The following is an 81,504-nucleotide window of genomic DNA, read 5'->3' on the forward strand; positions in this document are numbered from 1 at the left end:
CACTCGTATCCACAAAGTTCACACTCCGCCGAAAGAAGTACCCATCACCGAAGGCGGCTTCGCGCCCCTCGGTGAGGCCACTTTCATTCTCCCACGCAGGTTCGGAATTTATACGCCTCTTTCCATAAACAGACCGCGCGCCGGAGCCGCCCTCAAAACGGCGGGCCAGGCAGGCGGAAAGGGAGAGGAAAATTCCGGCGTCCTCGCCCCACGTCATCCTATGCGCCGGAGGGGCGGGGTGTGCGGAGCACCGGCATACCCTGTCAGCCGGTGTTCTCCGGTATTGTATCATAAAATCGGAAGCTCGTAAAGTCCGCCGTTAAAATGATTTCCCCATCCACGGCAATCTCCCCCCGGAGCGGTGTCCCGTCCTCCAGCTTCAGCCAGAGTGTGGAGAGAATTTTCCCGTCCTGAGCGCCGCTCTGGTCCACGGTGAGACGCAGGCAGGGAACCTCGTTCCATGCCTCCTCGTTCTCCTCCAGCAGCCAGCCGTCCCGCAGGGCGTTCATCAGCCGGGGCAGGCACAGGGCGGGGCTGACCGCCTCCTCCCCCAGGGCCCCGGCGTTCAGCACGTCTCCCTCATACTCCAGCCGCCAGCCGGATTCCTCCAGCACCGCCTTCACCCCGGCGACGGTCTCCGGCTCCAGCACCTCCACAGTGCTCTCCCCTCCGGGGACATAGTCGCAGAGAAGCCGGGCTTCCCACTCCAGGCCCTCCTGGTCGCAGGTGACCACGGCCTCCATGGCGCAGCCCGCGCAGTCATGGTAGAGGTCCCTGAAATCCACCGCTTCCGTCTCCTCTCCCGCCGCTCCGCCGCCGCAGGCCGGCAGCGCCAAAAACAGCAGGGTCATCATTGGTACGCACATCCATCTGCGCACCGTTGTCCTTCCTCCCTGTCCTTTAAAAATTACCGGATTTTCTCCGCCTCCGCGCGGAGCCGCTCCGCGATGTCCGAACCGCCGCGCCCTTCGCACAAAAGGGCTTCTTCTTCCAGCAGACGCCGTATTTCCTCACGGCCGACGGCTTCCACGCCAGCCTTTCCGGACTGCGCGCCTTCCAGAACCCGGACCTCACGGAAGAAAGCGCCGTCCAGCCCGTACCAGACCCACGACTCCGCCGGGCCAAAGCACAGACGCCGTATCAGTACCCGTTTTCCGTTCCCGCACTCCGGTTCCGGTCCCTCGTGAAGCCATGGACCAACCCAAAAGCCTCCGGTTCCCATATCACTGAAGGGCCGTGAAGGCCTCCGGGAAACGGGCAATCACGTCCTCCGGCGTCACGCAGTACTCCGTCAGCGCCTCCGCCGCCAGGTCCCCGGCCCGGCCATGGAGCCACACGCCGCCTGCCGCCGCCTGAACCGGATTGGCCCCCTGGGCCAGCAGGGAGGCGATCAGTCCCGTCAGCACGTCGCCGCTGCCCCCCTTGGCAAGGCCCGCGTTCCCGGTGGTGTTCACCAGCACGTTCCCCTCCAGTCCGGCTGTGACGGTGCGGTGCCCCTTGAGGACAAGCATACAGCCGTGGTCCTTTGCGAAGACCCGGGCCGCCTCCGCCCTGCCGGGGGTCAAATCGCCGCCAATGCGGGCAAACTCCCCGTCGTGAGGCGTCAGAATGGTTTTCCAGCCCCTGTCCCGCCGGACGTCCAAACTATCTATATGTCCCTCCAGGGCGTTTATGCCGTCGGCATCCAGAACCACAGGCTTTTCTGTCTGCTCCAGCACCTCCCGCACCAGCTTCGCCGTGCCCTCGTCCCGGCCCAGGCCGGGCCCTATGGCCAGCACATCGCAGCCCGCCAGCCTCTCCAGCGCCTCGGAAAGGGCCTTCCGGCCCAGCTTCCCGCTCCAGTCGCTGCTCAGGGGAAAGGGCATGGCGGAGACGCATTTGGCCGCCGCAATCTGCCAGATACTGTCGGGGACCCCCAGATACACCAGCCCGCAGCCGGACCGCACCGCCGCCGAGGCCGCCAGATATGGCGCGCCGGTATAGCCCACCGCGCCGCCCACAATCAGCAGCTTTCCGAAGTCCCCCTTGTGTCCGTCGGGCTTCCGGGGCGGCAGGGCGGCGCGGACAAACTCCGCCTCCACAGTCTGGATGAGTCCGGTCATCTCCCGGACCAGGGTCCTGGGGATGCCGATGTCCCGGACCCGCACCTCGCCGGAATATACCGCGCCGTCTCCCACGAACTGCCCTATCTTCGGCAGGGTGAAGGTCACGGTGACGTCGGCCCGGACCGCCCGGCCCAGCATCTTTCCCGTGTCCGCCGCCACGCCGCTGGCAATATCCGCCGCCACCACCCTGCCCCGGCATAGGTTGATGAGGTCCACCGCCGCCGCAAAGGCGGAATCCGGAGCGATGTCCCGGCTGAGGCCCACGCCGAATACGGCGTCGACGACCACATGGCTCCGCCGGGCCCAGGCGGCCTGCTCCCCGCCGTCCGGGGCAAAGGGCTCCAGCTCCACGCCGCACTCGCTGAGGCGGCGGGTTTCCTCCAGAGCGTCGGGGGTCAGCCGCTCATAGCTGCCCACCAGGAACACCCGGACCCCCACACCCGCCAGGAACAGCAGCCGTGCGGCGGCGATGCCGTCCCCGCCGTTGTTTCCCGCGCCGCAGAACACTGCCGCCCGGCATCTGGCGGGCTTGTCCGGCAGCAAATCCAGGGCCGCCTGAGCCACGCCCTCCGCCGCCCGCTCCATCAGGTCGATGGAGGGAATTTTCCAGGTCTCAATGGCCTTTTTGTCCAGCGCCTTCATCTGCGCCGCCGTAGCCAGCTTCATGGTTCCCGCCTCCTGTGCGTTGAATTTGTTTCTTTGATTATAGCCTCTTTTCTCCAAAAACGCAATCCATCCTCCGGGCAAAAAGCAAAAACGGCGCTCCCCGCCCTTTTCTCCCCCAGGTCTCCGGCGTCCGCGCTTTTTGAAACAAGCTCCGCCCGATTTCCCTCTTGCTTTTCTCTATTTTCTGTGGTATAAGTAATATTCGATACCGGCAATGAACGGGAAAATAGCGAGGTCCGCGCCGCTTAGAGAGAAGGGTCCATCGGCTGCAAGACCCTTTGCGCCGCGTCGCTTGGTTCGCCCGGGAGCCGCCATGGAGACATGGCCGGTCCGCCCTCCGTTACAGGGGCTTTCGAGTGCGCGCAGGCCATGGGTCCGCGTGAATCCGGGTGGTACCGCGGAGGGCCCTGCCTTTCGTCCCAGGTGATTGGGACGGAGGGCTTTTTTCTTTGCGCCCCCCGCCAAAAAAAGAATCAAAAGGAGATGCTGCCATTGCGCCTGTCCCGACGGAACATCGTTTTCTTCTTTTTGGCCTTTTTGGCCCTCCTGGCCGCCCTCGCCCTTCTGGCGGCGGCGCTTCTGGTCCGCCTGGGCACCAGCCGGCCGGAGCGGCCCCTGCCGGTGCTGATGTACCATCATGTGGTCCCCGACGGAGAGGACTGCAACGACATGACCGTCACCGCCTCCCGATTGCGGGCGGACCTCCGGTGGCTGGAGGACAACGGCTACACCACCGTCCTCCCCCGGGAGCTGGCGGAGGGAAAGGACCTGCCGGAAAAGCCCGTCCTGGTCACCTTTGACGACGGCTACCGCAGCAATTACGAGCTGGCCTTTCCCATCCTTCAGGAGCTCCGGGCCAAGGCGGCCATCTCCGTCATGGTCTTCATGCAGGACCGCTGCGCCGACGACTTCATCACCTGGGCCATGTGCCGGGAGATGACAGACTCCGGCCTGGTGGAAATCGGGTCCCACACCTACCTCTGCCACAACCTGGGAGAGCGGCAGGGCCACTTTGAGCCCGGGGGCGTCAACGGCGTCCAGCGGGACCCGGCGGAGAGCGACGCTGCCTTTCAGACCCGTGTGCTGGACGATATTCAGCTGAGCTATGACCTGATCGCGGAGCACACAGGCCGGGCCCCCGCCCTCTTCGCCTACCCCTTCGGCCTGCGGGACCCGGAGGCCGACCAGCTGATCCGGGAGCTGTTCCCCGTCTCCGCCGTCACCTATCCCTGGACCGCGGACCTGGCCCAGGGGCTCCACGCCCTGCCCCGGTACACCGTCACCATGGACAGGACCCCGGAGGAGCTTTTGAATCCCCCTCTGTTTTTCCGGCTGAAAACCGGAGCCAAGATTCTGCTGGGCAGGGAAACCGTCCCGGCCCAGAGCTGAACGAAACCCTCCTTCCCTCCGCCGGCGGAACCGGGCGGCGGAGGGCGGGAACGAAAAAAGGAGTTTTACCGTATGAAAGAACAACTGGAAGCCATCCGCAAAGGGGCGCTGGACGCCATCGGCGGCGCGCAGGAGCCTGCCGGCCTGGAGGCCCTCCGGGTGAAATACCTGGGCAAGAAGGGAGAGCTCACCGCCGTTCTGAAGCAGATGGGCGGCCTCTCCGCCGAGCTGCGGCCCGTCATGGGCCAGCTGGCCAACGACGTCCGGGCCAGCCTGGAAAAGGCCATTGAGGCCCAGTCCGCCATCCTCTCTCAAAAGGCCCTGGAGGCCCGTCTGGAGGCGGAGACCGTAGACGTCACCATCCCCGGTGCAAAGCCCCCTCACGGGCACAAGCACCCCATGTACTCCGTGCTGGACGAGCTCAAGGAGCTGTTTTTGAACATGGGCTTCGAGATTATGGACGGCCCGGAGATTGAGCAGGCGGACTACAACTTCACCAAGCTCAACGCCCCGGAGAATCACCCCTCCCGGGACTGGACCGACACCTTCTACCTGACGGAGGACTCCTCCGTCCTCCTCCGGTCCCAGACCTCCCCCATGCAGATTCGGGCCATGGAGACCCACGGCGTGCCCATCCGCATGATCTCCGCCGGGCGGGTCTACCGCAAGGACGAGGTGGACGCCACCCACTCCCCCATGTTCCACCAGATTGAGGGCCTGGTGGTGGACAAGGGCGTCACCATGGCGGACCTGAAGGGCACGCTGAACGCCGTCATCCGGGAAATCTACGGCCCCGAGACCCAGACCCGTTTCCGGCCCCATCACTTCCCCTTCACCGAGCCCAGCTGCGAGGTGGACATTCAGTGCCACAAGTGCGGCGGCAGGGGCTGTCCCACCTGCAAGGGCGAGGGCTGGATTGAAATTCTGGGCGCCGGCATGGTCCATCCCAAGGTCCTGAAAAACTGCGGCATCGACCCGGAGGAGTACTCCGGCTTCGCCTTCGGCATGGGCCTGGAGCGGCTGGCCCTGGGACAGTACAAGATTTCCGACATGCGGCTGATTTTTGAAAACGACCTGCGGTTCCTGGAGCAGTTCTGAGGAGGTGCGGAGATGTCTGATTATGTAAAGCTGTTCACTCTGGAGGAAATCTCCAGCCCCTGCGTGGAGGTCATCCTGGAGGCCGGAGCCCCCAGGGTCATGGCCACCGGCGAAAAGATGAATGCCGTCTGCCCGGACGCCTATATGAACGGGTATAACTGGGAGGCCCTGTTCCGCCGCTATCTGGAGGAGAAGGACCCGGACATTCTGGAGGGCATGAAGACAGACCCGGAGGCGGACATGTACGTGGCCTACTGGCCCCTGACGCCGGAGAACGAGGCCAGGGCCAGGCGCTTTGAAACCATCGTCCGTTCTCTGATCGAGGATGAAGAGGCAATCTGCCGGTTCGTGGAGGAGCGCGGCGAAGAAATCGAATGGGACTGACCGCAAACTGGATGGGGCGGACAGAGCTGACCCATGCCATCATCCACAAGGACACATCCCTGGCCCTGGCGCTGCTGGAGCAGGGAGCGGACCCCGGCCACGCGGATTACACCGGCTGTTCGGATCTGTACTTTGCCGCCGTCTACAGCGAGCCGGAGGTCCTGCGGGAGCTGCTGCGCCGGGGCGCGGACCCCGACGGGAAGCCAGGCAGGATGCTTCCTCTGCTGGGAGCCATGGACTCCGCCCAGAGATACCAGCACCAGACGGAATTTGACGCCTATGGGCAGGCCTTTGAGATGGTCCGGGCGCTTCTGGAGGCCGGGGCGGACCCGGACCTGAGCCAGAGCGGACGGGCCACCGTCCGGCAGAACGCCAAGTATCTCGCCCCCGGACCCATTGCAGACTATATAAAAACCTATCCCAGGCGAAACGCTCAGGAAGAAGGAGTTTGACACTATGAAATTATCCCGTAAATGGTTAACCGAATTCGTGGACATCGGCCTCGTGGGCGACCGGGAGTTTGCCGAGGCCATGACCATCTCCGGCTCCAAGGTGGAGGTCACCGAGGACCTGGGGGCCGAGATTTCCAACGTCGTGGCGGGCCGCATCAAGAAGATGGAGCGGCACCCGGACAGCGACCATATGTGGGTCTGCCAGCTGGATGTAGGACAGGACGAGCCGGTGCAGATTGTCACAGGGGCCTGGAACATCCACGAGGGGGATCTGGTGCCTGTGGCCCTCCACAAGTCCACCCTCCCCGGCGGCAAAAAGATTGAAAAAGGCAAGCTGCGGGGCGTGCTCTCCAACGGCATGATGTGCGGTCTCCATGAGCTGGGCCTGGACGAGCGGGATTTCCCCTACGCCGTCATTGAGGCCGCCGCCCTGCTGAACGACTACAGGCCCATGGACCCTGAGAAGCCGTCCATTCCGGCGGACATCCAGCCGGGACATAAAATCTTCGGGCCGGTGGTCTGCGCCCGAGTGGACCTGGTGATATACGACGGCGGCGGATACTGGACCATTGCACTGGATTGGGGAGGGGAACACGGCAATGTTCCCCAGATTCGCCTCCAGAATATCCACCAAGGGGATCTGGTGGCCTACAACACCAAAACCCAGACCATCTGCACCCTGGCGGACCTCCACGCGGAGCAGAAGGAGTTCCCCCACTGCATCCCCGACGGCATCTTCGTCCTCCACGAGGACGGCGTAAAGCCCGGCGACGACATCCGCCCCGTCATCGGCGCCGACGACCGCGTGGTGGAGTTCGAGATTACCCCCAACCGGCCCGATTGCCTCAGCGTCATCGGCCTGGCCCGGGAGGTCTCCGCCACCTTCGACAAGCCCCTGAAGCTCCACGAGCCCGTGGTGAAGGGCTGCCCCGAGGATGGGGACAACCCCCTGGCCCGGTCCATCGCGGAGCGTCTGGACGTGGAGACCCCGGACCCGGAGCTCTGCCCCCGGTACACCGCCCGGATGGTGCGGAACGTGAAAATCGGCCCCTCCCCCAAGTGGATGCGGGAGCGGCTACGGGCCAACGGCGTCCGGCCCATCAACAACATTGTGGACATCACCAACTATGTGATGCTGGAATACGGCCAGCCCATGCACGCCTTTGACTACCGCTATGTCAAGGGCGGGAAAATCGTGGTCCGCCGGGCCCGGACCGGCGAGGAGCTGACCACCCTGGACGGCAATCTTCGGAAGCTGACCCCCGACATGCTGGTCATTGCCGACGACACCCGGGCCGTGGGCCTGGCGGGAGTCATGGGCGGACTGAACAGCGAGATTGTGGAGGACACCGCAGACGTGGTCTTCGAGTCCGCCAACTTCGACGGGGCCTGCATCCGGAAAACCGCCCTGGCCCTGGGCATGCGCACCGAGGCCTCCGCCAAGTTCGAGAAGGGCCTGGACATCCTGAACACTCTCCCCGCCGTGAACCGGGCCTGTGAGCTGGTGGAGCTGCTGGGGGCCGGCGAGGTGGTGGACGGCGTCATTGACATCCTGAACTACGTGCCCCAGCCCCGGACCATCCTCATGGACCCGGAGCGGGTCAACGCCCTGCTGGGCACCCGGATTGACCCGGTGGACATGTACCGGTATCTGGAGCGCGTGGACATCCGGACGGAGGCGGGAACCTTCTCCGGCGCTCCCGCCGAGGTGGTGATTCCCTCCTGGCGCATGGATGTGGAGGGCATCGCGGACCTGGCGGAGGAGGTGGCCCGGCTCCACGGCTACAACAACATCCCCGACACCCTCTCCGGCGGACTGAACCAGCGCCGGGGCTGGAACCCCGTCCAGCAGGCGGAGAACGCCGCCGGGGCCCTCTGCCGGGCCGCGGGCTACAGCGAGATCATCACCTATTCCTTCATCTCCCCCGCCTATTACGACAAAATCAATCTCCCGGCGGACTCTCCCCTCCGGGACTCCATGAAAATTCTCAACCCCCTGGGAGAGGACACCTCCATCATGCGGACCACCACCCTGCCTTCCATGCTGGAAATTCTGGCCCGGAACTGCCACTACCGCAACAAGTCCGTCCGTCTCTATGAGCTGGGCCGGACCTACTTCTCCAAAAACGACGGTTCCGGCATGGCCGACGAGCCGAAAATTCTCTCTCTGGGCGCTTACGGTCCGGAGATGGATTTCTACGGCATCAAGGGCGCGGCGGAATCCGTTCTGGAGGGCCTGCGGATTGCAGGCGTCCGCTTCGAGGCCGAAGGCGGGAACCCCTCCTATCACCCCGGCCGCTGCGCCAGGGTATACAGCGGGGACTGCCTCCTGGGCGTGCTGGGCCAGATTCACCCTGCCGTGGCGGAGAACTACGGCGTGGACTGCCCCCTCTATGCCGCCGAGCTGCGTTTTGACGCGCTCTTTGCCTGCATGGGCGGCAAACCGGTCTACCAGCCCCTGCCCCGCTTCCCCGCCGTCACCCGGGACATCGCCCTGATCTGTGACAAGGCCCTCCCTGTGGGGACGCTGGAGGACTGCATCCGCCGGGGGGCCAAGGGCCTGCTGAAGGCCGTCAGCCTCTTCGACGTCTACACCGGCAAGGGCATCCCCGAGGGCAAGAAGAGCGCGGCCTTCAGCCTGGAGCTCCGGGCGGACGACCGCAGCCTCACCGCCCAGGAGGCCGACGAGGACGTGAAGGGCATTCTGGAGCTGCTTTCGGCAGAGCTGGGAGCCGTCCTGCGCTGAGAGCCTATAGCAATCTCCAACATTACGGGCAACGGGCCGCCCGCAGGGGTCGGCCCGCCTGCCGGAAATGATGATGTTTGCTATAAACACCCGGACGGGCTCAGACAGCCTGATTCCGGCAAAAACGCAAAAAGCCGGGAGGAACCCTCCATGGGTTCCTCCCGGCTTTTTTCTTTCCCGGTCTCCGGAGCGCTCACGTGTTGTCCCGGCTGATGGGCTCCCGAATCAGCAGCCGCCGCAGGGCCTTGGCGTTGAAGGGAAGCAGGGGATAGAGGTAGCCCCTGCCTACCAGGGGCTTGGTGGTGGCCAGAAGCACCACGATGCCCAGGATGCCCAGACAGAAGCCCCAGAGGTCAAACACCGCCGTCGCCAGCAGCAGCGCCACCCGAAGCAGCTTGAAGGCATAGCCCATCTCATAGCTGGGCTGGGCAAAGCTGGCCACCGAGACGAACGCCATATACACCAGCACCTCCGGACCCAGCCACCCCGCCTGCACGGCGAAGTCGCCCAGAATCAGGGCCCCCAGCATGGAAAAGGAGTTGGACAGGGAATCCGGCGTGTTCAGGGACGCCAGCTTTAAAACGTCCACCAGAAACTCCACCACCAGCAGCTGCCACAGCAGCCCCAGAGACGCCGGTTCCGGCGAGGACAGGAATTCCAGGGCCCCCGGCAGGCGGCCCGGCTCCTTCACCATCAGATACCACACAGGGGTAATCAGCAGGGAAATCAGAAACACCACGATGCGCAGAAGCCGGAGGTAGGTTCCCACCAGCGGCGGGAAATAGAACTCGTTGGCCTCCTGGGTGAAGTCGAAAAAGGTGGTGGGCAGAATCATCACCGAGGGAGAATTGTCCACCATCAGAATGATATTCCCCTCCATGATGCTGGCGGCGGCGCTGTCGGGCCGCTCGGTATACCGCACCTTGGGAAAGGGATTATACCACTGCTTGGGCCGGATTACCTCCGCCACGCTCTCCTGGGCCATGGAGAGGGAATTGACGTCGATGGCGTTCAGCTTCTCCCGGACGGCCTCCAGCAGCTCCGGGTCCGCCTTGTCATCCAGGTAGCAGAGCACCGCGTCGGTGCGGGAGCGCTTTCCCACCTTCAGACCCTCCATGGTGAGATGAGGGTCCCGGATGCGGCGGCGGAGCAGGGCCATGTTGGGCACCACCGCCTCAATAAAGCCGTCGTGAGAGCCCCGGAGCACCTTGCCGTCCGGCGGCTCGTTCACGCCCCGGCCGGGGTAGTCCTTGGCGTCAATCAGGGCGGCGCCGCTGAGGCCCTCCACCAGCAGCAGACTCTTTCCCATCAGAACGGAGGTGGCAATGTCCTCCGGGTCCCGGCTGACGTCCACCTCCGAGAAGGAGATGAAGCGGTCTATGAAGGCCTGCATATCCGTCAGATTCGCCAGGGCGTTTTCCGGCTGGCTGAGCCAGAATGCCCCCATGCGCTCCAGGGTTTCGTCCTTGCCGTATCCGTCCACCACCCAGATGCGGGCCCGGCGGCCGCCGATGATATAGTCCCGGCTGACCATGTCCACGCTTCGGCCCACCCCCAGAACCTCGTCAAAGAGGCGGACGTTCTCCATGTAATTTTCCGATAATTTCTCCATGTGACACCTCCCAGGAATGGGCTTAGTATGCGCCCGTTCCTGGGAGGTTATCCATGATTTGTGGGTTTACTTACCAGTCCCGGTCCCGATAGGGCGTATCCTCCACGCCCTGGCTCCGGAGCCTGTCCACCAGACGGTCCAGGGGACCCCGCCAGAGCCTTTGGAACCACCCGGTTTCTCCGAACCGGCGGACCAGGGTGGGACTGACGGCGTAATAGGCCCGGATGAAGGCCCGGCCATACCAGGTTCCCGCCAGCGTATCATCCCGGAAGCGGCGGAGGGTCCAGACCTGGGGGCAGTCGTAGGAGCCGTAGACGGCAGTGGCCACATAGCAGCCGGCGGGTTTTGGAATTTCCCCATACCGGATGTCGCTCCCTTTGAGAGTCTCCTTGCTGCCGTCCATGTACTCGATTTCGATTTCTTTGAGTTCAACAGTGCGGATGGTGTTGTTATACCAGAGATTTTCCCAACGAGGAGTCCTGTGGATGTTCGGTTCGATCGGCCCGGTGATCTTGACGGTTTGCTCGGACACACGCTTGACTGTGCAAGAAACCTTGTCTTTAACCGCATTATATGGGACAACCGTAAAATAGGCGTATTTGATCGTTTTCTCGGTGTCATTTTTGTAGGTGAACCTGAGAGCGACTCCTCCCGCACTGTTAGGACCGTTCAACCAAGTTTCCGTTGTGCTGCCGGACCTATATCCCATATGACCGATTTGCAGATTACCAAGAATAATCATGCCATTTTCCTCCATTCATTTGTTTTCACCGCAGCGGCCCTGGGGGCGAATGGGCCCCCGGCCGCCGGGCGAAAAACAAAAACGCCGTGCAGGTCCGGAATCCTACACAGCGCGTGGAAACGGCATTTTTGCGGAGCAGAGCATAGGGGCAAAGCGGCAAACCAGCCCTTGCGCGCAGGGCCAATTTGTCGTATAATACCCTTGCGGTGCGGGTAGAGCCGTTGTGTAGGTGCCTATACCACCTGTACAGGCCCGTGGGTGTTGGCGCACCCGCGGGCTGCCGCATTTTCGTTTTTCAGGTCGATTATAGCAGGAACCGCGGCGCTTTGCAAGCCTCTTTCAAGAAAACTCTTCCGCAGGATTTTCCCGCGCCCGGCAGGAACCGGGCTTTTTTGCGAATCGCTGAAAAAATATGGGTGACAAGCGGAGAACTTTCTGCTACACTATAAATTAGGTTATTTTGTGTATATTACAGGATTTAAAGGAGAGCGAATTTATGAATATCGTATGTCTGGATATGGAGGGCGTCCTGGTCCCGGAAATCTGGATTGCCTTTGCCGAGGCCAGCGGCATCCCTGAGCTGAAGCGCACCACCCGGGACGAGCCCGACTATGACAAGCTGATGAAATTCCGGCTGAACATCCTGAAGGAGCACAGCCTGGGTCTTCGGGAAATTCAGGACACCATCGCCGCCATCGACCCCCTGCCGGGGGCCAAGGACTTTCTGGACGAGCTCCGGACCCTGACTCAGGTGGTCATCCTCAGCGATACCTTTGAGCAGTTCGCCAAGCCCCTGATGAAAAAGCTGGCCTGGCCCTCCATCTACTGCAACACTCTGGAGGTGGCGGAGAGCGGCGAAATCACCGGCTACAAAATGCGCTGTGAGAAGTCCAAGCTCACCACTGTCCGGGCCCTTCAGTCCTGCGGCTTTGAGACCATCGCCGCCGGAGACAGCTACAACGACCTGGCCATGATTCAGGCCAGCAAGGCCGGCTTCCTCTTCAAGAGCACCCAGCAGATTAAGAAGGACTACCCGGAGCTCCCGGCCTTTGAGGAGTTCGGGGACCTGCTGGCGGCCATCAAGGCGGCGCTGTAAGGGGCTTTTCCATGGGACTGCTTTCATTTCTGAAAAAGCCCGAAAGGAAGCCGGGTTCCGTCTGTCCCCAGCCCAGGGAACAGGAGGCTTTCCTCTTTCAGATCGAGGACGTCTTCGCTATGCGGGACGGCAGCGCCGTGGCAGCGGGGCAGATGGTCCAGGGCCGCCTTCACCGGGGAAGTTCCGTGCTCTGCGTCCCCGTCCAGGGCCAGCCCTTTTCCTGCACGGTGGACGCCATAGAACAGCCGGACCCTAAATCCTGGGGAGAGTTTATTCACCCGGACGCCGCCTGGGCGGACGGCCCCTGGAACGGGCATTATTCCCTCCATATCCCGGGCCGGGGCAAGGCGGACTTTCACCCCGGCGACCGCCTGGAGGCCCCCGGAGCGGAAGCGTAAGGTCCCCAGGCCGTCAGAAATCCATACCGACAAAACAGGAAGGGAGACGCGACATGAATCAGAAGTTCGAAAAGTTTCAAAAATTAGGCTTTTATCCCGCGAATATCCTGCTTCCCAAAGACGTGGATATGACCAAATGGGCGGTGGTGGCCTGCGACCAGTTCACCTCTCAGCCGGAGTACTGGCAGGCGGTGGAGGACACCGTAGGCGGCGCCCCCTCCACCCTGCGGATGATTCTGCCCGAGGCCGGCCTGAACGCCCCCAATGTGGAGGAGCGCATTTCCGCCATCAACGACGCCATGGGCCGGTACCTGGCGGAAGGGGTTTTCAAAACCCTGGAGGACAGCCTGATCTACATGGAGCGGGTCCAGTCCGACGGCAAGGTCCGCCACGGCCTCATCGGCATGGTGGATTTGGAGTGCTATGACTTCACTCCCGGTTCCGGAGCCCTCATCCGGGCCACCGAGGGCACCGTCCTCTCCCGCATCCCGCCCCGGGTGAAGGTCCGGAAGGACGCCCCCATCGAGCTGCCTCACGTCATGCTGCTGATTGACGACCCCGGCAGAACCGTCATCGAGCCCCTGACCGGAACAGATATGGAAAAGCTCTACGACTTCGACCTTCAGCAGGGTGGCGGACACCTCACCGGCTGGAAGCTGTCGGAGGAGCAGACCGGCGGCGTGGCGACGGCCCTGACGGCCCTCTGCGCCCCGGAGGAGCAGGAACGGAAGTACCGCATCCGGAACGCCGCGCCTCTGCTGTTCGCCGTGGGCGACGGCAACCACTCCCTTGCCACCGCCAAGCAGTGCTATGAGGACCTGAAAAAGGTCACGCCGGAGTCCGAGTGGGCCGGCCTCCCCGCCCGCTATGCCCTGGTGGAGGTTGTGAACAACCACGACGACGCCCTCCAGTTCGAGCCCATCCACCGGGTCGTCTTCGGTGTGGACCCGGCGAAGATGCTGGAGGCCTTCAAGGCCTATTATCCCGGCGCCCACGAGGGCCAGGGAGAGGGCCACACCATCGCCTATACCCACGCCGGCGGCAGGGGCTTCCTCACCGTACCCGAGCCCCGGGTCCAGTTGGCTGTGGGCACCCTCCAGGCCTTTATCGACAGCTATCTGAAGGAGCACGGCGGAGAGGTGGACTACATCCACGGCGACGAGGTCACGGACCAGCTGGGAAGCAAGCCGGACAGCATCGGCTTCAAGCTCCCCGCCATGGGCAAGGAGCAGCTGTTCAAAACCGTCATGGCCGACGGCGTGCTACCCCGGAAAACCTTCTCCATGGGCCACGCCCAGGACAAGCGCTATTACGTGGAGGCCCGGGCAATCAAGTGATTCCCAACGGGAGGCCCCTGGGGCCTCCCGTTTCAGGCTGTCGAAAAAGTCTTTTCGACAGCCTGAGCAAGTTTACAAAACTTCAAAAAAGTTTTGTAAACTTATTGATTGAACATGAAAGACACCCCTGATGGGTTTCTTTCATACTATCTTCCTTTCCGAAAGCTGAAGGCAATCCGTTTTTCGACAGTCTCGAACGGGAGACCCCCAGGGGCCTCCCGTTTTTTCTCCTTTTTTGACGGAACCCTCTTTACATCCCCCTGGGACTGTGCTACAATTTATACAAGAAAGAGAGCCGGAAACAAAGCGGACTTGGCGGAAACGCCAAGAGCGGAGAAGGGAGCCGGATATGTTTGCCTTTCTGCAAAACGCCCTGTATCTGGGCGGCGGTGTGGCAACGCTGTTTCTGCTGTTCCTGCCCACCGTTTTTCTGCTGGCGGTCAGCGCCGCCTACGTCGTGTTTGAGCTTGTGCAGCTTCTGAGAAGGGAGCGTGATGCTCTCTGAAAGAACCGGGCCGGGAACCACCCGGCCCCCGTTTTTTTGCGCTCTTCTGCTTTTTTGCGCCCCGCTGTTTTTTGCGCTCCGCTGTTTTTTGCGCCCCGCTGTTTTTTGCGCCCCGCTGTTTTTTGCGCCCCGCTGTTTTTTGCGCCCCGCTGTTTTTTGCGCTCCGATGTTTTGCGGGAGCGTCCCATGCAGGAGCCTGTCCCGGACTGTATTCCGGGAGCCTGGCGCCTCTGAAAGACGGGGCAGGACAGAGCCCGCCCCCTACACCGCCACCCCCTCCTGATAAAATGCGTAAGAGGACAGTCTTTTCTGTGCTCTGCCGCTTTTTTTCCGGCCTCGTTTGTGTTATACTGATGCTGTACCGTTTCCAAGGCCGATGAAAGGAGCTCCTCATGCCGGACTGCCGCACCCGCTACCCGATTCTGCTGATTCACGGACTGAACCGCCGGGATGACTGCGGCCCCAGCTATTGGGGCCAGGTGCCGGACATCCTCCGTGCCCAGGGGGCCCGGGTGTATCTCAGCGGACAGGACGCCGTGGGCAGCATTGAGGACAACGCCCTGGCCCTGCGCCGCAGGGCGCGGGAAATCCTGACGGCGGAGGGCTGCGAAAAGCTGAACCTCATCGCCCACTCCAAGGGCGGACTGGAAGCCCGCTTTCTCATCTCCTCCCTGGGCATGGCTCCCCGCGTCGCCTCGCTCACCACCATCTGCACCCCTCACCACGGGTCCCAGGCGGCTGCCGTCTGGCTGCGGCGGAAGGTCCTCTGCAAGCTGGCGGGCCGGGCCCTGGAAACCGGCTGGAGGCTGGCGGGAGACCAGTCCCCGGACTTTGAGCGGGCCCTGGCCGCCCTGACGCCGGACGCAATGGAGCGCTTTAACCGGGAAAACCCGGACAGCCCTCTGGTGTACTATCAAAGCTGGGGAGCCCGTCTGGATCAGGCGGGCTGGGACCTGATGGACCGGGCCCAGCTCTGGCTGACCAGGGCCGACGGCCCTACCGACGGTCTGGTCGCCCCGGAATCCGCCGTCTGGGGCCGCTACCGGGGCACTCTCGCGGGCATCTCCCATCAGGACAGCGTGGACAGCCGGAGACGCCGCCCCGCCGTGTTTTCGGCAGAGGTCTTTTATACCGCCCTGGTTCAGGAGCTGGCGGAAATGGGCTTTTAGAACCTGTATTCACAACCGCCGCACGCTGTCCGAAGGGCTTTTTCCTGCCGTCCAGCATCCTGCGGCTATAGATGTAGGTTCTTAGGGCCCGCTCACATCCGGGCGCGCCCCTTGAGAGAAACGCGAGGCATTCGCAGAAAGAGCTGAGTCAAATGGAACTGCGCTATCAAAAAGCGGAAATCGGGGACACGGAGCTGCTGACAAGGACCCGCATCATGGTGTTGCGGGCGGTTCACAGCCTGCCCGAGGACGCCGCTCTGGACGATCTGACGGCCCAATCCCGCCGGTATTATCAGCGGGCGCTGAGGGAAGGGACCCACACCGCCTACCTGGTGTACGACGGGGACCGCCTTGTGGGGGCGGGAGGCGTCAGCTACTTTGAGGTCCTGCCCACCTACCACAATCCCACCGGGCAGAAGGCCTACATCATGAATATGTATACCGACCCGGACTACCGGCGGCGGGGCATAGCCCGCCGCACCCTGGACCTGCTGGTCCGGGACGCCAGAGGCCGGGGCGTCACCGCCATCTCCCTGGACGCCACGGCCATGGGCCGCCCTCTGTACGAGGCTTACGGCTTCGTGGGGATGGAGGCGGAAATGGAGCTGCCGGAATGACCCATCCCTGTTCCGCCGGGAATCCCCCGGCAGCATACCGAGGAAAGGAGCCTGCCCATATGGCAATCTGGACCCAGTCCGCCCCGGCAAAAATCAACCTGGCCCTGGATATCCTGGGCCGCCGTCCGGACGGCTATCATGAGATGCGCATGGTCATGCAGACCGTCAGTATCTGCGACAAAATCACCCTGGAGAACACAGGGGAGGGCTTCGCCATCTCCGCCCGGGGCATGGACCTTCCAGCGGGGACCGTCACCCTGGAACAGCGGGCGGCGGAGGCCTTTTTTTTCCATACGAAACAGACCATGCCGGGGCTTCGGGTCCGGCTGGAGAAGCGAATCCCGGCCTATGCTGGTCTGGGGGGCGGCAGCGCCGATGTGGCGGCTCTGCTGCGGCTGCTGCGGGAGAACTGCGCCCCCCGGCTCTCCCCCGACCGGCTGGAGCAGATCGGTCTGTCTGTGGGCAGCGACGTACCCTTCTGCATCCGGGGCGGCACCGCCCTGGCAGAGGGCCGGGGGGAGCTTCTGACGGACCTGCCGCCTCTCCCTCCCTGCCATTTTGTAATCTGCAAGCCGGACTTTGACCTGCCCACGCCCTGGATGTTCGCCCGGCTCCGGCTGGAGCGCCTGGAGTCCCGGCCTGACGCCGGCGGCATGGCCGCCGCCCTGGCGGCGGGGGACCTGGAGGCCATCGCCCGCCGGATCAGCAACGTCTTCGAGACGGTTCTGGAGGCAGAGGAGCGGCGGGAAATTGACTGCATCAAGGACGTCCTGCTTCGCTGCGGCGGCCTCGGCGCCGCCATGTCCGGCTCCGGCCCCTCGGTGTTCGGTCTCTTCCGGGAGGAGGCCGGGGCCCGCTGGGCCCTGGAGGTCCTAAGCGGCCGCTTCAGCCAGTGCTTCCTGGCGCGGCCGGTTCCCAGGCTTCTGTAGCTGGCGGCAGACACAGTCTTTCGCCCTTCCGCATACATAGGAAAAGCACCCGCTTGATGAACGCCATCAACGCGGGTGCTTTTTCTGCCCGGGGCTCTCTGCCTGGGTTCACAGCTGCCGGAGGCCGTCCGGGCAGGGCTCTCCCGTCAAACCGGTTCTTTTTAAAACCCGTCAGGGCTTTCGGAAAAATTTTCCCTGCCTGTCCGGCGTCTTCCGGCCCCGGGGTTTAGAACCTGTATTCATAGCCGGGGGATGCTGGATGGGCGGGAATTTTTCCTGCCAGACAAGGAGATTTTCTGCCGCAATCCTGACGGATTGCAAGGGAAATCGACGCAGTATGGCAGGAAAAAGGCCGTTCAGACAGCGTTCGACGGTTGTGAATACAGGTTCTTAATCCGCGCCGCTCTCCGCCGCTTTCAGCATATTTTCAATTAAAATTCCATACCCTTTTTGGGGATCGTTTAAAAGAACATGGGTCACCGCGCCCACCAGCTTTCCGCTTTGAAGAATCGGGCTGCCGCTCATCCCCTGCACGATGCCGCCGGTGGCGGCCAGAAGCTCCGGGTCCGTAACCGAGAGAACCAGATCCCGCCCGTCGGCGGAGCCGGAGACCACTTTCAGAATCTCCACACGGTACTCCCGGACCTCATCTCCCCGGACGTTGGCCCGGATTACCGCCGGGCCGGGCAGCGCTGTTCCCACCGGTACCGCTTCCTCCTCCGGCGGCGTCTCCAGAATTCCAAAAATGCCGCTGGTGGTGTTGGCGTACAGGGTTCCCACGTCCCGGCTCAGGTCAAAATCTCCCCGGAGCTCTCCGGCGGCTCCCGCCTCGCCCCGCTTCACCGCCTTGACGGTGGAGGGCAGGATGGCGCCGTTGGAGAAGGGCATCAGCATGGCCGTGTCCGTGTCGGTGATGCCGTGGCCCAGAGCGCCGAAGGCGCCGGTGGCCGGGTCATAATAGGTCATAGTGCCGATGCCCGCCATGCTGTCCCGAATCCAGGCGCCAATACAGTAAACGCCCTGGTCGTTTTGCTCCGGTTCCACGGACAGCGTCACGCTGCCGCCGTCCCGGCGGACCTGGAGGTCCGCGGCTCCCTTCGCTCCGCCTTCCTGCAAAAGCGTCTGAAACTGCTCTGTGGAAGTGACGGCGGTGCCGCCGCATTTTACAATCACGTCGCCGGTCTGAAGGCCGCAGGCCCGGGCAGGCGTTCCGCCCTCGGAGAGCCTGACCACCAGCACGCCCCTGGAAAACAGCTTGATGCCCACCGTGTGCCCTACCGGCACCAGCATCCGGGCCGACTCAGCCCTTACCGGCATGGAGGCGCAGAGCAGACATGCCAGCAGCAGGGCCGCCCCGCCTCGCAGAACCTGTTTTGCGATTTTTGAGGGTCCATACAATCAAATCACCCCTTTCTTAGAAATCACCGGACGGATTCCGCCATAAACACAGGATTTTTTAGACTCCGGTCCGGATTTTAAAAACCTGTATTCATAGTCGGGAGACGCCGGGTGTGCGAGAATCTTTCCTGCCGGACAGGGATATTTTCCGCGGCCCGCGGCAATCCTGACGGATTGCAGGGAAACCCGACGGGGCATGGCAGGAAAAAACCGCTCAGCCAGTGTTCAACGGTTATGCATACAGAAACGCGCCGGAGCCTCCTGAAATATATCCGGTGCAGAACCGGCACACTTGAAAACCGGTTTCAGACAGCGGCCAGTCCGCCGTCCGGATTTTTTCGCGTGGGGGCTGCGAAGTCTGCCGCGGGGTCCAAAAGAAGCGTCTGCCCCCTTCAACCGCGGCGGCTTCTAAACGGCTTCATGCGCGTCGGATTCTATCATCTGCGGAAAGAGAAAATTCAGCACAAGCAAAAAGCGGCAGCGCCTCCATGGAGGCGTCTGCCTTCCGGTCGCCCCGGGCCGCCAACGAGCCGCCGCCCATGGGCTTCAGACGGCGGCCCCGGAAACGGAAAAAGACCCCGAAGGCAAAAGCCTCCAGGGTCCTCCGAAGTTTTCCATGGAATCTCTTGGGATGCTCAGTCCCGCTTGTTGAAAATTTTGAAAATCACATCATAGGGGTCCTCTTCCTTGGGGATGTCCTCCTCCGTCAAGGGCTTGAGCTCCGGCGCGCCGGCGGTCTTCTCCTGCTCCTCCGCCGGCGTCTCCGCCGTACCGGGAAGCTGGCCGGGCTCCTTGTCAAAGCCGGTGGCAATCACCGTCACCCGGATCTCGTCGTCCAGGGTCTCGTCAAAGGTAGCGCCGAAGATGACGTTGGCGTCGGGGTGGACGGCGGACTGAACCAGATGCGCCGCCTGGTCGATCTCCTCCAGGCCGATGTCCGGAGAGCCCGCCACATTGATCAGAATGCCCCGGGCCCCGTTGATGCTGGTCTCCAGCAGGGGGCTGGAAATGGCCATTTTAGCGGCCTCCTCCGCCTTGCCCTTGCCGGCGGCCCGGCCCACGCCCATATGGGCGAGGCCGGCGTTCTTCATAACGGCGGTGACGTCTGCGAAATCCAGGTTGATAAAGCCGGTGTCCCGAATCAGGTCCGAGATGGACTGCACCGCCTGGCGCAGCACGTCGTCGGCAATTTCAAAGGCGTTGGCAAAAGTGATTTTCTGGTCTGTGGCGTGCTTGAGCCGCTCGTTGGGAATGATGACCAGGGAATCCACCTTGGTCCTGAGCTCCTCAATACCGCCCTCGGCCTGCTGCATCCGGCGGCGTCCCTCAAAGCCGAAGGGCTTCGTCACCACGCCCACCGTCAGAATCTCCTTCTCCCTGGCCAGCTCCGCCACGATGGGAGCCGCGCCGGTGCCGGTGCCGCCGCCCATGCCGGCGGTGATAAATACCATATCCGTGTTTTCAAGGGCCTTGTCAATCTGGTTCCGGCTCTCCTCGGCAGACTTGCGGCCCACCTCCGGGTCCGACCCCGCCCCCTGGCCATGGGTCAGCTTTTCGCCAATCTGAATTTTATAAGTAGCGCTGGACACATTCAGCGCCTGCTTATCCGTATTCACCGCCACAAAGTCCACGCCCTTGGTGCCGGAACGGACCATGCGGTTTACTACATTGTTCCCAGCCCCGCCTACTCCGATGACCTTAATATTGACCACGGTATCGGGGCCGGTTTCCAAACCAAATGCCATAGTGCTGCCTCCTGCTGTCATTTGTATGAACGGGGAGCATTCGTCTTCAATTTCCTGTTTTTTCCTGCTTCTCGCCCGATGCACGCAACATAATATCTCTTCTCATTGTAAGCCACTTTTTCGTTCCGGTCAAGTGTTGTATTGACTTTTCGACGGAAATTCTCAAAAAAACAAGTGCACGTCCTGGGATTTTCCGCTCTCAGCGGACATTCTGATAAAACAGCACCCGTTCGCTGTCCAGCTGCATGTCGATGGTTCCGGTCATGTTGCTCTGGATTTTCTCGCTGGCCAGAACGGCGGTCAGCTTCTGGAGCTCCAGGCCGTAGTCCGCGCCGTAAGCCATCCGCACGGTGAAGCGCTCCGCGTAATCCATGTTCAGGCAGGACAGGTCATCCAGACGGATGCCGTCCACCTCCTCCGTAAGGCCCGCTTCCTCCAGAGCCCCCAGCAGGTTCACCAGGCTGGACTGCTGGGCGGCGTACTCCGTGGCCAGGGCAATGGACTCCCCCACCGCCGGGGCCAGCAGCTGACAGCCGGTAATGGAGGCGTAGCCGCCGGCGGCGCTCTCCTCCGCCTGCTCCAGAATTTTGCCCTGGGGGCTGATGAGCCAGGCGAAGCCGTCCTGAACCAGGGCCATAGGGGGGCCGCACTCCCGCACCTCAATGCGCAGCGTATCCGGCAGCTTCCGGTTGATGCGGATGCTCTCCACATAGGGCAGCGCCTGCGTGATGCGGGCGGCGACCTCGTGCTTGTTCAGAAGATACAGATTGTCTCCGCTCTCCACGCCGCTGGCCTCCCGAATCTGGTCCTCGGTGTAGCGCCGCTGGCCGCTGACGGTGATGGTCTCCACCCGGAAAAACAGGGTCAGCGCCAGGACTATGGCGGTGCAGATCACCGCGACGGACAGCAGCTTATAAAGGAAGCCCAGGCTTCCCCGTCTCCGCCTCCGTTTGGAATGTTTCCGTCTCGCCATGCCCGCAGCTCCAGTCTTCCCGTTTCTTTCCCCGCCCTTTGTTGGGGGCGTCCTTCCGGCGGCGATGTCCGCCGTTTTTTAGAACCTGTATTCACAACCGCTGAACGCTGTCTGAACGGTCTTTTTCCCGCCATACCGCGTCGATTTCCCTTGCAATCCATCAGGATTGCGGCGGGCGCAAAAGAACTCCTTGTCTGACAGGAAAAATCTCCGCCCATCCAGCATTCCCCGGCTATAAATGCAGGTTCTCAGTTCCTCAGACCCGAACCGCGTCCCCGCCAAGGGCCCGCAAATCCCGGGCAATATCCTCATAGCCCCGGTCAATGTGGCAGATTTCGGAGATCCGGGTCTCTCCCTCCGCCGCCAGGGCCGCCACGCACAGCGCCGCCCCGCCCCGGAGATCCGTACAGCGCACCGGCGCGCCGTGGAGGGCGTCCACCCCCGTCACCACCGCCGCCCGGCCGGAAACCCGGATATGGGCCCCCATGCGGGTGAGCTCATCCACATGGCGGTAGCGGTTTTCAAAGATGTTTTCCTCAAACAGCGTGGCCCCCCGGCTCCGCAGCAGCGCCGCCATTAAAATCGCCTGGGCGTCGGTGGGGAAGCCGGGATAGGGGGCCGTCCGCACAGGCCGCACCGCCTGGAGCCGTTCCCCTGCGGAACAGGAGATGCCGGCGGCATCGGCGGAGACGGCGCAGCCCGCCTCCCGCAGGATCGCGGTAACGGTGGACAGGTGCTCCTCCCTGGCGTTCCGCAGGAAGATTTCCCCGCCGGCGGCAGCGGCAGCGCAGAGATAGGTGGCCGCCGCAATGCGGTCCGGCATCACCGTATAAGTACATCCGTGGAGCTTTTGCCCGCCCTCAACGGCCACCGTCGAGGTCCCGGCCCCCGAGACCCTCGCGCCGCAGGAGACCAGGAAATTCTGAAGGTCCACAATCTCCGGCTCCCGGGCGGCGTTGGCGATGGTGGTGACGCCGGATGCGCCGCAGGCCGCCAGCATCAGGTTCTCCGTGGCTCCCACGGACGGCAGGCTCAGCACGATTTCCCGTCCCCTCAGCCGGGAAGCCCGGCAATAGAGGGTGCCGCCGGCATCGTCAATCTCCGCTCCCAGGTCCCGCAGGCCCGAGAGGTGCAGGTCAATGGGCCGGGGTCCCAGCTCACAGCCGCCGGGGTAACTCAGCTCCGCCTGTCCCTGCCGGGCCAGAATGGCCCCCAGGAAGATGGCGGACGAGCGCATCTCCCGCATCAGCCTGTCGGAAATCTCACATCCCTTCAGCCCTGCGGTGTCCACCGACAGGCAGCCGCCCTCCCAATGGGCCTCGCAGCCCAGGGACTCCAGAATCCGGACGGAAGCGTCCACGTCCCGGAGGCGGGGACAGCCCCGCAGCTCCACCGTGTCCCCCGTCAGCAGCGTCGCCGCCAGAATGGGCAGGACGCTGTTCTTTGCCCCCTGGACGGTCACCTCGCCCCGCAGCCTGCCGCCGCCTCTGATGAATAGCTGGCTCATACCGTTTCCCTCCGCTCAACAGAATGGTTCACAATCCATCCTATGGGCAGGGAAACGCCGTGGTTACTTCTCAATCTCCAGAACAGTCTGATAAATCCGTTCCGCCGCGTCCCGGATACCCAGGGCGGACATGGCCCGCTCCATGGCCTCCCGGCGCCTTTCGTCGTGGAGGATGCCGCAGGCGGCCTGGAACAGCGCCGCCCCGGAGCATGCAGGCTCCGTCAGCACCACCGCGCCCCCGGCCTCCTCCAGGGCCCGGGCGTTCTTTTCCTGGTGATTGTTGGTGACGTAGGGGGAGGGAACCATCAGCGCCGGGACCCCCAGGGCCGTCAGCTCGCTGATGGTGGAGGCGCCCGCCCGGCAGATGACCAGATCCGCCGCCCGCATCACCGGGGCCATATCATAGATATATTCCCGCAGCTGGAGGGCCGGGCAGGCCTCCAGGTCCACGCCCTTCTCCTCCAGCCGGGCCCGCATCCGGGCACAGCCCTGCTTCCCCGCGCCGTGGATGTGGCGGAAGGGCTGCTTCGCCGCCTCCAGGGCCATGAACTCCGCCATCTGGCCGTTCATGCCCGCGGCCCCCAGGGAGCCCCAGAAGGAGACAATCAGAGGCCGGCCGTCGTCCAGGCCCAGACTCCTCTTGGCCTCCTCTTTTGTCTGGGCGAAGAAATCCGCCCGCACCGGCGTGCCGGTGACCACGACCTTTTCCGGATGCCGGTAGTGCTTCCGGCAGGACTCAAAGCCCACCATAATCCGGTCCGCGTAGGGCTCCAGCATCTCCGTAGTCAGCCCCGGCACGGCGTTGGACTCGTGAACCGCCGTGGGGATGCCCGCCCTGGCGGCGGCCTTCACAATGGGATAGCTGGCATAGCCGCCGGTGCCGATGACCGCGTCGGGCCGGAACTCCCGCAGGATGCGCCGGGCCTCGCCAGGGGCCCGGGTGAGGTTATAGACAGAGATGAAATTATGCCGGAGCTCCCGGGGCCTGAGGGAACGGTGAAAGCTGGAGATGTGCACCGTCCGGAACTCATAGCCCGCCTTGGGCACCAGGTCCTTTTCCAGCCCCCGTTCCGCCCCTACGAAGAGGAATTCCGTCCCGGGGTCCCGCTCCGCCATGAGCTGGGCCAGGGCAATGGCCGGGTTGATGTGGCCCGCCGTGCCGCCGCAGGTGAAAATCACCCGCCGCAATGGCTTTGGCATACAAGCGCCTCCCATTCAATCATGTTTGCGGCAGCGCGCCGCCGCCTCTCCCCGGGATACAGCCGCGGCGTCTCCCCTGCGGGGAAGGGTCTTCTCTCTATCCCGCCCGGGTGGGCTTCATCTGCCGGGAGACCGACAGCACAATGCCCATTTCCGCCAGCTGTATCATCAGGGCCGTTCCGCCGTAGCTGAAGAAGGGGAGGGAGATGCCGGTGGTGGGCAGCAGGCCCGTCACCACGCCGATGTTCAAAAAGGTCTGCATCGCCACCAGGGTGGTGACGCCCACCGCCAGAAGACTGCCGAAGCGGTTCCGGGCGTGGAGGGCAATCCAGTAGCCCCGGAGAATCAGCGCCGCAAAGAGCAGCATAATCACCGTGGCCCCCACCAGGCCCAGCTCCTCGCAGATGATGGCAAAGATAAAGTCGTTGTGCTCCTCGGGCAGGTACAGGAATTTCTGGCGGCTCTTCCCCAGACCCACGCCCAGCAGGCCCCCGGAGCCGATGGTAATCAGGCTCTGAGAGAGCTGATACCCCTTGTTCTGCATATCCGCCCAGGGATTGAGCCAATATTGGATGCGGGAAGCGTTGTAGCCAATTACAAACAGTGCGAAGTACAGCAGGCCGGCGGCAGCGCCGATGGCGGCCACCACCCAGCCCCAGTTTATGCCGCCCACCAGCATCAGCGCCGCGCCGGCGCCCAGAATCAGAACCGCTCCGGACAGGTGGGGCTCCAGGGCCACCAGACCCGCCGTGACGCCCAGAATCATCACATAGGGGGCGATGCCGTAGCGGAAGGACTGCATCTTATCCATCTTCTTGGAAATACTGTCGGAAAAGTAGAGCACCACCGCCAGCTTCGCCACCTCGGAGGGCTGGAACTGGGCGGGCGTTCCCTTGATGCCCAGCCAGCGGGTGGCGTTGTTCACCGTGATGGCGAAGGGGTTGTGGGGAATCAGCACGAATACCAGAAGGACGATGGAAAAATACATCAGAAATTTCGCAACTCCCTCAAAGCGCTGGTAGTTGATTTTTCCGATGAAGAACATCGCCGCCGTTCCGCCGGTGGCAAAGATGCCCTGACGGATGAAGTAGTAAAGGGGGTCCTGGGTTCGGGCCTCGTAATAGGCGGAGGGAAAACTGGCGGACAGCAGCATCACCAGGCCGATGGCCGTCAGCAGCATCACCAGCAGACAGAAGGGCAGGTCGATGGGGCCCTTGGCCAGCTCCCGGCTCTCCGCCTCCCGTTCCTTCCGGCGGCGGATCAGCTCCTCCTTCCGGCGGCGGGCCTCCTCCCGGCGCTGGATTTCCTCACGGCTGAGGATCCGGCGCTTCCGCGCATAGCCCGGAGGCGCGTATTGCTGGGGGCGGCGGCGTTCATAGTCCGGCCTCCGCTGTCCGCCGTACTGGGGACTCCGCCGGGCAGGCTCCGGCGTCCTCTGAGGCGCGGGCCGCCGGCGCGCCGCGCCGCTCTGTGCGCCCATGGGCATCTCCCTCCTTTCCGTTTAAACCGGGGACCGTCAATAGCGGCCCTGAATTCCAAGCCAGGCCAGCACGCAGAAGACCAGCGTCACAGCGGAAAACACCGTCACCAGCTTCGCTTCGCTCCACCCAGAAAGCTCCAAATGGTGGTGCAGGGGGGCCATTTTGAAAAAGCGCTTGCCGTGGGTCAGCTTGAAATAGCCCACCTGAATGATGTCCGACAGGGTTTCCGCAATGTAGACGACGCCTACAGGAATCAGAATCAGGGGCATATCCATGGCAAAGGCCAGGGCCGCCACCGCGCCCCCCAGGAAGAGGCTGCCGGTGTCCCCCATGAAAACCTGGGCGGGGTGGTGATTGTACAGGAAAAAGGCGGCCAGTCCCCCCGCCAGGGCCGCCGGAAACAGCGCCAGAGGCGTCAGCTTCCACAGGGCGGCGGCGCAGGTGAAGAACGCCATAACCACAAAGGTGACCCCCGTGGCCTGGCCGTCGATGCCGTCCGTGAGGTTTACGGCGTTGACGCACCCCACAATCACAAAGGCCGCGAACATCAGGTACACAATCCAGTTAATTGCAAAGCTCACATTGAGAAACGGCACATAGAGCCGGTTGGTCAGCAGGGTTTCATAGCGCATCAGCGACAAAAAAACCACAGCCGCCGCCAATTGCAGCAGAAATTTCTGCCGGGCGGTAAGCCCCTCGTTCTGGTGCTGGCGGACCTTGCGGTAGTCGTCCACAAAGCCGATCAGCCCGAAGATCAGGGCGAACAGATAGACGTACAGATGGGCAAACTGCCCCTCCAGCATCTGTTCCCACCCCAGAAGGAAAATGGTGACGCCTGTTCCGATGATGAACATCACCCCTCCCATGGTGGGGGTGCCGGCCTTGCCGGCGTGCCAGGAGGGTCCGTCCTTCCGAATCTCCTGGCCGGCTTTGAGCTTCCTCAGCTCAGCGATGACAAACCGCCCAATCACCAGCGTCAGGGCAAAGCTGATGCCCGCCGCCAGCAGCAATGATGTATATTCCATGCCTCTCCCTCTCTCCGCCCTTTTCTCAGGTCGTCTTTTTCAGGTGCTCCGCCACAATCTCCCGCTCGTCCATATGGCGTTTTTCATGGCCCACCTCCTGGTAGGTCTCGTGGCCCTTGCCGCAGAGGACGACCACGTCCCCCGGTCCGGCGTGGTCCATGGCCCACCGGATGGCCTCCACCCGGTCCTCCACCACCGTATAGGGCGTTTGGGTCCCCTCCAGCCCCGGCAGAATCTCCGCGATGATGTCCGACGGGCGTTCCGTCCGGGGGTTGTCGGTGGTGACGATGACGAAATCCGCGTTTTCAGCGGCGGCCCGGCCCATTCTGGGCCGCTTCGTTTTGTCCCGGTCCCCGCCGCAGCCGAACAGGGCCACCGTGCGTCCCGCGGCAAAGTCCCGCACCGACCGCAGCACATTTTCCAGACTGTCGGGACTGTGGGCATAATCAATCAAAACCGTGAAGTCCTTTCCGGGTGTGGGGACCACCTCCACCCGTCCCTTTACATGGGGAACCGCCCGCAGCACAGCGGCGCTCTCCTCCAGGGAAATCCCCAGGGCCAGGGCCGCCCCCAGCACATCCAGGGTATTGTACACCATGAAGCGGCCGGGGATGTTCACACGAACCGGCGTCCGCGTTCCCTGATACACCGCCGTAAAGGCCACGTGGTCCGCCCCCAGCTCCACATCCTCCGCCCGGAGCTCCGCCGTCCCGCTCTCTCCATAGGTCAGCAGGCGGCAGGCGGCGTTCTTTGTCAGGCGGGGAGTCCAGGGATCGTCCGCGTTCACCGCGCCGGTGCGGCAGCGCTGAAACAGCAGGGCCTTGGCGTCGCAATAGGCCTCCATGGTCTGATGGAAGTCCAGATGGTCCTGGGTCAGGTTGGTGAAAACCCCCACGTCGTAGTCCACGCCATAGACCCGGTCCAGGGCCAGGGCATGGGAAGAGACCTCCATCACCACATGGGTGCAGCCCCCGTCCCGCATCCGGGCGAAGAGTCCCTGAAGCTCAAAGGACTCCGGCGTGGTCCGCTCCGTGGGCAGCGCCTCTGAGCCAATCATATTCTGATTGGTGCCGATCAATCCCACCTTTTTGCCCCGGGCCTCCAGAATGGCCTTCAGCAGATACGTGGTGGTGGTCTTTCCGTTGGTGCCGGTGACGCCAATCATGGTCATGGACTCTGCCGGGTGGCCGAAGAAATTCGCTCCAATGACTGCCAGGCAGCGGCGGCTGTCCGGCACCCGCACATGGGGAATAGCCGTGTCCTCCAGGCGCTCCTGACAGAGCACCGCCGCCGCCCCCGCCTCCATAGCCTGTGGGATGAATCGGTGGCCGTCCGCAGCGAAGCCGGTCATGGCCACAAAAAGGTCTCCAGGCCGCACCGTTCGGGAGTCCCAGCTGACGCCAGTAATCTCCAGCTCCAGAACATACGCCTCACAGGCAGAAAATTCCCAGCCCTTCAGCAATTCTTTGAGCTTCATATCGAAAACCTCCCATCTGTTTGTCACGGCTATTATAAACGGAGTGATTCGCAAAGTATACGGCCAATCCTGTCAAATAAACTGCAAAAGGTGCTTTAGCGGTGAAATGTGCTTTAGCGGCAAAATGTGCTTTGGCGCTTAATCCCGAACCGAGCTGTCGCCAAACCGGACGGTGACCACGCTGCCGGGAGCCAGCTCCGTTCCCTCCGCCTTGTCCTGGGTAATGGCGTGGACGTTGCCGGAACCGGTGCTGGTGGTGCCCGTCACCCGCATAATCAGGCCCGCGTTGGTCAGGGCTGTGTTGGCCTCGGAGGCGGTCTTGCCCACCACATTGGGCACCGTGCTCATGCCGTCCGCCTTCTCCGCGCCCAGGTAGAGGACGATGGAGGCGTTATTGGGCACGATGGCTCCGCCGGCGGGGGTCTGGTCGGTGACGGTATCCCCGCTGCCCACCGTGCGGCAGGAGAAGCCCGCGCCCTCCAGGCGGGCCCTGGCGCTCTCCAGGGTCTCGCCCACCACATAGGGCACGGCGGCGTCGGCCCCCGCCAGCTCCTCGGCGGTATAGTTGGGGCTGATGCCCAGGTCCGGCAGAATCTCGCTCATAATCTGGCTGGCGGTGGGGGCCACCATGTTGCCGCCGGAGGGGAAGGTCCCCGTGGTACGGCTGGGGGTATCCATGGTCAGCAGCATGATGTACTGGGGATCGTCCGCCGGGGCAAAGCACATGAAGGACACCACGATGTCGCCCTTGGGATTCGAGGCCGTTTTGGTTCCGGTCTTGTCGGCGGTACCGGTTTTGCCGCCGATGCGGTAGCCCGCCACCTGGCCGTTTTTCCCGGTGCCGGAGGCCACCACATACTCCAGGCACTCCCGCACCTTGGCGGAGGTCTCCTCGCTGATGACCTGGCGGATGGGGGTGGACTCGTGCTGCTCCACAATATTCCCCTCTTTGTCCAGCACCTGTTCCACCACGTAGGGCTCGTAGAGATAGCCGCCGTTGATACAGGCCGCCTGGGCCCGAATCAGCTCCAGAGGCGTGACGTTGAAGGTCTGGCCGAAGGAGTAGGAGGCCAGGGAAACCACGTTGGAGTTGAATTCCTTCTCCTTGGCGAAAATGCCCTGGACCTCACCGATCATGTCCACATTGGTCTTCTCCATCAGGCCGAAGGACTTCAGGTATTTGTAATAGGTCTGGGTGCCGATCTTCAGGCCGATGTTGATGAAGGCCGGGTTGCAGGAGTTGCCCACGGCCTCCTTCAGAATCTGGTGTCCGTGGCCGGGCGCGCCCCGGGAGCAGTTGAAGGGCTTATCCCAGCCCTGGACCATGACGGAACCGTTGCAGTTGAAGGTGGAGCTCATGTCGATGACCCCCTCCTCCAGCGCCGCCGCCAGGGTGATGGGCTTGAAGGTGGAGCCGGGCTCATAGGTGGAGTCGATGCATTTGTTCCGCCACTGGGTTTTGACCGCGTTGGACCTGGTATCTTCCACCGCCTTGTCATAGTCCTCCTCGCTGGCAAAGTCCGTCCGCTTTTCCTCCAGCTCCAGAAGGGTCTTCTCCAGCTTGGCCTTCAGCTTCTCATCATACAGGGTGCCGCCCCTGTTGGAATCGTAATTCGGGTAGGAGGCCATCCCCAGAATGGCCCCGGAATTCACGTCCATGACGATGCCGGTGCCTCCGTTGGCCGCGTCATATTTGCTGAGCATGCTTTCAATGCCCTTCTCCAGGGCAATCTGTACGTTGATGTCCAGGGTCAGCAGCAGGTCGTTCCCATTCTCCGCGTCGAAGTACTGGGAGTACTGAAAGGGCAGGGGCTGATTGATCCGGTTGACCTTGGCGGAGACCGTCATGCCCGCCGCGCCGGAGAGGTCCCCGTTGTATTTGGCTTCCAGGCCCACGCTGCCGTTGTTTTCCGAGTTGACAAAGCCGATGACATTGGCCGCCATGGTGTCGTAGGGGTAATAGCGCTTGGAGTCCGGGGTGAGGGACACGCCGGTAATGGCCCGCTGGTCCTCCTTGGGGACCTCGTTTCCGTTCTCGTCGATTTCCCCGTTGAGAAAGCGCCGGACCTCGTCGGCCATGTCCTTTTCCAGCTTGCTCCGGAGAATCTCGTACTGAGAATAGGTCCTCGTCATGCGCTCCTCTATTTTTTCCTGGTCAATGTTTAGAATGCGGCTGAGTCCCTGGGCCACATACGCCTCGTCCAGCAGCCTGGGCGGGGTGTAGCTCCGGCCCCTCTCGGCGGCCCGCCGGGCGTTTTCCTCCTGGGCCGTCTTCTGGCTGCTCACAAACTGGTTCAGCAGCAGGGGATTCAAAATCACCGTCTCCGCCGTGGCGGAGATGGCCAGGACGTTATGATTCTGGTCGTAGATGGTGCCCCGGGCGGCTGTCACCGTGGTTTTCAGCGTTTGCTGGCTCACTGCGCGGTCCTGCATTTCCTCGTGGCGGTTGATCTGCAGATCCCAGAGCCGCCAGAACAGCAGTGAGAAGGTGACGATGCCCAGCACGCCCATCAGCAGCAGGGTCCGTCCCCGGATGACCTGATTGGCCCGCCGGGCGGCGTCGCTCTTTCTGCGGGACTGGCTGGATTCAGTTTGCCGTAAGGGCTGCTTCGCCATGAATCATTCCTCCTAAACTGGTCACGCCTGACGGCGCCGGAGCGGTTCGCGCCGGGGCAAACCGCAAGGGACCGGCGCGCCGCTTTGAGACGGAAACGGGGGAGCAAGAAGTCCCTTCTCACTCCCCACCGCAGCGTTCCCCCCTCGCCCTGGCGGAGAGAGACCGCGTCAGTCCATTGTAGTGCGGCAGTCAGTCAAAATATTCCACTACCGCGTAAACGCCGCCATGGAGAGACGAGAGCAGTCGGCTGAAAAAGCCGGGCTCTTCCTTCTGGTAAACCACCGCACTGTCTCCCCCGGAGAGGTCCAGAGGACAGATCTGGCTGGCGCTGGGCTTCCTCATGCCGGCGGCGGCCGCCGCCTCCTTCACGGAAGCCATATCAAACATCTGCTCATACTGAGCTGTCAGAACCACATTCTCCGTCTCCAGCGCGGCCAGCTCCTTCCGGAGCGCCGCCGTATCGGCGGCCAGCAGAGTCAGCTGCACATAGTGCAGCAACACCAGCACCGCCAGAGCGGCAACCACCGCCACCCCCAGCACCGCCATGGCAGACACATACTGCCGTTCCCGCACCTGAACATGAGGCGCGGCGTGGACCTTGGGCGCCGCCTTGGCCTGGTTTTTCTTTCTGGGGAGCTCGCCGGCATGGCGCAGCTCCCGTTCCCGAACCGCCCAGTCCAAGTCATAGGCTAGACTTCCCCCGACGGCCTGTTCCCCGCGATACCGCGGGTCTCGCCCAGCTGAGGTCATAGAGGCCACTCCCTTCCTGTTTCATCCATACCTTCCAAACAACTCAACAATCCATAAATAAAGACGGCTCCGCCGGTGTGCCTGTCCGTCCGCCTGAAAATGCCTGTTCTCAGAGATCGAAGGGATCCAGCTTCTCCGCCGCCCGAAGCCGCGCGCTGCGGGCCCTGGGGTTCTCCGCCACCTCTGCGGGGCCGGGCGTTCTGGGCTTCAGCAGCCGCAGAACCGGTTTTTTGCCGCACACGCACACGGGAAAGCCCGGCGGGCAGGTGCAGCCCTGAGACAGCTCCCGCAGGGTCCGCTTCACGATGCGGTCCTCCAGGGAGTGAAAGGTGATGACGGCCAGCCGTCCGCCGGGAGCCAGTCCCGCCGCCGCCGCCCGCAGCATGGGGGGCAGAGCGTCCAGCTCGCCGTTGACCGCGATGCGGATGGCCTGAAAGCTCCGCTTCGCCGGGTGCTGCTTCTCCCGCAGAGCCGCGGGAGGCATGGCGGACCTGATGATATCCACCAGCTCCAGGGTGGTCTCAATGGGGCGGGTCTCCCTTCTCCGGAGAATGGCCCTGGCAATGGCCGGGGCATAGCGCTCCTCGCCGTATTCATAGAGGATGCGCCGCAGCTCCTCCCCGCTCCACTCATTGACCACCGTCCGGGCCGTCAGCGCCTCGGCGGTGTCCATCCGCATATCCAGCGGCGCGTCCTGCATGTAGGAAAATCCCCGGGATGCGTCGTCCAACTGCGGCGAGGACACCCCCAGGTCAAAGAGCATTCCGTCGACTTCGCCGGCCTCCGTCTGCCGCAGGACCTCCCCCAGCTCCGAAAAGTTGCTGTGGACCAGGGTCACCCGGTCCATCCAGGGCGCCAGCCGCTCTCTGGCGGCGGCGATGGCGGTCGGGTCCCGGTCTATGCAGATCAGCCGGCCGCCGTCAAGGCGGCGGACGATCTCCCGGGAATGCCCCGCCCGGCCCAGGGTGCCGTCGACATAGGTTCCTCCGGCGCGGATGTTCAGCGCCTCTATGCACTCGTCCAGCAGGACGGACTTGTGTGTGTATTCCATCTTACCCCTTGTTCCTTCTGGCGCGGGCCAGGGCGTCCATGGCCGCGGCCATATCCCCCTCTTCCAGCATCTTCCGTTCCCGCTCGGTCCAGACGGACTCGTCCCAAATCTCCGCAAACGTATTCAGGCCCACTATGGTGCAGGTTTTTTTCAGCCCCGCGTAGGTCCGAAGATTGGAGGGAATCAGCACCCGCCCCTGTCCGTCCGGCTCGCACTGGACGGCGTTGGCATACAGCAGCGTCAGAGCCCTGGCCTCGGTATAGGGCAGCTCGTCCATCTCGTCGGACATCTGCTCCCACTTGGCCTGAGGGTAGATTGTCAGGCAGTGCTCCGCGCCGATGGTGATATAAAAAGTATCGCCCAGGGCCTCCCGCATGGCGGAGGGAATCACAAGCCGGCCCTTGGCGTCAATGCTGTTATTGGATTTCCCCAGCAGTCTAGCCATGGAGCCGCCCCCTTTCCCCTCTTTTTGGGACAGGATGGGGTTTGGTCCCACTTATGTGTCTCAATCACCCACTTTTCCCCACCTATGCTTTTGAGTATACGAAAATATCGCGGGAAAAGCAAGGATTTTTTTTCGACAGAAAACAGGGGAAAAGCTGGGTTTTTCGCCAATTATCGCTCGATATCTGCAAAATAAAACATCTGTTCTACCGTTTTTCTTTACCCCCTCTGCGCACAAAAAACCCCTGTTGACACAATATTTTGTGCCAACAAGGGGTTTTTTAGGGCTTTATGGCCTATATCTATAGAGCCTTCCATATATTTCAATTCCGGCTTCGGCGTTTTTTACAAAATTTCAAATCAGCGTTTCCCGTCCTCCGTGGGATTTTTCTGCTCCAGCTTCTCCCGCTGCTCCTGCATTTTCGTGCTGGAGGCCGTACGGAAACGCATCCGGGACTGCTTCACCTCGTCCAGAGCGGCCTGCACAGCCTCCTCCGTCCGGGCCAGGGCGTCCTCGGCGTACTCATTGGCCACCTGGTAGAGCTGGCGGGACCGCTCCTCCGCCCGGCTGACAATCTGACGGGCCCGCTCCCTGGCGGCATACATGACTTCACTCTCGGAGACCTTGGTCCTGGCCTCCAGCTCCGCCTGACGCATCATGCGCTCCACATCCCGTTTGGCGTCCTCCACAAATTTCTCACGGGCGGCCAGCAGGTCCTGGGCCCGCTTGATCTCCATGGGCAGCTGGGCCCGGAGCTCGTCCAGCAGGTCCAGCATCTCTTCGGCATCCACAATCCGCATGCCGGGCTTCAGCGTTGGGGCCCGGGCCTCTTCAATTCGGGCATACAGCAGATCAATCAGGCGGTTGACGTCATTGGCCATGGTGTTCCTCCTCCCTTTTCCTCAGCTCCTCCACCAGAGGGATGATGGCCGGGGGCAGATATTTCTCCAGAGGCTGACGGTAGCGGATCATCTCCCGGGCCATGGAAGAGCTGAAATGCTGGTACTCCGGGCTGGCGGGCAGCAGGAGGCTTTCCAGTCCCGGGCGCAGCCCCCGGTTAATCTGGGCCATCTGATACTCCCCGTCGAAATCCGAGACCCCCCGGACCCCCCGGACAATGGCCTGCGCCCCGTGGGCGGCGGCAAAATCCGCCAGCAGGCCGGGCCATAGCTCGGCTTTCACATTGGGAAGGGGCTCCACGGCCAGGCGCACCATCTGGAGCTTCCGTTCCGGGGAAAACATCTGATTCCGCTTTTCCGCGTTGGGGCTGACGCAGACCCATATCTCGTCAAAGCAGGCGGCGGCCCGCCGGATGATGTCCAGATGGCCCAAGGTAATGGGGTCAAAGCTGCCGGAGCAGATGGCTGTCTTCATGGGTCATTCCTCGTTTTGTTCATTTCGTCCCGCCGGAACAGGGTCACGGCGATTTTGCCGTACCGGTAGGTCCGCAGAAGGCGGTACGGCGGCGGCAGAACCGGCAGCGTCTTTTCCGCCGGATGTTCCGCTACGATTATACCATAAGGCCGAAGAATGTCAAACCCCGGCGCGGCGATCCGCTCCAGGAGCTCCTCCAGCCAGTCCGACTCATAGGGCGGGTCCAGAAAAATCAGGTCGAAGCGCTCCCCGGTCCGGGTGATGAAATCCCGGGCGTCTCCGCAGACAACCCGCGCCCGGTCCTGGAGCTCCGTCAGCGCCAGGTTCTCCCGCACCAGCCCCGCGGCGTCCTTCCGCCGGTCCACGAAGACGGCGGAGGCCGCGCCCCGGCTGAGGCATTCGATGCCCAGCTGTCCGGTTCCGGCAAAGAGGTCCAGGACGTCTCTTCCCTCGATATCGAATTGCAGGGCGCTGAACAGCCCCTCCTTCACCCGGTCGGTGGTGGGACGGGTCTCCTGACCCTCCAGCTCCTTCAGACGGCGGCCCCTGGCGGAGCCCGTAATGACACGCATGGCGTCCCTCCCTCTCCGTCCGGCGGCGGCAAAGCCCGCAGACCGGCGGCATACTTGTTTATTCTACGGCATATCCTCCCGCATTTCAATAGTTTTTTCCTGCAAAAACGGAAGAAATTACAAAAGTCCCTTTGGAGGCCGTCACAGTCCGCCGGCGGGCTCCGGCAGAGGCGGCGGCAGACGCCTCTGCGCCGCCGCCGCCGAACTCAGAACGTATGGGTCCGCAGGTAATCCAGCCAGATGCGGCAGCCTGCGGGATTCAGGTGCACCCCGTCAAAATTCAGGTTGGCAGGGAGGCAGCCGTCCTCGCCGGTAACGGCCTCCGCCACGTTGACAAAGGCGCAGCCCTTTTCCTCCGCCAGGGCGGCGATAACCTGGTTATACGCCTCGATGCGCCGGTTGTTCACATAGGTCCCTTTCGCCTCCTGCCGGGAGCTGACAGGCAGAATGGACTGGAGGGCGATCTCCGCCTCCGGGTGGTCCTCCCGAATGCGGTCAATCACCAGGGCATACTGGTCATGGAAATTCTCGATTTTCGACCAGCCCAGTTCATTGACCCCCAGCATCAGGTAAACCCGGCGGCAGTCCAGCTCCGCCAGGGCGTCCAGCAGAGAAACCTTCTCTGTCCCCCGGTCCCAGACGGGCTTTGAGAACACGGATTCCACCGTGGCCCCCACGGCATAGAGATACTGCCCGGTTTTCAAACCGCTGTACAGGTAAAAGCCCTCGGTCCTGGAGTCCCCCAGGAACACCGCGCCGTCGAAATATGTATCCGCCGCCGGCTCCGACTCCGGCACCGGTCCCGCGGGAACCGTCCTCTCCGGCTCCTCCGTTTCCCCTTCTTCCTCCGGCAGGGGCCCCTCCGACAGGGGGGCCGCCGGCCCGGTTACCTCCGCCGGTTTCTCCGTCCTTAAAAGCGCCGCCGGTTCCTCCAAAGGAGAAACAGGCGAACTCACCGCCGACCCTCTGGAACCCTCGGTGCTCACAAGGACCAGCATGGCCGCCATGACCACCGCCAGGGCCCCCGGTCTCCTTCCCGCTTTCTTCTCCCGCTTTCCCGCCATCTATGCTCCGCCTCTCCGCCGTCTCCGGCCTCACGCAAACCTCTCCGCAGCAGATTCCGCTTGCTCCCCGCGCTGCCGCCGGGGCAAACAGACTCCCGTCTTTATTATAGACGAAGACTGTCAAAAAAAGTCGAAACAATTTGTTAAAAATTTGGCGTCAAATTGTATCAATTTCCCGGCAGTTTCCCCAAAGCCCGAAAACGGGCCTCGGAGACCGGCGGCTCTGGCCGCGCCGGACAGGTCTGCCGAAAAAAACCGGACAGGACGGAAAGCGGGCAGCCCGTTCGGACTGCCCGCCTTCCTATAGATAAGAGAAAGGAGAGGGAAAATGGTGTGGGTCAAACAAGCGGTTTCGCTTGATGAGGCTATCATAGCGGCAGGCCACAGAAATGTCAACCGCTTTCTCGGAACATTCACAATTAGTTTACAAGCGGCCGGAAACAGGCCTGTTCATTCATAAAATATTCAAACTATGTTCAAACTTTCAGGGCCGTCCCGCCCTTGACAGGACCTGTAGAATGTGTTAATATTTAGCGCGCTAACCTTTAGCGGGCTAACCAAGCCGGGTCCCCCGGACGCCGGGCAGACGCGCAGAAGGACACAGGCCCGCGAAAAGCACAAAAAGCGCAGAAAAGCGCGAAAAAACGGAAAAGAGGCTTTTCCATGGATTCGAAAAACAACGGCCTTGGCCCCCTGCTGGGCCATGTCGCCCAGCTCTCCAAGGCCTGCATGGACAACCGGGTGTCCCGCTGGGGCGTGACCCCCGTTCAGGCCCACGTGCTGCTCTATCTGCACTGCCGGGGCGGGCAGGCCTCTCAGCGGGAGCTGACGGGTCTGCGGCGGGTGAAGCCCTCCACCATGAACGGCGTGCTGGACCGGCTGGAGGAAAAGGGCTTTGTGCGCCGGTCCGTCAGCGGCAGCGACGCCCGCAGCCGCCTGATTACGCTGACGGAAAAGGGCGCGGAGCAGCAGGCGCTGTTCCGGAAGAGCTTTCTGGAGGTGGAACAGGTGATGCTCCGGGGATTTACCGATGAGGAGCGGGCCCTTCTGCCCGGTCTGCTGGAGCGCGTCATTCAAAATCTTGAGGAGGATCAGACACTATGCTGAAAAAGTTGTGGCCCCATGCCCGGCCCTTCACGCCCTGGATTCTGGCCGGTGTGGCGTGCAGCGCCATGGAGGCGGTTTTCGAGCTGCTGATTCCGCTGGTGATGAGCGACATTGTGGACGTTGGCATCGCCGGCGGCGACCAGGCCTATATTCTGCGCAAGGGGGCCCTGATGGTGGCGATGGCCCTGGTGTCCCTGGCCTTCGGCCTGGGCAGCGCTGTGTTTTCCTCGGTGGCGGGCCAGGGCTTCGGCGCCAATGTCCGCCGGGCGGAGTACGAGCATATTCAGACCTTCGCCTTTTCCAATATTGAGAAATTTTCCACCGCCTCCCTGGTGACCCGGCTCACCAACGACGTGAACAATCTCCAGATGTCCCTGATGATGTCCATGCGCCTGCTGGTCCGGGCTCCGGTGATGCTGGTGTCCGCCCTGTTCTTCTCCATCCGCATCAGCTACCGGCTGAGCAATGTCTTTCTGGTGGCTCTGCCGCTGCTGCTGGTTGTGGTCATTGTGATCCTGACCCGGGTGGGGCCCATGTTCCGTTCCCTTCAGGAGAAAACCGACGGGCTGAACCTGGTGGTTCAGGAAAATCTGGCGGGCATCCGGGTGGTGAAGTCCTTCGTCCAGGGGGACTATGAGCGGGAGAAATTTGCTGAGCGGAACGACGATTTGAAAAACACCTCCCAGCGGGCCTTCGGCGCGGTGGTCATCAACATGCCGGTGATGATGCTGATTGTCTACGGCACCATCATCGCCGTCATGTGGTTCGGCGGCCGTATGGTCTACTCCGGCGACCTGGAGGCTGGAAAGCTCATCACCTATTTCACCTATATCAGCCAAATCATGATGTCCCTGATGATGGTTTCTATGATCTTCATGATGCTGACCCGGACCATCGCCTGCGGCCGCCGGGTGGCGGAGGTACTGGAGGAGCGGCCCGCCATGGACGACGGCGGGGCCCTCCGGGACGAAAGCGGCCCTGTGGCTGTGGAGACCGGCAGCATCGACTTTGACCACGTTTCCTTCAAATACAATTCGGACAGTACGGAATGGATATTACAGGATGTAACCGTTCATATCCCCGCCGGAGCCACCGTGGGCATTCTGGGGGGCACCGGCAGCGGCAAAACTTCCCTGGTCTCCCTGATTCCCCGGCTCTATGAGGCCCAGGAGGGCACGGTCTCCGTGGGGGGCCGGCCGGTTCAGGCGTACACCATGGAGCGACTCCGGGACGCTGTGAGCATGGTGCTGCAAAAGAACACCCTCTTCTCCGGCTCCATCCGGGAAAACCTCCTCTGGGGCAATCCCGACGCCTCGGAAGAACAGCTTCAGGCCGCATGCCGGGCCGCCTGCGCCGACGAATTTCTGGAGCGGATGCCCGACGGTCTGGACACCGACCTGGGTCAGGGGGGCGTCAACGTCTCCGGCGGGCAGAAGCAGCGGCTCTGCATCGCCCGGGCCATTCTGAAGCAGCCCAAGGTGCTGATTCTGGACGACTCCACCAGCGCCGTGGACACCGCCACAGACGCCAGAATCCGCGCCGCCTTCGCCCGGGAGCTGGGGAACGCCACCAAGCTCATCATCGCACAGCGGGTGGCCTCCGTCCGGGACGCGGACATGATTCTGGTGATGGACGGCGGAAAAATCGCGGCCCAGGGCACCCATGACGAATTGATGAAGACCTGCGCCATTTATCAGGAGGTCTGGCAGTCTCAGCAGGAAGGAGTGAGCATTGATGGCTGAACACAAGCACGGTCCCCACGGTCCCGGCGGCTTCCGAAAGCCCAGGGATTTCCGGGGCACCCTGGGAAAGCTGATGGGCTATCTGGGCCGGTACAGGGCGCTGCTCTTTGTGGTGGCGGTTCTGCTGGTGGTGAGCTCCGCCTGCACCGTGGGAGGGTCCTACCTCATCAAGCCCCTGATTAACAATTATATCCTCCCCGGCGACTTCCCGGGCCTTGCCAGGATGCTGGCGCTGATGGCCCTGGTGTATATCGCCGGCGCCGCCTGCTCCTTCGGCTATGCCCGCATCATGGTCCACATCTCCCAGAACACCGTGGCGAAAATCCGGGCGGAGCTCTTCGGGAAAATGCAGGACCTGCCCCTGAAATTCTTCGACGCCCACACCCACGGCGAACTTATGAGCCGGTATACCAACGATATTGAAACCGTCTCCGAGGCTCTGAACAACAGCTTCGGCAGTCTCGTCTCCTGCACGCTGAACTTCACCGGCACCATTCTGATGATGCTGGTCCTCAGTCCCCTGCTGAGCCTCATCACCTTCGCCACCCTGGCGGTGATGCTGCTGGTGGTGAAGCACGTGGGTTCCCGCAGCCGCCGCTACTTTGCGGCCCAGCAGAAGGCCGTGGGGGAGGTCAACGGCTATATTGAGGAAATGATCGAGGGCCAGAAGGTCATCAAGGTGTTCAACCACGAGCAGGCGGCGAAGGAGGGTTTTCGCGTCCGGAACGACGCTTACCGTCAGGCGGGCGCCCGGGCCCAGATTTACGCCGGCGTCATGATGCCCGCCATGGGCAACCTGAACTATGTCAACTACGCCGTCACCTGCTGCGTGGGGGCCATGCTGGCCATTCACGGCGGCAGCTTCCGGCTGGGAGACCTGGCGGCCTTCCTCCAGTATACCCGGCAGGTGGGCCAGCCCGTCACCCAGATTTCCCAGCAGGTGAACACCATCCTCTCCGCCGTGGCCGGCGCGGAGCGCATTTTCGAAATCATGGAGATGCAGCCGGAGTCCGACGAGGGCAGGGTGCGGCTGGTCCGGGCAGAGGCGGACGAGACCGGCGCGGTCACCCGGGTGCACCGGGACACCAACGCATGGGCCTGGATGAAGCCCGACGGGACCCTGGTTCCCCTCCGGGGCGACGTGCGCTTTGACCATGTGGTCTTTGGCTATGACGAAAACCGCACCATTCTCCATGACATCTCTCTCTTTGCCAAGCCGGGGCAGAAAATCGCCTTCGTGGGCTCCACCGGCGCGGGCAAAACCACCATCACCAGCCTCATCAACCGGTTCTACGAAATCCAGGGCGGAACCATCACCTATGACGGCATCGACATCCGGGACATCGCCAAGGAGTCCCTCCGCCGGTCCCTGGGCGTGGTGCTCCAGGACACCCGCCTGTTCACAGGCACCGTGGCGGACAACATCCGCTACGGCCGCCGGGACGCCACGGATGAGGAGGTGGAGGCCGCCGCCCGCCTGGCGGGAGCCGACGCCTTCATCCGCCGTCTGCCCCAGGGCTATCGGACGGAGCTCTCCGGCGACGGCGGCAGTCTCAGCCAGGGGGAACGGCAGCTGCTGAATATCGCCCGGGCCGCCTGCGCCAACCCGCCGGTTCTGATTCTGGATGAGGCCACCAGCTCCATCGACACCCGGACGGAAAAAATCATCGAAAAGGGCATGGACCGCCTTATGGCGGGCCGGACGGTCTTCGTCATCGCCCACCGGCTGTCCACCGTCCGCAACGCCCGGGCCATCATGGTTCTGGAGCAGGGGGAAATCATTGAGCGGGGAGACCACGAGGATCTCCTGGCCCAGCGGGGCAGGTATTACCAGCTCTACACCGGTCAGGCAGAGCTGTCCTGATCTATAGCAATCTTCAAAATTACGAGCAAAGGGCCGCCGAAGGCGGCGGTTCTTGGCCGGCCCGCCTGCCGGGGATTCTGATGTCTGCTGTAATTTCTCTATTAAAGCGATAGCCCGGCCCCCTCCCTGTTCTTCAGCGAAGCGGCCCGGCAGCCAAGAAAGCCTTTCACAAAGCCGCCCGGCCGAAGGGACCCCATGGGGTTCCTTCGGCCGGGCGGCTTTACGGGGGAAACGTGCAGATGAGGGCCCAGCGGGGCCGGGCGCGCCGGGGCCCCGCGGAAGGCCTGCCGGCGGTTCTCCCCTTCCTTTCACGCGGCAGGCGGAGCCGGGCGAATCGGGCGAATAAGGCTTGATAATTTTCCCGCGGAATGATACAATGCAGGTGATTCGGCAAAGCGCGGGCCTTCACGGCCCGCGTAAAACCGCCGCTTACACGACGTTTCGGAAGGAGGGGATGAAGGTGTCGATTTTTGATCGTCTGATTTCAAGGGAACCAGGCGGGCAGGAACGGAAAGCATTTCACTCCATCCCCTACAGAAGAATGTTCTCGGAGCTGGATGAAAGCGGCGGGGAGGCCAGAGAGCGGTATCCCGGAGACGAAAAGACGGTGGAAGCCTTCATCCGGGTTTTAAAAGAGGCGTGCAGGGCGCGGCACAAAAAGGCGCTGGACGGCGTGATGCCTCCCATCCATGCGGAGGCCCGTTTTTTTCTGTCGGAGGACCGGATGTGCGCCTATGGGTGCCTGCTTCCGCCGGAGAACGGCGGCGAGGGAATCAGCCTGGAAAAATTCCTGGGCGACCTCCACTATGAGGGCGTCCGCTACGGCGTTTTACAGGAGGACATCCCCCGGGAATTTGAACGCGGATACCTTCACATCTTCCCGGTGGCCCGGGGCAAGCCGCCCCTGGCGGGAGAGGACGGCAAGGTGACCGAGCTCTTCCAGCGGCGCAGGAACATGCGCCTGGAGGTGCAGAATGGAAGTGAGGCGGATTTCAGCCGGGACGTCCAGCTCCAGCCCATCCGGAAGGGCGCCGTCATCTGCCTGATTCGGGCCCCCAAGGCCGGGTCGGACGGCACCGACGTCACGGGGCAGCCCCTTTCCCCGCCGCAGGTCTTCAGCGCCCGGGCGCCCCAGGGGAAGAACACGGAGCTGGGCCGGGGCGGGCAGGCCCTCATCGCCGGGACGGACGGCATCCTCTACATTGAGAACGACCTGTTCTGCATCCACGAGCAGAAAATCATTGACGGCAGTCTGGACCAGTTTCAGGGGACTCTCCGGATTTCCGGCAATCTCTACATCGGCGGAAACGTGGACGGAGGCGTGGAGATTGAGGCCACCGGCGAAATCGTCATCAACGGGGCGATGGGAGAGGCCCGGGTCACCTCCTCAGGGGGGACCATCCGCGTGCAGCGGGGCATCTACGGCGCCGCCGGCAAAACCGTACTGCGGGCAGCGCATCAGATTCAGTCGCCGGTGGTGGAGTGGGCGGACATTGACGCCGGGACCAGCGTGATTTCGGAGACCATCTCCAACAGCGCCATCCGCTGCGGCGGCACGGTCTATGTCATGAACGGCCGGGGCATGATTGTGGACAGCCTGATTCAGGCGGGGGACAGCGTACTGTGCCTGCGGGTGGGCAATCTGGCCGGAGGCCGCAGCCGGTTTTCGGTGGGCTATCCCCCGAATCTTCCGGAGACCTGGAAGCAGCTCAAGGGAGAGCTGGCAGAAACGCAGTCGACGCTGGATAAGCTGTGGGACCACGTCTCCGCCCTGCGGCGGAAGGGGCCCCGCCTCTCGGAGACGGAGCGGGTTCTGCTGGAGCAGCTCGTAGAGCAGAGGGAGCTGTACACCCAAAAGCGGGAGGCGCTGACAGCGGAGCTGAGAACGGCCAACCAGGCGCTGAACAAAAAGACCAAGGGACGTATCCGGTGTGAAAAGCTGTTCCCCTTTTTGGACGTCCAAATCGGCAGGCTGTCCGAGGAGGTCATCACGATTGAGGAGAACTGCGACATTCACGTGGAAGAAAATAAAATCGTTCTGGAGTAATCAGGAACACAAGAGCACGGAAGGGGGGCACAGCGCCCTTCCGTGCTTTTTGTATTCAGCCCGGGCCTCCAGCCGCAAAAACGCCCCTCAGCGCCGCCTTTTTCCCGGCAGCTTATCGGCCAAGACGCACAGCGCCGCCACCAGAACCATATCCGCCAGGGTACAGCCCAGGGGAAAATCCAGTCTCATCAATCCCCGGTAGGCCCCGAAGCCCACCGCCCAAATCACCAGATTCCGCCTGTCGAAGTCCGCCTGGAACCGGTCCCGGCGCAGCAGGAAAAAGTCCGTGATTTGAATGGCGGTCATGGGCGCGAAGACGGAGCCAATCAGGTAGAGGAACCCGGTGATGTCGTCCATGGGGAACAGGACCGCCCCGGCGCAGCCCAGCAGTGCGGCTCCGGCGGCCATCCATCTGCCCTTCAGCCGGGGGCTGAGGGACTCGGCTGAGACGCCGGCGGACCACGCATCCAGGAAGGTGGTGGTGACAGTGGACAGAATCAGAATCACCAGTGCGGCGGCCCCCAGGCCCGCCTTGACCATGATGGCGGCAATATTGGACTCCCCGGTAAACAGTGCCGCGCCCATGCCGATGACATACATCCAGACGGAAACCAGACCGTAGACCACCGCGCTGGCCAGGGACGCCTGAACGGGCTTTTCCGCCTCCCGGGTGTAGTCGCTGATGAGGGGCAGCCAGCTCAGGGGCATGGCCGCCGCCAGCTCCACCGCCGCGCCGAAGCTCATAGCCTCTCCCAGCCCCCCGCCTGCAGGCGTCCCCGCGCCGAAGACAACCCGGCTCAGCACCAGCGTCAGCAGGAACAGCGCCGCCATGGAAAGCCGGTTGAGCCAGCCCAGATTGGTGACGCCCACCAGAATCCAGACCAGAATCAGCCCGCCGATTACCAGGCACCAGACCCAATGCCCCGCCGGGAAGACGCCGCCTGCGGCCAGCGCCCCGTCATAAATCATGATGGCCGTCCAGCCCGCCAGCTGGAGGATGTTCAGGGCGGCGAAAAGCAGCCCGCCCCTCTGGCCGAAGCTCATTTTCACCGTCTCCATGGCGCTCCTGCCGCTCCGCCCGCCGATGAGCCCCGTCAGAAACAGCAGGATGCAGCCAATCACATGGCCGGCGACAATGGCGGCGAGGCCCCGGGCAAACCCCAGAGGCGCGAAGCTGGAGCCGGTGAGAATCTCCACCAGGGAGACGCCGGCCCCGAACCAGATCAGGCCGTTCTGTACCGTTGTGGTCTTCTTCACTCTCAGCCCTCCCCGCCGGTGAAGCGGCTGCGGAGATCCCACATGTGGTCCATGGGCCCGGAGCCCTTCCCCAGGTCCAGCATCGCGGAGAGCGCACCGAATATGTACTGCTTGGCCCGCTGAATCGAGTCCTCCAGAGAATAGCCCTTGGCCAGATTGGATGCAATGGCGCTGGAGAGAGTGCAGCCGGTGCCGTGGGTATTGGGGTTGTCCACACGCTCCGAGGTGAAGAAGCAGACGGAGCCGTCCCGGTCAATCAGCACGTCGTTTGCGTCATGGACATTGTGCCCGCCCTTGCAGAGGACGGCGCAGCCGAACCGCTCCCGAATCTCCTTCCCGGCGAAGACCATGTCGTCATATGTCCGGATTTCCCTGCCGGAGAGGATTTCGGCCTCGGGAACATTGGGGGTGAGGACCGCGGCCAGAGGCAACAGGCGGCGCTTCAGGGTCTCCAGGGCGTCCTCCGAAATCAGCCGGTCCCCGGAGGTAGCCACCATCACCGGGTCCACCACGATGTTCCTCGCCTGATACTGCGTGAGCTTGTCCGCGATGACCTCGATGAGGGGAACGCTGGCCACCATGCCTGTTTTCACCGCGTCGGGGAAGATGTCGGTGAAGACGCAGTCCAGCTGCTGGGCCAGGAATTCCGGCGTGGATTCCTGGATGCTTTTGACGCCGGTGGTATTCTGGGCCACCAGGGCCGTGACGGCGGTGAGGGCAAACACCCCGTTGGCGGTCATGGTCTTGATGTCGGCCTGGATACCGGCGCCTCCGCTGGGGTCGGTCCCGGCGACCGTCAATGCTGTTTTCATGTTCAGTTCTCCTTTTCGCATTGAAGTTTTATAGCGCGGCAAAAGGTGGTACCCCCGATTTACCGCAAGAAAAACGCCCGCAGGCGGTTTTCCTGCTGAATATCAGACCGCCGCTTATAGTCAAACAAGTTGAAAAGAATCAACTGATTCTTTTCAACTCTGCGGCGATACACCGCCGCAGATGGCCGCATTTACGGCCATTGTTTGGCTTCATAGAGAATAAAGCGTGTTTCACACGCCAGCGGGCCGCGGCCCGCTGGTTGAAAACGTACAATTTGCACGTTTTCAACTTTATTCACTATACAGCTGTTCCACCAGGGCCCGCAGCTCCCGGGCGGCGGCCTCCGGATGCTTCTGCCCGAAGATTCCGGAGACCACGGCCACGCCCGCCAGACCCAGCCCCCTCAGCTCCAGAATGTTCTCCCGGCTCACCCCGCCGATGGCTACGGCAGGGATATCCACCGCCGCCGTAATGGCCCGGATGGTCTCCCGGGAAATGGGTCTGGCGTCGGCCTTGGTGCCCGTGGCGAAGGCCGCCCCCACGCCCAGATAGTCCGCCCCCGCCGCCCGGGCCCGGAGGGCCTCCGTCCGCGAGTGGGCGGAGACGCCCAGAAGCTTTCCCGGCCCCAGCAGCGCCCGGGCACGGCCCGCGGCCAGGTCGTCCTGGCCCACGTGAACGCCGTCGGCCCCCGCCGCCAGGGCGATGTCCGGCCGGTCGTTGATGATGCTGACGGCCCCCAGCTCACGGCAGAGCGCGGCGAAGCGCCGGGCCTCCGCCAGGAAAGCATCGTCCTCCAGCCGCTTTTCCCGGAGCTGGACAATGGCCGCGCCGCCCCGGACGGCGGCCTCGATCTGGTGAAAAAAATCCTCCTCATCCGCCGCCCAGGCCCGGTCGGTGACGGCATAAAGCCGGAATGTTTCGGGGCTGATACCCATGGCAAAATCCTCCCAAATTCCGAAAATATAAAATCCGCAGACAAACCAACCCGGTTCATCTGCGGTAAGACGTCCGCTATTTCCCTACGTTGGCATGATCCAAATCAGGTTCCGGGTCGGGACCTTCACGGTCCCCTCTCAGCCCGCGCCAGCGGACTCCCCTTTTTGATTGTGAGCTTATCATACTCCCTTTTCCCCGGATTTGCAAGTCCCTTGACAAACTTTCGTCACGGTGGTATTCTGGTCCCGAAAAGCAGGGGAGCCGGAAGGATGAGAGGAAGCGCAAGCTTCGACCCTTTACCTGATGCGGGTCATGCCGCCGTAGGGAGTCGATAGGGGACTTTTGACGGCGGTGCGCTCAGGTGCGCGCCGCCTTGCTTTTTGAAATTTCTTTGCGGAGGAGGGGGAAACACGACAGGCGTCCCGGCGGCAGCCCGCCGGGAACCGGCCGAGGGGGAGCGCCCTGGGTCCGGGCCCTATGCGCAGCGATGGGAAGCCGTGTTCCGGCGTGAGAGGAGGCCAGTCAGCCTCGACCGAATTTCCCTGGGCGGAAGGCCCCAGCCTGGTCAGGCATGGGGAAAACGCTGCGGTTCGTTTTCTCCCTGCAATCTGTGAAAACGCAAAGGAGTTTCAGCATGAAAAACAATTCCGTCAAAAAACTGGCCCTGGCCGGCGTGCTCTGCGCCGTGGCTGTCGCGGGCAGCATGTTTTCCTTCCCGGTGTTCGGCAGCAAGTGCGCCCCGGTTCAGCACATGGTCAACATCCTGTGCGCCGTGTTCCTGGGCCCCTGGTACAGCGTGGCCGCCGCCTTTGCCGCCAGCCTGCTGCGCAACCTCATGGGGCTGGGGAGTCTGCTGGCCTTCCCCGGCAGCATGTGCGGCGCGCTGCTCTGCGGCCTGGCCTTCCGGAAAACCAGGAGCCTCCCGGCGGCGCTCGCCGCCGAGGTCCTGGGCACCGGCGTTGTGGGGGGACTGGCCGCCTACCCCGTGGCCGTCGCCTTTATGGGCAAAAGCGCCGGGGACATCGCCTTTACCGCCTATGTGGTCCCCTTCCTGATTTCCACGGCGGCGGGAGCCCTTCTGGCGGGGGCGCTGGTGTTCGCCCTTCAGAGAAGCGGGGCCCTGAAAGTCATGCAGGCCGCACTGGAGTCCTGAAAAGCCGGAGGTATTTGACCATGACGCCTGACTTCTCTCTGCTGGAGGCGGTCCGCCGGACCCGCCCCCTGGTCCACTGCGTCAGCAATTTCGTCTCCGCCAACGACTGCGCCAATCTGGCTCTGGCGGTGGGGGCCAGTCCCATCATGGCCTGTGCGCCCCAGGAGATGGAGGCTGTCGCCGCCATATCCCGCGCCGCCGTGCTGAACACCGGCACGCCGGAGGAGGACAAATTCCGCGCCTGCCTCCTCCGGGGACAGGCCGCCGGAAGGCTGGGCCAGCCGGTGGTTCTGGACCCCGTGGGGGTCGGGGCCAGCCCCTGGCGGCTGGCCTGGACGGAACGGCTGCTGGAACAGTTCACCCCCGCTCTGCTGCGGGTCAATTCAGGCGAGGCCAGGGCCCTTCTGCACCTGGACAGCCGGGCCCAAGGGGTGGACGCCGCCCCGGACCCTGACCGGCGGGGAACTCTGGCGCTGCGTCTGGCCCGGAAGCTGAACACGACCGTTCTCCTCTCCGGACCGGAGGATTTCGTCTCGGACGAAGCCGCTCTGTGGAGAATCTCCGGCGGCAGTCCCCTGATGACCGGCGTAACCGGCACGGGCTGTATGCTCTCCGTCCTCTGCGGCGTCTTCGCGGCAGTGGAGCCGGACATCCTCACCGCCGCCGTCACCGCCGCCGCCTTTTGGAAGGCCTGCGCCGCACAGGCGGAGGGCAGGGCCGGAGGACTGGGCAGCTTCCGGACCGCCCTTCTGGACGCCGCCGGGTCGCTGACAGCGGCGGACTGCGCCGGAATACCGGTTACACAGCTCTGAAAACCCCGCCTGCCGTCTCCGGCAGGCGGGGCTTTTTGTAATTTTGCAATTTTGTAATTTTGCATTGACTGGATTCCGGCGGGCTTCCCGCCTCGCTCAGTCCGTAAACCGGGCGGGGTCCCGGAGGGCCTCCGCCGTCTCCGCCGGAACGGCGACGGTGAAGGTCAGGAAGTCTCCCACATCCACCCCCAGCAGGGAGGGCAGATCCTCCAGAATCACTAGGGTCACGATGTCCGCATCGGCGGAGACGGTGAAGCGCACCAGCTCCTCATATTCCCGGTCCTCCTCCTTCTGCCATGCCTTCAGGGTCTCCTGCTGGCAGTAGATGTAGCTGTAGGAGGGCTGGCCGGGGTCCTCATCCGTCGGGACGCCCCAGCCGTCGTCATCGCTGAGGAGATCGTCCAGGATTTTGACCTGCTCCCCGTCCGTGACGGTCCCAACCTCCACAATGGCGGACTCTTCGTCTGACACATCTATAATTTTCCAGTAGTGATCCTTTTCCACGCCGTTCTCGTCCTGGGTGCTCCAGGCCTTCGCGGCTCTCTCAGCCTCGTCCTCCCAGTCCTGGGCCCAATCCTCGGCGGCGTCCTCTATGGAATCCGCCAAATCCCTCTGAAACGCTTCGTCACTGGGGGCGGTGATGACCATACCGGGCATACAGCCCGCCAGACTTCCCATCAGCACAGCCGCCAGGGCCAAGCCGAAAAATATACGCATCGTTTTCATAGCAGCTCCTTATTCAAACAATGTAATCAAAAGGGGTATATCTCAGGCCCTCACAGCAGCTGGAACAGGCCCATGGTGACGGCGGCGGTGATGCCCGCAGCCATCAGCAGCCCCGCGAAAATGGCGGGCAGGGCGTGCCGCATCCGGATATCCAGCACCGAGGCCACCAGCGCGCCGGTCCAGGCCCCCGTCCCCGGCAGGGGGATACCCACCAGAATCATCAGGCCCAAAAGGCGGTATTTCCGCACCAGCCGCCCCTTGAGATGGGCCCGCCGCTCCAGCCAGGCGATTTTCGGGCCGAAAAAACGGGTCCCCCGGAGCCAGTTGGCCACCCGCCGCCCCAGCAGGATGATGAAGGGCGCCGGGACCAGGTTCCCCGCCACGGCAATGGCCGCCGCCTCTCCCAGGGGCAGCCCCGCAGCCGCGCCCAGGGGAATGGCCCCCCGCAGCTCCAGCACGGGGACCATGGCGGCGGCAAAGGTGAGGACCTCAGCGGGGATATCGGAAATAAAATTTGCTGCAAACGGCATAGGGACCTCCATAACCAGTTTTCGTTATGGACAGTTTACTCCAGGTTCAGGTGTCTTTTCAAGAAAAATGTGGTGACGGCGTAAAAAATCGCGCCATAGACCACCACGACGCCGATGGACATCAGGAGTCCCACATGGATGGCGGCAATGGGCGTGGGGTCCCAATCCAAAAAGCGGGACAATTCCAGCTTGTTGAGGCCAATCAGCAGCATGGACCCGCCGAATTGCAGAACCGCCTGGAAGCCGAAGAAGCAGCCCACCGACCAGAGCATTTTATGATTGGGCTGGCTGTGCCCCGCCGCCAGGGCGGCATAGAACTGGAGGGAAAAGGCCACCAGACACAAAAACATCAGCACTGCCAGCTCCGCCAGTACCACGGTGCCGTTGAGGGCCTCGCTGATTTTCAGCTTTTGCAGGCCCCCCAGCAGCTGGCCCAGGAAGTCGAAGAACTGCCGCCAGAAGCCCCCCTCATAGGCCACCAGCAGACACGCGCCGATGATGACCAGCACCGTGGCGATGAACCACACGGCGGACACAATCACCTTGGCCCAGATGTGCTGATGGACGGAGACGGGCAGGGTGAACATCAGATAGCCCTCGTCCTGGAGCAGGTTCTTGTAAAACCGCTGAATCATCAGTACAAAGGACATCAGCAGCACGCCGAAAATGGCGAAACCGAAGGCCACGACAATCAGCGTCCCCAGGACGCTCAGGGCGCTGCGGCTGCTGCCCAGCATCCACCGGCCCGACAGGTTGGAGCCCACGGCGGTGGCCAGCAGCACCAGATACATGGGCAGCATGACACGGCCAGTGGCCCGGAATTCATGCTTGATGAGTTTTCCTAACATTTGAATACCTCCCGGAACAGGGCGTCCACGCTCATGCCCTTCTCCTCCCGAATCCCGTCCACGGAGGACTGAAGCATAATCCGCCCCTGATTGATGAAAATGACCTCGTCCAGCACCTTTTCCACATCGGCAATCAGGTGGGTGGAAATGACCACCGCCGCCTCGGGGTTGTAGCTGCCGATGATGGTGGACAGGATATAGTCCCGGGTGGCCGGGTCCACACCGCCGATGGGCTCATCCAGCAGGTACAGCTTCGCCGCCCGGCTCATGACCATAATCAGCTGCACCTTTTCCCGGGTGCCCTTGGACATCTGCTTGATAACCTGCCTGGGGTGAATATTCAGATGGCCCAGCATCTCTTCCGCCGCCTCCCGGCGGAAGTCGGTATAGAAATCCCCGTAGAAGTCCAGCAGCTGGCCGGCGGACATCCAGAGGGGAATGGCCGTCCGCTCCGGCAGATAGCTCACAAGACTCCGGCTCTCCCGGCCCGGCGCCATGTCACAGACGCTGATATACCCCGCGTCGGGGGTCAGCAGACCGTTGGCCAGCTTGATGAGGGTGGTTTTGCCGCTGCCGTTGGGGCCCAGCAGCCCCACGATGCGCCCCGGCTCCACGGTGAAGCTCAGGCCCTCCAGCGCGGCGGTCCGGCCATAGCGCTTGCAGAGCTCCTTACATTCCAGTACTGACATCCCTTGTTCCCTCCTCAATCTCCTGTTTCAGCAGGGCGACAATCTCCTCCTGCCGGAAGCCAAGCCGAAGCATAGCCTCAATAAAGCTCTTGACGTGCCGCTGGGCCAGGCCCCGCTTGGCGGCTTGAATCATGATCTCATCCTCCGTTACAAATCTCCCAGCGGTCCGCTGGCTGTACACCAGACCGTCCCGCTCCAGCTCCGCCAGAGCCCTCTGCATGGTATTGGGATTCACCCCCGCCTCCGTAGCCAGCTCCCGCACCGAGGGCAATCGTTCCCCCGGCGGGAAGATCCCGGCCACGATGCCTACCTTGACCTGCTGGATCAGCTGCGTATAGATGGGGGCGTCATTGGAAAACTCCCATCGCATATCCGCACCTCCTCACATCTTGTGTCTTATTGTCTTATGCACCTAATACAATATCACATTTTTCCCATTTGTCAAGAGATTTTTTCATAAAATTTTTTTGTCCAACCACGACAGGCCCCAAATTTTCAAGCGCAGTGCATAAAATGTACCGCAATTTGATTGGGGCACAAAATTTTGGGTACAAAAATCCCCGTCCATGTGAGATGGACGGGGTTTTTGAAGGGGGTATCTCATCAATCGTGCTTACCGAAGAACTTCTTCAGGAAGCCCGGTTTTTTGCCGGCATCCTGTTTCCTGGCGTCTCCCTTACCGGAGACGTCCCGTTTGCCGGCTTCGGGCTTCCTTCCGGCTTCCCCGGCTTCGGGTTTTTTGATGGTTTTGACGGGCTCCGGCGGAGTCTGTCCGTTCAGCCGGTCCAGGGCCTCCTTCGCCCCCTCATAGTCCTGTTCCGCCGACTTGCCGTAGAGCTCGGCGGCTTTTTTCAGGTCCCGCTCCACGCCCTTGCCGTGCTCATAGCACCAGGCCAGGTGATACAGGGCCCGGGCGTGGTCCCGGTCCGCCGCCTGGCGGTAGAACCGGACCGCGTCCTTCCAGCTCTGGGGCACGCCCTTTCCGATTTCATAGAGGTAGCCCAGATTGCAGGCGCCTGTGCTGTCTCCCTGCTCGGCGGCCTTCCGGTACCATTTTGCCGCCTGTTCCGGGTCCTCGCCGGCGGCATCCATGCCGTGGCCGTTTTCAAAGCAGCAGCCGTAATTGCACATGGCCCTGGGATAGCCGGCCTCGGCAGATTGGCTGTACCACCGGACGGCCTCCGCCCAGCTCTGTTCCACGCCCTTTCCAATCTCGTACAGATAGCCCAGGTTGCACTGGGCCACCGCGTCGCCCTCTTCCGCCGCCTGACGGTAGAGCTCCGCCGCCCTGGACAGGTCCATCTCCACGCCCTCGCCGAACTCATAGCACAGTCCCAGATTGCACATGGCTCTGGGATAGCCGGCGTCCGCCGCCTTCTGGTAGCACTCAGCGGCGGCCTTGTAATCCCGCTCTACGCCCCGGCCGTTTTTGTAGAAGACGCCCAGGCAGAACAGGCCCCTGGGGTCGTCCTGTTCCGCGGCCTTGCGGTACCAGTGGAGGGCCCGGGTCAGGTTGACCTCCACACCCTTGCCGAACTCATAGCACCAGGCCAGATTGCACTGGGCTCTGGGGAAGCCCTGCTGGGCGGCGGCACTGTACCACTTGACCGCCTTCTCCCAGCTCTGTTCCACGCCTTGGCCGCTTTCGTACATATAGCCCAGGTTGCACTGGCCCGGCGCATTGCCCAGCTCCGCCGCCTTCTGATAGAGCTCCACAGCCTTTTCAAAGCTCTGCTCCACGCCCTCGCCCCGTTCGTAGCACACGCCCAGGTCGCACATGGCGGGGGCCGAACCGGCGTCCGCCGCCCTCTGGTACCAGCGGGCGGCCTCCTCGGCGTTCTGCTCCACGCCGATGCCGTAGTCATAGTTTCTCGCTACGCTGAACAGGCCTCTGGGGTCCCCCTGCTCCGCGGCCTTCATATACCAGCTGAAAGAGGCGGCGGGGTCCTTTTCCACGCCCTTGCCGTGCTCATAGCACCAGGCCAGATTGCACTGGCCCCGGCTCAGACCGGCCTCGGCGGCCTTCTGATACCACTCCACGGCCTTCTCCCAGCTCTGCTCCACGCCCTCGCCGGTCTCGTACATGAAGCCCAGGCAGCAGGCGCCGTCCTCGTCGCCCTCCTCCGCCGCCTTGCGGTACCATTCCACGGCTTCCTTCTTGTTCAGGGGCACGCCCCGGCCCCGCTCATAGCACAGGCCCAGGCAGAGATAGCCTCTGGGATATTCCTGGTCTGCCGCCTCCCTGTAGAGGCGGACGGCCTCGGCATAGTCCCGCTTGACGCCGCACTCGTGTTCATAGCACCAGGCCAGGTTGCACAGGGCCCTGGGATAGCCCTTGTCCGCAGCCCTGCGGTACCACTTGACGGCCTCCTCCCAGCTCTGTTCCACGCCCCGTCCGGCCTCATAGCAAAAGCCCAGACAGCACATGCCCGGCGCGTTGCCCTGCTCGGCGGCAGCGGTGTACCACTTCACGGCCTGCTCCAGGTCCTCCTCCACGCCGCTGCCGAACTCCAGGCAGCGGCCCAGCTCCGTCTGCGCGCCGGGGTAGCCCAGCCAGGCGGCGGACTGATACCACTTGGCCGCCTCCTCCTCGCTCCGCTCCACGCCGCTGCCCCGGCGGTAGGCCTCTCCCAGAAGGAACTGGGCCCTGGGAAAGCCCTGTTCCGCACCCTTCTGGAAGCACTCCAGGGCCTTGGCGTAGTCCACTTCCACGCCGATGCCGTATGTATAGCAGTAGCCCAGATTGGTCAGGGCGGGCATGTACTCCTTGGAGGCCGCCTGGGCATAGAGCAGCACCGCCTGCCGGGGGTCCGCCTCCACGCCGATGCCGGCCTCCAGACACCAGCCCAGATTCGTCAGGCCCAGCGCGTCGTCCATGGCCGCCGCCCGCTGGTAGCAGGCCAGGGCGTCGGTCTCCCGCTTTTCGTCCACGGCCTGGTTGCCCAGGCCCACCCAGTCCCCGGCGGAGAGCTCCTCTTCCGTCATGGCGTTGAAAAAGGTGCCGCCGCAGCGGGGGCAAACGTCCGGCTCATCTTCCGCGATAAAGCCACAGTCCGGATTTTCACAGCGATAGTAGTCCATTTTGTTATTCCTCCTCTATGCGTCTATGCCTCGTCTCCGCCCGGCTCCAGGCCGGCAGAGCCGTTATATGCGTCAGTCAGTGTATAGGTCCGGCCACGGTGCTTGAAGCCGGGAAAGGTGTCCAGCTGCACACCGTGAATGGCCCGGAAAATACTCTTTTCAATGTTGGGATTGGTCTTTTTCAGCTCCCGCAGCAGCAGCTTCATTTCCTGGCGCTTGCTGTCCCCCACGCCGTCGCCGGAGGCGTCCCGATTCTCGGTGAACCGGCAGGCGCACTGGAGGAAGCGGAGTTGGTTGTAATTCCGCCAGTTCAGGATGGCGTCCTCATGGACGCAGTACAACGGGCGGATCAGCTCCATGCCGGGAAAGTTTTTGCTGCGGAGCTTGGGCGGCATGGCCTGGAGCTGAGCGCCGTAAAACAGGCCCAGCAGTGTGGTCTCCACCACGTCGGAAAAGTGGTGACCCAGGGCAATCTTATTGCAGCCCCGCTCCTGCGCCCTGGCGTAAAGACAGCCCCGGCGCATCCGGGCGCAGAGATAGCAGGGATTTTTGTCCACCTGCACGGTGACGTCGAAAATATCGCTCTCGAAAATGTCAATGGGGATGCCCAGGGTCCGGGCATTTTCCTCGATGAGCCGCCGGTTTTCCGGATTGTAGCCCGGGTCCATCACCAGAAAAACCAGTTCGAAGGGCCGGTCCGTGTGCCGCCGGAGCTCCTGCATCAGCTTGGCCAGAACGAAGGAATCCTTCCCGCCAGAGACGCAGACGGCGATGCAGTCCCCCGGCTCCACCAGCTCATAGCGCTTCACCGCGGCGATGAAGGGATTCCAGATGCTCTTGCGGTAGGTTTTAATCAGACTGCGCTCGGCGGTCTCCTGGGGTGTGAGTGTTCGGGACATGGGCATTTCTCCTAACGGCAAAAGGGGTCCAGAGGCAAAGCCTCCGGTTTCTCTGTTGAAGCGGAACGATACATTCAAATCATTTTTGTGACGACATGCGCGTCACAAAAATACCGCGGCCTGTGGTTCCTTGGGGGCACGCACCAGTCCGCAGACTGGCGGGGTGGAATCCACTTCGCAGCCGTTGGCGGCTCCGCCGCCTTACGGATGCGGCGTCCCCCCGCGGGGAAAGGGGGGGGGGGGGCAAATTCCCCTCTATGAGCCATTACAGCCAGATAGCCCCCAGCCGGAACACCGACGCGCACATCTTCCGAAACCAGGACCGGCGGCCCCAGTCCTCCAGCGTGTAGGGGGCGCTCTGGGTCATGATGCCGTCCAGGTCCTCCAAAAGCTCCTCCACTACCGGCATATGATACAGCAGTACGCCGCATTCGTAGTGAAGCTGAAAGGTGCGGTAATCCATATTGGTGCTGCCGACCAGGGCTACCTCCCGGTCCACCATGACGCTCTTGGCATGGAGAAAGCCGGGAGTGTATTTGTAGATTTTCACGCCGTGGCTCAGCAGCTCCCCCCAATAGGTCTCCGCCACCATATAGGTGAATTTGTGGTGGTCCGGCACGCCGGGGATAAACAGGCGCACGTCCACCCCCGCATCGGCGGCAATGCACAGGGCCCGCTGCATGGACTCCTCCACGGCGTAATAGGGCGTGGTGAGATACAGCATGCTTTGGGCAGAGGCAATCAGCTGGAGGTAAATCTCCTCAATGGGATTGTCCGGGTTATTCAGGGGTCCATCGGTAAAGGGCTGACAGTAGCCGGCAGTCCCGGGCTCCTCATGGCGGGGGCGGTAGTAGTCGTCCTCGTTGAGAAAGGTCCCGCCCATCATCTTCCACATCTGCATGAACTGTGTTGCGAAGCCCCACACGCCGTCCCCCTGGATGCGGACGGCGGTATCCTTCCAGTGGCCGAAGCGGACAATCAGATTGGCGTATTCATCTGCGATGTTAATACCGCCCGTATAGGCGTACTGCCCGTCAATCACCGCAATCTTCCGGTGGTCCCGGTAGTTGAAGTAGATACGGTTCACATAACGGTGCACCGGGTTGAAGACCTTCACCTCAATGCCGGCATCCCGCAGGGCCTGAAGGCTCTCCCCGGAGAAGCGGGTGAGGTTCCCGAAATCGTCAAAGGTGACGTGGACCTCCACACCGGCGGCGGCCCGGTCCTTCAGGACGGCAAAGATGCGGTCCCACAGCCGGCCTTCCGCCAAAATATAATACTCCAGAAAGATATAGATTTCAGCCCTCTGGAGGTGGGCGATCAGGTCCTCGAAGAAGTCCGCGCCCTCGCTGAAATACCTGGCATTGGTATTGCGGTACAGCAGGAAGCCCCGCTTCTGGAGATAGGCCGCCAGGCGGCCCCAGGCCGGGGACTGCCGTTTCAGCCGGGCCAGGCTGATTTCGCTGTCCATCTTCTGGCTCTCCCGCTGGGGAATGGGCGGCGTGGTCCGAAGGCTCAGCTGCTTGGCCTGATGGGTGCCTCCCCAGAGGCAGAAGAGAATCATGCCGGACACCGGCAGCGCCAGCAGCAGGCACATCCACACCAGCTTATAGGTGGGGCTGCCCGGCCTCTGGTACACCCGGATGGCGAATATGGCGCCGGCCAGCACCAGCAGGGCATAGACCAGGGAGGATATTTCTTTCAGAAAGCGGGTCAGCAGCAGCGTGACGGCAATCTGGGCCAGCACGGTCAGCGCGCACATGGACAGGCTGGTGGCCGCCGAAATTCTCCGCTCGGTCCCCTCTTCAACATGAATGGTTTTCCGTGACATGCCCCTTGGCCTCCTCACTTACCGCCGCAGAATAACAGATGACCCCAGACCGGTCCGGAAAGCCGGGGTCTCTCCGTCCTGACGTCCCTCCTTCTATTATAGCGAATGCCGCCCCTGTCTTCAACAGCAAATTTTCAGCAGGCGCGTCTGAACCTATGTTTTACGGCTTACTACGGGAATCCGTCCCGGACGGAGGCGCGGTCACTCGCTCTGCCGCAGCAGGGACTGCTTGATGTCCCAGAGCCTCTGACTGAGGTCCACATAATAGGTGTGGGGATTCTCGAAGCGCTTGACCTCGTCCCACAGCGTGTCCACCTGCTGCCTGCAATAGGCCTGGATTTCCTTTAGAGAGGGCTGCCGGTATACCAGCTCGCCCCCCTGGAAAATGGGGACCTGGAGAGGCACCGCCCTGAAGCCGGTATAGGTCTTCCGCTTCCAGGTGGCCTTAGGGTCGAAGAGCTCCAGCGGGCGGGAATCGTCCACCGTCTCATCCCAGACGGTGATATAGTCCGCCTCGGCCTTTCCCGTCGCCCTGTCGAAAATCCGATAGACTTTTTTATAGTGGGGGTTCGTAATCTTGTCCACGTTTTCGCTGACCTTGATTTTGGGAACAATGGTCCCGTCCCCGTCCTCCACCGCCGCCAGCTTGTACACGCCGCCGAATACCGGCTGGCTGCTGGCGGTAATCATCCGCTCGCCTACGCCGAACATGTCGATCTGGGCCCCCTGGTGCAGCAGGTCCCGGATGATGTACTCATCCAGAGAGTTGGACGCGGAAATCTGGCACTCGGTCCAGCCCGCGTCGTCCAGCATCTTCCGGGCCTTCTGCGTGAGATAGGCGATGTCGCCGGAGTCCAGGCGGATGCCGCACTTTTTGATGCCCAGGGGCTTCAGCACCGCGTCAAAGGCCCGGATGGCGTCGGGAATGCCGGATTTCAGCGTGTTATAGGTATCCACCAGGAGGGTCGCGTTGTTGGGATAGAGACGGCAGTAGGTCTCAAAGGCCTCATACTGGGTGTCGAACATCTGGACCCAGGCATGGGCCATGGTCCCCCCGGCGGGCACGCCGAAGAGCTGGTCGGAGATGGTGCAGGCCGTGCCGGCGCAGCCGCCGATATAGGCCGCCCGTGCGCCGGAGATGGCGCCGTCGGTGCCCTGGGCCCGGCGGGAGCCGAATTCCAGCACCGTCCTGCCCTGGGCCGCCCGGACGATGCGGTTGGCCTTGGTGGCAATCAGGCTCTGATGGTTCAGGGTCAGCAGGGTAAAGGTCTCAATCAGCTGGGCCTGAATGGCAGGGGCCCGGACCGTTATCACCGGCTCATAGGGGAAAATCGGCGTTCCCTCGGGAATGGCCCAGATATCCCCGGTGAAGCGGAACTTCCTGAGATAGTCCAGAAAGTCCTCGGGGAAGAGATTCCGGCCCCGGAGGTAGGCGATATCCTCCTCGCTGAAATGCAGGTCCTGAATATACTCAATCAGCTGAGCCAGGCCCGCGCAGATGGCGAAGCCCCCCTTGTCGGGCACGTCCCGGAAAAATACGTCAAAATAGGTAATCCGGTCCTGATATCCGGCATGAAAATAGCCGCTGCCCATGGTCAGCTCGTAGAAATCGCAGAGCATGGTCATATTCAGCTTTTGTTCGGTGTTCATTTCAAACGCCTCTTTTCGATTTGGTTCTCTTGATTATACGCAGAACGCCAAAGAAAAGCAATCCCTTTTTCATTTTTCTCCCCCCTCCGGCGGCAGGCGGCGGAGGGGCGAACGCCGCGGCGGGCCGGTCTTTTGACTGAGTGCGTAAAAGGCCGCTCCCAATGGGAAAGCCGGGTTGCAAATATGTGAAAAATGCGGTATCATAAGGAAAATATTCCGGCCCATGGGCAGCGCCCACACAGCATACCGGGACAGATTAAATAAGGAGAGCGACGGCATGAGCAACGGCAGACAGGTCTCCCTGGTTATTATGGCGGCGGGACTGGGGTCCCGCTACGGCGGGGACAAGCAGGTGGACGGCATCGGCCCCCACAACGAAATCCTGATGGAATACTCCATCTGCGACGCCCTTCGGGCGGGCTTCGGCAAGGTGGTATTCATCGTCAAGCCGGAGATGGCGGAGACGGTGGAGGGCCTCTGCGGCGGTTATCTCCGGCGGAAAACCGCCCTGGACGGCCGGCCGGTGGAAGTGGCCTTCGCCTGTCAGGATTTTTCCTCCATACCGGATTTCTATACCATTCCGGCGGAGCGGTCCAGACCCTTCGGCACGGTGCACGCCCTGCTGTGCGCAGAATCCTGCGTCCAGGGGCCCTGCTGCGTCATCAACGCCGACGACTACTATGGCGCGGACGCCTACCGGACGATGTACAGGGCCCTGAACACCCTGCCGGAGACGGGCCGGGCAGCGATGGTAGGCTACCTGCTGAAAAACACCGCCAGCCTTCACGGCTCGGTGTCCCGGGGCGTGTGCACCATGGAGGACGGACGGCTGCGGGCCATTCACGAGACGAAAAAAATCCGGCTCTGCGCCGACGGCTCCCTCCGGGACCTGACGGCGGACCGGCTCCTGAATCCGGAGGCGGTGGTCTCCATGAACTTCTGGGGCTTCATGCCCTCTGTTTTCCCGGCCCTCCGCCGGTACTTCGAGGACTTTTTGAGGGACCTGCTCCAGGCCCGCCGGGAAGGCCGGGAGGATCTGGCGGCGGAATGCCTGCTGCCGGTGATGGTGGACCACCTGATTCGGACAGGGGCGCTGGAGGTGAACGTGCTCCGGTCGGCAGACCGGTGGTTCGGCATGACCTACCAGGAGGACCGCGCCCTTGTGGCCGGGGAGCTGCGGCGGCTCCACGGGGAAGGCGTCTACCCGGAGAGCCTGCGGACCTGAGAACCCATACGCGCCCCCACAGCGAAAGGAGGCCGGCCCATGCCCAGAAAAAACGCCCGCAACACCAAAAACCGCATCATCTCCGCCGCCTGGAAGCTCTTCTACGACCAGGGCTACGAGGACACCACGGTGGAGGACATCATCTTCGAATCCGAGACCTCCAGAGGCTCCTTTTACCACTATTTTGACGGCAAGGACGCCCTCCTCGGCACCCTGGCCAACGTCTTCGACGAGAAGTATGAGGAGCTGATTCCCGCCATGGACCCCGGCCTGTCTGCCATGGACAAGCTCATTTTCCTGAACCATGAGCTCTTCGCCATGATTGACGGCGGCATCTCCCTGGACCTGCTGGCCCGGCTTCTCTCCACCCAGCTGCTGGCCCGGGGGGAAAAGCATCTGCTGGACCGGAACCGCACCTATTTCCGCCTCCTGCGGAAGATTGCCGTCGAGGGCCAGCGGGCGGGGCAGCTGCGGACGGACCTCACCGCCAATGAAATCGTCAAGGCCTACGCCCTGTGGGAGCGGGCCCTGCTGTATGACTGGTGCCTCTGCGGCGGGGAGTATTCCCTGGTGGCCTGCACCGACCAGATGACCCCCATGTTCCTCCGGAGCTATCTGCCGGAAGATGGAAAAAGCGCACAGGAAGTGCCGAAACAGATTCCTAAAAACCGTCCGGCGGAAAATGACTGAGACATAAGAGATACAGGAAAACAACAAGGAACGGTGTATAGAATTCATTCTGTACACCGTTCTATCTTGCGTTCCGGCGGAAAATGTGGTATGATGCCACACATTGAACTTCGAAAAGGAGAGAGAACTTACATGTCTACTGCACAAATCTGCATCATGGCCACCATCATCCTGTATCTGTGTTTCGTCATTTTCACAGGGGTGATGATTGGCCGCCGTTCCAAGAAGAGCGCCGAGGGCTTCTATCTGGGAGGCCGGGGCATCGGTCCCCTGGTCACCGCCATGAGTGCCGAGGCCAGCGACATGAGCAGCTATCTGCTCATGGGCATCCCGGGCCTTGCCTACCTCAGCGGCGTGGCCGACGCCAGCTGGACCGCCATCGGCCTGGCCGCGGGCACCTATCTGAACTTCCTGCTGGTGGCCAAAAAGCTCCGCCGGTACAGCGTGAAGCTGGACGCCATCACCATCCCCAGCTTCATTTCCAAGCGCTATGACGAGAAAAAACCGGTGATTATGTGCATCTCCGCCCTGATTATCCTGATTTTCTTCGTGCCTTATGTGGCCTCCGGTCTGGCCGCCATCGGCAAGCTGTTCAACAGCCTCTTCGGCTGGGACTACATGGCGGCGGTGGTCGTCGGCGCCATCGTCATCATCAGCTACACTTCTATCGGCGGATTTTCCGCCGTGGCCACCATGGACCTGATCCAGTCCGTCATCATGACCACCGCCCTGGCCATCATCGTGGTCTTCGGCGTGGTCCAGGCCGGCGGCATGGACGCGGTGATTGCCCACGCCCAGACCCTCCCCGGCTTTTTCAGCTTCTCCGAGACCTATAATGTTTCCACCGGCTCCGCCGAGCCCTACGGCTTCATCCGCATCATCTCCATGATGGCCTGGGGCCTGGGCTACTTCGGAATGCCCCACATCCTGGTCCGCTTCATGGCCATTCGGAACGAGGACGAGTTGACCCTCTCCCGCCGCATCGCCGCCATCTGGGTAGTGATTTCCATGGGCGTGGCGGTGTTCATCGGCATCGTGGGCCATGCGGTGTCCTCTGTGGGCCGGGCGCCCTTCCTGGAGGGCAGCGCCACCGAAACCATCATTGTGAAGCTCTCCGATCTGCTGTCCACTTACGGCATCTTCCCCGCCATTGTGGCGGGCTGCATCCTGGCGGGCATCCTGGCCGCCACCATGTCCACCGCCGACAGCCAGCTTCTGGCCGCCTCCTCCGCCTTCTCCGAGAACCTGGTGCAGGACGTGTTCGGCGTGAAGCTGACGGAGAAACAGACCATGCTCATCGCCCGGCTCACCGTGGTGGTCATCGCCATCATCGCCCTGTTCCTGGCCCGGGACCCGGACAGCAACGTGTTCCAGATCGTCTCCTTCGCCTGGGCGGGCTTCGGCGCCACCTTCGGCCCCGCCATTCTCTGCGCCCTGTTCTGGAAGCGCAGCAACCGTCAGGGCATCATGGCGGGTCTGGTGGCCGGCAGCATCATGATCTTCGTGTGGAAATTTCAGATCAAGCCCCTGGGCGGCATCTGGAACATCTATGAGCTGCTTCCCGCCTTCGTGGTGGGTCTGGCCGCCATTGTCATCGTGAGCCTCCTCACCCCGGCCCCCGGCGCGGCGGTGGAAAAGGTCTTCGACGAGGTCAACCGCAAATAAACAGCTCCCAGCTGAAACAGCCTGCCGCGAAAGCGGCAGGCTGTTTTGCGGTTTGCCCCGGATATTTTCCGCCGGACGCCGTCCCGGACGCCTTGCCGTGCATCCTTCAGGTTCCGGATGGGGTCTCACGGGAAATCATCCCCTTGTCCGGGTCCTTCCGAAGGCCGGACTTTTTCGCCTCCGGCTGTGTCCCTGTCCTGGATTATGCGTCTCCGCCGTCCCCGCCTGCGGCCCGGATGATGATCTCCTCGCCGTTCTCCGTCTCGTGGCGCTCAATGTCCCAATCCTCTTCCGGGTCCCAACCCTCTTCCGGGGTGCTGCGCTCGTTGGTCCAGCCCATGGGATTCTCAGCCAGGAAGGCCTCTGCCGCCGCCGGGTCCGCCTTGGCGGGGTCCAGGGGCAGGGTGAACAGGGCCTGAACGCCGGTGAAGTCGTCGCAGAACCGGATGGTCCCGTCGTCGTTCACATAGAAAATGGAGTTGTTGGGCGCGCTGCCCTCGTAGAAGGCCATATAGACCGTGCGGTCCGCGAACATCTCGATGCTCTGGGTATCCAGCAGGTAGTAGTAAACGCCGTCCTTAGCCAGGCCGGACGCTCCGGCTCCCAGCGTCCAGTTGTTCACCGCCGTAGGGGAGCAGCCCGCCGCCAGGGGTGTCATGGTGTAGGAGATGAAATCAAAATCCTGATTCGTCAGGGCCGTCCCGTCCAGGCGGCGGAGGGCCAGGACGGAATAGGTGTGGTCCTTCTCCAGGTCCGGGTTCAAAACGTCCAGGTTCCGCCCGGACACCAGACCCAGCAGGGTGATGGAGAAGTCCCCGCTCTCCACGGTCTCGTCAATCAGAATGGCGTCGGGGCCCTGGAAGGCCTCCGCCAGCAGAGGCTGGTTGTGCTCCTCCGCCACCTGGGCGGGAGTCATCAGCAGCACGGCGGCGGACACGGACACCGCCAGCAGGGCGATGCAGGCGGCAATCAGCACCGCCATTTTCTTAGGTTTCGCAAACATCATTTCAGTACGCTCCTTTTCCAGTTCACGGGCGCGTGTTCGCAGCAGCTCCGCTGTCCGCTCCTGAAAATCCGCGGAAAAGGAGAGTTCATCAAAGGCGGACCGGTACTCGTCCCGATTCAGGCTCATAAACATTCCTCCTTCAGCATCTGCCGCAGCCGCTCCCGGCCGCGGGCCAGGCGGGTGCCCACCGTGGGGGCGGGCAGACCCAGCAGTCTGGCAATTTCCTTCATGGAATAGCCCTCGTAATAATAGAGGTGGATGACAGAGGCGTATTTCTCCGGCAGGGCCTGGACGGCCTCCCGGACAGCGCGCCCCCGGTCCGCCGTTTCTTCGCCGGCGGACTCGGAAACATCCTCCAGGGGGACATTCCGGCGCTCCGCCTGGCGGCGGAGATCGCTGGCACGGTGAAGAGTGGTGCGGATCAGCCAGGCCTTTTCGTGTTCGGCGTCCCGGAACACAGGCGCGGCGGTGAGCAGCCGCAGAAACGCCTCCTGCACCGCGTCCTCTGCGTCGGCGGCAGACTGGAGACGGGCGGCGGCCAGACGCAGCAGCATGGGGCTGTAGGCCTCCACGACCCGGCTGATGGTTTCATCGGTACCAAATGGAACCACGTTCCTCACTCCCTTCACCCTAAACACGTCTCAGCCCGGCAGAATTTTTCAACGCTGGAAAAAAGAATAAGCATCATAGCAGAAGAGGCCTCCGCCGGACAGGGAAAACGGAAAAATTTTGGAAAAAAGCCGCAGAAGGGGCTGACAAGCGGACAGAAATCTGTATAATAGAAATGTACTTCATTTAATTTATGATGCGTCTTGCCCCGGAGGCGCGGGAAGGAGACCGCAGTGGAAACAAAAGAGATCACCATGCAGACGGAGGAGAGCGGCGGCGTCGTGGCGCTGCCCCGCACCATCCACCTGGTTCCCATGGACCACATCAACGGCTTTGATGTGCGTCCCGGCTTCTATGAAATCAACGGCGCCACCGCCATCCCCGGCGGCGTGAACTTCACTGTCCACTCCCACGGAGCCACGGCCATTGAACTGCTGCTGTTCCACCGGACGGAAGAGGAGCCCTATGCCATTCTCCGATTCCCGGAGCGCTACCGTATCGGCAACGTGTATTCCATGATTGTGTTCAAGCTGAACATTGAGGAATTTGAATACGCCTACCGGGTCTACGGGCCCAACGACCCGGAGAAAGGCCTGATTTTCGACCCCTCCAAGTACCTGCTGGACCCCTATGCCCGGGCGGTGACGGGGCAGAGCAAGTGGGGCGTCTCCACCTCCCACGGCCAGCACTACAAGGCCCGGGTGGTGAAGGATGATTTTGACTGGGGCAACATGGAGCGGCCCCGCATCCCCATGGAGGACCTGGTCATCTACGAGCTCCACGTCCGGGGCTTTACCCGGCATGAGTCCTCCGGCGTGGTCCATCCCGGCACCTTTGACGGGCTCCGGGAGAAAATCCCCTACCTGAAGGAGCTGGGCGTCAACGCCGTGGAGCTCATGCCCATCTTCGAGTTCGACGAGATGCAGGACGACCGCGTCTATGAGGGCAGGCAGCTCTATAACTACTGGGGATACAGCACCGTCAGCTTCTTCGCCCCCAACACCAGCTATGCCGCCGGCGTGGAATACAACCGGGAGGGCAACGAGCTCAAACGCCTCATCAAAGAGCTGAACGAAAACGGCATCGAGGTTTTTCTGGACGTGGTATTCAACCACACGGCGGAGGGCAATGAGGACGGCCCCTTCTTCTCCTTCAAGGGCTTTGACAACAATATCTATTACCTGCTCACTCCCGAGGGAACCTACTACAATTTCAGCGGCTGCGGCAACACCCTGAACTGCAACCACCCCATTGTCCACCAGATGATTCTGGACTGCCTGCGCTACTGGGTCACCACCTACCGGGTCAACGGCTTCCGCTTCGACCTGGCCTCCATCCTGGGCCGCAACGAGGACGGCACCCCCATGAACAAGCCCCCCCTGCTCCAGGCCATGGCCTTCGACCCCATTCTGGGCGATGTGAAGCTGATTGCCGAGGCCTGGGACGCCGGCGGGCTCTATCAGGTGGGCACCTTCCCCGCCTGGAACCGCTGGGCGGAGTGGAACGGCCGCTACCGGGACGACCTGCGGCGCTACCTCAAGGGGGACGGGGGCTGCGCCCAGGCGGCGGCCCAGCGGATCATCGGCTCCAAGGACATCTATGAGGAGAAGAGCCGGAAAGACGCCTCCATCAATTTCCTCACCTGCCACGACGGATTCACCCTCTATGACCTCTATGCCTATAATGAAAAACACAATCTGCTGAACGGATGGAACAACACAGACGGCTCCAGCGACAACCACAGCTGGAACTGCGGGGCGGAGGGAGAAACCGGGGACCCGGAGATCAACGCCCTGCGGCTGAGGATGTGCCGCAACGCCTTCGCCCTGCTGATGTGCAGCCGGGGCATCCCCATGTTCCTGGCGGGAGACGAGTTCTGCAACACCCAATTCGGAAACAATAACGCCTATTGTCAGGACAATGTCACCTCCTGGCTGGACTGGAGCCTCCTGGCGCGGCATCAGGACATGTTCCAATTTTTTCAGTACATGATCGCCCTGCGGAAGGAATACCGCATCCTTCGGGCCAATCTCAGCGACGGCTATTATGGCTTCCCCGACGTCAGCTTCCACGGCGTGGAGCCCTGGCGGGGCCAGTTCGAGGACCACGAGCGCTATGTCGGCGTCCTCTTCGCCGGTCAGGAACGGGGCAGCGCCCCCCAGGTGGTTTATGTCGCCTCCAACGCGTGGTGGGAGCCCCTTACCGTGGAGCTGCCCCGCCTGCCCTACCGGATGCGCTGGCACAAGATCGCCGACACCTGGGCGGCGGAACAGACTCCGGAGGTCCTGGATGAGGGCCGGTTCACCATCGGGCCCCGGAGCGTCATGGTCTTCGCCGCGAAGTGAGGACGCGGTATGGAGTGGAAAGATTTCCTGCTGATGACGCTTCTCATATTCGGGATGACGGTGGCCGGCGGCGCGTTTTGCGTCTGGATGATGAAAAAGGCGGGCATCCCGCTGACCGGGCTGGGCTATTATCAGAAGCTGCTCTATGACAACTGCACCTCCGTCCCCGGCTCCGGGCGGCGGACGCCGGACCGGTACCGGAGCCGCTGGTATTCCAAAAAGGGCGGCAAGCTCTCCGTGGAGCTCACCCACACCCGGGGCACGATGGTGCTGGAATTCTACACCGAGGACGATCGGGTCCTCCAGCGCTGGGAACCCGGGGACCCCCTTGCGTTCACGGTGGAGCTCCCGCCCAAAACGGAGGTCTGGTGGCGGGCGGACATGAACCACTTCAGCGGCAGCATCTGCTTCCGCTGACGGAGGGCGGACCGTCGGCAGTCCCCCATTGCCAAACATGACAAAAGAGCCGAAAGCATCGAAAGCATCGGAATACAGCGAAGCGCCCCTGCCAACCACGGCAGGGGCGCTTTTTGAAAGGAACCGCTTTTTCCGGTCTTCCCTCAGTCCTTGGCCAGAGTGAAGCGGTCCACCAGCTGTTTCAGGCTGGCTGCCTCGGCAGAGAGCTCCTGGCTGGCGGCGGCGCTCTCCTGGGCGGTGGCGCTGTTGGTCTGCACCACCGAGGAAATCTGCTCGACGCCCTCCGTGACCTGGGTGATGGCGACGGTCTGCTTTTCCACAGCCTCCACCACGACGCCCATCTGGGTGGTTACATGACCGGCGTAAACACTGGTCTGCTCCAGGGATTCCGTCACCAGGTTCACCGCCTGGCTGCCCTCGGCAACGGCGGCGATGGAGCTCTCAATCAGCTCCTTGGTGGCCTTGGCCGCCTCGTCGGACTTGGAGGCCAGATTCCGCACCTCGTCGGCCACCACCGCAAAGCCCTTGCCGGCGCTGCCCGCCCGGGCCGCCTCCACGGCGGCGTTCAGCGCCAGGATGTTGGTCTGGAAGGCGATGTTTTCAATGGCGGCGATGATCTTGGAAATCTCCTCGGAGGCCCTGGAAATCTTCTCCATCGCGTCGTTCAGCTCTTTGACGTGCTCCACACTGACGCCCAGCATGCCGCCGGCCTGGTTGACATACTGGCCCGCCTCCTCAGCGGCGGCGGAGGTCTTTTTCGCGCTGTTGGAGATATCCATAATGGTGGCCGCCAGCTCTTCCACGGAGCTGGCCTGCATCATGGACCCCTGGCTCAGGGTCTGGGCCCCGGTGGAAACCTGGCCGCTGGCGGAGGAGACCTGACTGGCGGAGGCGTCGATCTGGCGCATGGTATTGCTCAGCTCCAGCTTCAGGTTACGCATGGACCGCAGAATGCTCTGGAAGCCGCCCACATAGGCCTCCCGATGGGCCGACTGAATATCGAAATTCTGGCTGGCCATTTCGGTCAGCAAATAGTCGATGTCCTTGATGATGGTATTCAGACCCGTCACCATCTCCGCCGTGGAGCGGGTCAGCTCCGCGGTCTCGTCCTTTCCTGTGGTCTGGGGCACCGGAGAGTCCAGGTCTCCCTGCACCAGCAGCTTCATCCGCTTGGCGCAGGCCTGCATGGGTGCGCTGATGTTGCTGGACAGCTTCAGCGCCACCACGACGGATGCCAGAATGGACGCCACGATCACCAGCACATTGATAAGCATTCCAAAATATGTATCCGCCAGATAATCCTTTTTCATGGCGGTGACGGCCACGCTCCAGCCGTCCGTCCCGCCCACCGGCGCATAGGCGGCAAACCGGGGGCCGTCCACGGCGCGGAAGCTGCCGAAGCCGACTTTCCCCTGCCGCATGTCCGCGTGGATGGCGGCCAGCTGCTTCAGGGAAGAATCCTCCTGGGCCTCCCGCTCCACATTCTGTGTTGTGATGGTTTCCAGCGTCACATCCGCGATGGTATCACCGTTTTTGTTAATCATATAAGTCCGGCTGTTTTCGCTGACCTTGACCGCAGACACGATGTTGTTCAAAAAAGTCTCCGGCGGCACGAAATAGACCACGCCTGCAATCCGTCCCCTCTCGGAATAGAGGGGCGCGGCCACCATGATGGACAGCTCGCCTGTGATTTTGCTGACCAGGGGCTCGGACACGTAGACGTTGCCCGCCATGGCCTGTTTGACATATTCCCGGTCAGAGTAATCTTTTCCGTCAAAGATGCTGATGCCGTCCATGCCGATGATATTGCCCCGCTGAAATCCGTGGAGGCTGACCCGCTCGTTGATGATGGCCTGTTTTTCCTCCAGAGAGACCATGGTACTGGACAGCTGGGAAATGCGGCCCGTGTCCATCGCCACGTTTTTATAGGCCGTCAGCTCCTGTTCGATGCGGCCCGCCGCCAGCACGGCCGTCTCGCTCATCATCTGGTCCACCGTGGCGATGGTGCTCCTGTAGTTCAGCGCGATGCTGGAAATACCCACAAACGCAAGGGCGGCCAGAACCGTCGCCATCAGACAGACCGTGATTTTTTTCCGAATACTGTTCATCTCTCTCCACCTCAATATCATCATAGCTGATCGGGATTCCCTGCCCGGGATTCCATTGCCTCTATTATATGAGCTGACCTCCCGCCTGTCAACGGCCTTCCGCTCTTTTGCGGAGTATTTCACCAAAGAAAAACCGCTTCCAGCGCCGCCGGCTGGGACAGCGCGCCGCGGCCCGCCCGGGAAAATGGGGTCCGTTTCCATTTTTATGAAAGCGGCCCCTGTTTCACGCCTGATTTTTTGCCCCAGTCTTCAAAAACCGGCGGCGGTTCCGGTTTGCACGGAAGCCGTACCGCCGCCGCCGCGGTCCGGAGGAATTCGCCGGACTCTTTCCCATTGGCCGGCCAGCCCGGCCAAAAGAAGATTGACAGGAAACTTTTCCCCCTCCCCTGCATAGACTGACCAATAGCACGCAGAGCAAGGAGGACACCGCCATGAAACACTTCGGGACCGGCGTTGGCGACGTCGACGACCTGATTTTTCAGGACTGCTGGATGCCCAGCGACCGCTGAACACGGGGACGCCGCGCCTGCGGCGTCCCGCCCGGCGGCGGGGCGGGAAACAGTTGACAAGCGTCTCCTTTCCGCATATACTGTGCTCATATTGACGGGGACCGCGCTTTGCGCATATTCGAGGGGGACATGCCCCCGCCGCGGCACTCCCGCCTCCGCCCGGAGGCTGTCTGCATATCCCCCGGAAATTCTCCGTAAACCCTATTCCAAAAAGGAGCGTGAACCCCATGGACCTGACTCTGAACAGCGCCGTGCTGGGCGTGGAGCTCTCCGGCATCCGCCGTTTTACCTTCCTGGTGCGGGATACCCCCGGCGCCGTGGCCATGACCATCGGTGAACCGGACCAGAATTCCCCCGAAGCGGTCAAGGAGGCCGCCAAGGCCGCCCTGGACGCCAACGACACCCACTATCCTCCCGGCAACGGCTACCCCTATCTGCTGGAGGCCGTCTCCCGATTTGAGGAACGGGTCCACGGCCTCCGCTACAGCCCTGATGAAATCATTCTGACCATCGGCGCCACAGAGAGCCTGTTCATCGCCCTCTCCACCGTGCTGAATCCCGGCGATGAGGTCATCATTCCCACGCCGGCCTTCAGCCTCTACGAATCCATCACCCAGCTCTGCCGGGGCGTGCCGGTGGCCCTGCCCACAGAAAACAGCCAATTCCAAATCAGCCCGGAGGCGCTGAAAGCGGCCATCACCCCCAAAACCAAGGCCATCGTCCTCACCTCCCCCAACAACCCCACCGGCTGTATCTACACCCGGGAGACCCTGGACGGCATCCATGAAATTTTGAAGGACAAGCCCATCTTCGTCCTCTGCGATGATGTATACCGGGCCCTGATTTATACGGACTGTTATCACAGCTTTGCCGAATATCAGGACATGCGGGACCGGATCATCGTGATCCAGAGCTTTTCCAAGCCCTACGCCATGACGGGCTGGCGGCTGGGCTACTGCATGGCCGACGCCCCCATCCGGGACCGGATGCAGATTTTCCACCAGTATTCTGTGGTCTCCGCCCCCGCCTTCGTCCAGCCCGCCTGCGTGGCCGCCCTGGAGAGCGACACCGCCCCCGTCACGGCTCTTTTCCAAAAGCGCCGGGACTATGTATACCGGCGTCTGCGGGACATGGGTCTGGAGGTTCAAAAGCCGGAGGGCGCTTTCTATATGTTCATCAACATTCAGAAATTCGGCATGGACTCCCTCTCCTTCTGCGAAAAGATGCTGAAGGAGGGTCTGGTAGGCCTCATCCCCGGCGTATATTTCGGCGCCGAGGGATATATGCGCCTGTCCTACTGCTATTCCGACGAGGACCTGAAGGAGGGCCTGGATCGGATTCAGCGGTTCATCGCAGCCCTGTAAGGCGAAAAAGCTGAAAAAGCCGCAAAAGTTCTGAAAAAGCCGCCAAAAGCGGAAAAAGGCCAAAAAAGCGCTGTGCCCTCCGGCACAGCGCTTTTTTCCCTCCATCCTCACATCAGCAGCAGCTTTTTCAGAAATTCCACGCCCCGGGGCAGGACGGCCTCGTCGTCAAAGCAAAACTCCGGCGCGTGAAGCTCCGGCGTATCTCCCAGACCCAGGAAGAAAAAGACACCGGGGACCCGTTTCTGATAGAAGGAAAAATCCTCCGCCGCCAGAGCCGGGCGCTCCAGAGTCCGGGGGGCGTCCGGGCCCAGAGCGGCCCGGAGGGCGGCATAGAGCCCCTCGTCGTTCCACACGGCGGGATAGCCCTCGCTGAGATGGACCTGAACGGCGCAGCCGGTCTCCGTCTCAATGGCCCGGCCCAGCGCCTCCAGCCCCTGCCGCAGAAGGATATGGACCTCCTCCCGATAGGTCCGGAGACTGCCCTCCAGCACCGTTTTCCCGCTGACGGTGTTGCGGACGGTCCCGGAGACCATTTTGCCGAAGCGCAGCACCCTGGGCTCCTCCGGAGGCATACACTCCTCCGCCAGAGCATAGGCCCGCCGGAGGAACTCCGCCCCGGCGGTCAGGGCGTCCCGCCCCTCCGCCGCCCGGCTGAGGTGGACGCTCTTCCCGGAAACCGTCACCGTGACCTCGCTGGACCGGGCCATCAGAGGACCGGGCCGGGAGAAAATCCCGCCCCGCTCCAGCCCCGGCCAGAGGTGGAGCCCGAAGACCCGGGATACCCGGCGCTCCTCCAGAATGCCGGTCTCACAGAGCCGCCCGGCCCCGCCGGTGGTTTCCTCGGCGGGCTGGAAGAGAAAGAGGACGTTCCGGGGCAGCTCCGGCCTGTGGGCGGCGGCGTACTCCGCCAGCGCCAGGGCCATGGCGGTATGGCCGTCGTGTCCGCAGGCGTGCATTCTCCCGGGATGGACGGAGGCATAGGGCAGGCCGGTGGCCTCCTCCACCGGAAGCGCGTCCATGTCCGCCCGGAAGGCGGCGGTCTCCGGCCGGCCCGCGTCCACAAAGGCGCAGACACTGCCGGGAATGGGGGAAAACGGCGTCAGGCCGAAGCGCTCCAGCCGGCTCCGGACATAGCCGGCGGTCTCCGTCAGCTGATCGTCCAGCTCCGGAATCCGGTGGAGCGCGCGGCGGTATTCAACGACAGACTGTGTCATAAACAGCTCCCTCCTGTTGAGGTATTTTTCCCATCATAGCACGCCGCAGCCCCCCGGAACAGGGGTCCGGGGGACTTTTTGGCACTTTTCACAAGAGCCCCTTCCAAATTCCGGCCCCTTTTTCAAAAATTCCTCTTGCAACGCCGGAAGGAAGATGATATGATAGCGAAAACTGAGATAGAGGCGCGGATGCGAAGATGTTCCGGGAGCCGGCGGGCTGAGAAGGGAACGGAGGCAATTCCGCCGAACTCTCCGTTCAGGTATGGGCGGAGGGTGGGGCTTGGGGAAATACCTCCGGCACTGTCTGCGGCGCATCCGCCGCAGGGGCGCTATCCGCTTACAGAGAGGCACACCTGTTCAGGGGGTGCAGGGACTGTCGGCCGGAGCGCGCTCCGCCGGCTGTTTTTTTCACCCAGCGGGTTCTGATCTTCAAATTTATTGAAAATACTGGAGGACGTCAACATGAAATTCGATCAACTGAAGGGTTCTATCGTCGCCATGATTACCCCGTTCCAGGAGGACGGCAGCGTCAATTTCAGCGTGCTCACCGATTTGCTGGAGCGCCAGATTGCCGCCGGCACCGACGGCATTCTGGTGCTGGGTACCACCGGCGAGTATCCCACCATGAGCCACGAGGAGGACGCCTCCGTGGTGGCCCACACCATCCGCGTGGTCAACGGCCGGGTGCCCGTGATGGTGGGCAGCGGATCCAACTGCACCGCCACCCAGATTGAAAAGAGCCTGGAATATCAGGATATGGGCGCGGACGCCCTGCTGCTGATCTCCCCCTATTACAACAAGGCCAATCCCGAAGGCATGTACCGCCATTTTGCCGAGACGGCCAACCGTGTGAACGTCCCCTGCATTCTCTACAACGTTCCCGGCCGCACCGGCTGTTCCATCCCCGTCTCTGTTGTGGAAAAGCTCAGCAAGCACCCCAACATTGCCGGCATCAAGGAAGCAAGCGGCGATATGTCCTATGCCATGAAAATCGCCCACTGTGTCGGCCCCAGCTTTGCCCTCTACTCCGGCAACGACGACATCACACTGCCCCTGATGAGCATTGGCGGCAGCGGCGTGATCTCGGTCTATGCCAACGTCATGCCCGCCATGTGCCATCAGATTGTGTCCGACTACCTCAGCGGCAATCAGGCCCAGGCCCTGGCCAATCATCTCAAATACCTCAGGCTGATGAACGACCTCTTTATGGAGGTAAACCCCATCCCCGTCAAGAGCGCCATGAACATGATGGGGCTGAACGTGGGCCCCATGCGCCTGCCCCTGTGTGAGATGAGCCCGGAGCACACCGCTGCCCTCCAGGCCACCCTGAAGGAGGCGGGACTGCTGTGAGATATCTTCTGATTGGACGGGGCAGGATGGGCCGTCTCATTCAGGAGACTGCCCAGGCCGCCGGGGACGAGATTCAGGCCTCCTTTGGCCGGAACGACCTGGACCGGCTGGGGCAGCTGGGCCGTGTGGCCGACGTGGTTATCGACTTCTCCCGACCCGAGACCCTGCCGGAGATCGTCTCCTATGTCCGCCGCACCGGCACCCCCCTGCTCTCCGGCACCACCGGCTTCACCCCCGCCCAGATGGTCCAGGTCGAGGCCCTGGGGGCGTACACCCCGGTGCTGTGGGCGGCCAACTTCTCTCTGGGCATGGCGGTTTTGTACCGGGCCCTGCGGGAAATCTCCGGCGTTCTGAAGCCTGATTTTGACATTGAGTTGGTGGAGGCCCACCACAACCAGAAGGAGGACGCCCCCAGCGGCTCCGCCAAGCTGCTGCTGGAGGCCATCGACCCCCGGCACGAACAGCCCCTGAACTATGGCCGTGAGGGCGTCACCGGAAAGCGGCCCAAGGGTGAAATCGGCGTCCACGCCCTCCGGGGCGGCACCGTGGCCGGGACCCACACCGTCCACTTCTTCGGCCCCGACGAAGAGCTGTCCTTTACCCACCGGGCGGCCAGCCGCCAGATCTTCGTCAACGGAGCGCTGCATATGGCCCGGATGCTGCCGGGGAAGCCCAACGGGGTCTATGATTTGCAGAAGATACTTTTCGGCGGCTGAACTGAATTAGGAATTAGAAATTAGAAATGAGGAATTTTTCCGGTTTCGGCAATTCCTAACTCCTAATTCCTCATTTCTAATTCGACACAGGAGGTTTTTATGAACGCTCAGGAAATCATCGACTATATCGCCAATTCCGAAAAGAAAACCCCGGTGAAGGTCTACGTAAACCTGACGGAGGACGTGGACTTCGGCTCCGCCAAGGTCTACGGCACACGCCTGAGCCAGATTGTATTTGGGGACTGGGAGGAGCTCCGCCCCATTCTGGAGGCCAATACAGACAAAATCGTGGACCTGGTGGTGGAGAACGACCGGCGGAATTCCGGCGTGCCCCTGCTGGACATGAAGGGCATAAAGGCCCGGATTGAGCCCGGTTCCATCATCCGGGAGAAGGTGGAAATCGGTGAGGGAGCCGTCATTATGATGGGGGCTGTCATCAACATCGGGGCCATGGTCGGCCGGGGCACCATGATTGACATGGGGGCCGTGCTGGGAGGCCGGGCCATTGTGGGGGACCACTGCCACATCGGCGCGGGCACCGTCCTGGCCGGCGTGGTGGAGCCCGCCTCGGCCACGCCGGTGGTCGTTGAAGACGGCGTGATGATCGGAGCCAACGCCGTGGTCATCGAGGGGGTCCGGGTGGGCCGGAACGCCGTGGTGGCCGCCGGGGCCGTGGTCATCGAGGACGTGCCGGAAAACGCCGTGGTGGCCGGCAGTCCCGCCCGGGTCGTCAAGATGAAGGACGAGAAAACAGAGAGCAAAACCGCGCTGGTGGACGCGCTGCGGAAGCTGTAAGATCGGAAAGGAGGATAGCTCGAAAGGGACCCATCAGGGGTCCCTTTCGCTTTCAATAGCCCCGCCACAGCGGACGCTTTGCCACAGGCAAAGCGGAGAGTCGACGGTTTGCCGCCGGCTCGACGAGAAAACAGAGAGCAAAACCGCGCTGGTGGACGCGCTGCGGAAGCTGTAAGGGCGCATCCCTGATATGAAAAAGAGGAATCCGGCGTTTCCGGCTGCGGAACGCTTCGGATTCCTTTTTCCTGCACCGAAAATGTTAAAATTTTCCTCTCCCAGCTCACAGGCCCAAAGGGCAAAAAGAAACGGCCGGAGCAGCGCTCCGGCCAGCGTACGCTGGGAAAAAATTCTCTGTGTTCGCTGGTTTTACAAGCTCTTCAGCTCTTTCATACATTTGGGGCAGATGTTTTTCCCCTTGAAAATGGTGATATCCTTGGTGGCGTCACAAAAAATGCAGCTGGGCTTGTACTTCTTCAGAATAACAGACGAGCCATCCACATAGATTTCCAATGCGTCCCGCTCAGCGATGTCCAGGGTGCGGCGCATTTCGATTGGAAGAACGATTCGCCCCAGCTCATCCACCTTTCTCACGATACCAGTCGCTTTCACTGTGGTTCTCCTTTCCCTCATTTTTTTACTCACATTCAAAGCTAAAGAGACAATATCATAACTTGTCTCTATTTGTCAATTGCTTAAGCAAAAATTAAAAAGATGTTCATAAATGAAGCAAAAGGAGGAATTTTCCTGTGGCAATGACCTGGGTGTGGACCGGAATGGTAGTACTTTCGCTGCTGTTTGGAATGGTCTCCGGAAATCTGGACGCGGTGGCCAACGCCGCCCTGGAGGGGGCCCGTTCCGCCATAGACTTGAGCATCTCCATGGCGGGCATTCTCTGCCTCTGGAGCGGCGTCATGGAAATCATGAACGCCTGCGGCATCTCCGCGGGGCTGGCCAAGGCGTTCCGGCCCCTTCTGAGGCGGCTGCTGCCGGACGCCAGCCGGGACAGGGAGACGCTGGCGGCGGTATCCGCCAATGTCTCCGCCAATCTCCTGGGCCTTGGCAACGCCGCCACGCCTCTGGGCATTCAGGCCGCCCGGCGGATGGCCCTGGGCTGCGGCGGCACAGCCAGCGACGAGCTGTGCCTGCTGGTGGTGCTGAATACCGCCTCCATCCAGCTCCTGCCCACCACCGTCGCCTCGGTCCGGGCCGCCGCCGGAAGCCGGACGCCCTTTGACATTCTGCCGGCGGTATGGCTGACCTCGGTGCTGTCGGTGGCGGCGGGGCTTCTGACGGCCTGGCTTCTCTCCCGCCGGAGGGGAAGGAGGGCGGCATGAATCTCAGCGCGTATGTCATCCCCGTGCTGCTGGCGTCGGTGGCTGTCTACGGCATGGGGCGGCATGTGGACGTCTACAGCGCCCTGACCCATGGAGCGGAGGAGGGCCTGACGGTGCTGCTGCGGGTGGTGCCGGCCCTGGTGGGCCTGCTGACGGCGGTATCCATGTTCCGGGTCTCCGGGGCCATGGAATGGCTGTCGGGCCTGTTCGCGCCTGTTCTGGAGCTGCTGGGCGTGCCGCCGGAGACCGCCCCGCTGATGCTGGTGCGTCCGGTATCCGGCAGCGGGGCCCTGGCCGTGGCCACCGACCTGATGGCCGCCCACGGACCGGACAGCTACATTGGCCGGGTGGCGGCGGTGATGCTGGGCAGCACCGAAACCACCTTTTACACCATTGCCGTCTACTTCGGGTCCGCCGGCATTCACAAAACCCGCCATACCGTTCCCGCCGCTCTGGCGGCGGACCTGACCGGGTTCGTTGCCGCAGCCTTTGCGGTGCGTCTGCTCTTCGGCGGGGCATAACGGAAGCCGGGGGCTGTTATTCCTTCCGAACTGAAAGGCCGGAAGGAATATGTGCCATATTTTGCGGTTGCCGCCGTTTACGGCGGCGAGCAGAACGGCTCAGATCAAATGTATGATTTCCGAATTTTTAATTCGGAAATCATAATACCCACAGCGGCATCCAGGGCGTTTTCAAGCCGTGCAGCGGCAGAAAAAATCCTGCCCGCAATGCGGACAGGATTTGGAGGGAAGCATTCTTACATGTGAATACCGCCGATGAAATATGTATTGTAATAGCCGCTGGTCAGATCGCTGTAAATCACGCCGCCGCTCCGGGAGGAGGAGGAATGAATGATCTGGCCGCCGCCGACATAGATGCCGGCGTGAGAGCAGGCCTTGCCGGCGTTGCGGGCGGGATCGTTAAAGAAAACCAGGTCGCCGGGCTGGAGCTCACCGATGCTGTAGACTCTGGTGCCCATGCCGCTCTGCCACTGGCCGGTGGCCGTGTGGGGCAGGGAGTAGCCAAACTGGCCGTAGACATACATGGTGAAGCCGGAGCAGTCAAAGCCGCTGGGGGACGCGCCGCCGTAGCGGTAGCGGGTGCCCAGGTACTGCTTGGCCAGGTCCACGATGCCGCCGTTGGAGCTGGAACTGGAACTGGTCAGATCCAGGAAGTCGCTGCGGATATAACCCTCGGTGCCATAGGTGCAGGTAACGCTGTACCAGCCATCGGCCAGAGCCGTGGCGGTGACGACGTCGCCGGTGCCAAGGGAGGCCAGAACCTCGCCGTCGGTGGAGGGGGTGGCACGGACATTGACGCCGCTGGCGTTGACCCGTCCATAGCTTTCAAACACGCCGTCGGTATGAATCTCCAGGAATTCAGCGGAGACATAGCCGGTCTTGCCGTTGTAGGCCACCTGATACCAGCCGTCTGTAGAGTCGTCCAGAATGGCCAGCGTCACGTCCTTGCCCAGAGTGGAGACGATTCCCGCCTCGGTGGAGGGCTCGGAGCGGAGCCGCAGGCCGGAGCCGGTGGTCACGCCGGTATCCACAGCCAGTCCCGCCTCGGCGGCGAAGGCGCCGGCGGTCAGAAACAGGACGGAGAGGGTGGTCAGCACCAGGACCCGGAGGGTCTTTCCCGCGAAGTATGTCATAAGTAAGCTTCCTTTCGTGATCATTTGTAGAGAGAGGGGACTTGCTTCCGGTTTGTGCCGCTTGACGCCGTCAGGCGGCACGGTCCGCATGGGAGCCTATTTCTCCTTCCCCGACAAAGCCCGGCTCAGCCAGACAGCGGCGATGTCCATTGCGGAATAGAGGCTGGCCTTCTCGCTTTTCTTGATCACGCGGTCCCGGGATTTCAGATCCGGGTCGGTGAGCTGAAGCTGAATGGAGACTTTGGTGGCCAGGTCCAGATCCTGTTCCTTTTTGGTTTCCAGAACCTGCATCATGATGATATATTTATCCGCCATTGAACCGTAGTAAATGAGGTTGCCGGCACGGCGGAGCGGGTGCCCCTTATAGACAAGACCTTCTGTTTTCGTGTTCTTGTTTCCTGCCATGAAAACCCTCCTTGTAAAATTGTAACCAAATTGTAACATCTTTTTTCCGATTTGTCAACATCTGAAATTGGTCAAACCGACGGAAAAATAATGTCGATTTTCTGCGGTTATGTCAAAAACAGCAAAAATCCCATGGAGAGGAACCGGCGCGCCCGCAGGCGGCTGGTCCCCTTCCATGGGAATGGAGGCAAATTGCGGTTACAGACTGTAACTTTTGTTACTCACGCATCACTGCGCCAGGTATTTCCGCACCAGAACCTGAAGCAGCTCATCACGGTCAATCTTGCGGATCAGAGTCCGGGCATTGTTGTGGTTGGTGATATACGTGGGGTCTTCGGACAGAATGTAGCCTACAATCTGATTGATGGGATTATAGCCCTTTTCCTCCAATGACTGATAGACCGACGAGAGAATCTGATGAATCTCCTCGTCCTTTTCCCTGGCTAGGCTGAACTTCCTGGTGAAATCGTCCATCCGAATATCACCTTCCTTTCCCGGCTCTTGCCGTTACTGTATAGTATACTCGATTTCAAGGAGACTGTAAAGAGGTTCCGGGGGAATTTTACGAAAGATTTTTACTCACGGCTGTTCCCGCCCCGGATTTTTTTGGCTTCGGCCCCTCAACACCTGTGCCGGCAGCGTCCGGCGGGCCCTTTGTCCCCCCGGGTGAATACAGGAAAACAGCGGCAGCCTGCCGAAAGCATATTCCGGCAGGCCGCGTTCAGGAGAAAAGGGATTCAGCCGATGGAAATGGCGCTGACGGGACAGCCGTCCCGGGCCTCCTGGGCCAGTCCCATCTGGGCGTCCGGCACCTCGCCGCCGTGGGCAAAGCCGTCGTCTCCCATGGTGAAGACCTCGGGACAGGTCCCGGCGCACAGGCCGCAGCCGATGCAGTTTTCATTGACGCTGGCGTTCATAGGCGTCCTCCTACCAAAGAAAGAATCGGCCCCGTCCCAAAGAAACGGGACCCCGGCACATAGTGTGTCTCCTTTTCCGATTTTTAAGCACGTTTGCGGCGGCTGCTCCCGAACCACATCCACCCGTTCCACATTGTAATATTGGAACAGCGCCAGGGCCTCGGGGCCGATGCGCTCCCCGGGCACGGCGATGGGAACCGCCGGGGGACAGCTCACCGTAGTCGCGCCGCAGATACGGCCCAGGCTTTTTTCCGCCGGGACGGTCTCCTGTGGGGCAAAGAGGGCCTGCCGGACGGACAGGACCCGATCCCCTTTGACCGGCGGCAGGACAGGCCGTGGAAGAGGCGCTTTGGGCCCAAGGGCCTCCAGCGCGTCCGACAGAAAAGAGATATCCTCCTCCGTATTTTCCGGCGAGACCATCAGCACGCAGAAATCCCGGTCCGCGTATTCCGGCTCTGCGCCTCCGGCCCGCAGACAGGCCGCCAGCTCCAGGCCGCTCCAGCCATACGGGGCGGCGCCCAGGGTGAGCTTCAAGGGCTCGCTCCCCACCAGCGGCCAGCCCCGGCAGGCCAGCTTCTCTTTCAGCGCCGTCAGACGGGCGGCGGCGGCGCGGATGTCCACGGGCCCCTCAGCCCCAAGGTACCCGTTGCACAGGTCCAGAGAGGCCAGCGTCAGATAGGACGGGCTGGTGGACCCGAAGAGGGACAGGGCCGCCCTGGCATTCTCCCGGAAGGCCGCCGGGGCGGCTTTGGAAATATGCAGGTAGGCCCCTCCCGTGAGGACCGGCAGGGTTTTGTGAGCGGAGTCGCAGCACAGGTCCGCCCCCAGGTCCATGGGATGCCGGGAGGACTCCAGAAACCGCAGATAGGCCCCGTGGGCGTTGTCCGCCAGGAGGGGGACGCCGTGAGCATGGCACACTGCCGCCAGAGCGGCGATATCCAGCATATTGCCCAAATAATCCGGGCTGGTGACATAGACGGCGGCAGGAGGTGCGGCCAGAGCGGACAGGGCCCGCTCCAGGCCCTCCGCCGTGATGGGACAGGTGCAGATGGACCTGGCCGCCTCCTCCGGCCACAGCCAGACCGGCTCAAAGTCCAGCAGGGCGGCGGCGTGGACAAAGGATTTATGGACGTTCCGGGCGGCCAGAACCACCGGCGGCGTGCCCAACCGGCGGTTTTGCAGGGCCAGGTACAGCATGGCCTTGACGCACTGGCTGGAGCCCTCCGTAGAATAGAAGGCGGCCCCGGAGCCGAAGAGGGCGGCGGCGTTTGCCTCGCTTTCCGCGATGATGCCCGCCGCCTCATAGAGAGAATCCGCCCCCTGGATTTCCGTGATGTCCCACTCCTCGCAGCCCAAGGGCCCAAACCCCTTGTGGCCCGGCATATGAAAGCGGCTCATGCCCTCCAGCTGGTAGCCCTGCAAAAAATCCCAGATAGGCGTGGTCATGCCTCGTCTTCCTCCGCCAGAGCGGCTTGCAGCATAATGGCGCACTCCATCCGCTTGCGGAACAGCTCGCAGCCCGTCTCATAGACGCCCCGGATGGAGCCGGTGGCGTGGAAGGCATTGGCGGCGCAGCCGCCGGAGCAGTACATCCGGGCCCAGCAGCCGGCGCAGTCCGGCCGGGCGTAGGCGTTGCAGGCCCGGAACTCCTCCCGGAGGGCCGGATTGACCACGCCGTTCCAGACGTCTCCCAGCCTGTAGGCCTCCTCGCCCACAAACTGGTGGCAGGGGTACAGGTCCCCCCAGGGGGTAACGGCCATGTACTCGGTGCCGGAGCCGCAGCCGGAGATGCGCTTGTAGATGCAGGGGCCGCCGGTCAGGTCCAGCATGTAGTGATAGAAGGTAATGGGCCGGCCCTCTTTGTGCCGCTTCAGCATTTCCTTGGCCAGAAGCTCATACTGCTCCTTGACAGTCTCGATGTCCTCCGCCGTCAGAGCCGCCGGGTCGCCGGGGGAGCAGACCACCGGCTCCATGGAGAGCTCGGTGAAGCCCAGGTCCGCCATGTGGAACAGGTCCTTTGTAAAATCAGGGTTCCGGTGGGTGAAGGTGCCCCGCATGTAGTACCGGGTTCCGCCTCTGGCCTGGACCAGCTGCTGAAATTTGGGGACTATGCGCTCATAGCTGCCGTTTCCGGCGTAATCCACCCGAAGCGCGTCATGGATTTCCTTCCGGCCGTCCAGAGAGAGCACCACGTTGTCCATTTCCCGGTTGGCGAAGTCAATCACGTCTCCGTCAATCAGCATGCCGTTGGTGGTCAGGGTAAAGCGGAACTTCTTGCGGCAGGGGCCCTCCTGGGTCCGGGCATAGGCCACCAGGTCCTTCACCACCTGCCAGTTCATCAGGGGTTCCCCGCCGAAGAAATCCACCTCCAGATTGGTCCGGCTTCCCGAGTGTTCGATGAGGAAATCCAGAGCCCGTTTTCCGGTCTCGAAGCTCATGAGGGCCCGGTCGCCGTGATACCTGCCCTGACTGGCGAAGCAGTAGGAGCAGTTGAGGTTGCAGGTGTGGGCCACGTGGAGGCACAGGGCTTTCACCACGTCGCCGGAACACTCCTTAAAGGTCCCGGCCAGATCTGCGAAGACGTCCGGGGCGAAGAGCTGGCCGGACTCCTTCAGGTCCTCCACATCGGACAGACATTCCCGCAGCTCCGCTTCGGTGATGTCGGGCCGGTCCCGGTATTTCTCCAGCAGGGCGGAGACGATTTCCTCCGGCGTGTGATCGGGGAAAAGGGCGATGACGTCATAGGCTACCTCGTCCACCACATGGACGCCTCCGGAGCAGGTGTCCAGAACGATGTTATAGCCGTTGAGCTTGTATTGATGTACCATGGGAAAACCTCCTGTCAGATGGGAGCGCGGAAAACCGGGAATCCGGCGGAGAAAAAACGCCGCCAGGCGGCGGCGTTTTTCGGACGTCTCACTTCTTTTCGCACTTCTGGTTGGCGACGCCGCAGCTGGTTTTGCAGGCAGACTGGCAGGAGGTCTGGCACTCGCCGCAGCCGCCCTTTTTGGCGCTTTCGCAGAGATTCCGGGTTTTCAGAGTCTTGATTCTCTTCATAATGGTATCGCTCCAATCTGAAAAATTTGTGGATTTCGGATGCTTTGAGAGGAACCGGCAGGTCCCGTCCAACGGAGGCGCACCGGTCCGCAGTTTGCAAAAGTGTACCATAGGAGCAAAAAAAAGTCAAGGCAGAAACGGGAACCGGGCGTGTCCGCTCATGTAGGAGTACAATACATGTAGGACATTAAAGGAAGAAAACAGTAGAAGGATGA

Annotated in this window: 72 protein-coding genes and 3 riboswitches; of the genes, 29 read left to right on the forward strand and 43 right to left on the reverse strand. The window is 62.3% G+C overall.

Going from position 1 to position 81,504, the window contains the following annotated elements:
• Positions 1–263: 263 nt before the first annotated feature.
• Both Q0063_RS02250 and Q0063_RS02255 read right to left on the reverse strand, forming a co-directional pair.
• A complete protein-coding gene (locus Q0063_RS02250) occupies positions 264–878 on the reverse strand; it encodes a hypothetical protein (RefSeq protein WP_297870349.1) in 615 nt (204 codons plus the stop codon).
• Positions 879–1,223: 345 nt separating this feature from the next.
• Positions 1,224–2,771 (reverse strand): NAD(P)H-hydrate dehydratase, encoded by a 1,548-nt coding sequence (locus Q0063_RS02255; protein ID WP_297870350.1) that lies wholly within the window; start codon positions 2,769–2,771, stop codon positions 1,224–1,226.
• A 492-nt stretch (positions 2,772–3,263) separates the two neighbouring features.
• On the opposite strand from Q0063_RS02255, the gene Q0063_RS02260 reads away from it, so the two are divergent.
• The 5 genes from Q0063_RS02260 to pheT all read left to right on the forward strand — a co-directional run bounded on the left by Q0063_RS02260 (position 3,264) and on the right by pheT (position 8,840).
• Positions 3,264–4,160 (forward strand): polysaccharide deacetylase family protein, encoded by an 897-nt coding sequence (locus tag Q0063_RS02260; protein WP_297870351.1) that lies wholly within the window; start codon positions 3,264–3,266, stop codon positions 4,158–4,160.
• A 72-nt stretch (positions 4,161–4,232) separates the two neighbouring features.
• Positions 4,233–5,258, forward strand: a complete 1,026-nt coding sequence (gene pheS, locus Q0063_RS02265) for a phenylalanine--tRNA ligase subunit alpha (protein WP_297870352.1) — start codon at positions 4,233–4,235, stop codon at positions 5,256–5,258.
• A gap of 12 nt (positions 5,259–5,270) precedes the next feature.
• The gene (locus Q0063_RS02270; RefSeq protein ID WP_297870353.1) at positions 5,271–5,642 is read left to right on the forward strand and encodes an Imm51 family immunity protein; all 372 of its coding nucleotides are present in this window, start codon (positions 5,271–5,273) and stop codon (positions 5,640–5,642) included.
• Complete coding sequence (locus Q0063_RS02275; RefSeq protein ID WP_297870354.1) at positions 5,633–6,094, forward strand: ankyrin repeat domain-containing protein; 462 nt, start codon at positions 5,633–5,635, stop codon at positions 6,092–6,094. Before Q0063_RS02270 ends, Q0063_RS02275 begins: the two co-directional genes overlap by 10 nt.
• A 4-nt stretch (positions 6,095–6,098) precedes the next feature.
• Positions 6,099–8,840 (forward strand): phenylalanine--tRNA ligase subunit beta, encoded by a 2,742-nt coding sequence (gene pheT / locus Q0063_RS02280; RefSeq protein WP_297870355.1) that lies wholly within the window; start codon positions 6,099–6,101, stop codon positions 8,838–8,840.
• 193 nt (positions 8,841–9,033) lie between these two features.
• Here pheT and Q0063_RS02285 read toward each other — a convergent pair whose 3' ends face one another.
• On the reverse strand, positions 9,034–10,452 hold the full coding sequence (locus Q0063_RS02285; protein WP_297870356.1) for a spore germination protein: 1,419 nt from the start codon (positions 10,450–10,452) through the stop codon (positions 9,034–9,036).
• A 70-nt stretch (positions 10,453–10,522) separates the two neighbouring features.
• Positions 10,523–10,984, reverse strand: a complete 462-nt coding sequence (locus Q0063_RS02290) for a CFI-box-CTERM domain-containing protein (RefSeq protein WP_297870357.1) — start codon at positions 10,982–10,984, stop codon at positions 10,523–10,525.
• A 706-nt stretch (positions 10,985–11,690) separates the two neighbouring features.
• Here Q0063_RS02290 and thrH point away from each other — a divergent pair.
• The 7 genes from thrH (at position 11,691) to ispE (ending at position 17,245) form a co-directional block, all read left to right on the forward strand.
• Positions 11,691–12,290, forward strand: coding sequence for a bifunctional phosphoserine phosphatase/homoserine phosphotransferase ThrH (gene thrH / locus Q0063_RS02295; protein ID WP_297870358.1), 600 nt, complete (start codon positions 11,691–11,693; stop codon positions 12,288–12,290).
• An 11-nt stretch (positions 12,291–12,301) separates the two neighbouring features.
• Positions 12,302–12,688 (forward strand): hypothetical protein, encoded by a 387-nt coding sequence (locus tag Q0063_RS02300; RefSeq protein ID WP_297870359.1) that lies wholly within the window; start codon positions 12,302–12,304, stop codon positions 12,686–12,688.
• 53 nt (positions 12,689–12,741) lie between these two features.
• Positions 12,742–14,025 carry a DUF1015 domain-containing protein gene (locus tag Q0063_RS02305; RefSeq protein ID WP_297870360.1) on the forward strand — a complete coding sequence of 428 codons (1,284 nt, stop codon included), beginning with the start codon at positions 12,742–12,744 and terminating at the stop codon, positions 14,023–14,025.
• Between the two features lie 349 nt (positions 14,026–14,374).
• Positions 14,375–14,530: a hypothetical protein gene (locus Q0063_RS02310; protein WP_297870361.1), complete on the forward strand. Its 156-nt coding sequence runs from the start codon at positions 14,375–14,377 to the stop codon at positions 14,528–14,530.
• Positions 14,531–14,922: 392 nt separating this feature from the next.
• On the forward strand, positions 14,923–15,699 hold the full coding sequence (locus Q0063_RS02315) for a triacylglycerol lipase (protein WP_297870362.1): 777 nt from the start codon (positions 14,923–14,925) through the stop codon (positions 15,697–15,699).
• Positions 15,700–15,851: 152 nt separating this feature from the next.
• The gene (locus tag Q0063_RS02320) at positions 15,852–16,316 is read left to right on the forward strand and encodes a GNAT family N-acetyltransferase (RefSeq protein WP_297870363.1); all 465 of its coding nucleotides are present in this window, start codon (positions 15,852–15,854) and stop codon (positions 16,314–16,316) included.
• 59 nt (positions 16,317–16,375) lie between these two features.
• Positions 16,376–17,245: a 4-(cytidine 5'-diphospho)-2-C-methyl-D-erythritol kinase gene (gene ispE / locus Q0063_RS02325; protein ID WP_297870364.1), complete on the forward strand. Its 870-nt coding sequence runs from the start codon at positions 16,376–16,378 to the stop codon at positions 17,243–17,245.
• Between the two features lie 390 nt (positions 17,246–17,635).
• Here ispE and spoIVB read toward each other — a convergent pair whose 3' ends face one another.
• The 16 genes from spoIVB to Q0063_RS02405 all read right to left on the reverse strand — a co-directional run bounded on the left by spoIVB (position 17,636) and on the right by Q0063_RS02405 (position 35,924).
• On the reverse strand, positions 17,636–18,643 hold the full coding sequence (gene spoIVB, locus Q0063_RS02330) for a SpoIVB peptidase (protein WP_297870365.1): 1,008 nt from the start codon (positions 18,641–18,643) through the stop codon (positions 17,636–17,638).
• Between the two features lie 635 nt (positions 18,644–19,278).
• A complete protein-coding gene (gene ftsZ, locus Q0063_RS02335) occupies positions 19,279–20,388 on the reverse strand; it encodes a cell division protein FtsZ (protein ID WP_297870366.1) in 1,110 nt (369 codons plus the stop codon).
• Between the two features lie 199 nt (positions 20,389–20,587).
• A complete protein-coding gene (locus Q0063_RS02340) occupies positions 20,588–21,361 on the reverse strand; it encodes a cell division protein FtsQ/DivIB (RefSeq protein WP_297870367.1) in 774 nt (257 codons plus the stop codon).
• Positions 21,362–21,617: 256 nt separating this feature from the next.
• A complete protein-coding gene (murA, locus tag Q0063_RS02345; protein WP_297870368.1) occupies positions 21,618–22,868 on the reverse strand; it encodes a UDP-N-acetylglucosamine 1-carboxyvinyltransferase in 1,251 nt (416 codons plus the stop codon).
• A 63-nt stretch (positions 22,869–22,931) separates the two neighbouring features.
• The gene (gene murG, locus Q0063_RS02350; protein WP_297870369.1) at positions 22,932–24,068 is read right to left on the reverse strand and encodes an undecaprenyldiphospho-muramoylpentapeptide beta-N-acetylglucosaminyltransferase; all 1,137 of its coding nucleotides are present in this window, start codon (positions 24,066–24,068) and stop codon (positions 22,932–22,934) included.
• A 97-nt stretch (positions 24,069–24,165) separates the two neighbouring features.
• A complete protein-coding gene (gene ftsW / locus Q0063_RS02355) occupies positions 24,166–25,548 on the reverse strand; it encodes a putative lipid II flippase FtsW (RefSeq protein WP_297870370.1) in 1,383 nt (460 codons plus the stop codon).
• 36 nt (positions 25,549–25,584) lie between these two features.
• A complete protein-coding gene (mraY, locus tag Q0063_RS02360) occupies positions 25,585–26,574 on the reverse strand; it encodes a phospho-N-acetylmuramoyl-pentapeptide-transferase (protein WP_297870371.1) in 990 nt (329 codons plus the stop codon).
• A gap of 25 nt (positions 26,575–26,599) precedes the next feature.
• On the reverse strand, positions 26,600–28,051 hold the full coding sequence (locus tag Q0063_RS02365) for a UDP-N-acetylmuramoyl-L-alanyl-D-glutamate--2,6-diaminopimelate ligase (RefSeq protein WP_297870372.1): 1,452 nt from the start codon (positions 28,049–28,051) through the stop codon (positions 26,600–26,602).
• Between the two features lie 138 nt (positions 28,052–28,189).
• Complete coding sequence (locus Q0063_RS02370) at positions 28,190–30,667, reverse strand: penicillin-binding transpeptidase domain-containing protein (protein WP_297870373.1); 2,478 nt, start codon at positions 30,665–30,667, stop codon at positions 28,190–28,192.
• Positions 30,668–30,857: 190 nt separating this feature from the next.
• The gene (locus Q0063_RS02375) at positions 30,858–31,349 is read right to left on the reverse strand and encodes a hypothetical protein (protein ID WP_297870374.1); all 492 of its coding nucleotides are present in this window, start codon (positions 31,347–31,349) and stop codon (positions 30,858–30,860) included.
• A gap of 178 nt (positions 31,350–31,527) precedes the next feature.
• Complete coding sequence (gene rsmH / locus Q0063_RS02380) at positions 31,528–32,469, reverse strand: 16S rRNA (cytosine(1402)-N(4))-methyltransferase RsmH (protein ID WP_297870375.1); 942 nt, start codon at positions 32,467–32,469, stop codon at positions 31,528–31,530.
• Between the two features lies 1 nt (position 32,470).
• A complete protein-coding gene (gene mraZ / locus Q0063_RS02385) occupies positions 32,471–32,914 on the reverse strand; it encodes a division/cell wall cluster transcriptional repressor MraZ (RefSeq protein ID WP_297870376.1) in 444 nt (147 codons plus the stop codon).
• Positions 32,915–33,273: 359 nt separating this feature from the next.
• Positions 33,274–33,795 (reverse strand): hypothetical protein, encoded by a 522-nt coding sequence (locus Q0063_RS02390; protein ID WP_297870377.1) that lies wholly within the window; start codon positions 33,793–33,795, stop codon positions 33,274–33,276.
• The gene (gene coaD / locus Q0063_RS02395) at positions 33,785–34,288 is read right to left on the reverse strand and encodes a pantetheine-phosphate adenylyltransferase (protein ID WP_297870378.1); all 504 of its coding nucleotides are present in this window, start codon (positions 34,286–34,288) and stop codon (positions 33,785–33,787) included. The genes Q0063_RS02390 and coaD overlap by 11 nt, the downstream gene beginning before the upstream one ends.
• Positions 34,285–34,860 (reverse strand): 16S rRNA (guanine(966)-N(2))-methyltransferase RsmD, encoded by a 576-nt coding sequence (gene rsmD / locus Q0063_RS02400; protein ID WP_297870379.1) that lies wholly within the window; start codon positions 34,858–34,860, stop codon positions 34,285–34,287. The genes coaD and rsmD overlap by 4 nt, the downstream gene beginning before the upstream one ends.
• Before the next feature lie 206 nt (positions 34,861–35,066).
• Positions 35,067–35,924, reverse strand: coding sequence for a GDSL-type esterase/lipase family protein (locus tag Q0063_RS02405; protein WP_297870380.1), 858 nt, complete (start codon positions 35,922–35,924; stop codon positions 35,067–35,069).
• A gap of 663 nt (positions 35,925–36,587) precedes the next feature.
• Between Q0063_RS02405 and Q0063_RS02410 the strand changes: the two genes are divergently transcribed.
• The 4 genes from Q0063_RS02410 (at position 36,588) to Q0063_RS02425 (ending at position 42,684) form a co-directional block, all read left to right on the forward strand.
• Positions 36,588–37,031, forward strand: a complete 444-nt coding sequence (locus tag Q0063_RS02410) for a MarR family winged helix-turn-helix transcriptional regulator (protein WP_297870381.1) — start codon at positions 36,588–36,590, stop codon at positions 37,029–37,031.
• A complete protein-coding gene (locus tag Q0063_RS02415) occupies positions 37,025–38,773 on the forward strand; it encodes an ABC transporter ATP-binding protein (RefSeq protein ID WP_297870382.1) in 1,749 nt (582 codons plus the stop codon). The genes Q0063_RS02410 and Q0063_RS02415 overlap by 7 nt, the downstream gene beginning before the upstream one ends.
• On the forward strand, positions 38,766–40,637 hold the full coding sequence (locus Q0063_RS02420; RefSeq protein ID WP_297870383.1) for an ABC transporter ATP-binding protein: 1,872 nt from the start codon (positions 38,766–38,768) through the stop codon (positions 40,635–40,637). The genes Q0063_RS02415 and Q0063_RS02420 overlap by 8 nt, the downstream gene beginning before the upstream one ends.
• Before the next feature lie 460 nt (positions 40,638–41,097).
• Positions 41,098–42,684, forward strand: coding sequence for a FapA family protein (locus Q0063_RS02425; RefSeq protein WP_297870384.1), 1,587 nt, complete (start codon positions 41,098–41,100; stop codon positions 42,682–42,684).
• A gap of 87 nt (positions 42,685–42,771) precedes the next feature.
• Here Q0063_RS02425 and cytX read toward each other — a convergent pair whose 3' ends face one another.
• The 3 genes from cytX to thiE form a co-directional block, all read right to left on the reverse strand.
• A complete protein-coding gene (gene cytX, locus Q0063_RS02430; protein ID WP_367180314.1) occupies positions 42,772–43,941 on the reverse strand; it encodes a putative hydroxymethylpyrimidine transporter CytX in 1,170 nt (389 codons plus the stop codon).
• A 2-nt stretch (positions 43,942–43,943) separates the two neighbouring features.
• Positions 43,944–44,753, reverse strand: a complete 810-nt coding sequence (thiD, locus tag Q0063_RS02435; protein ID WP_297870385.1) for a bifunctional hydroxymethylpyrimidine kinase/phosphomethylpyrimidine kinase — start codon at positions 44,751–44,753, stop codon at positions 43,944–43,946.
• 291 nt (positions 44,754–45,044) lie between these two features.
• A complete protein-coding gene (gene thiE, locus Q0063_RS02440) occupies positions 45,045–45,689 on the reverse strand; it encodes a thiamine phosphate synthase (protein WP_297870386.1) in 645 nt (214 codons plus the stop codon).
• A 64-nt stretch (positions 45,690–45,753) separates the two neighbouring features.
• A riboswitch (TPP riboswitch) is annotated at positions 45,754–45,862 on the reverse strand.
• A gap of 72 nt (positions 45,863–45,934) precedes the next feature.
• Positions 45,935–46,035: riboswitch (TPP riboswitch) on the forward strand.
• 289 nt (positions 46,036–46,324) lie between these two features.
• Between thiE and thiW the strand changes: the two genes are divergently transcribed.
• Both thiW and thiM read left to right on the forward strand, forming a co-directional pair.
• Complete coding sequence (gene thiW, locus Q0063_RS02445; protein WP_297870387.1) at positions 46,325–46,843, forward strand: energy coupling factor transporter S component ThiW; 519 nt, start codon at positions 46,325–46,327, stop codon at positions 46,841–46,843.
• Between the two features lie 20 nt (positions 46,844–46,863).
• Entirely contained in the window at positions 46,864–47,655 is a 792-nt protein-coding gene (thiM, locus tag Q0063_RS02450; protein WP_297870388.1) for a hydroxyethylthiazole kinase, read from the forward strand.
• Positions 47,656–47,751: 96 nt separating this feature from the next.
• On the opposite strand, the gene Q0063_RS02455 is transcribed toward thiM, so the two are convergent.
• The 9 genes from Q0063_RS02455 to Q0063_RS02495 all read right to left on the reverse strand — a co-directional run bounded on the left by Q0063_RS02455 (position 47,752) and on the right by Q0063_RS02495 (position 57,909).
• Entirely contained in the window at positions 47,752–48,381 is a 630-nt protein-coding gene (locus Q0063_RS02455; RefSeq protein WP_297870389.1) for a hypothetical protein, read from the reverse strand.
• Positions 48,382–48,431: 50 nt separating this feature from the next.
• Complete coding sequence (locus Q0063_RS02460) at positions 48,432–48,911, reverse strand: small multi-drug export protein (RefSeq protein ID WP_297870390.1); 480 nt, start codon at positions 48,909–48,911, stop codon at positions 48,432–48,434.
• Positions 48,912–48,946: 35 nt separating this feature from the next.
• On the reverse strand, positions 48,947–49,759 hold the full coding sequence (locus Q0063_RS02465; RefSeq protein ID WP_297870391.1) for a hypothetical protein: 813 nt from the start codon (positions 49,757–49,759) through the stop codon (positions 48,947–48,949).
• The gene (locus Q0063_RS02470) at positions 49,753–50,448 is read right to left on the reverse strand and encodes an ABC transporter ATP-binding protein (protein ID WP_297870392.1); all 696 of its coding nucleotides are present in this window, start codon (positions 50,446–50,448) and stop codon (positions 49,753–49,755) included. Before Q0063_RS02470 ends, Q0063_RS02465 begins: the two co-directional genes overlap by 7 nt.
• Positions 50,429–50,818, reverse strand: a complete 390-nt coding sequence (locus Q0063_RS02475) for a GntR family transcriptional regulator (protein WP_297870393.1) — start codon at positions 50,816–50,818, stop codon at positions 50,429–50,431. Before Q0063_RS02475 ends, Q0063_RS02470 begins: the two co-directional genes overlap by 20 nt.
• A gap of 233 nt (positions 50,819–51,051) precedes the next feature.
• A complete protein-coding gene (locus tag Q0063_RS02480) occupies positions 51,052–53,529 on the reverse strand; it encodes an SEL1-like repeat protein (protein WP_297870394.1) in 2,478 nt (825 codons plus the stop codon).
• Positions 53,530–53,552: 23 nt separating this feature from the next.
• On the reverse strand, positions 53,553–54,428 hold the full coding sequence (locus Q0063_RS02485; protein WP_297870395.1) for an ATP-binding protein: 876 nt from the start codon (positions 54,426–54,428) through the stop codon (positions 53,553–53,555).
• A gap of 265 nt (positions 54,429–54,693) precedes the next feature.
• Complete coding sequence (cls, locus tag Q0063_RS02490; protein WP_297870396.1) at positions 54,694–56,259, reverse strand: cardiolipin synthase; 1,566 nt, start codon at positions 56,257–56,259, stop codon at positions 54,694–54,696.
• Between the two features lie 201 nt (positions 56,260–56,460).
• A complete protein-coding gene (locus Q0063_RS02495) occupies positions 56,461–57,909 on the reverse strand; it encodes a nicotinate phosphoribosyltransferase (protein WP_297870397.1) in 1,449 nt (482 codons plus the stop codon).
• A gap of 277 nt (positions 57,910–58,186) precedes the next feature.
• On the opposite strand from Q0063_RS02495, the gene Q0063_RS02500 reads away from it, so the two are divergent.
• From Q0063_RS02500 to Q0063_RS02510, 3 genes are all read left to right on the forward strand, one after another.
• On the forward strand, positions 58,187–59,134 hold the full coding sequence (locus Q0063_RS02500; RefSeq protein WP_297870398.1) for a hypothetical protein: 948 nt from the start codon (positions 58,187–58,189) through the stop codon (positions 59,132–59,134).
• Between the two features lie 39 nt (positions 59,135–59,173).
• Positions 59,174–59,824: a TetR/AcrR family transcriptional regulator gene (locus tag Q0063_RS02505; RefSeq protein ID WP_297870399.1), complete on the forward strand. Its 651-nt coding sequence runs from the start codon at positions 59,174–59,176 to the stop codon at positions 59,822–59,824.
• Between the two features lie 132 nt (positions 59,825–59,956).
• The gene (locus Q0063_RS02510) at positions 59,957–61,489 is read left to right on the forward strand and encodes a sodium/proline symporter (protein ID WP_297870400.1); all 1,533 of its coding nucleotides are present in this window, start codon (positions 59,957–59,959) and stop codon (positions 61,487–61,489) included.
• Between the two features lie 202 nt (positions 61,490–61,691).
• Here the strand turns inward: Q0063_RS02510 and Q0063_RS02515 are convergent, their stop codons facing one another.
• Together Q0063_RS02515 and Q0063_RS02520 are read right to left on the reverse strand one after the other, a co-directional pair.
• Positions 61,692–62,621: a hypothetical protein gene (locus Q0063_RS02515; RefSeq protein ID WP_297870401.1), complete on the reverse strand. Its 930-nt coding sequence runs from the start codon at positions 62,619–62,621 to the stop codon at positions 61,692–61,694.
• Positions 62,618–63,106, reverse strand: a complete 489-nt coding sequence (locus Q0063_RS02520) for an RNA polymerase sigma factor (RefSeq protein ID WP_297870402.1) — start codon at positions 63,104–63,106, stop codon at positions 62,618–62,620. The genes Q0063_RS02515 and Q0063_RS02520 overlap by 4 nt, the downstream gene beginning before the upstream one ends.
• A gap of 312 nt (positions 63,107–63,418) precedes the next feature.
• On the opposite strand from Q0063_RS02520, the gene glgX reads away from it, so the two are divergent.
• Positions 63,419–65,449 carry a glycogen debranching protein GlgX gene (glgX, locus tag Q0063_RS02525; RefSeq protein WP_367180316.1) on the forward strand — a complete coding sequence of 677 codons (2,031 nt, stop codon included), beginning with the start codon at positions 63,419–63,421 and terminating at the stop codon, positions 65,447–65,449.
• A gap of 9 nt (positions 65,450–65,458) precedes the next feature.
• Complete coding sequence (locus tag Q0063_RS02530; RefSeq protein WP_297870403.1) at positions 65,459–65,866, forward strand: hypothetical protein; 408 nt, start codon at positions 65,459–65,461, stop codon at positions 65,864–65,866.
• Between the two features lie 143 nt (positions 65,867–66,009).
• On the opposite strand, the gene Q0063_RS02535 is transcribed toward Q0063_RS02530, so the two are convergent.
• A complete protein-coding gene (locus tag Q0063_RS02535; protein ID WP_297870404.1) occupies positions 66,010–67,974 on the reverse strand; it encodes a methyl-accepting chemotaxis protein in 1,965 nt (654 codons plus the stop codon).
• A 736-nt stretch (positions 67,975–68,710) separates the two neighbouring features.
• Between Q0063_RS02535 and Q0063_RS02540 the strand changes: the two genes are divergently transcribed.
• Positions 68,711–69,847 (forward strand): pyridoxal phosphate-dependent aminotransferase, encoded by a 1,137-nt coding sequence (locus Q0063_RS02540; RefSeq protein ID WP_297870405.1) that lies wholly within the window; start codon positions 68,711–68,713, stop codon positions 69,845–69,847.
• Positions 69,848–69,954: 107 nt separating this feature from the next.
• Here Q0063_RS02540 and Q0063_RS02545 read toward each other — a convergent pair whose 3' ends face one another.
• On the reverse strand, positions 69,955–71,061 hold the full coding sequence (locus Q0063_RS02545; RefSeq protein WP_297870406.1) for a M20 family metallopeptidase: 1,107 nt from the start codon (positions 71,059–71,061) through the stop codon (positions 69,955–69,957).
• Positions 71,062–71,231: 170 nt separating this feature from the next.
• Positions 71,232–71,401, forward strand: a riboswitch (Lysine riboswitch).
• Between the two features lie 122 nt (positions 71,402–71,523).
• Between Q0063_RS02545 and dapA the strand changes: the two genes are divergently transcribed.
• The 3 genes from dapA (at position 71,524) to dapD (ending at position 73,922) form a co-directional block, all read left to right on the forward strand.
• Positions 71,524–72,411, forward strand: coding sequence for a 4-hydroxy-tetrahydrodipicolinate synthase (gene dapA / locus Q0063_RS02550; RefSeq protein WP_297870407.1), 888 nt, complete (start codon positions 71,524–71,526; stop codon positions 72,409–72,411).
• Positions 72,408–73,127 (forward strand): 4-hydroxy-tetrahydrodipicolinate reductase, encoded by a 720-nt coding sequence (gene dapB, locus Q0063_RS02555; RefSeq protein WP_297870408.1) that lies wholly within the window; start codon positions 72,408–72,410, stop codon positions 73,125–73,127. The genes dapA and dapB overlap by 4 nt, the downstream gene beginning before the upstream one ends.
• Before the next feature lie 99 nt (positions 73,128–73,226).
• Positions 73,227–73,922 carry a 2,3,4,5-tetrahydropyridine-2,6-dicarboxylate N-acetyltransferase gene (gene dapD / locus Q0063_RS02560; RefSeq protein WP_297870409.1) on the forward strand — a complete coding sequence of 232 codons (696 nt, stop codon included), beginning with the start codon at positions 73,227–73,229 and terminating at the stop codon, positions 73,920–73,922.
• 366 nt (positions 73,923–74,288) lie between these two features.
• Here dapD and Q0063_RS02565 read toward each other — a convergent pair whose 3' ends face one another.
• Positions 74,289–74,531 (reverse strand): AbrB/MazE/SpoVT family DNA-binding domain-containing protein, encoded by a 243-nt coding sequence (locus Q0063_RS02565; RefSeq protein WP_297870410.1) that lies wholly within the window; start codon positions 74,529–74,531, stop codon positions 74,289–74,291.
• A gap of 143 nt (positions 74,532–74,674) precedes the next feature.
• Between Q0063_RS02565 and Q0063_RS02570 the strand changes: the two genes are divergently transcribed.
• A complete protein-coding gene (locus tag Q0063_RS02570) occupies positions 74,675–75,256 on the forward strand; it encodes a spore maturation protein A (protein WP_367180317.1) in 582 nt (193 codons plus the stop codon).
• Complete coding sequence (locus Q0063_RS02575; RefSeq protein WP_297870412.1) at positions 75,253–75,777, forward strand: spore maturation protein; 525 nt, start codon at positions 75,253–75,255, stop codon at positions 75,775–75,777. The genes Q0063_RS02570 and Q0063_RS02575 overlap by 4 nt, the downstream gene beginning before the upstream one ends.
• Positions 75,778–76,013: 236 nt before the next feature.
• On the opposite strand, the gene Q0063_RS02580 is transcribed toward Q0063_RS02575, so the two are convergent.
• The 6 genes from Q0063_RS02580 to scfA form a co-directional block, all read right to left on the reverse strand.
• The gene (locus Q0063_RS02580; RefSeq protein WP_297870413.1) at positions 76,014–76,910 is read right to left on the reverse strand and encodes a C40 family peptidase; all 897 of its coding nucleotides are present in this window, start codon (positions 76,908–76,910) and stop codon (positions 76,014–76,016) included.
• Between the two features lie 96 nt (positions 76,911–77,006).
• The gene (locus Q0063_RS02585; RefSeq protein ID WP_297870414.1) at positions 77,007–77,315 is read right to left on the reverse strand and encodes a hypothetical protein; all 309 of its coding nucleotides are present in this window, start codon (positions 77,313–77,315) and stop codon (positions 77,007–77,009) included.
• A gap of 228 nt (positions 77,316–77,543) precedes the next feature.
• On the reverse strand, positions 77,544–77,789 hold the full coding sequence (locus Q0063_RS02590; protein ID WP_297870415.1) for an IreB family regulatory phosphoprotein: 246 nt from the start codon (positions 77,787–77,789) through the stop codon (positions 77,544–77,546).
• 263 nt (positions 77,790–78,052) lie between these two features.
• On the reverse strand, positions 78,053–79,678 hold the full coding sequence (locus tag Q0063_RS02600; RefSeq protein ID WP_367180315.1) for a ferredoxin: 1,626 nt from the start codon (positions 79,676–79,678) through the stop codon (positions 78,053–78,055).
• Positions 79,675–81,060 carry a thioether cross-link-forming SCIFF peptide maturase gene (gene scfB / locus Q0063_RS02605; protein ID WP_297870416.1) on the reverse strand — a complete coding sequence of 462 codons (1,386 nt, stop codon included), beginning with the start codon at positions 81,058–81,060 and terminating at the stop codon, positions 79,675–79,677. Before scfB ends, Q0063_RS02600 begins: the two co-directional genes overlap by 4 nt.
• Before the next feature lie 88 nt (positions 81,061–81,148).
• On the reverse strand, positions 81,149–81,289 hold the full coding sequence (scfA, locus tag Q0063_RS02610; protein ID WP_297870417.1) for a six-cysteine ranthipeptide SCIFF: 141 nt from the start codon (positions 81,287–81,289) through the stop codon (positions 81,149–81,151).
• Between the last annotated feature and the right edge of the window lie 215 nt (positions 81,290–81,504).

Source organism: uncultured Oscillibacter sp., assembly GCF_947654275.1.
GTDB lineage: Bacteria > Bacillota > Clostridia > Oscillospirales > Oscillospiraceae > Oscillibacter.

Coding starts and splice junctions, on each gene's coding strand:
- Q0063_RS02255 (WP_297870350.1), bottom strand. CDS start 2,771: ATGAAGCTGGCTACGGCGGCGCAGATGAAGGCGCTGGACAAAAAGGCC.
- pheS (WP_297870352.1), top strand. CDS start 4,233: ATGAAAGAACAACTGGAAGCCATCCGCAAAGGGGCGCTGGACGCCATC.
- Q0063_RS02270 (WP_297870353.1), top strand. CDS start 5,271: ATGTCTGATTATGTAAAGCTGTTCACTCTGGAGGAAATCTCCAGCCCC.
- Q0063_RS02275 (WP_297870354.1), top strand. CDS start 5,633: ATGGGACTGACCGCAAACTGGATGGGGCGGACAGAGCTGACCCATGCC.
- pheT (WP_297870355.1), top strand. CDS start 6,099: ATGAAATTATCCCGTAAATGGTTAACCGAATTCGTGGACATCGGCCTC.
- Q0063_RS02285 (WP_297870356.1), bottom strand. CDS start 10,452: ATGGAGAAATTATCGGAAAATTACATGGAGAACGTCCGCCTCTTTGAC.
- thrH (WP_297870358.1), top strand. CDS start 11,691: ATGAATATCGTATGTCTGGATATGGAGGGCGTCCTGGTCCCGGAAATC.
- Q0063_RS02300 (WP_297870359.1), top strand. CDS start 12,302: ATGGGACTGCTTTCATTTCTGAAAAAGCCCGAAAGGAAGCCGGGTTCC.
- Q0063_RS02305 (WP_297870360.1), top strand. CDS start 12,742: ATGAATCAGAAGTTCGAAAAGTTTCAAAAATTAGGCTTTTATCCCGCG.
- Q0063_RS02310 (WP_297870361.1), top strand. CDS start 14,375: ATGTTTGCCTTTCTGCAAAACGCCCTGTATCTGGGCGGCGGTGTGGCA.
- Q0063_RS02315 (WP_297870362.1), top strand. CDS start 14,923: ATGCCGGACTGCCGCACCCGCTACCCGATTCTGCTGATTCACGGACTG.
- Q0063_RS02320 (WP_297870363.1), top strand. CDS start 15,852: ATGGAACTGCGCTATCAAAAAGCGGAAATCGGGGACACGGAGCTGCTG.
- ispE (WP_297870364.1), top strand. CDS start 16,376: ATGGCAATCTGGACCCAGTCCGCCCCGGCAAAAATCAACCTGGCCCTG.
- ftsZ (WP_297870366.1), bottom strand. CDS start 20,388: ATGGCATTTGGTTTGGAAACCGGCCCCGATACCGTGGTCAATATTAAG.
- Q0063_RS02340 (WP_297870367.1), bottom strand. CDS start 21,361: ATGGCGAGACGGAAACATTCCAAACGGAGGCGGAGACGGGGAAGCCTG.
- murA (WP_297870368.1), bottom strand. CDS start 22,868: ATGAGCCAGCTATTCATCAGAGGCGGCGGCAGGCTGCGGGGCGAGGTG.
- murG (WP_297870369.1), bottom strand. CDS start 24,068: ATGCCAAAGCCATTGCGGCGGGTGATTTTCACCTGCGGCGGCACGGCG.
- ftsW (WP_297870370.1), bottom strand. CDS start 25,548: ATGGGCGCACAGAGCGGCGCGGCGCGCCGGCGGCCCGCGCCTCAGAGG.
- mraY (WP_297870371.1), bottom strand. CDS start 26,574: ATGGAATATACATCATTGCTGCTGGCGGCGGGCATCAGCTTTGCCCTG.
- Q0063_RS02365 (WP_297870372.1), bottom strand. CDS start 28,051: ATGAAGCTCAAAGAATTGCTGAAGGGCTGGGAATTTTCTGCCTGTGAG.
- Q0063_RS02370 (WP_297870373.1), bottom strand. CDS start 30,667: ATGGCGAAGCAGCCCTTACGGCAAACTGAATCCAGCCAGTCCCGCAGA.
- rsmH (WP_297870375.1), bottom strand. CDS start 32,469: ATGGAATACACACACAAGTCCGTCCTGCTGGACGAGTGCATAGAGGCG.
- mraZ (WP_297870376.1), bottom strand. CDS start 32,914: ATGGCTAGACTGCTGGGGAAATCCAATAACAGCATTGACGCCAAGGGC.
- Q0063_RS02390 (WP_297870377.1), bottom strand. CDS start 33,795: ATGGCCAATGACGTCAACCGCCTGATTGATCTGCTGTATGCCCGAATT.
- coaD (WP_297870378.1), bottom strand. CDS start 34,288: ATGAAGACAGCCATCTGCTCCGGCAGCTTTGACCCCATTACCTTGGGC.
- rsmD (WP_297870379.1), bottom strand. CDS start 34,860: ATGCGTGTCATTACGGGCTCCGCCAGGGGCCGCCGTCTGAAGGAGCTG.
- Q0063_RS02405 (WP_297870380.1), bottom strand. CDS start 35,924: ATGGCGGGAAAGCGGGAGAAGAAAGCGGGAAGGAGACCGGGGGCCCTG.
- Q0063_RS02410 (WP_297870381.1), top strand. CDS start 36,588: ATGGATTCGAAAAACAACGGCCTTGGCCCCCTGCTGGGCCATGTCGCC.
- Q0063_RS02415 (WP_297870382.1), top strand. CDS start 37,025: ATGCTGAAAAAGTTGTGGCCCCATGCCCGGCCCTTCACGCCCTGGATT.
- Q0063_RS02420 (WP_297870383.1), top strand. CDS start 38,766: ATGGCTGAACACAAGCACGGTCCCCACGGTCCCGGCGGCTTCCGAAAG.
- thiD (WP_297870385.1), bottom strand. CDS start 44,753: ATGAAAACAGCATTGACGGTCGCCGGGACCGACCCCAGCGGAGGCGCC.
- thiE (WP_297870386.1), bottom strand. CDS start 45,689: ATGGGTATCAGCCCCGAAACATTCCGGCTTTATGCCGTCACCGACCGG.
- thiW (WP_297870387.1), top strand. CDS start 46,325: ATGAAAAACAATTCCGTCAAAAAACTGGCCCTGGCCGGCGTGCTCTGC.
- thiM (WP_297870388.1), top strand. CDS start 46,864: ATGACGCCTGACTTCTCTCTGCTGGAGGCGGTCCGCCGGACCCGCCCC.
- Q0063_RS02455 (WP_297870389.1), bottom strand. CDS start 48,381: ATGAAAACGATGCGTATATTTTTCGGCTTGGCCCTGGCGGCTGTGCTG.
- Q0063_RS02460 (WP_297870390.1), bottom strand. CDS start 48,911: ATGCCGTTTGCAGCAAATTTTATTTCCGATATCCCCGCTGAGGTCCTC.
- Q0063_RS02465 (WP_297870391.1), bottom strand. CDS start 49,759: ATGTTAGGAAAACTCATCAAGCATGAATTCCGGGCCACTGGCCGTGTC.
- Q0063_RS02470 (WP_297870392.1), bottom strand. CDS start 50,448: ATGTCAGTACTGGAATGTAAGGAGCTCTGCAAGCGCTATGGCCGGACC.
- Q0063_RS02475 (WP_297870393.1), bottom strand. CDS start 50,818: ATGCGATGGGAGTTTTCCAATGACGCCCCCATCTATACGCAGCTGATC.
- Q0063_RS02480 (WP_297870394.1), bottom strand. CDS start 53,529: ATGGACTACTATCGCTGTGAAAATCCGGACTGTGGCTTTATCGCGGAA.
- Q0063_RS02485 (WP_297870395.1), bottom strand. CDS start 54,428: ATGTCCCGAACACTCACACCCCAGGAGACCGCCGAGCGCAGTCTGATT.
- cls (WP_297870396.1), bottom strand. CDS start 56,259: ATGTCACGGAAAACCATTCATGTTGAAGAGGGGACCGAGCGGAGAATT.
- Q0063_RS02495 (WP_297870397.1), bottom strand. CDS start 57,909: ATGAACACCGAACAAAAGCTGAATATGACCATGCTCTGCGATTTCTAC.
- Q0063_RS02500 (WP_297870398.1), top strand. CDS start 58,187: ATGAGCAACGGCAGACAGGTCTCCCTGGTTATTATGGCGGCGGGACTG.
- Q0063_RS02505 (WP_297870399.1), top strand. CDS start 59,174: ATGCCCAGAAAAAACGCCCGCAACACCAAAAACCGCATCATCTCCGCC.
- Q0063_RS02510 (WP_297870400.1), top strand. CDS start 59,957: ATGTCTACTGCACAAATCTGCATCATGGCCACCATCATCCTGTATCTG.
- Q0063_RS02515 (WP_297870401.1), bottom strand. CDS start 62,621: ATGAGCCTGAATCGGGACGAGTACCGGTCCGCCTTTGATGAACTCTCC.
- glgX (WP_367180316.1), top strand. CDS start 63,419: ATGGACCACATCAACGGCTTTGATGTGCGTCCCGGCTTCTATGAAATC.
- Q0063_RS02530 (WP_297870403.1), top strand. CDS start 65,459: ATGGAGTGGAAAGATTTCCTGCTGATGACGCTTCTCATATTCGGGATG.
- Q0063_RS02535 (WP_297870404.1), bottom strand. CDS start 67,974: ATGAACAGTATTCGGAAAAAAATCACGGTCTGTCTGATGGCGACGGTT.
- Q0063_RS02540 (WP_297870405.1), top strand. CDS start 68,711: ATGGACCTGACTCTGAACAGCGCCGTGCTGGGCGTGGAGCTCTCCGGC.
- Q0063_RS02545 (WP_297870406.1), bottom strand. CDS start 71,061: ATGACACAGTCTGTCGTTGAATACCGCCGCGCGCTCCACCGGATTCCG.
- dapA (WP_297870407.1), top strand. CDS start 71,524: ATGAAATTCGATCAACTGAAGGGTTCTATCGTCGCCATGATTACCCCG.
- dapD (WP_297870409.1), top strand. CDS start 73,227: ATGAACGCTCAGGAAATCATCGACTATATCGCCAATTCCGAAAAGAAA.
- Q0063_RS02570 (WP_367180317.1), top strand. CDS start 74,675: ATGACCTGGGTGTGGACCGGAATGGTAGTACTTTCGCTGCTGTTTGGA.
- Q0063_RS02575 (WP_297870412.1), top strand. CDS start 75,253: ATGAATCTCAGCGCGTATGTCATCCCCGTGCTGCTGGCGTCGGTGGCT.
- Q0063_RS02580 (WP_297870413.1), bottom strand. CDS start 76,910: ATGACATACTTCGCGGGAAAGACCCTCCGGGTCCTGGTGCTGACCACC.
- Q0063_RS02585 (WP_297870414.1), bottom strand. CDS start 77,315: ATGGCAGGAAACAAGAACACGAAAACAGAAGGTCTTGTCTATAAGGGG.
- Q0063_RS02590 (WP_297870415.1), bottom strand. CDS start 77,789: ATGGACGATTTCACCAGGAAGTTCAGCCTAGCCAGGGAAAAGGACGAG.
- Q0063_RS02600 (WP_367180315.1), bottom strand. CDS start 79,678: ATGACCACGCCTATCTGGGATTTTTTGCAGGGCTACCAGCTGGAGGGC.
- scfB (WP_297870416.1), bottom strand. CDS start 81,060: ATGGTACATCAATACAAGCTCAACGGCTATAACATCGTTCTGGACACC.
- scfA (WP_297870417.1), bottom strand. CDS start 81,289: ATGAAGAGAATCAAGACTCTGAAAACCCGGAATCTCTGCGAAAGCGCC.